The sequence below is a fragment of the Streptomyces sp. NPDC026672 genome, assembly GCF_040638185.1.
Classification (GTDB): Bacteria; Actinomycetota; Actinomycetes; order Streptomycetales; family Streptomycetaceae; genus Streptomyces.
This window is the reverse complement of record NZ_JBEZXS010000009.1, coordinates 1-115,343: the sequence shown is the minus strand read 5'-3', so window position 1 is coordinate 115,343 and position 115,343 is coordinate 1. Positions and strand designations below refer to the sequence as shown.

General features: G+C 73.2%; 98 protein-coding genes and 3 pseudogenes (1 of these 101 running past the window's edge). 43 read left to right on the top strand and 58 right to left on the bottom strand.

All coding sequences use genetic code 11. From position 1 onward, the window contains the following. The 11 genes from AB0F77_RS13075 to AB0F77_RS13025 all read right to left on the bottom strand — a co-directional run. A protein-coding gene (locus AB0F77_RS13075) for a GTP-binding protein (RefSeq protein ID WP_361946130.1) crosses the window boundary here: on the bottom strand, positions 1–734 show its 5' portion. It extends 595 nt beyond the left edge of the window; only the first 734 of its 1,329 coding nucleotides appear in the window; it begins with the start codon at positions 732–734; its stop codon lies off the left edge, out of view. A gap of 2 nt (positions 735–736) precedes the next feature. After that, positions 737–1,672 carry a sulfate adenylyltransferase subunit CysD gene (cysD, locus tag AB0F77_RS13070; protein WP_361946127.1) on the bottom strand — a complete coding sequence of 312 codons (936 nt, stop codon included), beginning with the start codon at positions 1,670–1,672 and terminating at the stop codon, positions 737–739. Continuing rightward, on the bottom strand, positions 1,669–2,205 hold the full coding sequence (cysC, locus tag AB0F77_RS13065; protein ID WP_361946124.1) for an adenylyl-sulfate kinase: 537 nt from the start codon (positions 2,203–2,205) through the stop codon (positions 1,669–1,671). The genes cysD and cysC overlap by 4 nt, the downstream gene beginning before the upstream one ends. A 26-nt stretch (positions 2,206–2,231) precedes the next feature. After that, a complete protein-coding gene (locus tag AB0F77_RS13060; protein WP_361946121.1) occupies positions 2,232–2,942 on the bottom strand; it encodes a phosphoadenylyl-sulfate reductase in 711 nt (236 codons plus the stop codon). Then, a complete protein-coding gene (locus tag AB0F77_RS13055) occupies positions 2,939–3,121 on the bottom strand; it encodes a hypothetical protein (protein ID WP_361946117.1) in 183 nt (60 codons plus the stop codon). Before AB0F77_RS13055 ends, AB0F77_RS13060 begins: the two co-directional genes overlap by 4 nt. After that, positions 3,118–4,815: a nitrite/sulfite reductase gene (locus AB0F77_RS13050; RefSeq protein WP_361946114.1), complete on the bottom strand. Its 1,698-nt coding sequence runs from the start codon at positions 4,813–4,815 to the stop codon at positions 3,118–3,120. Before AB0F77_RS13050 ends, AB0F77_RS13055 begins: the two co-directional genes overlap by 4 nt. A 151-nt stretch (positions 4,816–4,966) precedes the next feature. Further along, on the bottom strand, positions 4,967–5,050 hold the full coding sequence (locus tag AB0F77_RS13045) for a putative leader peptide (RefSeq protein WP_309486338.1): 84 nt from the start codon (positions 5,048–5,050) through the stop codon (positions 4,967–4,969). 127 nt (positions 5,051–5,177) lie between these two features. Then, a complete protein-coding gene (locus AB0F77_RS13040; RefSeq protein WP_361946111.1) occupies positions 5,178–5,750 on the bottom strand; it encodes a GNAT family N-acetyltransferase in 573 nt (190 codons plus the stop codon). Between the two features lie 17 nt (positions 5,751–5,767). Continuing rightward, positions 5,768–7,102: a hypothetical protein gene (locus AB0F77_RS13035; protein WP_361946108.1), complete on the bottom strand. Its 1,335-nt coding sequence runs from the start codon at positions 7,100–7,102 to the stop codon at positions 5,768–5,770. Positions 7,103–7,294: 192 nt separating this feature from the next. Next, positions 7,295–8,569: a GAF domain-containing protein gene (locus AB0F77_RS13030; protein ID WP_361946497.1), complete on the bottom strand. Its 1,275-nt coding sequence runs from the start codon at positions 8,567–8,569 to the stop codon at positions 7,295–7,297. Positions 8,570–8,878: 309 nt separating this feature from the next. After that, the gene (locus AB0F77_RS13025) at positions 8,879–10,516 is read right to left on the bottom strand and encodes an acyl-CoA dehydrogenase family protein (RefSeq protein WP_361946105.1); all 1,638 of its coding nucleotides are present in this window, start codon (positions 10,514–10,516) and stop codon (positions 8,879–8,881) included. Positions 10,517–10,667: 151 nt separating this feature from the next. On the opposite strand from AB0F77_RS13025, the gene AB0F77_RS13020 reads away from it, so the two are divergent. After that, on the top strand, positions 10,668–11,912 hold the full coding sequence (locus tag AB0F77_RS13020; RefSeq protein WP_361946102.1) for a YihY/virulence factor BrkB family protein: 1,245 nt from the start codon (positions 10,668–10,670) through the stop codon (positions 11,910–11,912). 30 nt (positions 11,913–11,942) lie between these two features. On the opposite strand, the gene AB0F77_RS13015 is transcribed toward AB0F77_RS13020, so the two are convergent. Together AB0F77_RS13015 and AB0F77_RS13010 are read right to left on the bottom strand one after the other, a co-directional pair. Continuing rightward, positions 11,943–12,311: a VOC family protein gene (locus AB0F77_RS13015; RefSeq protein ID WP_361946099.1), complete on the bottom strand. Its 369-nt coding sequence runs from the start codon at positions 12,309–12,311 to the stop codon at positions 11,943–11,945. Positions 12,312–12,357: 46 nt separating this feature from the next. Beyond that, a complete protein-coding gene (locus tag AB0F77_RS13010; protein WP_361946096.1) occupies positions 12,358–14,055 on the bottom strand; it encodes a DUF2264 domain-containing protein in 1,698 nt (565 codons plus the stop codon). 150 nt (positions 14,056–14,205) lie between these two features. Between AB0F77_RS13010 and mmuM the strand changes: the two genes are divergently transcribed. After that, positions 14,206–15,120 carry a homocysteine S-methyltransferase gene (mmuM, locus tag AB0F77_RS13005; RefSeq protein WP_361946093.1) on the top strand — a complete coding sequence of 305 codons (915 nt, stop codon included), beginning with the start codon at positions 14,206–14,208 and terminating at the stop codon, positions 15,118–15,120. A 97-nt stretch (positions 15,121–15,217) separates the two neighbouring features. On the opposite strand, the gene AB0F77_RS13000 is transcribed toward mmuM, so the two are convergent. The 4 genes from AB0F77_RS13000 to AB0F77_RS12985 form a co-directional block, all read right to left on the bottom strand. Further along, on the bottom strand, positions 15,218–16,765 hold the full coding sequence (locus AB0F77_RS13000; protein ID WP_361946090.1) for a carboxylesterase family protein: 1,548 nt from the start codon (positions 16,763–16,765) through the stop codon (positions 15,218–15,220). Between the two features lie 125 nt (positions 16,766–16,890). Beyond that, on the bottom strand, positions 16,891–17,166 hold the full coding sequence (locus AB0F77_RS12995; RefSeq protein WP_361946087.1) for a hypothetical protein: 276 nt from the start codon (positions 17,164–17,166) through the stop codon (positions 16,891–16,893). Beyond that, complete coding sequence (locus AB0F77_RS12990) at positions 17,163–18,026, bottom strand: isocitrate lyase/PEP mutase family protein (RefSeq protein ID WP_361946084.1); 864 nt, start codon at positions 18,024–18,026, stop codon at positions 17,163–17,165. Before AB0F77_RS12990 ends, AB0F77_RS12995 begins: the two co-directional genes overlap by 4 nt. Before the next feature lie 121 nt (positions 18,027–18,147). Next, the gene (locus AB0F77_RS12985; RefSeq protein ID WP_361946081.1) at positions 18,148–18,795 is read right to left on the bottom strand and encodes a ThuA domain-containing protein; all 648 of its coding nucleotides are present in this window, start codon (positions 18,793–18,795) and stop codon (positions 18,148–18,150) included. Between the two features lie 89 nt (positions 18,796–18,884). Here AB0F77_RS12985 and AB0F77_RS12980 point away from each other — a divergent pair, with 89 nt between their 5' ends. Both AB0F77_RS12980 and AB0F77_RS12975 read left to right on the top strand, forming a co-directional pair. Further along, entirely contained in the window at positions 18,885–19,517 is a 633-nt protein-coding gene (locus AB0F77_RS12980; RefSeq protein WP_361946078.1) for a VOC family protein, read from the top strand. 100 nt (positions 19,518–19,617) lie between these two features. After that, positions 19,618–20,022 carry a VOC family protein gene (locus AB0F77_RS12975; protein WP_361946075.1) on the top strand — a complete coding sequence of 135 codons (405 nt, stop codon included), beginning with the start codon at positions 19,618–19,620 and terminating at the stop codon, positions 20,020–20,022. Here the strand turns inward: AB0F77_RS12975 and AB0F77_RS12970 are convergent. Together AB0F77_RS12970 and AB0F77_RS12965 are read right to left on the bottom strand one after the other, a co-directional pair. Further along, positions 20,005–20,682, bottom strand: a complete 678-nt coding sequence (locus tag AB0F77_RS12970) for a helix-turn-helix transcriptional regulator (protein WP_361946072.1) — start codon at positions 20,680–20,682, stop codon at positions 20,005–20,007. The two genes, AB0F77_RS12975 and AB0F77_RS12970, sit on opposite strands and share 18 nt — an antisense overlap. A 45-nt stretch (positions 20,683–20,727) precedes the next feature. Further along, positions 20,728–21,438, bottom strand: coding sequence for an alpha/beta fold hydrolase (locus tag AB0F77_RS12965; protein ID WP_361946069.1), 711 nt, complete (start codon positions 21,436–21,438; stop codon positions 20,728–20,730). Between the two features lie 149 nt (positions 21,439–21,587). Here AB0F77_RS12965 and AB0F77_RS12960 point away from each other — a divergent pair, with 149 nt between their 5' ends. The 4 genes from AB0F77_RS12960 to AB0F77_RS12945 all read left to right on the top strand — a co-directional run bounded on the left by AB0F77_RS12960 (position 21,588) and on the right by AB0F77_RS12945 (position 25,721). Further along, positions 21,588–22,838 carry an MFS transporter gene (locus AB0F77_RS12960; RefSeq protein WP_361946066.1) on the top strand — a complete coding sequence of 417 codons (1,251 nt, stop codon included), beginning with the start codon at positions 21,588–21,590 and terminating at the stop codon, positions 22,836–22,838. A gap of 145 nt (positions 22,839–22,983) precedes the next feature. Beyond that, complete coding sequence (locus AB0F77_RS12955) at positions 22,984–23,820, top strand: CPBP family intramembrane glutamic endopeptidase (RefSeq protein WP_361946063.1); 837 nt, start codon at positions 22,984–22,986, stop codon at positions 23,818–23,820. A 17-nt stretch (positions 23,821–23,837) separates the two neighbouring features. Next, positions 23,838–25,025, top strand: a complete 1,188-nt coding sequence (locus AB0F77_RS12950; RefSeq protein WP_361946060.1) for a histidine kinase — start codon at positions 23,838–23,840, stop codon at positions 25,023–25,025. A gap of 3 nt (positions 25,026–25,028) precedes the next feature. Further along, entirely contained in the window at positions 25,029–25,721 is a 693-nt protein-coding gene (locus AB0F77_RS12945) for a response regulator transcription factor (RefSeq protein WP_361946057.1), read from the top strand. A gap of 24 nt (positions 25,722–25,745) precedes the next feature. Here AB0F77_RS12945 and AB0F77_RS12940 read toward each other — a convergent pair whose 3' ends face one another. The 3 genes from AB0F77_RS12940 to AB0F77_RS12930 all read right to left on the bottom strand — a co-directional run bounded on the left by AB0F77_RS12940 (position 25,746) and on the right by AB0F77_RS12930 (position 31,646). Then, complete coding sequence (locus tag AB0F77_RS12940; protein ID WP_361946054.1) at positions 25,746–28,724, bottom strand: glycoside hydrolase family 2 TIM barrel-domain containing protein; 2,979 nt, start codon at positions 28,722–28,724, stop codon at positions 25,746–25,748. A 315-nt stretch (positions 28,725–29,039) separates the two neighbouring features. Further along, a complete protein-coding gene (locus AB0F77_RS12935; RefSeq protein ID WP_361946051.1) occupies positions 29,040–30,260 on the bottom strand; it encodes an ROK family transcriptional regulator in 1,221 nt (406 codons plus the stop codon). Between the two features lie 141 nt (positions 30,261–30,401). Continuing rightward, the gene (locus AB0F77_RS12930; RefSeq protein ID WP_361946049.1) at positions 30,402–31,646 is read right to left on the bottom strand and encodes an FAD-binding protein; all 1,245 of its coding nucleotides are present in this window, start codon (positions 31,644–31,646) and stop codon (positions 30,402–30,404) included. A gap of 109 nt (positions 31,647–31,755) precedes the next feature. On the opposite strand from AB0F77_RS12930, the gene AB0F77_RS12925 reads away from it, so the two are divergent. From AB0F77_RS12925 to AB0F77_RS12915, 3 genes are all read left to right on the top strand, one after another. Continuing rightward, positions 31,756–32,742 (top strand): hydroxyacid dehydrogenase, encoded by a 987-nt coding sequence (locus AB0F77_RS12925; protein WP_361946495.1) that lies wholly within the window; start codon positions 31,756–31,758, stop codon positions 32,740–32,742. 122 nt (positions 32,743–32,864) lie between these two features. Beyond that, positions 32,865–34,184, top strand: a complete 1,320-nt coding sequence (locus AB0F77_RS12920; protein WP_361946046.1) for a radical SAM protein — start codon at positions 32,865–32,867, stop codon at positions 34,182–34,184. Between the two features lie 280 nt (positions 34,185–34,464). Continuing rightward, a complete protein-coding gene (locus tag AB0F77_RS12915; protein WP_361946043.1) occupies positions 34,465–35,982 on the top strand; it encodes a cellulose-binding domain-containing protein in 1,518 nt (505 codons plus the stop codon). A gap of 46 nt (positions 35,983–36,028) precedes the next feature. Here the strand turns inward: AB0F77_RS12915 and AB0F77_RS12910 are convergent, their stop codons facing one another. Beyond that, positions 36,029–37,348 carry an acyltransferase gene (locus tag AB0F77_RS12910; protein ID WP_361946040.1) on the bottom strand — a complete coding sequence of 440 codons (1,320 nt, stop codon included), beginning with the start codon at positions 37,346–37,348 and terminating at the stop codon, positions 36,029–36,031. Between the two features lie 352 nt (positions 37,349–37,700). On the opposite strand from AB0F77_RS12910, the gene rsgA reads away from it, so the two are divergent. From rsgA to AB0F77_RS12890, 4 genes and pseudogenes are all read left to right on the top strand, one after another. Beyond that, a complete protein-coding gene (rsgA, locus tag AB0F77_RS12905) occupies positions 37,701–38,813 on the top strand; it encodes a ribosome small subunit-dependent GTPase A (RefSeq protein ID WP_361946038.1) in 1,113 nt (370 codons plus the stop codon). A gap of 111 nt (positions 38,814–38,924) precedes the next feature. Then, positions 38,925–40,328 carry an AlkA N-terminal domain-containing protein gene (locus AB0F77_RS12900; protein WP_361946035.1) on the top strand — a complete coding sequence of 468 codons (1,404 nt, stop codon included), beginning with the start codon at positions 38,925–38,927 and terminating at the stop codon, positions 40,326–40,328. Then, a complete protein-coding gene (locus AB0F77_RS12895) occupies positions 40,325–40,822 on the top strand; it encodes a methylated-DNA--[protein]-cysteine S-methyltransferase (protein ID WP_361946032.1) in 498 nt (165 codons plus the stop codon). The genes AB0F77_RS12900 and AB0F77_RS12895 overlap by 4 nt, the downstream gene beginning before the upstream one ends. A gap of 669 nt (positions 40,823–41,491) precedes the next feature. Continuing rightward, positions 41,492–42,699, top strand: a pseudogene (locus AB0F77_RS12890) (SGNH/GDSL hydrolase family protein). On the opposite strand, the gene AB0F77_RS12885 reads toward AB0F77_RS12890, so the two are convergent. Together AB0F77_RS12885 and AB0F77_RS12880 are read right to left on the bottom strand one after the other, a co-directional pair. Continuing rightward, positions 42,686–43,168 carry a DUF456 domain-containing protein gene (locus AB0F77_RS12885; RefSeq protein ID WP_361946029.1) on the bottom strand — a complete coding sequence of 161 codons (483 nt, stop codon included), beginning with the start codon at positions 43,166–43,168 and terminating at the stop codon, positions 42,686–42,688. The pseudogene AB0F77_RS12890 and the gene AB0F77_RS12885 overlap by 14 nt on opposite strands. 60 nt (positions 43,169–43,228) lie before the next feature. Continuing rightward, positions 43,229–44,239 carry a helix-turn-helix transcriptional regulator gene (locus tag AB0F77_RS12880; protein WP_361946026.1) on the bottom strand — a complete coding sequence of 337 codons (1,011 nt, stop codon included), beginning with the start codon at positions 44,237–44,239 and terminating at the stop codon, positions 43,229–43,231. Between the two features lie 200 nt (positions 44,240–44,439). Here AB0F77_RS12880 and AB0F77_RS12875 point away from each other — a divergent pair, with 200 nt between their 5' ends. The 3 genes from AB0F77_RS12875 (at position 44,440) to AB0F77_RS12865 (ending at position 48,681) form a co-directional block, all read left to right on the top strand. Then, positions 44,440–46,062 carry a protein phosphatase 2C domain-containing protein gene (locus tag AB0F77_RS12875; RefSeq protein WP_361946023.1) on the top strand — a complete coding sequence of 541 codons (1,623 nt, stop codon included), beginning with the start codon at positions 44,440–44,442 and terminating at the stop codon, positions 46,060–46,062. 76 nt (positions 46,063–46,138) lie between these two features. Beyond that, positions 46,139–47,881, top strand: a complete 1,743-nt coding sequence (locus tag AB0F77_RS12870) for a pyruvate dehydrogenase (protein WP_361946020.1) — start codon at positions 46,139–46,141, stop codon at positions 47,879–47,881. Between the two features lie 350 nt (positions 47,882–48,231). After that, on the top strand, positions 48,232–48,681 hold the full coding sequence (locus AB0F77_RS12865) for an ATP-binding protein (protein WP_361946017.1): 450 nt from the start codon (positions 48,232–48,234) through the stop codon (positions 48,679–48,681). 117 nt (positions 48,682–48,798) lie between these two features. On the opposite strand, the gene AB0F77_RS12860 is transcribed toward AB0F77_RS12865, so the two are convergent. Both AB0F77_RS12860 and AB0F77_RS12855 read right to left on the bottom strand, forming a co-directional pair. Continuing rightward, positions 48,799–49,830, bottom strand: a complete 1,032-nt coding sequence (locus AB0F77_RS12860; RefSeq protein ID WP_361946014.1) for a DUF2637 domain-containing protein — start codon at positions 49,828–49,830, stop codon at positions 48,799–48,801. 303 nt (positions 49,831–50,133) lie between these two features. Next, positions 50,134–50,973 (bottom strand): (2Fe-2S)-binding protein, encoded by an 840-nt coding sequence (locus AB0F77_RS12855; RefSeq protein WP_361946011.1) that lies wholly within the window; start codon positions 50,971–50,973, stop codon positions 50,134–50,136. A gap of 303 nt (positions 50,974–51,276) precedes the next feature. Here AB0F77_RS12855 and AB0F77_RS12850 point away from each other — a divergent pair, with 303 nt between their 5' ends. After that, the gene (locus AB0F77_RS12850) at positions 51,277–51,984 is read left to right on the top strand and encodes a GntR family transcriptional regulator (protein WP_361946008.1); all 708 of its coding nucleotides are present in this window, start codon (positions 51,277–51,279) and stop codon (positions 51,982–51,984) included. A gap of 342 nt (positions 51,985–52,326) precedes the next feature. Here AB0F77_RS12850 and AB0F77_RS12845 read toward each other — a convergent pair whose 3' ends face one another. Then, on the bottom strand, positions 52,327–53,094 hold the full coding sequence (locus AB0F77_RS12845; RefSeq protein WP_361946005.1) for a hypothetical protein: 768 nt from the start codon (positions 53,092–53,094) through the stop codon (positions 52,327–52,329). Positions 53,095–53,285: 191 nt separating this feature from the next. Further along, positions 53,286–54,959: a PucR family transcriptional regulator ligand-binding domain-containing protein gene (locus AB0F77_RS12840; protein WP_361946002.1), complete on the bottom strand. Its 1,674-nt coding sequence runs from the start codon at positions 54,957–54,959 to the stop codon at positions 53,286–53,288. Between the two features lie 300 nt (positions 54,960–55,259). Here AB0F77_RS12840 and AB0F77_RS12835 point away from each other — a divergent pair, with 300 nt between their 5' ends. From AB0F77_RS12835 to AB0F77_RS12815, 5 genes and pseudogenes are all read left to right on the top strand, one after another. Further along, positions 55,260–56,159, top strand: a complete 900-nt coding sequence (locus tag AB0F77_RS12835; RefSeq protein ID WP_361945999.1) for a xanthine dehydrogenase family protein subunit M — start codon at positions 55,260–55,262, stop codon at positions 56,157–56,159. Beyond that, positions 56,159–56,749, top strand: coding sequence for a (2Fe-2S)-binding protein (locus AB0F77_RS12830; protein ID WP_361946492.1), 591 nt, complete (start codon positions 56,159–56,161; stop codon positions 56,747–56,749). The genes AB0F77_RS12835 and AB0F77_RS12830 overlap by 1 nt, the downstream gene beginning before the upstream one ends. Before the next feature lie 2 nt (positions 56,750–56,751). Next, the gene (locus AB0F77_RS12825; protein WP_361945996.1) at positions 56,752–59,178 is read left to right on the top strand and encodes a molybdopterin cofactor-binding domain-containing protein; all 2,427 of its coding nucleotides are present in this window, start codon (positions 56,752–56,754) and stop codon (positions 59,176–59,178) included. Positions 59,179–59,359: 181 nt separating this feature from the next. Beyond that, a pseudogene (locus AB0F77_RS12820) lies at positions 59,360–59,563 on the top strand (integrase core domain-containing protein); the annotation flags it as partial. Between the two features lie 47 nt (positions 59,564–59,610). Next, the gene (locus AB0F77_RS12815; RefSeq protein WP_361945993.1) at positions 59,611–60,750 is read left to right on the top strand and encodes an XdhC/CoxI family protein; all 1,140 of its coding nucleotides are present in this window, start codon (positions 59,611–59,613) and stop codon (positions 60,748–60,750) included. A gap of 10 nt (positions 60,751–60,760) precedes the next feature. On the opposite strand, the gene AB0F77_RS12810 is transcribed toward AB0F77_RS12815, so the two are convergent. Then, the gene (locus AB0F77_RS12810; protein WP_361945990.1) at positions 60,761–61,201 is read right to left on the bottom strand and encodes an SRPBCC family protein; all 441 of its coding nucleotides are present in this window, start codon (positions 61,199–61,201) and stop codon (positions 60,761–60,763) included. 131 nt (positions 61,202–61,332) lie between these two features. Here AB0F77_RS12810 and AB0F77_RS12805 point away from each other — a divergent pair, with 131 nt between their 5' ends. Further along, positions 61,333–61,776 (top strand): TIGR03668 family PPOX class F420-dependent oxidoreductase, encoded by a 444-nt coding sequence (locus tag AB0F77_RS12805; protein ID WP_361945987.1) that lies wholly within the window; start codon positions 61,333–61,335, stop codon positions 61,774–61,776. A gap of 109 nt (positions 61,777–61,885) precedes the next feature. On the opposite strand, the gene AB0F77_RS12800 is transcribed toward AB0F77_RS12805, so the two are convergent. Continuing rightward, positions 61,886–62,749, bottom strand: a complete 864-nt coding sequence (locus AB0F77_RS12800) for a SigB/SigF/SigG family RNA polymerase sigma factor (protein WP_361945984.1) — start codon at positions 62,747–62,749, stop codon at positions 61,886–61,888. 273 nt (positions 62,750–63,022) lie between these two features. On the opposite strand from AB0F77_RS12800, the gene AB0F77_RS12795 reads away from it, so the two are divergent. The 8 genes and pseudogenes from AB0F77_RS12795 (at position 63,023) to AB0F77_RS12760 (ending at position 70,638) form a co-directional block, all read left to right on the top strand. After that, positions 63,023–63,883 (top strand): STAS domain-containing protein, encoded by an 861-nt coding sequence (locus AB0F77_RS12795; RefSeq protein WP_361945981.1) that lies wholly within the window; start codon positions 63,023–63,025, stop codon positions 63,881–63,883. After that, positions 63,880–64,281 (top strand): STAS domain-containing protein, encoded by a 402-nt coding sequence (locus AB0F77_RS12790; RefSeq protein WP_361945978.1) that lies wholly within the window; start codon positions 63,880–63,882, stop codon positions 64,279–64,281. Before AB0F77_RS12795 ends, AB0F77_RS12790 begins: the two co-directional genes overlap by 4 nt. Positions 64,282–64,316: 35 nt before the next feature. After that, the gene (locus tag AB0F77_RS12785; RefSeq protein WP_361946489.1) at positions 64,317–64,700 is read left to right on the top strand and encodes an anti-sigma regulatory factor; all 384 of its coding nucleotides are present in this window, start codon (positions 64,317–64,319) and stop codon (positions 64,698–64,700) included. After that, positions 64,697–65,791, top strand: a complete 1,095-nt coding sequence (locus AB0F77_RS12780; RefSeq protein WP_361945975.1) for an ATP-binding SpoIIE family protein phosphatase — start codon at positions 64,697–64,699, stop codon at positions 65,789–65,791. Before AB0F77_RS12785 ends, AB0F77_RS12780 begins: the two co-directional genes overlap by 4 nt. After that, on the top strand, positions 65,788–67,671 hold the full coding sequence (locus AB0F77_RS12775; protein ID WP_361945972.1) for a hybrid sensor histidine kinase/response regulator: 1,884 nt from the start codon (positions 65,788–65,790) through the stop codon (positions 67,669–67,671). The genes AB0F77_RS12780 and AB0F77_RS12775 overlap by 4 nt, the downstream gene beginning before the upstream one ends. Next, complete coding sequence (locus AB0F77_RS12770) at positions 67,668–69,470, top strand: SpoIIE family protein phosphatase (RefSeq protein ID WP_361945969.1); 1,803 nt, start codon at positions 67,668–67,670, stop codon at positions 69,468–69,470. The genes AB0F77_RS12775 and AB0F77_RS12770 overlap by 4 nt, the downstream gene beginning before the upstream one ends. Positions 69,471–69,602: 132 nt before the next feature. Next, positions 69,603–70,151 (top strand): annotated as a pseudogene (locus tag AB0F77_RS12765) (polymorphic toxin-type HINT domain-containing protein); the annotation flags it as partial. Further along, positions 70,129–70,638, top strand: a complete 510-nt coding sequence (locus AB0F77_RS12760) for an Imm21 family immunity protein (protein ID WP_361945966.1) — start codon at positions 70,129–70,131, stop codon at positions 70,636–70,638. The pseudogene AB0F77_RS12765 and the gene AB0F77_RS12760, both read left to right, overlap by 23 nt. 1,440 nt (positions 70,639–72,078) lie before the next feature. Here AB0F77_RS12760 and AB0F77_RS12755 read toward each other — a convergent pair. From AB0F77_RS12755 to AB0F77_RS12740, 4 genes are all read right to left on the bottom strand, one after another. Beyond that, positions 72,079–72,432 carry a hypothetical protein gene (locus AB0F77_RS12755; protein WP_361945963.1) on the bottom strand — a complete coding sequence of 118 codons (354 nt, stop codon included), beginning with the start codon at positions 72,430–72,432 and terminating at the stop codon, positions 72,079–72,081. Then, positions 72,429–72,908: a hypothetical protein gene (locus tag AB0F77_RS12750; RefSeq protein WP_361945960.1), complete on the bottom strand. Its 480-nt coding sequence runs from the start codon at positions 72,906–72,908 to the stop codon at positions 72,429–72,431. The genes AB0F77_RS12755 and AB0F77_RS12750 overlap by 4 nt, the downstream gene beginning before the upstream one ends. A 255-nt stretch (positions 72,909–73,163) precedes the next feature. Then, complete coding sequence (locus AB0F77_RS12745; protein WP_361945957.1) at positions 73,164–73,613, bottom strand: hypothetical protein; 450 nt, start codon at positions 73,611–73,613, stop codon at positions 73,164–73,166. A gap of 72 nt (positions 73,614–73,685) precedes the next feature. Beyond that, a complete protein-coding gene (locus AB0F77_RS12740) occupies positions 73,686–74,243 on the bottom strand; it encodes a hypothetical protein (protein ID WP_361945954.1) in 558 nt (185 codons plus the stop codon). Between the two features lie 173 nt (positions 74,244–74,416). Here AB0F77_RS12740 and AB0F77_RS12735 point away from each other — a divergent pair, with 173 nt between their 5' ends. Further along, positions 74,417–75,136 (top strand): helix-turn-helix domain-containing protein, encoded by a 720-nt coding sequence (locus tag AB0F77_RS12735; RefSeq protein ID WP_361945952.1) that lies wholly within the window; start codon positions 74,417–74,419, stop codon positions 75,134–75,136. A gap of 30 nt (positions 75,137–75,166) precedes the next feature. Further along, entirely contained in the window at positions 75,167–75,625 is a 459-nt protein-coding gene (locus tag AB0F77_RS12730; protein ID WP_361945949.1) for a hypothetical protein, read from the top strand. Between the two features lie 62 nt (positions 75,626–75,687). Here the strand turns inward: AB0F77_RS12730 and AB0F77_RS12725 are convergent, their stop codons facing one another. The 19 genes from AB0F77_RS12725 to AB0F77_RS12635 form a co-directional block, all read right to left on the bottom strand. Beyond that, positions 75,688–76,329 carry a hypothetical protein gene (locus tag AB0F77_RS12725; protein ID WP_361945946.1) on the bottom strand — a complete coding sequence of 214 codons (642 nt, stop codon included), beginning with the start codon at positions 76,327–76,329 and terminating at the stop codon, positions 75,688–75,690. A 102-nt stretch (positions 76,330–76,431) separates the two neighbouring features. Beyond that, complete coding sequence (locus AB0F77_RS12720) at positions 76,432–77,181, bottom strand: phosphate ABC transporter ATP-binding protein (protein ID WP_361946486.1); 750 nt, start codon at positions 77,179–77,181, stop codon at positions 76,432–76,434. A gap of 136 nt (positions 77,182–77,317) precedes the next feature. Beyond that, positions 77,318–78,271, bottom strand: coding sequence for a sortase (locus AB0F77_RS12715; protein WP_361945943.1), 954 nt, complete (start codon positions 78,269–78,271; stop codon positions 77,318–77,320). After that, entirely contained in the window at positions 78,268–79,599 is a 1,332-nt protein-coding gene (locus AB0F77_RS12710) for an Ig-like domain-containing protein (RefSeq protein ID WP_361945940.1), read from the bottom strand. The genes AB0F77_RS12715 and AB0F77_RS12710 overlap by 4 nt, the downstream gene beginning before the upstream one ends. A 15-nt stretch (positions 79,600–79,614) precedes the next feature. Further along, a complete protein-coding gene (locus AB0F77_RS12705; RefSeq protein ID WP_361945937.1) occupies positions 79,615–80,571 on the bottom strand; it encodes a hypothetical protein in 957 nt (318 codons plus the stop codon). Between the two features lie 44 nt (positions 80,572–80,615). Next, the gene (locus AB0F77_RS12700; RefSeq protein WP_361945934.1) at positions 80,616–82,442 is read right to left on the bottom strand and encodes a DUF916 domain-containing protein; all 1,827 of its coding nucleotides are present in this window, start codon (positions 82,440–82,442) and stop codon (positions 80,616–80,618) included. Between the two features lie 163 nt (positions 82,443–82,605). Then, complete coding sequence (locus tag AB0F77_RS12695; protein WP_361945931.1) at positions 82,606–84,180, bottom strand: Ig-like domain-containing protein; 1,575 nt, start codon at positions 84,178–84,180, stop codon at positions 82,606–82,608. 57 nt (positions 84,181–84,237) lie between these two features. Continuing rightward, on the bottom strand, positions 84,238–85,248 hold the full coding sequence (locus tag AB0F77_RS12690) for a substrate-binding domain-containing protein (protein WP_361945928.1): 1,011 nt from the start codon (positions 85,246–85,248) through the stop codon (positions 84,238–84,240). 99 nt (positions 85,249–85,347) lie between these two features. Further along, positions 85,348–87,978, bottom strand: coding sequence for a hypothetical protein (locus AB0F77_RS12685; protein ID WP_361945925.1), 2,631 nt, complete (start codon positions 87,976–87,978; stop codon positions 85,348–85,350). Further along, entirely contained in the window at positions 87,975–89,750 is a 1,776-nt protein-coding gene (locus AB0F77_RS12680; protein ID WP_361945922.1) for a phosphate ABC transporter substrate-binding protein PstS, read from the bottom strand. Before AB0F77_RS12680 ends, AB0F77_RS12685 begins: the two co-directional genes overlap by 4 nt. Positions 89,751–89,804: 54 nt before the next feature. Next, a complete protein-coding gene (gene pstA / locus AB0F77_RS12675) occupies positions 89,805–91,049 on the bottom strand; it encodes a phosphate ABC transporter permease PstA (protein ID WP_361945919.1) in 1,245 nt (414 codons plus the stop codon). A 2-nt stretch (positions 91,050–91,051) separates the two neighbouring features. After that, entirely contained in the window at positions 91,052–92,083 is a 1,032-nt protein-coding gene (gene pstC / locus AB0F77_RS12670) for a phosphate ABC transporter permease subunit PstC (protein ID WP_361945917.1), read from the bottom strand. 2 nt (positions 92,084–92,085) lie between these two features. Then, positions 92,086–92,766, bottom strand: a complete 681-nt coding sequence (locus AB0F77_RS12665) for a hypothetical protein (RefSeq protein ID WP_361945914.1) — start codon at positions 92,764–92,766, stop codon at positions 92,086–92,088. Between the two features lie 786 nt (positions 92,767–93,552). Then, on the bottom strand, positions 93,553–94,821 hold the full coding sequence (locus tag AB0F77_RS12660) for a bifunctional GNAT family N-acetyltransferase/ATP-binding protein (protein ID WP_361945911.1): 1,269 nt from the start codon (positions 94,819–94,821) through the stop codon (positions 93,553–93,555). A gap of 189 nt (positions 94,822–95,010) precedes the next feature. Then, positions 95,011–96,171 (bottom strand): magnesium and cobalt transport protein CorA, encoded by a 1,161-nt coding sequence (locus AB0F77_RS12655; RefSeq protein WP_361945908.1) that lies wholly within the window; start codon positions 96,169–96,171, stop codon positions 95,011–95,013. Positions 96,172–96,460: 289 nt separating this feature from the next. Continuing rightward, positions 96,461–97,114 carry a LysE family translocator gene (locus tag AB0F77_RS12650; RefSeq protein WP_361945905.1) on the bottom strand — a complete coding sequence of 218 codons (654 nt, stop codon included), beginning with the start codon at positions 97,112–97,114 and terminating at the stop codon, positions 96,461–96,463. A 208-nt stretch (positions 97,115–97,322) separates the two neighbouring features. Continuing rightward, on the bottom strand, positions 97,323–98,114 hold the full coding sequence (locus AB0F77_RS12645; protein WP_361945902.1) for a serine protease: 792 nt from the start codon (positions 98,112–98,114) through the stop codon (positions 97,323–97,325). Between the two features lie 240 nt (positions 98,115–98,354). After that, positions 98,355–101,171, bottom strand: a complete 2,817-nt coding sequence (locus AB0F77_RS12640; protein ID WP_361945899.1) for an AAA family ATPase — start codon at positions 101,169–101,171, stop codon at positions 98,355–98,357. A 142-nt stretch (positions 101,172–101,313) separates the two neighbouring features. Next, entirely contained in the window at positions 101,314–102,147 is an 834-nt protein-coding gene (locus AB0F77_RS12635; RefSeq protein WP_361945896.1) for a LuxR C-terminal-related transcriptional regulator, read from the bottom strand. Between the two features lie 135 nt (positions 102,148–102,282). Here AB0F77_RS12635 and AB0F77_RS12630 point away from each other — a divergent pair, with 135 nt between their 5' ends. Then, the gene (locus AB0F77_RS12630) at positions 102,283–103,953 is read left to right on the top strand and encodes an AMP-binding protein (protein ID WP_361945893.1); all 1,671 of its coding nucleotides are present in this window, start codon (positions 102,283–102,285) and stop codon (positions 103,951–103,953) included. Beyond that, entirely contained in the window at positions 103,950–105,557 is a 1,608-nt protein-coding gene (locus tag AB0F77_RS12625; RefSeq protein WP_361945890.1) for an AMP-binding protein, read from the top strand. The genes AB0F77_RS12630 and AB0F77_RS12625 overlap by 4 nt, the downstream gene beginning before the upstream one ends. A gap of 57 nt (positions 105,558–105,614) precedes the next feature. Here the strand turns inward: AB0F77_RS12625 and AB0F77_RS12620 are convergent, their stop codons facing one another. Further along, on the bottom strand, positions 105,615–106,307 hold the full coding sequence (locus tag AB0F77_RS12620; protein ID WP_361945887.1) for a hypothetical protein: 693 nt from the start codon (positions 106,305–106,307) through the stop codon (positions 105,615–105,617). Between the two features lie 197 nt (positions 106,308–106,504). Between AB0F77_RS12620 and gcl the strand changes: the two genes are divergently transcribed. Further along, on the top strand, positions 106,505–108,289 hold the full coding sequence (gene gcl / locus AB0F77_RS12615) for a glyoxylate carboligase (RefSeq protein ID WP_361945884.1): 1,785 nt from the start codon (positions 106,505–106,507) through the stop codon (positions 108,287–108,289). A gap of 141 nt (positions 108,290–108,430) precedes the next feature. On the opposite strand, the gene AB0F77_RS12610 is transcribed toward gcl, so the two are convergent. The 3 genes from AB0F77_RS12610 to AB0F77_RS12600 form a co-directional block, all read right to left on the bottom strand. After that, positions 108,431–108,670 carry a hypothetical protein gene (locus tag AB0F77_RS12610; RefSeq protein ID WP_361945881.1) on the bottom strand — a complete coding sequence of 80 codons (240 nt, stop codon included), beginning with the start codon at positions 108,668–108,670 and terminating at the stop codon, positions 108,431–108,433. A 398-nt stretch (positions 108,671–109,068) separates the two neighbouring features. Continuing rightward, positions 109,069–109,977 carry a 2-hydroxy-3-oxopropionate reductase gene (locus AB0F77_RS12605; protein ID WP_361945878.1) on the bottom strand — a complete coding sequence of 303 codons (909 nt, stop codon included), beginning with the start codon at positions 109,975–109,977 and terminating at the stop codon, positions 109,069–109,071. A 31-nt stretch (positions 109,978–110,008) separates the two neighbouring features. Next, positions 110,009–110,839: a TIM barrel protein gene (locus AB0F77_RS12600; protein ID WP_361945875.1), complete on the bottom strand. Its 831-nt coding sequence runs from the start codon at positions 110,837–110,839 to the stop codon at positions 110,009–110,011. A gap of 243 nt (positions 110,840–111,082) precedes the next feature. On the opposite strand from AB0F77_RS12600, the gene AB0F77_RS12595 reads away from it, so the two are divergent. From AB0F77_RS12595 to AB0F77_RS12575, 5 genes are all read left to right on the top strand, one after another. Further along, on the top strand, positions 111,083–111,334 hold the full coding sequence (locus AB0F77_RS12595; RefSeq protein WP_361945872.1) for a hypothetical protein: 252 nt from the start codon (positions 111,083–111,085) through the stop codon (positions 111,332–111,334). 71 nt (positions 111,335–111,405) lie between these two features. Then, entirely contained in the window at positions 111,406–111,717 is a 312-nt protein-coding gene (locus AB0F77_RS12590) for a helix-turn-helix domain-containing protein (RefSeq protein ID WP_361946483.1), read from the top strand. A gap of 127 nt (positions 111,718–111,844) precedes the next feature. Then, positions 111,845–112,777 carry a 2-oxo-4-hydroxy-4-carboxy-5-ureidoimidazoline decarboxylase gene (uraD, locus tag AB0F77_RS12585; RefSeq protein WP_361945869.1) on the top strand — a complete coding sequence of 311 codons (933 nt, stop codon included), beginning with the start codon at positions 111,845–111,847 and terminating at the stop codon, positions 112,775–112,777. A gap of 3 nt (positions 112,778–112,780) precedes the next feature. Next, positions 112,781–113,704, top strand: a complete 924-nt coding sequence (pucL, locus tag AB0F77_RS12580; RefSeq protein ID WP_361945866.1) for a factor-independent urate hydroxylase — start codon at positions 112,781–112,783, stop codon at positions 113,702–113,704. Between the two features lie 52 nt (positions 113,705–113,756). Next, a complete protein-coding gene (locus tag AB0F77_RS12575; protein ID WP_361945863.1) occupies positions 113,757–115,133 on the top strand; it encodes an 8-oxoguanine deaminase in 1,377 nt (458 codons plus the stop codon). Positions 115,134–115,343 lie beyond the last annotated feature (210 nt).

Sequence of the window (115,343 nt, the reverse complement as noted above, 5' to 3'; positions counted from 1 at the left end):
TCGGGGTGCTCGGCGGTCTGCGGGCGGATCACGTACTGCACGGGCAGTCGCGCGTGGCAGTGCGCCAGGTCGTGGCTGACCGGGACGGTCTCCAGGTGCTCCAGGACCGTGGGGCCGCCGTACCAGTCCATGTTCGCGGAGGGCTCCACGACGTTGTCCCCGGCGAGCGCCGAGATCGGCACGGCGGTGACCTCCGGGACGCCCAGCTCGGTCGCGTACGCCGTGAACTCCTCGGCGATCGCGGCGAACACCGACTCCCGGTACTCGACGAGGTCCATCTTGTTGACCGCGAGCATCACGTGCGGGACGCGCAGCAGGGCGGCGATGGCGGCGTGCCGGCGGGTCTGCTCCACGACGCCGTTGCGGGCGTCGACCAGGACCACCGTCAGCTCGGCCGTGGAGGCGCCGGTCACCATGTTGCGGGTGTACTGCACGTGGCCGGGGGTGTCGGCGAGGATGAACCGGCGCCGGGGCGTGGCGAAGTAACGGTACGCCACGTCGATCGTGATGCCCTGCTCGCGCTCGGCCCGCAGGCCGTCGGTGAGGAGCGCGAGGTCCGGGCCGTCCTGGCCGCGGCTCGCCGAGGCGCGCTCCACGGCCTCCAGCTGGTCGGCGAGGACCGACTTGGAGTCGTGCAGCAGCCGGCCCACCAGCGTGGACTTGCCGTCGTCGACCGAACCCGCGGTGGCGAACCGCAGCAGGGTGGTCTCGGTGAGTTCCGTGGTCGTGGTCATGCCTAGAAGTACCCCTCGCGCTTGCGGTCTTCCATCGCGGCCTCGGAGAGCTTGTCGTCGGCGCGGGTGGCGCCGCGTTCGGTGAGCCGGGACGCGGCGATCTCGGCGATCACCTGCTCCAGGGTCACCGCGTCCGAGTCGACGGCGCCCGTGCAGGACATGTCGCCGACGGTCCGGTAGCGGACCAGGCGCTTCTCGACGTGCTCGTCGTCCCTCGGGCCGCCCCATTCGCCGCCCGTGAGCCACATGCCGCCGCGGTCGAAGACCTCGCGCTCGTGCGCGAAGTAGATCTGGGGCAGCTCGATGCCCTCGCGGGCGATGTACTGCCACACGTCCAGCTCGGTCCAGTTGGACAGCGGGAAGACCCGCACGTGCTCACCGGGGGCGTGCCGGCCGTTGTAGAGGTTCCACAGCTCGGGGCGCTGGCGGCGCGGGTCCCACTGGGAGAACTCGTCGCGCAGCGAGAACACCCGCTCCTTGGCGCGGGCCTTCTCCTCGTCGCGGCGGCCACCGCCGAAGACCGCGTCGAACCGCTCGCTCTGGATCTTCTCGGTCAGCGGCAGCGTCTGGAGCGGGTTGCGGGTCCCGTCCGGACGTTCCCGCAGCACACCACGGTCGATGTAGTCCTGGACGGACGCCACATGGAGGCGCAGCCCATGTGCGGCCACCACACGGTCGCGGTACTCAAGGACCTCCGGGAAGTTGTGTCCGGTGTCCACGTGGAGCAGGGAGAAGGGGATCGCGGCCGGTGCGAACGCCTTCAGCGCCAGGTGCAGCATGACGATGGAGTCCTTGCCGCCGGAGAACAGGATCACCGGCCGCTCGAACTCGCCCGCCACCTCACGGAAGATGTGCACCGCCTCGGACTCCAGCGCGTCCAGGTGCGACAGCACGTACGGGGTGTCCGTGCCCTCCTCGTTCCTCACGACGGTGGTCATGCCAGTCCCCTCTCGCCGAGCAGGGCGTACACCGACGCCGCGGACTCCTGGACGCTCTGGTGCTGCGACTCGATCCTCAGATCGGGCTTCTGCGGCTCCTCGTACGGGTCGTCGACGCCGGTGAGGCCCGTCAGCTCACCGGCGGCCTGCTTGGCGTACAGCCCCTTCACGTCCCGTACCGAGCACACCTCGACGGGGGTCGCCACGTGCACTTCGAGGTACGGCGTGCCGTTCGCCTCGTGGCGCCCCCGGACGGCCTCCCGGCTGTCCGCGTACGGGGCGATCACCGGCACCAGGGCCGTGACGCCGTTGCGGGCGAGCAGTTCGGCGAGGAAGCCGATGCGCTGGACGTTGGTGTGCCGGTCCTCGCGGCTGAAGCCGAGGCCCGCCGAGATGAACTCGCGGATCTCGTCGCCGTCGAGCACCTCGACGCGGTGGCCCTCGTCGCGCAGCCGGCCCGCCAGTTCGTACGCGATGGTGGTCTTGCCGGCGCTCGGCAGACCCGTGAGCCAGACGGTGGCTCCGGTCGTCACGTGGTTCTCCCCTGTCTGTGTCATCGTCAGCCGTGCAGCCCGCACTCGGTCTTCGACAGCCCCGCCCAGCGGCCCGCCCGCGGGTCCTCGCCCGCCAGCACCCGGCGGGTGCAGGGGGCGCACCCCACCGAGGCGTAACCGTCCGTCAGCAGCGGGTTGGTGAGGACACCGTGCTCGGCGACGTACGCGTCCACGTCGTCCTGGGTCCAGCGGGCGATCGGCGAGACCTTGACCTTGCCGCGCTTCTCGTCCCAGCCGACGACCGGGGTGTTCGCCCGGGTCGGGGACTCGTCGCGGCGCAGCCCGGTCGCCCACGCCCGGTAGCCCCTGAGCCCTTCCTCCAGGGGCAGCACCTTGCGCAGCCGGCAGCACAGGTCGGGGTCGCGGTCGTGCAGCTTCGGGCCGTACTCCGCGTCCTGCTCGGCGACCGACTGCCGCGGGGTGAGCGTGATGACGTTGACGTCCATCACGGCCTCGACGGCGTCCCGGGTGCCGATGGTCTCCGGGAAGTGGTAGCCCGTGTCGAGGAACACGACGTCCACGCCCTTCATGACGCGGGACGCCAGATGGGCGACCACCGCGTCCTCCATGGAGGAGGTCACGCAGAAGCCCTTGCCGAAGGTGTCCGCCGCCCACCGGAGGATCTCCAGGGCGGAGGCGTCCTCCAGGTCCCGGCCCGCCTGTTCGGCGAGCGCCTTCAACTCGTCGGTGGTGCGTGCTTCCTGAGCCGTTGTCATGTCCGGTCGTCCCCTCCGTCGTCGGCTCGCTGGAGTCCCCGGGCGAGCAGCCCGAGGAACTTCAGCTGGAATGCGCGGTTGCAGGCCCCGCATTCCCAGGCTCTGTGGCCCTCCTCGTTCGGACGCAGGTCCTCGTCTCCGCAGTACGGGCAGTGGAAGGGCGCGGCACGCTCGCTCACGACAGCGCCTCCTCGGAGGCGCGGGCGGCCCACGTCGCGAACCGCTCGCCGTCCTCGCGCTCGGCCTGGAAGCGCCTGAGGACGCGCTCGACGTAGTCGGGCAGTTCCTCCGACGTGACCTTCAGGCCCCGGACCTTGCGCCCGAACCCGGCCTCCAGGCCCAGCGCGCCGCCCAGGTGCACCTGGAAGCCCTCGACCTGGTTGCCGTCCTTGTCGAGCACCAGCTGGCCCTTGAGACCGATGTCCGCGACCTGGATGCGGGCACAGGCGTTCGGGCAGCCGTTCAGATTGATGGTCAGGGGCTCGTCGAACTCCGGCAGGCGGCGCTCCAACTCGTCGATCAGGGAGCTGCCGCGCGCCTTGGTCTCCACGATGGCGAGCTTGCAGAACTCGATGCCGGTGCAGGCCATCGTGCCGCGCCGGAACGACGAGGGCCGCACGGTGAGGTCCAGCGCCTCCAGACCCGCCACCAGCGAGTCGACCTGGTCCTCCGCCACGTCCAGCACGATCATCTTCTGCTCGACGGTGGTGCGCACCCGGCCCGAGCCGTGCGCCTCGGCGACATCGGCGATCTTGGCGAGGGTCGCGCCGTCCACCCGGCCCACCCGCGGTGCGAAGCCGACGTAGAAGCGGCCGTCCTGCTGCCGGTGCACGCCCACGTGGTCGCGCCAGCGTGCGACGGGCTGCGCGGGCGCCGGCCCGTCGACGAGCTTCCGCTTCAGGTACTCGTCCTCCAGCACCTGCCGGAACTTCTCGATGCCCCAGTCCGCGACCAGGAACTTCAGCCGGGCGCGGGTGCGCAGCCGCCGGTAGCCGTAGTCGCGGAAGATCGAGATGACGCCCTCGTGCACGTCCGCGACCTCGTCCAGCGGCACCCACGCGCCGAGCCGCTGCCCGATCTTCGGGTTGGTGGAGAGGCCGCCGCCGACCCACACGTCGAAGCCGGGGCCGTGCTCGGGGTGGACGACGCCGACGAAGGCGACGTCGTTGATCTCGTGGGCCACGTCGAGCAGCGGGGAGCCGGAGACCGCCGTCTTGAACTTGCGCGGCAGGTTCGAGTACGCCTTGTTGCCGATGACCCGGCGGTGGATCTCCTCGATCGCCGGGGTGGCGTCGATGATCTCGTCCTCGGCGATGCCCGCGACGGGCGAGCCCAGGATGACGCGGGGGGTGTCGCCGCACGCCTCCGTGGTGGACAGCCCGGCGGCCTCCAGACGCTCCCAGATCTCGGGCATGTCCTCGATGCGGATCCAGTGGTACTGGACGTTCTGCCGGTCCGTAAGGTCCGCGGTGCCGCGTGCGAACTCCTGCGAGATCTCGCCGATCACCCGCAGCTGGCCGGTGGTGAGCCGGCCGCCGTCGATGCGGACCCGCAGCATGAAGTACCGGTCGTCCAGCTCCTCCGGCTCCAGGATCGCGGTCTTGCCGCCGTCGATCCCGGGACGGCGCTGGGTGTAGAGGCCCCACCAGCGCATCCGGCCGCGCAGGTCGTTCGGGTCGATGGAGTCGAAGCCGCGCTTGGCGTAGATCGTCTCAATGCGTGTCCGCACGTTGAGACCGTCGTCGTCCTTCTTGAACTGCTCGTTGCCGTTCAGCGGGGTGTGGTGCCCCGCGGCCCACTGTCCCTCGCCGCGGTGACGGCTCACCTTGCGGCGGGGCGTGGGCGCGGCAGGGTCCTGCGGGGTGGCGGCCATGGGTGATTACGTCCTTCGGGACAGCGAGGGCAGGGGGCTCCGACCTGTGTGTTCGCACGCGAACAGGCATGGTCGCGCGACGTTGCGCGGAGAAACGCGAAGGCGGGACGTCAGTGATGCCGGGCCGTGGCCCGGGGCCACGGAGGGGGCGTCAGCTCGCCGGACAGATGGCGCTGGACATGCGGCCGAGGTCGACGTGCCGCCGACTCACCAAGGCAATTCCAGTTCCAGACATGACGGAAGCGTGTCACGGCGTTCTGGACACAGTCCAGCATCGTCCGTCATGTGGACACCCTTGTCCCGGATCGTGAGACGAGGGTGTTGTCGGTCACATGGGCCGACGCCCTGGGTGTCGACCCAGGTCAGACGGGGTAGGCCCCGGGCCAGGGACCCGGCGCGGACACCTCCGGCTCCTCCTCGACCTTGGTGTCGAACAGAGTGAACCCCCGCCGCCGGTAGTTGTCCATCGCGTGCTCGCCGTCCTTGCTGCACGTGTGCAGCCACACCCGCTTGGTGGGCGCCAGTTCCGGCCAGCGCTCCGCGAGGTCCCAGGCGCGGGCGGTGCCGTACGCGAGCAGATGACCGCCGATCCGCCGCCCGCGGAAGGCCGGCAGCAGCCCGAAGTAGACGATCTCCACGGCCCCGCCGTCCTGCGGCTCCAGCTCCACGTACCCGGCCGGCGTGCCCCGGTCGTACGCCACCCAGGTCTCGACACCCGGCCGCTCCAGCCGCTCCCGCCAGCGGGCGTGGCTCCAGCCGAGCCGGTCGGTCCAGCGGATGTCGCCGCCGACCGAGGCGTACAGGAAACGGCTGAACTCGGGGGAGGGGACCTCGGCGCGGACGATCCGGACGTCGCCCCCGGGCTCGGTGGCGGATCGCAGGTCGGCCGGGGACGTCTGTTCCAGGGACCAGGTGGTGACGGCGACGGTGCTCATGACCGCCAGGGAACCATCTACCCCAGCGACCTGTCGATCGAGCCGAGCGGTACGGAGAACAGCATCCGGTCCGTGACCGACCAGACCTCCCCGGTCTCCTGCCAGTACGACAGCGAGCCGGGCGCCTCGGCCCAGCAGCGGTGCGTGCCGTCCGAGCCGCAGGTCGCCGCCCGGGTGCCCCCGGTGTCCTGGCGCCACAGACCGCCGGGTCCCGAGAGGTCCTTGGGGATGCGGCCCACGTACCAGTCGGAGCGGTCGGCGCCGGCCGGGCGGAAGGACAGCACGCCCCGGATGCCGGCCGCCCGCGTCTCGTACGCCTCCTCGGCCCGTGCGAGTCCGCGGCCGTCCGTGGCGAGCAGACCGCCGCGGCCCTCGACCGTGCTGAACGCGTACCGCCACAGCCGGGCCCGCCGCTCGCTGCCGGCCGGGGTCCACTCGCCGAGGACGAGGCTGTCGGGCGTGGTGCTGCGGTCCAGGGAGAGGGCGCCGGGGCAGGGCGACGTGGTCGTGCCGCAGGCGCCGCCGGGGAAGCGGTACGTGCCCACGGCGGGCATCACGAAGGAGTAGCCGTCGGCCGACCAGCCGCCGGGCACCCGGCCCACGGCGGTGCTGTCGACGCCGGCGCGCTGGATGCGGTTCACGTCGTACACGTACAGGGCGTTGGTGTTCCCGGACACCGTGGTGACCAGCAGCTTGTCCTGGTACCAGACCATGCCGGAGACGTGCGAGACGAGGCCGCGGTAGTCCCGGCCGTCCTCGGTGGGGACCACCAGGAGCACCCAGCGGTAGGACGGGCGGGCGGGGTCGTTCGCGTCGACGAAGGCGACCCGGGCCAGGCCCCGTTCCGCGGTGGGGCCGGTCGTGGTGCTGTGGCTCCAGCCCGCGAGGATCACCCGGTTCGCGCCCCACAGGCCGTCGTCGTCCGCGTCCCCGGAGGTGGTCACGGAGGCCGGCCGCCAGTCGCTCGCGGCGGTGTCGGCGGGGTCCCAGCAGTACGCCCGCGCCGCCTCCGGCTCGACGGGGAGCGAGGCGCGGTCGGCGGAGGTGCAGCCCGCGCCGTCGCGCAGCCGGCGGTCGGCGCTGCGCAGCACGGTGTCGACGCCGACCGGGCGGCCCATCGCGCGGGCCAGGCGGTCGAGGGTGCGCGGCTGCGTCAGGTGCTCCTGGACCCGCAGTTCGCCGGTCTCGGCGGCGGAGGCCAGGGGCTTGAGGGCGCCGGGGTCGTCGGCGACCGTGGCCTGCGAGGCGCTGATCATGGTGGCGGCCGCGGTGAGGGCGAGCGCGGTCCCGGCCAGGGCCGCGCGCAGCGCCCTGCCTCTTCTGCGCCGGCGATGTCTGCCGCGTTGCTTCATGAGTTCCTCCCGGGGCGGGCCAACTGTGCCTGTCGGTCCTTGCGTTGAACGAGGCACAGGTGGGGTGGCCCGACTACCCGGGATGCTACGGCAGTCGAGGGCGGCTCCGGTCGAAGTCGCTGCAATTATGCGGAAGACGCGCCCCGGATGTGCCGAATCGCGGGCACGGAATATGCCGGGGGCCGTATCCTTTCACGGCATGCGCCCGCTCGCCCGGGCCTGGGTCACGGCCGGTGCCGTGGAGTGCGGCAGCAGGTCGCGCGGATCGTCGGGCAGCAGGACCTCGACGTCGGCGTCGTCGCAGAAACGATACGGCCGGTGTTCCAGCAGCGCCCCCATGTACCGGCGCACCCGCGACATCTCCGCCCGCACCGTCACCGTCCGCGACGGATCGCCGAACATGTCCGCCGCCAGCCCCGACGCGCTGCGCCCCCGCCGGTGCACCGCCAGCAGGCACAGCAACTCGGCGTGCCGCGGGCTCAGTTCACGCACCCAGGACCCGGCGCCGCCCGACACCGCCACCGACCAGCGGCGCCGCTCCGTCAGATCCAGCGCCACCCGGGTCGCCCCCGGCGGCAGCGGCTCGTCCACCGCCCGCACCAGCCAGCCCTCCGCCAGCGGCTCCACCGCGCACAGGCCCAGCGCCGGCAGCCAGCGCCGGCCCGGCGCCAGCGACTTGGGCAGCACCACCCGCCGGGTGTACGGCATCCCCGTGACCGCCGCGGTCCAGCCGGCCCCGTCCACCACCAGGGCCCGCCCGTCCACCCGGGCCAGCACCGGCGCCGCGACCGCGCGCAGCCGCTCCAGAGAGGTCTGGTGCCGCTCCCGCAGCCGGGCCTCGGCGAGCTTGGCCACCGAGTCCACCCAGGCCAGCGTGGCCGGGTGCATCGTCTCCAGCGGGCCGCTCAGGTCCACCACACCGAGCAGCCGGCCGTCGCGCGGGTCGGTGATCGGGGCGCCGGTGCAGGTCCACGAGGTGTGCGCCCGCACGAAGTGCTCGGCCGCGAACACCTGCACGGGCCGGCGCACCACCGCGACCGTGCCCACCCCGTTGGTCCCGACCAGGTCCTCCCGCCAGTCCGCGCCCGGCTCGAAACCGATGCCGTCCGCCCTGCGCAGCACCGGCGCGTGGCCCTCGCGCCACAGCACCCGCCCCTCCGCGTCCGCGACGACCATGATGTGCCGGGCCACGTCCGCGACCGACAGCAGACCCTCCCGCAGCACCGGCAGCACATGCCTGAGCGGGGACTCCTCCCGCCTGCGCCGCACCTCGTCGGCGCTCATGAAGTCCGGTCTGATGTCCCGCTCGGGATCGATGCCGCTGCGCAGCACCCGCCCCCAGGACTGCTCTATCACCGGGCGCGGCGCCATCCGCGCGGGCTGTCCGGCGAGCTTGGCCTCGCGCACCTCGCTGAGCAGCCGCGCGGCCTGCGCCACGTCCACGGCGGCGAGGTGCGCGACGTTCATCGGCGGGTTCGCCACAAAGGTTCCCTCCCGGAATACGTACACGTGTCGTCGTCAAGCCGTCCGGGCGGCGTTTCCGGTTCGACTGACGCGTCTCATAGTGCCGCCCGGTCTTCTCGGAGGCATACACTCCGCACGCAGACACCAACAAGTTGCAACCCCTTGCAACCCTGGTGAACAGCCGTGGGGTGGCTGAGACTTGAGCAGCGCCGCCACGAGCGGCGTTCGTGGCCTCGAACTGGCCCGAAGCGGGGGTGGTGCCGTGTCGGCGCAGCACCACCCCCGCGACGTACCCCCGCCGGGCCGCACGGTTCAGGCCACCGGCCGGGCGCGTTCCACCACCGACGCCAGGGCCGGCGAGTACGGCAGCGAGCCGAACGCCAGCCCCTGGTCGCCGCCGAGCCGCGAGCCGCAGAAGGCGTCCGCCACCTCGGGCGGCGCGTACCGCACCAGCAGCGAGCCCTGGAGCACCAGCGCCATCCGCTCCACCAGCCGTCTGGCCCGCCCCTCCACGCCCTCCAGATCGCCGAGTTCGGTCAGCAGGTCCTTGACCGCCGCGTCCAGCCGGTGATCGGCGCCGCGCGCGCGGCCGACCTCCACGAGGAACGCGTTCAACGCCTGCGGCTCCCGCACGAGCGCCCGCAGCACGTCCAGCGCCTGCACGTTCCCGGCGCCCTCCCACACGGAGTTGAGCGGCGACTCGCGCACCAGCCGGGGCAGCCCCGACTCCTCGACGTACCCGTTGCCGCCGAGGCACTCCGCGGCCTCCACCACGAGCGGCGCGCACCGCTTCGTCACCCAGTACTTGGCCGCCGGCACCGCCAGCCGCAGCAGGGCGCGCTCCTGTTCGCTCCCGTCGTCGCAGGCCGCCGCCAGCCGCAGCCCGAGCGCCGTCGCCGCCTCCGACTCCAGGGCGAGGTCCGCGAGCACATTGCGCATCAGCGGCTTGTCCACGAGCCGCCCGCCGAACGCCTCGCGGTGGGCGCAGTGGTGGACCGCCTGCGCCACCGCCTGCCGCATCAGCCCCGCAGCGCCCAGCACGCAGTCGATCCGGGTCGCCGCGACCATCTCGATGATGGTGCGCACCCCGCGCCCCTCCTCGCCCACCCGGCGCGCCCAGGTCCCGGCGAACTCGACCTCGCCCGACGCGTTCGACCGGTTGCCCAGCTTGTCCTTGAGCCGCTGGAGCAGGAACGTGTTGCGCGTCCCGTCCGCGAGGACCCGCGGGACCAGGAAGCAGGTCAGCCCGCCCGGCGCCTGCGCCAGCACCAGGAACCCGTCGGACATGGGCGCCGAGCAGAACCACTTGTGCCCGGTCAGCTCGTACGTCCCGTCCTCGGCGAGGGGGCGCGCGGCCGTCGTGTTCGCCCGGACGTCGCTGCCGCCCTGCTTCTCGGTCATGCCCATGCCGAAGACGGCACCGGCCTTCAGGTGCGCGGGCCGCAGCTCGCGCTCGTAGACCGTGGACGTCAGACGCGGCTCCCACTCGGCGGCGAGGTCCGGGTCGGCGCGCAGCGCGGGCACGGCCGCGTGGGTCATGGACAGCGGACAGCAGTTCCCGGCCTCGACCTGGGTCCAGACCAGGAACCCGGCGGCCCGCCGCACGTGCCCGGCCGGACGCACCCAGGCCGTGGTCAGGCCCGCGGAGATCCCCTTGCCGAGCAGCCGGTGCCAGGACGGGTGGAACTCGACCTCGTCGACGCGGTGGCCGTAGCGGTCGTGGGTGCGCAGCACCGGCGGGTTCTCGTTCGCCAGCACCCCCCACTCCTGCACCTGCGCGGAGCCGGCGGCCCTGCCGAGCGCCGACAGCTCGTCGCGCACCTCGTCGAGCAGGTCCGCCGGGGTGTGCCGTCCGACCGCCTCCACGAGGGCCCGGTCGGCGGTGAAGACGTCGTACGCGACCAGCGGCGGCGGCTGGTTCGTCACGATGTGGGTGGGGGTGCCTGCCATGTCTGCGAACCTACCCGGGGTGTGGACGGTGGTCACCACACTGACACGGGAGGGCGGTGCCCGGTGCCCGTTCCCGCACGCGTCGATCACGAGGCGCCCACGGGGCACCCACGAGGTGAGGGGCGCCCCGTGCGGCGGATACCTTTAGGTCGTGCAGCCAGCCAGTGACCTCCCCGAGCGGCCCCCCGGGCGCCTCCACCGGGCACGCGCCCTCTACCGGAACGTCTCCATGCGGAGGACCGCCTGGCTGCTGCTGAAGGACACCGTCAACTCGTGCATGGAGTACCGCATCCTGGGCCTCGCGGCCGAGGCGGCCTTCTTCACCCTGCTGTCGGTGCCGCCGCTGCTGCTCAGCCTGATCGGGCTGCTCGGCTACGTCGACGACTGGACCGGCGCCGACACCATCCACAGCCTGGAGACCAACCTCCTGGAGGCGTCCCGGACCGTCCTGTCCGACAAGGGCGTCCGGCAGATCGCCGAGCCGATCCTCGACGACGTGATGAAGGGCGGCCGGCCCGACGTCATCTCCATCGGCTTCCTGTTCGCCCTCTGGTCGGGCTCGCGCGCGGTGAACGTGTTCATCGACACCATCACCGTGATGTACGGCCTCGACGGCGTCCGGGGCATCGTCAGGACCCGGATCATGGCGTTCCTGCTGTTCATCGTGGCCCTGCTGATCGGCTCGGTGGCGCTGCCGCTGATGGTGGCCGGGCCGGACGCGGTGGTGCGGATCGTGCCGTGGTCGGAGACGGTCGTGCAGATCCTGTACTGGCCCGTGGTGATCGTCCTGTCGATCGTCTTCCTGACGACGCTCTACCACGTGTCCGTGCCGGTGCGCTCCCCGTGGATCGAGGACGTGCCCGGCGCGCTGGTGGCGCTCGCCATGTGGGTGCTCGGCAGCTTCCTGCTCCGGATCTACCTGACGCACACCATCGAGGGCGCGACGATCTACGGCTCGCTGGCCGCCGCCGTCGCCGTGCTCCTGTGGATCGGTGTGTCCGCGTTCGCCGTGCTGGTCGGCGCGGCCGTCAACGCGGCCATCGACCGGGTGTGGCCGGCCGCCGCGACCTCCGCGGCGCGCGCCGCCAACGAGCGGCTGCGGGAGGCCCAGGTCGCCGAGTACGTCGCCCGGGCCGCCCAGGTCCGCGACGTCGACCCCGACGACCCGGACATGCCGTCCGAGTTCCCCGAACGCTGGTCGCGCTTCCTGCCCCCGGAGGACGTCACCGCCCGCCTGCGCACCCACGCGAAGAACAACACCCAGAACGGCAGGACCCAGAACAACAAGCCGCAGAACAACAAGACGCAGAACGACAAGCCCCGGCACGACAAGACGCAGAACAACAATGCGCAGAACGGCGGGAGCGACGGGGGCGCACCGACGCCGGACCGGTGAGACCGGGCCGGGGCGCCCCGCACCACGTCGTCATTCCCCCCGTTCCGCCGCGCTGCGCTCCACGCAGAACTCGTTGCCCTCGGGGTCGGCCAGGACCGCCCAGCCGGTGCCGTCGGGGTTGCGCTGGTCGTCGACCAGGGTGGCGCCGAGGCCGAGGACGCGCGCGACCTCCTCGTCCCGGGTGCGGTCCTGCGGCTGGAGGTCGAGATGGACCCGGTTCTTGACGGTCTTCGGCTCCAGCACGGTCACGAAGAGCAGCCCGGCCTCCTCGATGAGCGCCTCCGGGTCCCCGGGCCGGTCCTCCTTGTGCAGCGGCTGCCCCAGCACGTCCGACCAGAAGGTGGCGAGGGCGTAGGCGTCGGCCGAGTCGACCGTGACGTGACGGATCCTGGAAGTCATGCGGGGATTCTGACGGTCCGTCGTGGAGGACGACAACACCATTCCCTCACGCGGGTGTCACCCCCCAGGAGCCGTCCCCGGACGCCGTGAAGCGGAACGTCGGGCGTGCACCGGACGTCCAGCGCACGGTCACCTCCCGGTCGTCGTGCGCCTCCACGGCCACCAGGTCCGCGAACGGCGCCGGGCCCGCCGCGGCCGTGAGCCGGCAGAGCGCGACGAACAGGGTGGGGGCGCCGGCCGCCACACCGGTCAGATCGGCCGACAGGCCCGTCACGGGGACGAGTTCGGACCGCTGCCCCGCTCCGGGCGCCCAGCCCGTCACCCGCACCGGTGTCCCCGGTGCCGCGCCCGCGACCAGGTGGGCCCGCACCTCCACCGCGCCCTCGGCCACCACCAGGTTCGTCACCGTGACGCCCTCCCGGACGGTGTGCCGGGAGGCCGCCCAGCCGGGTCCCGTGCCCAGCGGGACGATCTCCGTGCGGCCCGCGTCGCCGCCCACGATCACGTTGTTGTCGTACGACGCGGCGGGCGCCGTGGCGGTCGAGTAGGCGAGGCGGGAGTAGTACGGGTCGTAGCGGGCGTCCTCGCTGCCGTGGTTGTGGACGCGCACCACACCGTCCGAACGCGTCGACTGGATCAGCCAGTTGGGCCCGGACACGGGCGTGACCGCGTCCGCGCGCTCCACGGGTCCCGGTTCCTCCGGCGCCGTCCACACCTCGTGTTCCGGCGGGAGGAGCAGCCCCACGAATCCCTTGCTCGCCCAGTACGGGGACGCGGGCCCCGAATAGGACTGGAGCAGCGACTCGTCGGGCCCGTGCCAGCCCAGGCTGAGCAGCCCCCGCGCGTCCACGGCGCCCCGGTCGAGGAAGTACTTCAGCGCGCCCGACGCCACCCGCCGTGTCGCGCCGGGCGACAGCGGCGTACGGCCGGTGAGCGCGCCCAGCCACAGGGGGGCCGTCGTCGCGAAGCGGTAGGTGAGGGAGCGGCCCTGGAGCAGCGGGGCGCCGTCGCCGCCGAACAGCCGGGCGTAGTCGGCGAGATGGCGTTCGAGCCGGCCGGCGTAGCGGTCCAGGAGGCCGGGCTGGTCCGCGAGCCAGGCGTGCAGCACCGGGTAGAGGTGCAGGGCCCAGCCGTTGTAGTAGTCGAACGCGCGGGCGGGGCCGTCGGAGTACCAGCCCTCGCCGACGTACCACTCCTCGACGCGTTCCAGTCCGCGTTCGATCGCCTTGCCGGACGCCTCCGGCTCGTAGCCGATCTCCTGGAGGAAGCCGCCGACCGTCACCGGGAACAACTCCCAGTTGCACGCCCAGGGTTCGGCCGTGAGCGCGTCCGCGAGCCAGGCCGCGGTCCGCTCCCGCACGGGCGCGTCCAGCCGGTCCCACAGCAGCGGCCGGGTCAGCCGCAGCGCGAGCGCGACCGACGCCGCCTCGACGAGGGGCTGGCTGCGGTCGGCCACCCGCGGCCACACGCCCGACGGCCCGGCGGCCAGGCCCTCGGCGTAGCGGCCGAGCACGGTCTCGTCCTGGCGGAACGCGGCGAGCAGCAGCGTACGGGCGTACCCCTCCAGGCCGTCGGAGAGCCGGCCGGACCGGCTGACGTGGTCGCCGGGCAGGTGGTAGAGGGCGCGGTCACCGGTGGCGTACGGCTCCACGGCGGCGAGCAGGCCGTCGGCGGCTGCCACCCAGTGGGCGCGGGTGAAACCGGTGTACGGGCTCAGGACACGGTCGGCGGCGGGCAGGTGCATCGGCGGGCGGATCCCTTCCGGGCGGGGCCTGGGTGTCCCGGCCGGGACACCCCTTCCGGGAAAGCGCTTTCCACTTCGGGCCGGAGCCTAGCCCCTGCACCGCGCGCCCGGTAGCCCGCGCGGCCCGCGGGGGCGGCTACCGTCGGCGGTATGGCAAGTGAGTTCCTCGACGCCCTCACCACCCGGACGCTGGTGCTCGACGGGGGCATGTCGAACCAGCTCGAAGCGGCCGGCCACGACCTGGGCGACGCGCTGTGGTCCGCCCGGCTGCTCGCCGAGCGCCCCGAGGCGGTGACCGAGGCGCACCTCGCCTACTTCCGGGCGGGCGCGGACGTGGCGATCACCGCGAGCTACCAGGCGACCTTCGAGGGCTTCGCGGCGCGCGGCGTCGACCGCGCGGAGACGGCGCGGCTGATCGCGCTCAGCGTGGAACTGGCCCGGGACGCGGCCCGGCGGGCCCGGCGCGAGGGCGTGGACCGGCCGCTGTGGGTGGCGGGCTCGGTCGGGCCGTACGGGGCGATGCTCGCGGACGGCTCCGAGTACCGGGGGCGGTACGGGCTGGACACGGCCGAGCTGGAGCGCTTCCACCGGCCCCGTGCCGAGGCGCTGGCCGGGGCGGGCGCGGACGTGCTCGCGCTGGAGACGGTCCCGGACGCCGACGAGGCGCGGGCGCTGCTGCGGGCGGTGCGGGGCCTGGGCGTACCGGTCTGGCTGTCGTACACCGTCGCCGGGGACCGGACGCGCGCCGGACAGCCGCTGGAGGAGGCGTTCGCCGTCGCCGCCGAGGCGGACGAGGTGATCGCGGTGGGCGTGAACTGCTGCGTCCCCGAGGACGTGGAGCGGGCGGTCGCGACCGCGGTGCGGGTGACGGGCCGCCCTGCGGTCGCCTACCCCAACAGTGGCGAGACCTGGAACGCCCGCACCCGCTCCTGGGACGGCCCGTCGACCCTCTCCGCCGAGCGGGTCACCGCCTGGCGCACGGCGGGAGCGGCCCTGGTGGGCGGCTGCTGCCGGGTGGGCCCGGCCACGATCACGGCGATGGCGAAGACCGTCCGAGGAGCCTGAGCCGCCCGTGCCCCCGAAGAGGCGCGGGGAACCTCGCGAGCGGCCACGACGGCCCCGCGGCCGGCGAACGGCACGGCACGGCGCTTCCGCGGAGCGCTCAGTGCGGCTTCGTGCCCACCGTGCGCCGCAGCCGCCGCACGGCCGCCGCCAGTTCGACTCCCCGCACAGGTGCCGCGGGCTCGGGCTCGGGCGACCACAGGGCCAGCTCCGCGTCCCGCGGCCCGTACGCCGTCCGCGTCGCGCCGTCCCCGAACACCCGCACCGGATGCGTGGTGTCCCACGCCTGCCACCCGGGGTCGCCGGTCGTCACGAAACGCACCCACGCCCCGTGCATCTCGTCGGACAGCTCCTGCGGGCCGCCCTCGCCGGCGAGCCTGCGGGACTCGGGCGCGTCCCCGGTGCCGAAGACGAAGCCGAGCTCCAGCGCGTGACAGGCGCCGAGGTCGGGCAGGTTGGACGGCCACGCGAACTCGTACACGTACGACGACCCGGCCCGCGCGTCGGCCAGCCGGTGCATCGGGATGCGCAGCAGATGGTCGGTGACCAGCTGTCCGACGATCTCGGAGGCCCGCGCGTCGGGGTGCAGGGCGCGGTAGCCGCGCGGCACCTCGTGCCCGCAGCGGCAGCGCGCCATGGCGCCCGCCAGGGCCACCGCCCCGAGCCGGTCGACGTGGTCGACCAGCCCGCCCGGCACCAGCCACAGCCGGTACTCGTCGCGGGTCCAGCCCATCAGCAGCTCGGCGCCGCGGGCGGCCCGGCCCTCGACGAGGGCGGCGAGCGGATCGCCCGGCACGAGGTCGCCGTCCTCGACGATCCCGAAGGCGGGCCCGCCTAGGACCGGGCTGCTCAGCCGCCCCACCTCGGCCTGAGCGCGCAGCAGCAGCGCCCGGTCGACGGCGGCGAACGCCTCGGCGGTGGCGGGCACGTGCAGCTTGGCCGCCATCCGGCGCACCATGCGCCGCACCTTGTCGCGCTCCGCCACCTCCGGCGGCCCGCTCTGGAGCACGGCCCGGCGGAACAGGCCCTGCGCCTGCGGCGCGGCGATCAGGGCACCCGTGCTGATGGCCCCGGCGGACTGGCCGGCCAGGGTGACGCGGTCGGGGTCGCCGCCGAACGCCGCGACGGACTCGCGCACCCAGCGCAGCGCCGCGAGCTGGTCGCGCAGGCCCGGGTTGGGCGGGGCGTCGGGGAAGAGGCCGTAACCCTCGACGCCGAGGCGGTAGTTCACGGAGACGAGCACGACGCCGTCGCGGGCGAAGGCGTGCCCGTCGTACACCAGGACCGCGGAGGAGCCCCTGGTCAGCGCGCCGCCGTGCAGCCACACCAGCACCGGGAGCCGGGCGTCGGGGCCGGGGTCGGGGGTCCAGACGTTCAGGTTGAGGCAGTCGTCGCCGGGGACGACAGGGTCGGACAGGTACTGCGCGAAGGCGTCGGAGTACGGCGGTTTCGGCGCGGTGGGTCCGTACGCGGACGCGTCCCGCACCCCGTCCCAGGGCTCGGGCGGCCGCGGCGGACGGAATCTGAGGGGCCCGAAGGGAGGGGCGGCGTACGGGATGCCGCGGAACACGGCCACCCCGCGCTCGTACCGCCCGCGCACGGCCCCGTACGGCGTGTCCACGACGGGTCCGGTCTCGTCCGCGTGCATCGGCCCACCAACTCCTCCCACCACCCGCGCTCTCAGGCACCGTCAGAGCACTACATCCTCCGCCGGTATTCCTGCGGGCGCAGGGGGTGGGCGTCCGAACAGGGGGGTGGGCCGGTGCTTTCCGGTCAGTCCTCCTCGGTGGCGGTCTCGGCGGTCTCGGCGGTCTCGGGGCCGACCAGGGCCTGCATCAGGTCGACCGCACTGCCTTCGTGATCACTGCCTGCGGTGCCGCTGCCCGTCTGGAGGTTGCCGGCGCGGTCGACCTCGAGGATCGAGTCCGCGTGGCTGTTGTCGACGACGGTGACCAGCGGTCCGGTCGCCGCCGCGGGCGCGGCGGCGACCCCGAGGAGGGCCGCCGCGACCGCCGCGGCCGTCCGCAGGCGGGGTGCCGTACGGGTCACACGCCCACGCCCTCGGGCACGTGCCGGTCCCGGGCGATGTTGCGTTCCAGCAGGCTCGTGGACGCCCGCACGCCGACGCCGCGCGTGACGTCGAGCTCCGGCAGCCGGCCGTCGGCCGCCCGCAGCCCGGTGAGCGCCGCGTCCATCGCCTCGTGCGCCGCGAACAGGCACGGGGTGCTGTAGATCGCCACGTCCACGCCGAGGTCGGACAGCTCGCCCAGCGACAGCCGGGGCGACTTGCCGCCCGCGATCTGGTTGAACAGCAGTGGCTTGTCCCCGACGACCTCGCGGATGCGCCGGATCCAGGCCACGCTGCGCACACCGTCCACGAGCACCACGTCGGCGTCGGTCGCGGCGAGCCGTTCGGCCCGGTGCAGGATGTCGTGCTCGTCCGTGGCGTCCGTGCGCGCCACGACGACCAGGTCCTGCCGGGTCGCGAGGACCTGCTCCAGCTTCTCCAGGTACTCCTCGAGCGGCAGCACCTGCTTGCCGTCGGCGTGCCCGCAGCGCCGGGGCCGCTTCTGGTCCTCCAGGATCACCCCGGAGGCGCCGATCCGCTCCAGCTGCTCGACGACGTGGCAGGCGACCTCCGGGTCCACGTAGCCGTCGTCGATGTCCACCAGCAGATGGTGGTGCGGGAACGCGCCCCGCAGTCGCTGCACGAACGCGACCATGTCGGGCCAGGCGATGAAGCCGATGTCCGGCAGCCCGTAGTACGAGGCCGCGAAGCCGAAGCCGGAGACGAACATCCCGTCGTAGTGGCTGGCCGCGATCGATGCCGAGTACATGTCGTACACGCCGATCAACGGGGTCGTCTCCGGCCCGGCGATCTGCTCGCGCAGCTTCTTTCCGTACGTCACCGTGTGGCTCCTCCTGTGAGGGGTCTTTACCAAGACAGGAGGATCTCCACATATCCGCGTGACGCTGACCATACGCGCTCTTTACTCACCTCAATGGCGCAGCCGGTTCACCGGAGAAACGTCACTCGTGGTGGGTGACCCAGTCGATCCCGCCCCGCAGATGAGCCAGGAAGCGCTGGTCACGGTAGGCGTCGGAGGCGTGCCCGAGGGCGGTGTAGAAGACGCGGCCCGCACCGTGCCCGTGGCACCAGGCGAGGGGGTGGTCCTCACCCATGCCCCCACCTTCGTAGGACGACTCGTCCGCGCGTACGAGCACTCGTACGGCCCCGCGCGGGTTGGTGCGGAAGTCGTACCACTCGTCGCTCACCTCCCACACGGCGGGCAGGTGCCGGGTGGCCGGGTGGTCCGGGTCCTCGACGACGGCCCGGCCCGGCTGGAACGGCGGATGGCTGTCGAAGCGGGCGCCCAGGAGCGTGCCGAAGTACGGCCACCCGTACTCGGTGCAGGCGGCGGCGTGCACACCGGCGAAGCCGCCGCCCGACTCCACGTATCCGGCGAGGCGTTCACGGCCGGCGGGGGTCAGGACCTCACCGCTGGTGGAGAGGAACACGACGGCCGCGTAGCCGTCCAGGGGCGCTTCGAGGGCGGCCGGGTCCTCGGTGGCGTCCACGGCGTAGCCGTCGAGGGAGCGCACGGCGGCGACGGCGTCCGGGATGGAGTCGTGCCGGTAGTCGGTGGTGCGGGAGTACACGAGAAGACGAGGGGGCATGGCAGCTGACCCTATGGGGACCGCGCGGGCGCGGCGTGTCGGGGGAAAGCCTTGAACGCGGGGGCCGGCGCGGCCTAGCCTCGGCCGGAATGAACGCCATTCCCCCGCATCTCGACCATCTAGTGCTCGCGACGCCCGATCTCGCCGCGACCGTCGCCGACTTCACCCGGCGGACGGGGGTGGCGCCCGCGCCCGGCGGTGTCCACGTCGGGCTCGGCACGCGCAACCACCTGGTGTCGCTGGGCGGCCGCAGCTATCTGGAGATCATCGGGCCGGACCCGGAGCAGACGGACGTCTCCGGGCCCCGGCCCTTCGGCGTGGAACTGCTCGCCGGTGCGCGGACGGTGACCTGGGCGATCGCCACGGCCGACGTGGACGCGGCGGTCGAACGGGCGCGTGCGCGGGGGTACGACCCCGGGCCCGCGCACGCGATGAGCCGGCGCACACCCGACGGCACGCTGCTGGAGTGGCGGCTGACCGACGGGACGGACGCGCACCCCTCGGGCCTGGTCCCGTTCCTCATCGACTGGGGCGGCTCGCTCCACCCGGCCGCCTCGGGCCTGCCGGTCACGCCCCTGCTGTCGGTGGCGGCGACCGCCCCCGACCCGGAGGAGCTCCGGCCCCTGCTCGCGGCCCTCGGCACGGAACTGGACCTCGCCCCCGGACCGGTCGGCGTCACGTTCACGGTGGACACCGCGCACGGCCCGGTGACGTTCGGCTGAGAGGCGGAGGCGGGGCGGGGTGGGGCAGGGGAGTCGGCGGTCGGGTCCGGCGTCCGATTCGTTCAAGACCCCGGGATCGCACCCCGCCTACGGTGACGGCATGACCACACCACGATGTGCCGTGATCGGACTGATCAGCGCCGACCTGACCGCCACGCTCGCCTTCTACCGCCGCCTCGGACTCGTCTTCCCCGACGGCGCCGAGGAGTTGCCGCACGTCGAGGCGGAACTGCCCGGCGGGCTGACCCTCGCGCTGGACACCGAGGACACCATCCGCTCCTTCCACCCCGGCTGGCACCCGCCGACCGGGGCGGGCCGCGTCTCGCTCGCCTTCCGGTGCGGCTCGCCCGCCGAAGTGGACACCCGGTACGAGGAGTTGGTCGCCGCTGGCCACCGGGGCGAGCTGAAGCCCTGGAACGCCGTGTGGGGCCAGCGCTACGCGACGGTCCTGGACCCCGACGGCAACGGCGTCGACCTGTTCGCCCCGCTAGCCGACACGGAGTAGCCCGCCCGGTGTCGTTCCCGCCAGCTCCCGTACGTCGCGGGTCAGATGGGGCTGGTCCGCGTACCCGGCCAGGGTCGCCGTCTCGGCGAGGGGCAGGCCGGAGCGGGCCAGTGCCAGGGCGTGTTGCAGTCGCAGGATCCGGGCGAGGGTCTTCGGGCCGTACCCGAAGGCGTGCAGACAGCGGCGGTGCAACTGGCGCGCGCCGATGGAGAGTTCGGCGGCGACGGCGGCGACCGGACGGCCCGCCCCGAGGGCGGCGACCAGATGCCGCAGGGCCGGGTCGGGGGCCGGGGCGCGCTCCAGCGCGATCTCTTCGAGGGCGGTCGTCGGCTCCTCCGCCGCGTCGACCCGATCGCGCAGCCCGCGGACCTCGGCGGCGGGCCACAGGTCGGACAGGTCCACCCGCCGGTTGAGCAGTTCGTGCGCCGGCACACCCAGCAGGGCGGGCGCGGCGCCCGGGTGCAGGCGCAGTCCCGCCCAGCGCCGCGCCGGTCCCTCGGGGACGTACGGCCGGGTGTCCGGCCCGGCGACCAGCAGCCGCCCCTCGCTCCACAGCAGGTCCATGCACCCGTCGGGCAGCACCGCCCGCGCGTCGGACCCGTCGGCGTCCCGACGCCACACCACGGCTCCGCGCACCCGCGAGGACCACTCCTCGTACACGCCCCCAGGCTACGCCGCACCGGCTGCCGGGGAGCCGTCGGCGCTTCAGGAGGGCCGGTCCTCCAGGAGGGTCGTCGTGAGGTGGTCCGCGAAGTCCTCCGGGTGTTCCAGGACGCCCAGATGACCGCCGGGGAACTCCGTGAAGCCGGCGCCGAGCCGGCCGGCGAGGGCCTTCGCCGTGCGGTGCAGCACCTGGCCCGCGGAGTCGGCGCCCGCCGCCACGGTGAGGTGCGGGGACGCGGGGCGCGCGGGCGGGACGTACGCCGTGAACGGGCGCAGCACCCGCGCCACGAACACCCCGATCGGCGTCGCCGAATCGCCCTCGTACGGGCGTTGCCGACCCCCGTCCAGCGAGTCGACCAGGGTCTGCCGCTCCCGCTCGCCGTCCGGCAGCAGCGTGACGCACGGCGGTTCGTGGGCGACCACGTGCGCCAGGCGCTCCGGGTGGCGCACCGCGAGGTCCAGCGCGGCGATGCCGCCGGAACTGGTGCCGAAGACGTACGCGGCCCCGTCCGCCGGGAGCACCGCCTCCAGCACCTGGCGCGCCCCCTCGCTCCAGTCCGCCACCCGCTGCTCGGGGACGGGCGGTCCGAGGCGGCCGTGCGCGAGTCCGAGCGGGTCGTACGTCACCACCGTGAACCGTTCGGCCAGCCGCTCCGTGACCGGCCCGAACCCCATGGGGTGCCCCGCACCCCCCGGAACCACCAGCAGCACGGGCCCCTGCCCGGTGACGTCGTAGTACGGCGGCTCGCTCATGGTGCTCCCTGCTCCTCGCGCGCGCTCCGGCCGGCCCCCGCGCGTCGCACGGCGGGGCCCGGGGCGGCAGCCTGGCACATCACCGGCCCGGCCGGCCGGTCTTTTTCCTTCGTGGCTCCGCCCTCCGGCCGCGCCCGTAATGTGGCCCGGTGACACACGAGGCGCGGCGCGCGGACGGGCGGACCGGGGCCGGTGGGGACACGGCCCGATCCCTGTGGCGGCAGCGGGACTTCGGGGTCTTCTGGGCCGCGCAGACCCTCTCCGTGCTGGGCGACTCCTTCGCCCTGGTCGCCCTGCCCCTGCTGGTTCTGGAGGCCACCGGCTCGGTCGCCCGGATGGGGCTGCTGACCGCCGTCGGCGGCGCCGCCTCCGTGCTCGCGGCCGTGTTCGCCGGGACGGTCGTGGACCGGGTGGACCGGCGGCGGCTGCTCATCGGCTGCGACCTGGCGCGCATGGCGCTCTACGGGCTGATCCCGCTGGTGTGGCTCGCCGGGCCGCGCCTGTGGCTGCTCTACGTCGTGCTGCCGGTGTGCGAGGCGATCGGCATGCTGTTCGCCGTCGGGTACGTCACCGTCGTCCGCGGACTCGTCGGCACCGCCCGGCTCACCGAGGCCAACGGCCGGCTGAACGCCACCGCCGCTGCCGCAGGGGTGCTCGGACCGCTCGGCGCCGGGGTGGTGGCCGGCTGGGCGGGGCCGACCGCCGCGATCGGCGTGGACGCGGCGAGCTTCGGCGTCTCCGCGCTCTGCCTGCTCCTCGTACGGCTGCGGGAACGCGCCGGCGACGGCCGGCCGGCCCCGCGCGCCGGACTGTGGCGCGACCTGCGCACCGGCGTCGGCTTCCTGTACCGGCACCCGGTGCTGCGCGCCCTCACCGTGCTGCTCTTCCTGTTCAGCTTCCTCACCCTCGGCCTCACCGACCTGGTCATCTACCACGTCAAGCACGACCTCGGGCACGACGACGGCACCGTCGGCACGGTGCTGGCGGTCGGCGCTCTCGGCACGGTCGCGGGCTCCCTCCTCGTCGCCCGGGTCCGCCGCCGCCTCGGCTTCGGGCCGACCTGGATCTGCGCGGTCGCGCTGTCCGGCCTCGCCTTCGCGGGCCTCGGCGGGCTCCGTCCCGTACCGGCGGTCGCGGCCCTGAGCGCCGTCTACCTGGCCTGCGTGGCGATGGCGGGCACCTGCTCCATGTCGCTGCGCCAGGAGATCACCCCCGAACACCTCCTCGGCCGGGTCACCTCCGCCTTCTGGACCCTCCAGTACTCGGCGGCCCCCGTCGGCGCCGCCGTCCTCACCTGGGCCGCCGAACACGAGGGCACCACACCCGTGGCCCTCGTCGCGGGCGGCTGCTGCGTCCTCGTCGCGGCGGCCGGCCTGGGCACCGCGATCCGCCGGTCCTGACCGCCCCGACCGCCCGCCCGCGCCCCCGCATCCCCCGTGAGAGCTACCCGGGGTGTCCACCCGGCGGGGATTTCCGGCGGCCCGTCGCTCCCTAGCGTTCCCGGTGGGTCGCCCGGCCGGGCGACCGCGGAACCAGGAGGTCGGAATGGGCGTGGAGTCGGGCACCCGGGACGAGGGACGGCTGCGGCGGATCGTGGGGGCGCCGCTGGGCTGGATGCTGGTGGGACTCGTCGCGGTCGGACTGGTGTCGGGGCCGACCGCCGGCGGACCCGGAGTGGTGGCGCTGCTCGGCGCGGGCGCCTGCCTCCTCGTGTACCGGGCGGTCATGCGGTACGTCGCCCGGCGCGACACACCGGAGATCGCACGGACCGGCGCCCGCCGCGAGGCACTGCTCGGCGTCGGTCTCGGCAGCGCCTTCGTGCTCGGCTCCACCCTGGTGCTGACCGTGTTCGGCGGCTACTCCTTCTCCTCGGGCGGCCACGGCTTCTTCGCCGTCGTCCGGTCCGCCGTCACCGTGTCGGCCGCCGCCGCGATCGGCGAGGAGCTGATGTTCCGCGGACTGGCCCTGCAAGCCCTTGAACAGCAGTACGGTAGCCGCGCCGCCCTCGCGATCACCGCGCTGTTCTTCGGCGGCGCCCATCTGTTCAACCCCGGAGCCACCGTGTGGAGTTCCCTCGCCATCGCCCTGGAGGCGGGCCTGCTGCTCGGCGCGGCGTTCCTGTGGCGGCGCAGCATCTGGTTCGTGGCGGGCTTCCACTTCGCCTGGAACGCCCTCGAACAGCTCCTCGGCATCCCGGTCTCCGGCCACACCGCCCCCGGACTGCTCACCGCCCGGCTGCACGGCCCCGACCTGCTGACCGGCGGCCGGTTCGGCCTGGAGGCCTCGCTCGTGCCCGTCGTCGTCTGCGTCCTGCTCGCCGTCCCGATGCTCGCCCGCGCCCGCCGCGCCGGTCGGCTCACCGCCCGCCGCACCGCCGCCTGAGCGAAGGGAACCCCCACGTGAACGCCCTGCTCGCGCTGCGGCGGGCCCCGCTCGACCGCTGGCGGGAACGCACCGCCCCCGTCCAGGACGGCATCCTCACCGCGGCCCTCACCGTCCTGGCGTTCGTGCCCGCGCTGTCCACCATCGGCGCCCAGATCGGCGATCTGAACACCCGTCAGGACGACGCGGTGGGCATCGCCCTGGCCCTGGCGCAGACCCTGCCGCTCGTGCTCCGGCGGCGCCGGCCCGACGTCTGCCTCGCGGTCGTCGGGGCCGCGTTCGCCGTCCACCAGTCGCTCGGCTGTCCGACGACGTTCGCGAGCACGGGACTGTACGCGGCGCTCTACGCGGCCGGCGCCCACCAGCCCTCACGGCGGCGCCCGCTGGCCGCCGCCGCGACCGCCGGGTACGCGGTCCTCGCCGCCGTCCTGCACCACCTCGGCTCGCCCCAGCGGCCGGTGGACTACCTCGCCTTCTGCGCGAGCCTCGTCGTGTGCTGGCTGGCCGGGACCGCGGTGCGCCGCTGGCGGGCGGAGGAGGCCGAACGGCGGTGGCTGGCCGCCGAGGTGGCGACCGCCGCCGAACGGGCCCGCATCGCCCGCGAGTTGCACGACGTCGTCACCCACCACGTCACCGCCATGGTGGTCCAGGCCGACGCCGCCCAGTTCCTCCTCACCACGGCGCCCGACCGGGCCGGCGAGTCCCTGACCGCGGTCAGCGGCACCGGCCGCCGCGCCCTCACCGAACTCCGCCAGCTGCTCGGGGTGCTGGAGGCCACCGGCGACGCGGCCGCCGCCCGCGCCGACCGCGGTCCCGCCCTCGGCAGGATCGGCGACCTGGTGGAACAGGCCCGGCTGTCCGGCCAGCCCGTCGAGTTCACCGAGGAGGGCGAGCGCCGCCCGCAGCCCGTGGACGTCGAACTCGCCGCCTACCGCGTGGTGCAGGAGGCCCTCACCAACGCGCTGAAGTACGCCACCGGACGACCCACCGGCGTCCTCGTCCGACACGGCGCCACCCGTGTCGAGATCCGGGTGACCACGGAGGGACCCGCGATGCCGCACCGGCCCGGTCTCTCGGGCGGGCGCGGCCTTGGCGGGCTGCGCGAACGGCTGCGCATGCTCGATGGTGAACTGGACGCCGGACCCCGGCCCGACGGCGGGTTCGGCGTCCACGCCCGCATCCCCGTCCAGCCCCTCCAGGAGTGACCCATGACCGACTCGCCGCCGCCGATCCGGGTCCTGGTCTGCGACGACCAGGCACTCGTGCGCGCCGGCTACGTCACCATCTTCTCCGCCCAGCCCGACATGGAGGTCGTCGGCGAGGCGGCCAACGGGTACGAGGCGGTCGAGGCCGCGCTCCGGCTGCGCCCCGACGTGATCGTCATGGACATCCGGATGCCCCTGGTCGACGGCATCGAGGCCACCCGGCGGCTGGCCGGCCCCGACGCCGTGGCACCGCCGAAGGTCCTGGTCGTGACCACCTTCAACGTCGACGCCCAGGTGTACGACGCCCTGCGCGCCGGCGCCAGCGGCTTCCTCCTCAAGGACGCGCCGCCGGCCGAACTCGTCGGCGGCATCCGCACGGTGGCCCGCGGCGAGTCCCTGCTGTCGCCCGCCGTCACCCGCGGACTGATCGGACACTTCGCGGAACGGCTGCGCCCGGCCGACGCCTCCCGCCCGGCCCGGGAGGACGTCGTACGGGCGCTGACCCCCCGGGAACTGGAGGTGCTCGCGCTCATCGCCGAGGGCCTGTCGAACGCGGAGATCGCCGCGGGCCTGTTCATCACGCCCGAGACCGTCAAGACGTACGTCTCCCGCATCCTGGCCAAGCTCCACCTGCGCGACCGCGTCCAGGCGGTGGTGCTCGCCCACCGGGTGGGGCTGGTCGCCACCACCGACTGAGCGCCGCCGTCCGGGCGGGCGCGGTCAGCCGGCCGCCGTGAACAGGAAGGCGAACGCGGCCGGTTCGGCGCGCAGGTGGTAGCGGGGGAGCGGGCCGGGGCCGCAGGACTGGGAGCCGATGCCGTGCTGGCCGTGGTCCAGGTTCACCCACACCGTGTCGCCGGGCACCAGGTCGGTGCGGTGCGCCGCCGCGTCCAGCCGCTCGCTCGTCCAGCGGCGGGCGGTGAACCAGAACTCCGGGTCGCCGTCGATCCGCAGCCCGCCCAGCTCCGCCCACCGAACGTCCGCGCGGGCGCCGTTCTCCTGCGGCCGTACGTACGGCGTCTGGAGCGCGTCCACGGTGGACTCCCAACGCCCGAGCCGCGAGGCCGACTTCGTGTCCGGGTAGCCCTCGCCGGGACCGCCGCCGTACCAGCGCACCCGGTCCGCCTCCGTGAGCCCGAAGCGGATGCCGAGCCGGGGCAGCGGCAGCGTCCAGTCACCCCGCGGGGTCACCGACACGGCCAGCCTCAGCCGGTCGCCGTCGGCGCTCCACCGGTACACCGTGTCCAGGGCGACGTCCCGGGCGGCCGGCGCCACCCGGGTCCGTACCGTCAGCGTGTCCTCGCCGGTCTCGACCGCGTCGAGACGGTGGCGCATCCGGTGCAGACCGAGCTTGCGCCACAGCACCCCGTGGCGGGCGTCCGGCTGCCAGGGCGCCCCGTCGTCGTTGTCGGTGGTCGCCCGCCACACGTCAAGACGCAGCCCCGTCACGGCCACGTCGCCGATCGTCCGCAGCTCACCCGTGCGGGGGTCGAAGGAGGCCGGGCCCACGGTGATCGCCCGCTCGCCCCGCACCGGACCGCCGGAAGCGGTGAACCGCGGCAACCGCCGCCGCGCGAGGGGGAACTGACCCCACGCGACCTCGTGCCCCTCCGGCGCCCACGCGGTGTCCGCCGCGAGCAGCGCCCGCACGGTCCACCGGGTCTCCGCGCCGTCGGGCGCGTCCACGGGGGGCTCCGGCAGCTTCAGCTCCGCCGACTCGCCGGGGCCCAGCACCGGCACCGGGAGGGTGCCCGAGCCCACCGGCTCGCCGTCCACCTCGTACGACCAGACGAAGGCGTACGCCGAGAGCCCCGCGAAGTCCTGCCGGTTGACGACCCGGACCGCGCCGTCCCGGGGCTCGAAGCGCACCGGCTCGATCACCTTCTTGTACTCGATCAGCCCCGGGGACGGCCGCCGGTCCGGGAACACCAGCCCGTCGCAGACGAAGTTGCCGTCGTGCAGCTCCTCCCCGAAGTCACCGCCGTACGCGAAGCCGAACCGCTCGTGCGCGATGCCGTGGTCGATCCACTCCCAGACGAACCCGCCCTGGACCCGCTCGTACGACTCGAAGATCCGCTGGTAGTCGGCGAGTCCGCCCGGCCCGTTGCCCATGGCGTGCCCGTACTCGCAGAGGACGAACGGCAGTTCACGGCGCCTGCCGGGCCCGCCGTCCAGGCCCCGGCCGATCCGCTCGACCTCGGCGTGCCGGGCGTACATCCGCGAATACACGTCCGTGTCACGGCAGTTGCGGTCGCCCTCGTAGTGCACCAGCCGCGCGGGGTCCCGGCCGTGGATCCACTCGGCCATCGCGGTCAGCCCGCGCCCGGTGCCCGCCTCGTTGCCGAGCGACCAGATCACCACCGACGGGTGGTTCTTGTCCCGCTCGACCATCCGGGCGGCACGGTCGAGCAGGGCCGGGGTCCAGCGGTCGTCGTCGACCGGGTTGTCCCGCCACTTCTGCTCGGTGAAGCCGTGGGTCTCCAGATCGCACTCGTCGATCACCCACATCCCCAGCTCGTCGCAGAGCGCCAGGAACGCCGGGTGCGGCGGATAGTGCGACGTGCGCACGGCGTTGAGGTTGTGCCGCTTCATCAGCAGCACGTCCTCCCGCATCGTCCCCAGGTCCAGGGCCCGCCCCCGCTCCGGATGCCACTCGTGCCGGTTGACTCCCTTGAACAGCACCGCCCGGCCGTTCACCCGGATCAGCCCGTCGGCCAGCTCCACCGTGCGGAATCCGATCCGCAGCGGCACCCGCTCGCCGCCGGTGTCGAGCACCCCGTCGTACAGCCGGGGCGTCTCCGCCGTCCACGGTTCGACCGGCACCGTCACCTCCTCCCCGGTCGCCACGTCGACGTCCAGCTCCGGCACGGTCACCCGGCCGGGCACCTCCGAGTCGACGCGCAGCGTGCCCTCGCCCTCCGCGTGGTCGTAGGAGGCGTGCACGAAGAAGTCGCCGGCCGCGTCCGCCGGGCGGTGCAGCAGGGTGACGTCGCGGAAGACACCGGGCAGCCACCACTGGTCCTGGTCCTCCAGGTACGAGCCCGCCGACCACTGATGCACCCGGACGGCCAGCACGTTCCCGGTGGGCCTGAGCAGCGGTCCGACCGCGAACTCGTGGGGCAGCCGCGAGCCCTTGAACTCGCCCAGCTCCGTGCCGTTCAGCCACACGCGGGCGCAGGACTCGACGCCGTCGAAGCGCAGCAGCGCGCCGCCGCCGTCCGGCCAGTCCTTGGGGAGGTCGAAGATGCGCAGATGGTCGCCGGTCGGGTTCTCGGTGGGGACGCGCGGCGGGTCGACCGGGAAGGGGTAGAGGTGGTTGGTGTAGATGGGGGAGCCGTGGCCCTGGAGGACCCAGTGGCCGGGGACGTCGACCTCGGCCCAGCCGGAGGCGTCGTGTCCGGGCTCGGCGAACGAATCGTCCTCGGCGTCCGCGGTCGCCGACAACCGGAACCGCCAACGACCGTTGAGGGAGAGGGACCTGGCGTCCGACTCGGCGTACCAGGCACGCGGCGGCAGCGCTCCGGAGCCGGGGGAGACGTTCTCCACGTAGTCGACGGGGGTCGAGGGCGAGGGCGGAGTGGGGGCGGAGGCGGCGGGTGAGGGTGAGGCCGAGCTGGACGCCGAGGGCGGGGTGGGCGCGGCGGAGACGGGGACGGACGCGGTGGTGGTGGGTGCGGAGGTGGGGGTGCGGTGGGGCATCGGACTCCTAGCTCGGCCTGTGACACGGACGGGATCGGCGGGGGCCGGGACGAGCGGGCGGTGGTCGGCGTGAGCGGGCGATGGTCGGCGTGCGGGTGGTGAGCGGGAGGAGCGGGCGCGGTCGGCGTGAGCGGGTGGTGAGCGGGAGGAGCGGGCGGTGGTCGGCAATAGCGGGTGGTCAGCGGGAGAAGCGGGCGGTGGTCGGCGGTGGGTGCCGGGATGAGCGGGCGGTGGTCGGTGGGAGTGGTGGGGTGATCGGAGCGGCGTCGGTGGTGTGGGTGGTGTCGGTCCAGGGTTCGGTACTCGGGCGGTGGGTCAGGTGACGGCGCGGCTGCGGGGCGCGGGGGTCCTCCGTACGGGCGGGTCCAGCGCCCCCTCCAGGGCGAACGTGGCCGCGCCGAGCGACACCGGGTCGGTGGGGATGGGCGAGAGGACGATCTCCGTGGCGGCAAGGGGTCTGCGCAGCGCGCGCCGGGCGACGGCCGCCCGCACCTCGGCGAGCAGCGGCGCACCGAGCCGGGCCGCCACCCAGCTGCTCAGCACGACCACCTCCGGGTTGAGGAGGTTGATCAGGTCGGCGATGCCCGCGCCCAGACAGCGGGCCGTCTCCCGGACGACCTCGACCGCCACGGGATCGTGGGCGGCGACCCCGCGGGCCAGCGCGTCGATCGTGGCGGTCTGGTCGTGCGGGTGCAACAGCGGGCTGTCCGGGCCGATCTCGCGCAGATGGCGCATGATGCCGGGCGCACCGACATAGGTCTCCACACAGCCCCGGTTGCCGCAGTGGCACGGCCGGCCGTCCAGCACCAGCGTCGTGTGGCCCCACTCGCCCGCGCTGTTGGTGACCCCGCGGTGCAGCCCGCCGCCCAGCGCGAGACCGGCCCCCACCCCGGTGCCGAGGTTGACCACCACGGCGTCCCCGCGCCCGCGCGCCGCACCGAACCACAGCTCGGCGACGGTGCAGGCGCGCAGCGGGTTGTCCAAGTACAGCGGATACGGCAGGTGTTCGGCGAGCAGGGCGAGCAACGGCACATCGCGCCAGCCCCAGTTGGCCGCGTACACGGCGACGCCGGTGGCCCGGTCCACCTGCCCCGGCACGCTCACCCCGACACCGAGCACCCGCGCCGGTCCGGCCCGCGCCACCACCGAGCGGACACCGGCGACGACCCGGTCGACCACCTGCTCGGGACGGCCCCGGCCCGGCCGCATCTCCTCGTCGGCGCGGGCCAGCGGGCCCAACCCCAGGTCGAACAGGTCGACATGGACGTAGGTCTCCGCGACGTCGACACCGATCAGCGCCCCGCCGGAGGCGTTGACCGCCACGAGGCCGCGCGGCCGGCCGCCCGCCGAGTCCTCGAAGCCGACCTCCGTGATCATGCCGAGGTCGAGCAGTTCCCCGACGAGCGTGGCGACGGTGGCCAGGCTCAGCCCGGTCGTGGCGGCCAGTCGGGGGCGGGACGTGGGCGACTCGGCGATGATCTGCCGCAGCACCTCGTAGCGGTTCGCCGTGCGGATGTCGCGTGACGTGCGCTTCACGGAGCTGCCCCTCCCTGCCCCCGGGCCGTGCCGGGGCGACGTCCGCACCGGCGCGCGGCGTCAGGCTAAGTGCCGCGGGAGGCTTCCGACAAGGGTTGGGAAAGGGGTCCGAAAAGGTCGTACGGCCCTTGCGCGGCGGGCTCAGGCGCCGAGCGCGTCCCGGACGAAGGCGTTGGTGAACTTCCCCTTCGGGTCGAGGGACTTGGCCACCTCCAGGAAGTCGCCCAGCCGCGGGTAGCGCCCGCGCAGCACCTGGGCCGGCACGGTGAACACCTTCCCCCAGTGCGGACGCGGATCGAACGGATCGAGCGCCGCCTCCAGCCGGCCCACCACCGGCAGCACCGCGGCGGTGTCGTCGACCCAGGTGAAGTGAAGCGCCACCGAGTCCCGGCCGTGCGCCGGGCCGAGCCACTGCGGATCGGCGGCGATCGTGCGGACCTCGCAGGTCTGGAGCACCGGGGCGATGTGCCCGCGGATCGCGTCGAGGGCGTCGAGCGCGGCCACGGCGGAGGAGCGCGGCAGCAGGTACTCGGACTGGAGTTCGTCACCGCTGCTCGGCGTGAACTCCGCCCGGAAGTGCGGCAGTCGCTCGTGCCAGGGCCCCGGCACCCCGAACTGCTCGGTGCAGTTGCCCGCGGGCATGCCGGGCACCGGGTGCATCGCCTCCGTCGCGGGCGCGGCCCACGGGAAGTCCACCGGGGCCCGGTCCGTGCGCCGCTTCAGCCACACCTGCCGGAAGCCCGGCTCCCGCCAGTCCGTGAACAGGCTCACGCTGTACGCCGACGCCGCCACCGTCTCGAAGTCCAGTCCCGCGAGCGGCAGTTCGGTGAACACCGACTGCTCCACCTCGAAGGCGGGCTCCAGGTCGAGGGTGAGCGCGGTGACCACGCCCAGTGCGCCCAGCGAGGTCACGGCGCCGTCGAAACGGGCGTCGCCGCGGGCGATCGTCACCGTCGAGCCGTCCGCCGTGACCAGCTCCACCTCGCGCACCGGCGCGGCCAGCGGGCCGTTGCCCACACCGGAGCCGTGGGTGCCGGTCGCCACCGAGCCGGCCACCGAGATGTGCGGCAGGGACGCCATGTTCGGCAGGGCGAGCCCGTGCCCGTGCACCGTGCGGGCCAGCTCCGCGTACCGGACGCCGCCCGCGACCCGTACCGTACGGGCCTCGGTGTCCACGTCGATCACCTCCGGCAGGCCGGCGATCGACACCAGGGCGCCGTCGGCGCCGGGGTCGGCGATCTCGTTGAAGGAGTGGCCGCTGCCCAGCACCCGGACGCGGGTGGCACCGGCGACGAGGGCGCGCAGCTCGTCCGTCGTACGCGGACGGTGGAACGCACCGGCCGTGTAGGTGATGTTGCGCGCCCAGTTGGTGACCGTCTCCGACATTCCTGCCGTCCCTCCAGGTGAATACGTGTCCATTGACCCTCTTGTCCGCCGCCCCCTAGCGTAGAGAACGGTTGCTGTCCGCAGCTCACCGAGCCGGGAGGTCATGTCCTTGCCCGAGCGTCCGCGCGCGCTGTTCGCCATGACGAAGCGGAACATTCCACATCTTTTTCCCGCCGGGGTGATGGACCGGCTGCGGGCGTGCGTGGACATCGATCCCACGACGGTGGCGGAGGACCTCTCCGACCCGGCGGTCCGTGCGGCGCTCGCCAGGACCGAGGTGCTGATCACCGGGTGGGGCGCCCCCGTGCTCGACGAGGCCGCGCTGGCGGCGGCGCCGAGGCTGCGGGCGGTGCTGCACGCGGCCGGCTCGGTGAAGGCGTTCACCACGGACGCGGTGTGGCGGCGCGGGATCGCGGTCTCGTCGGCCGCGGCGGCGAACGCGGTGCCGGTGGCCGAGTACACCCTCGCGATGATCCTGCTGACCGGGAAGGACGCGCTCGCGCGGGGCGGCCCCGGCCGGGACGCCGTGGCGCCCGGCGTCGGGAACCTCGGGCGCCGGGTCGGTGTCGTCGGGGCGTCCCGGGTCGGCCGCCGACTGCTGGAGCTGCTGCGCCCGTTCGACCTGCGGGTGAGTCTGGCCGATCCCTACGTGGACGCGGCCGAGGCGGACCGGCTGGGGGTACGGCTGCTGCCGCTGGACGAGCTGCTGCGGGACAGCGACGTGGTCACCCTGCACGCCCCGGACACGGCCGAGACACGGCATCTGATCGGGGCGCGCGAGCTGGCGCTGATGCCCACGGGGGCGGTGCTCATCAACACGGCGCGCGGGGCGCTGCTGGACCACGGGGCGCTGATCGCTCAGCTGCGCGCGGGGCGCCTGACGGCGGTCCTCGACGTCACCGACCCCGAGCCCCTGCCGCCCGACTCGCCCCTCCGCACACTCCCCAACGTCCACCTCACCCCCCACGTCGCCGGTTCCCAGGGCAACGAACTGGCCCGCCTCGGCACGCTGGTCGCACAGGAGGCGGAACGCCTCACGACGGGCCGGCCCCTCACCCACGCCATAACCCCGGAAACCCTGCCCAGAACAGCGTGAGGAGCCGCGCCGGGCGTGAGTCGTGTCACGGCTCGGCCCTCCCGCGGGGACCCGGTACCGTCCCTTCCGCCCCGGGGGCATACCGTGAGGAGTCGTACGTCCGAACCGGGAGGAGACACGGGATGGGCAGCCGTACCGCGCTGGTCGAGGATCTGATGGAGCGGTTCCCGCACGTGCCGCGGGAAGCCGTCTTCAAGGAGGACCTGCTCCGGGGCGGCATGGCCTTCGACCCGTCCGCGCTGAGCGACAACGAGGGCGGCGAGGTCAAGCCGAAGTCGTACTTCATCTTCTCCTTCGACCACGGCACCCTGCCGGAACTGGGCGAGGCCGCGCTGCGCCGCCCGCCGGAGGAGATCGTCCTCACCGGAGGGCCGTACGGACTGCGCCGCACCGTCGTCTCCGTACGGGTGAACCCGTCCTCGCCCTACCGCGTCGCCGCGAGCGAGGACGGTGTGCTCGGCCTCTACCTCGACGGCGCCCGCGTCGCCGACGTCGGCGTGCCGCCGATGCCCGAGTACTACCGGCACAAGCTCGCCGGCGGCAAGTCCGTCATGGAGGTGGCCCCGACCATCCAGTGGGGCTACCTGATCTATCTGACGGTCTTCCGGGTCTGCCAGTACTTCGGCGCCAAGGAGGAGTGCCAGTACTGCGACATCAACCACAACTGGCGCCAGCACAAGGCCGCGGGACGCCCCTACACCGGGGTGAAGGACGTCGAGGAGGTGCTGGAGGCCCTGGAGATCATCAACCGGTACGACACGGCCGGCACGTCCACCGCCTACACCCTCACCGGCGGCGCGATCACCAAGACGGTCGGCGGACGCGACGAGGCCGACTTCTACGGCCACTACGCCAAGGCCATCGAGGAGCGCTTCCCCGGCCGCTGGATCGGCAAGGTCGTCGCCCAGGCCCTGCCCCGCGACGACGTCCAGCGGTTCAAGGACTACGGCGTGCAGATCTACCACCCCAACTACGAGGTGTGGGACCGGCGGCTGTTCGAGCTGTACTGCCCCGGCAAGGAGCGCTACGTCGGCCGCGACGAGTGGCACCGGCGCATCCTCGACTCCGCCGAGGTCTTCGGCGCGCGCAACGTCATCCCCAACTTCGTCGCCGGCGTCGAGATGGCCGAGCCGTTCGGCTTCACCACTGTCGACGAGGCCATCGCCTCCACCACCGAGGGCCTGCGCTTCTTCATGTCGCACGGCATCACGCCCCGCTTCACCACCTGGTGCCCCGAGCCCACGACCCCGCTCGGCAAGGCCAACCCCCAGGGCGCGCCGCTGGAGTACCACATCCGGCTGCTGGAGGCGTACCGCTCCACGATGGAGGACTTCGGCCTCTCCTCGCCCCCCGGCTACGGCCCGCCCGGACCCGGCCGCGCGGTCTTCTCCGTCAGCTCCTTCATGGACAGCCTGCCCGCGGACGAGACCGCGGCCGTCTGACCGGCCCGCCGGGCCCACGGCACACCCCGGGCGCCGCCCTCCGTCACCTGTGAATACGGGAAGGGGGCGGCGCCCCGCCGTGTCCGCCCGGTAACGTGGCGGCGTTTGCCGATGACGGACTACCGCGTGCGACCGGGTGTTCGACCGTCCGTCACCGTATTCGCATATGCCGCTTGTCAGTTGTGTCCAAGACGTGAAAAGCTCGGGCACCGCCGCGAGGTTGCCCCCAACTCAACCGCCACTATGGTGAGTTGGCCTCGACCCTGGATGCAGGAGTCCGATGCCCGACCTGCCGCCCCCTCGGAACGCCGCCGAGGCCGAGTTGTTCACCGAGGGCTGGGACGCGGTGCTCTCGTACGCGGACCTGTGCACCTCCGGCGCCGAGACTGCCAATGAACTGGCCGCGGAGGCCTTCGCGCTCGGCATGCGCGAGGCCCGCGCCGCCGCGTCCGCCCACGTACGGGGCACCGGCCGGCGCACTCCCCGGCTGCCGATGATCCCCCGGCTGCTCACCGCCGTACGCTCCACCGCCGCCGCCTGGGAGGCCGGCGGCGTCGGCCACAAGCTCGACCCCGACCTGCGGCTCTGGCTCAACTCCGAGCGCGCCGCCCACTTCACCGGCCCGCCCCTGCTGCGCCCCGTCGCCCTGCGCGGACTGCGCGACATGCAGGAGGCCGACGCGTCACTGCTGTGGCTGGCCGAGGTCGAGGCGCTGCCGCTGCCCGCCGTCGCCCGCCGCCTCGGCCTCGACCCGGCCGCCGCCGCGCAGGAACTCGACCAGGTGCGCGCCCTGTTCCGCGACCGCTGCCACCGCGCCCACGTCGACACCCCGATGGACGCGACCTGCCGCAGCTACGTCCGGCTCCTGGACGCCGTCACCCGCTCGCCCGCCACCGACACCCCCGACGACCTCTCCAGGCACCTCGCCACCTGTGTGCGCTGCGCCGAGGCCGCCGCCTGTCTGCGGCTGCACGGCGGCGGACTGCCCGCCGCCCTGGCCGGCGGGGTGATCGGCTGGGGCGGCCTCGCCTACCTCGAACGCCGGCGCCGGGCCGCCGAGGTCCGCCTCGGCGCGGGCCGGCCCGACACGGCCGCGGACCCGGACGGCGATCCGCGCGAGGGCCGGGCAAGGCACCGGATGCTGCGCGGCGGCCTGCTCGCCACCGCCGTCCTGCTGTCGGCCCTCGCGCTCGGCGTGTCGATGATGCCGTTCGGCTCCGGCCCTGCCGACGAGGGCACCGCCGCCCACGACGACAGCCGCCCGGTCGCGGACCCCGCCCCCGTCCCACCGTCCGCCCACGCCTCGCCGTCCGCCCACGCCTCGCCGCCCACGGCCACCAGCCGTCCCGAACGCGGCCCGTCGCCCACGCCCAAGGCGTCCGAGAGCTCCCACGACAACCCCGACCCGGAACCCCAGGGCTCCTCCTCGTCCGCCCCCGACCCCGCCACCCCGCGGGCCCCGGCCCCGGCGCGCAGCGCGGCACCCACCTGCCGGGTCGAGTACGACCTCACCGACCAGTGGACCGACGGCTTCCAGTCCACGGTCACCGTCCACACCACGAAGGCCCTCTCCGACTGGCAGCTCGCCTGGTCCTTCCGCGACGGCCAGCGTGTCGGCCAGATGTGGGACGCCACGGCCGGCCAGAACGGCACCCGGGTCACGGCCTCCGACGCCGGCTACAACGCCACCGTCGCCGCCGGCGCCGACCTCACCTTCGGCTTCCTGGCCACCTGGCACACCCGCAACTCCGCGCCCTACGACTTCACCCTCAACGGCACGCCCTGCACGACGTCCTGACCGGCGGCCCCCCCCGCGGTCGTGACGCTCGCGCGGGCGCCCGCCCTCACACACGCTCCGGAGCCCGATCCGCCCCGGGCCGTTCGAGCCGGCGTGCCGCCGTCCACCGGGGAAGCATCACCAACGCCGTACCCACCACCAGACCCGCGGCCGGCAGCACGGGGAACCGGCCGTCCGGTGCGAAGCCCCGCGTGGCCAGACGGGCCAGCGCGGCGACGTCCACGGCCAGCCCGAGCCACAGCGGCCCGGCCCGGCGCAGACCGGCGTCCGGACGGGTCCGCTCGTACAGCACGGCCAGCCCGCGTTCCAGCGGCCCGAGCGCCGAGACGACGCCGGCCAGGACGACACCGAGCACGAGCAGCCACGGGACACGCAGCCCCCACCACGCCCCGGACCCGAGCGCCGGCTCGGGCGCGAGGCCGGTCAGATAGAACGCGGCGGCGACGACCAGCACCGGCAGCATGTGCCACAGATACAGCGTCATGCTGGTCGCGCCCACGGGGCGGACCGCGCGCCACACCCGCTCGCGGTCCAGCAGCCGCCGCAGCGGCGGCGCGGCGAGGAGACACACACCGACCTGGGCGACGACCCACGCCAGCATCGCGGCCGACGGCGGATTCGTGTTGCTGGGGGTCTGCCCGGTCACCAGGATCAGGCTGACCGGGAACGGGCCGAGGGCCACGAGCGCGGCGAACGCCAGCCCGCCGCCCGCCGCCATCACGAGCGGCACGAGCCGGCGCCCGCCCAGCAGGCCGTCCCGCCAGCAGAAGCCCAACTGGTAGGCGACTCCCCACACGAGCACGTGGTCGAGCAGTCCGACGTACGGCGCGTGCACCGTCACGACAAGGGCGTCGGCCACCAGAGCGAGCGCCCCCATCACCGGCGGGACGAGGAGACCCCAGCGCCGATGTGCCGCGTACAGCACCGGAGTCAGGGCGCTGAGCAGCAGATACACCGGGAGGAACCAGAACTGCATGGCCATCGCCCACCCCACCAGCGCCAGCGTGCCCGCGTCCACACCTGCCGCCGAGCAGACGGCGACGGCGAGCAGCACCGCACCGCTGTAGACGCCCACCGGAAGGAGCAGCCGCAGCGCGCGCCGCCCCAGCCACCCGGCGGCCGTACCCCCGCCCGCCCGGGCCCGCGACCAGGAACCGCCCGCGGCATGGCCCCCGGCCAGGAAGAACAGCGGCATGATCTGGAACACGAGGGTCAGCCACTGGGTCCAGGGCACGGTCGCCAGCAGCTCGGGGGCGACGATCCGGCCGTCCGGCTCCCGGACCAGAGCAGTGATCAGCCAGTGGCCGAGCACCACCAGGACGATCGCGTACGCGCGCAGGAAGTCGACACAGCGGTCTCTGCTCATGGTCCGTCATGCTGGCGCAGTGCCGGGTCCGTCGGGGCGGGAAGCCCATGCCGCAATCAATCCGTGCCCGGTACGACACCGCACGTCGCCCCGACGGAAATTCACCCGACGGAAATTCATTGGCGCCCGAGAGCGCGCGCCTCTAGGGTGAAGTCCGCTTCACACAACGGCCGTCGGCCGTTGTGCTCGGCCGAGTGCGGAACGGGAGGTGTGACCGATGGCTGTCTCCGTGACGGGCGCTGCCCGCGACCAGAAGTCCATCCACTCCACCTCCGTGGCCACCGGCTGATCCTTCCTGCTTCCACGCGCCCGTGAGTGCGCGCGGCCGGGGCCACCCTGTGAAGGGTTCCCCTTGAATCTCTCCTCCCTTTCGGCCTCCTCCGCTCCGTCGCACCCCCTGGCCCCCTACGGCTGGGACGCGGGCTGGGAAGCCGAGTTCGCTCCCCACGCCGAGCAGGGCCTGCTGCCCGGCCGTGTCGTGCGGGTCGACCGCGGCCGGTGCGACGTCGTCACCCCGGCCGGCATCGTCCACGCCGACACCGAGTTCGTCGTCCCCCATGACCCGATGAAGGTCGTGTGCACGGGGGACTGGGCCGCCGTCGACCCCGAGGGCGGCGACCCCCGCTACGTGCGGACACTGCTGCCGCGCCGCACGGCGTTCGTGCGCTCCACCTCCTCCAAGCGGTCCGAGGGGCAGATCCTCGCGGCCAACGTCGACCACGCGATCGTCGCCGTCTCCCTGGCCGTCGAGGTCGACCTCGGCCGCATCGAGCGCTTCCTCGCGCTCGCCTGGGAGTCCGGGGCGCAGCCCGTGGTCGTGCTCACCAAGGCCGACCTCTGTCCCGACCCGGTGACCCTCGGGCACCTCGTGCAGGACGTGGAGGGCACGGCGCCCGGAGTGCCGGTGCTCACCGTAAGCGCGCTGCACGGCGACGGGCTCGACGTCCTCGTGGCCCTGGTCGGCGCCGGCACCTCCGTGCTGCTCGGGCAGTCCGGCGCCGGCAAGTCCACGCTCGCCAACGCGCTGTTCGGCGCGGACGTGATGGACGTCAACGCGGCCCGCGACGTCGACGGCAAGGGACGCCACACGACCACCACCCGCAACCTCCTTGCCCTGCCCGGCGGCGGTGTCCTCATCGACACGCCGGGCCTGCGCGGGGTCGGGCTGTGGGACGCCGGGACGGGCGTCGGACAGGTCTTCGCCGAGATCGAGGACCTGGCCGCCGACTGCCGCTTCCACGACTGCGCCCACACCGCCGAACCCGGGTGCGCGGTGCTGGCAGCCGTCGACACGGGCGACCTCCCGGCCCGCCGCCTGGACAGCTACCGCAAACTCGTCCGCGAGAACCAGTGGATCGTCGCCAAGACCGACGCCCGCCTCCGCGCGGAGATCCGCCGCGACTGGAAACGCAAGGGAGCGGAGGGCCGGGCCGCGGCGGAACTCAAGCGGGGACGGCAGCGGTAGCGGGCCGGCCGGCCTCGGGGACGGCGGCCGCCGGTGCGGTGCGGCCGTCCCCGGAACTCCCTGTCCGATTCCCGCCGGACCCGGCGCGGGCGGACGCGCACACTGGGGGGTGTGAGGGACGAAGACAGCTGGTACGAGGCCGTGCGGAGCCGGGACGCCCGGTTCGACGGTGAGTTCTTCTTCGCCGTCGAGACGACCGGGATCTACTGCCGGCCCAGCTGCCCCGCGGTGACGCCCAAGCGGCGCAACGTGCGGTTCTTCCCGACCGCCGCCGCCGCGCAGGGCTCCGGCTTCCGGGCGTGCCGCCGGTGCCGGCCGGACGCCGTGCCCGGCTCCGCCGAGTGGAACGTCCGCGCCGACGTCGTGGGCCGCGCCATGCGCATGATCGGCGACGGCGTGGTGGACCGCGAGGGCGTCGCCGGACTCGCCGTCCGGCTCGGCTACAGCGCCCGCCAGGTCCAGCGGCAGCTCACCGCGGAACTCGGCGCGGGCCCCGTCGCCCTCGCCCGCGCCCAGCGGGCGCACACCGCCCGCGTGCTCCTCCAGACCACCGCGCTGCCGATCACGGAGATCGCGTTCGCCTCCGGCTTCGCCAGCGTCCGCCAGTTCAACGACACCATCCGCGCGGTGTACGCGGCCACCCCCAGCGAGGTCCGCGCCGCCGCACCCCGCGGCCACCGGGACGCCCGCGACTCGGCCGCCGGCACCGGCATCCCGCTGCGCCTCGCGCACCGGGGCCCCTACCAGGCACGCGCCGTCTTCGACCTGCTCGCCCGCGAGGCCGTACCGGGCGTCGAGGAGGTGCGCGGACCCGTCGGCCGCCGCGTCCACCGGCGCACCCTGCGGCTGCCCCACGGCACCGGCGTCGCCGCCGTCGAGGAACGCGCCCACGCCCCGGGAACCGGCACCGCCGCGCACCCCGGCGGCTGGCTCGACGCCCGGCTGCACCTCACCGACCCCCGCGACCTCACCACCGCCGTGCAGCGGCTGCGCCGTCTGTTCGACCTCGACGCCGACCCGTACGCCGTCGACGAACGCCTCGGCGCCGACCCCCGCCTCGCCCCCCTCGTCGCCGCCCGCCCGGGACTGCGCTCGCCCGGCGCCGCCGACCCCGCCGAACTCGCCGTACGGGCCCTGGTCGGACCGGCCGGGGCCGAGCGGCTGACCCGGCGCTACGGCAAGGCGCTCGACGCCCCCTCCGACGGGCTCACCCATCTGTTCCCCGAGGCCGCCGTCCTCGCCGAGGCCGAGCCGGGCGGCACCCTCGGCGCGCTGGCCGCCGCCCTCGCGGACGGCACCGTGTGCCTCGACCCCGGCGCCGACCGCGACGACGCGACGGCCGCCCTGCTGGCCGTGCCCGGACTGGACCCGGCGGTCGTCGCCGCGATCCGGGTCCGCGCGCTCGGCGACCCCGACGTCGCCCCGCCCGGCCGCGACGTGCCCGACGCCTGGCGCCCCTGGCGCTCGTACGCCCTGCTCCACCTGGACCTGGAAGGACGACACGAACCGGCATGAGTCTCGAACCGACGTACTGGACGAGCGTGGACAGCCCCCTCGGCGCGCTGCTGCTGACCGCGGGGCCGGACGGCGCGCTGACCTCGCTGTCCGTACCCGGGCAGAAGGGCGGCCGCACCGTCCAGGACGGCTGGCGGCGCGACCCCGGCCCGTTCCGGGCCGCCGAGGAACAGCTCGCCGCCTACTTCGCCGGTGAACTGGAGGAGTTCCGGCTGGAGTCGAGCACCCGCGGCACCGAGTTCCGGGAGCGGGTGTGGGCCGCGCTGGACTCCGTGCCGTACGGCACGACCACGACGTACGGCGAGATCGCCGCGCGGATCGGGGCGCCCCGGGCGGCGGTCCGTGCCGTCGGCGGGGCCATCGGCGCCAACCCGCTGCTCGTCGTCCGCGCCTGCCACCGGGTGATCGGCGCCGACGGGTCCCTGACGGGGTACGCGGGCGGCCTCGACCGCAAGGTACGGCTCCTCACCCTGGAGGGCGCGCTCACCGGCTGAACCGGTGTGCCAAGGGGCCCGGTCCGACACGGAGTTGACCGCGTCCTCGCCCGTTCGGGTGTCCTGCGCGGTGACGCTCCGCCGGACCGCCCCGCCCCTGTGCCACCGTCGCCTCCGGCAGGCCACCGGGAAGGGCGGACACGCACATGGTCAAGGCCGGACGACTCCTCGCAGCACTCCTCCTCGCCCCCCTCGCCGCGACAACATCCGCGACGCCCCCGGACCAGGCGGTGCCGCCCACCCCGACACCGCCGTCAGCGGGGAGGCTCAATCCGGACACACCAGCGCAGAGCTCCGGCGGGCACGCCCCGGCGTCGGCGGGTGTCCGGGCGACGCGTGCGTACGCGCCGACGGCGGTGTCCGCCAGGAGGACCCAGTCGGGTGCAACCGCGCAGAGCCGCGTCGTGCCGACCGGCGGGGATGTCCCGACATCGGCCGCTCCGGTGACACGCGGGCATGTGCCGACACCGGCCGGTGCCCCGGTGACGCGCGCGTACGCTCCGACATCGGCCGGTACCCGGGCGACACGCGCGCACGCGTCCACGCCCGCCCACCTCCCGATCGTCCGCGGGTACGCGCCGGTGCCGGGCCGGTACAGGGCGGTTCGGCCTCGCTCGGCGGTTCGGGTGCCCGTCGGCGCGGCCCGTACGGGCACCGCCGGCCCGGCCCGTGCCGACATTGCCCGCTTCGGACCGGCCCGGCGGGACACCGCCCGCCTCGGCACGGCCCTCCTCGGTCTGGGCCACGGTGGTCCCGGATCGCGCATGCGTTGGACCGGTAGTTGGGAGGGGGCGGCCTCCGGGACGGTCGCTGGGCTGCCTGGGGCCGCCGTGCGCAACGTCGTTCACCTCAGTGTCGGTGGGGCCGCCGTGCGGGTGCGGGTCAGTAATCGGCTCGGCAGGGCGCCCCTGACCGTCGGGGCCGTCACCGTCGCCCTCGCGCGCGGCGCGGGTCCCGCCGCCGTGCCCGGCACCATGCGCACCGCCGTCTTCCGGGGCGCCCGCACCGCCACCGTCCCCGTGGGGCGCGACCTGCTCACCGACCCGGTCCCGCTCGCCGTGCCGGACGCCGCCGACCTGCTCGTCACCGTCCACACCCCCGTCGACTCCGGCCCCGCCACCTACCACCGCACGGCGCTCCGGACCAACTGGATCGCCCCGGCCGGCGCCGGCCGCGCGGCCGACGAGGACGGCACCGCGTACACCACGAGGACGAGCCATTGGTACTACGTCACCGGCGTCGACGTCCTCGGCCGGGCCGCCGGCGCCGTCGCCGTGCTCGGTGACTCCCTCACCGACGGCAACGGCTCCACCCACGGTGCCGACCACCGCTTCCCCGACCGCCTCGCCGACCGTCTGCGCCCCCGCCGCCTCGGCGTACTCAACGCCGGGATCTCCGGCAACCGCCTGCTGCGCGACGGCGTCGGCCCCTCCGCGCTCACCCGGCTCGACCCCGACGCGCTGTCCCGGGCCGGGGTCCGTGTCCTGATCGTCTTCGAGGGCGTCAACGACCTCAAGGGCACCCCCGAGGTCCTGGACGTCCGCGCCTACGAGAGCGCCTACCGCACCCTCGTCGGCCGCGCCCACGCCCACGGTGTCCGGGTCGTCGGCGCGACCCTCACCCCGTTCGGCGGCCACGGCGCGTACACGGCCGCCCGCGAGCGCGCCCGGCAGCGGATCAACGCCTTCATCCGCACCGCCGGCGCCTTCGACGCGGTCGCCGACCTCGACGCCGCCGTCCGCGACCCGGCCCGCCCCCACCGGATCCGGCCCGCCTACGACCCCGGCGACCACCTGCACTTCAACGACGCCGGGACGCGGGCGCTGGCGGACGCGGTCGACGTCGGTGTCCCCGCCCCGCGCGTCAGCCGTGGATGACGACCACCAGCCACGCCCCCAGGATCAGCAGACAGCTGAACAGCTCGGTCAGCAGACCGGACCCGCCCGAGCGCATCGCCGTACGCACCGCGGCCCACGCCTGTGCGTGCCCGCCGAGCCGCAGCCGCTCGTGCACATAGATCCCCGCCATGAATCCGGGCACCGCGCCCACCACCGGGATCAGGAAGAAGCCGAGGAACGCGCCGACGCCCGCGTACGCCGTCATCCGGGGCGTCACCCCGCCCGCGCGCAGCCGCCGGGGCGGAAGCGCCCAGCGCACCACCTGCCCCAGGAACAGCACCGCGGTGGCCCCCACCAGCACGGCCCAGGCCGCGGGCCGCGGGTCCTTCAGCGCCCACCACAGGATCGCCGCCCACACCAGCCACGACCCGGGCACCCCGGGCACCAGCACCCCGCACAGGCCGAGCACGAGCAGCAGCCCGACCAGCGGGAGTTCCCACGCTCCCATCTGCCCAGAGTGCAGGAGGCGGGGCGGCGGCGCAGGTCACGTACCGGTCGGCCGGGGAGGTCAGGTACCGGCCGACCGGGCCCGGTCGCGGGGGTCCCGGGACACCCAGCCCTTCTCGTACGCGTGCCAGCCGAGCTGTAGCCGGGTCGTCACCCCGGTCAGCTCCATCAGCCGCTTCACCCGCCGCTGCACGGTCCGCAGGCCCAGGTCGAGCTGTTTGGCGACGCTCGCGTCCGTCAGCCCGGCCAGCAGCAGCGACAGCACCTCCAGATCCGTGCCGTCGGGGCCGTCCTGCTGCTGCTCGGTGACCCCCGACACGCCGAACCGCACCGGCAGGGCGTCCCGCCACACCGACTCGAACAGGCCGGACAGCAGCTCCAGCAGCCCGCTCGGGTGCACGACCAGCGCCGCCGGTTCGACCGTGCGGGCGGTGAGCGGCACCATCGCGAGCGAGCCGTCGGCCACCACCAGCCTGGCCGGCACCCGGTCCACCACACGTACCTGCCCGTCCCGGCCGAGCGCGACCGTCAGCCCGGTGATCCCGTCCGGCAGGTCGAGCAGGGAGCGTTCGACCACCACACGGTGGCGCACGTCCCGGCCGGCCGCCCGCTCCCGCGCGTCGTTCTCCGTGCCCGGGACGACCGTCGGACCGCCGGTCACCAGCGCGCACACCTCGTGGACGGCGGCGAGCTGCACCTGGAGGAAGCGCTGGGCGACGGCGGCGGCCCCGGTCACCACCTCGACCAGGTCGTGCACGGCGGGCTCGGCGGCGGACGCGCGGTACTCCTCCGTGAGCAGCGCCGCCGCGAGCTCCGCCTCCTCCAGCGCGTGGCGCCGCTGGGTCAGCAGGGCGCCGAGCGCGACGCCCGGGGGAGCGGCGACCCAGCGGCCGGGGCGGGCCGAGGACTGCGCGGCCAGCCCGCGCCGCTCCAGGGCGCGCAGCGCGCGTTCCGTCTCCCGCTCGGTGAGGGCCAGGCGCCGCGCCAGGTCGGGGGCGTCGGCGGCGCCCACGGACACCAGCGCCCGGTACGCCGACTCGTGCGTCTCGTCCAGCCCTATCGCTGCCAGCATCGGCCTCTCGCCCCTCCCCGGCCGTGGCGGGAACCGGCCACGGCGCAAACCCGCCTCGGCACATCATCGCGGTACGGGCGGTCACTTCGCCAAGGCGCCGCCGCGATCGGGCGACTCGTTTGTGTCGTACGGGAGTTCGCCCGTCGCCGGATTTCCGGATGCCCCGTTTTCCGGCGGCTCCCGCGGTGACAATTAGGGGCATGAGCCAGCAGGGGGGAAGTCCCGCACGACACGAGGACGACTGGTGGGGCGAGTTGTACGACGACGCCACCGACGACACCCGCCCGACCCCGACGACGGACTCCCTGGACGACAGGTTCCTCTCGGCGGCGGACACCCTGGACGGGGGAGAAGAAGGAGACGGGGGAGACGGGGGAGACGGGGGAGAGGGGGGAGGAGAACGGAAGGGGGAGCCGGGGCCGGCATACGGCGACACGGAGAGCGGGGCTCCGGCGGACCCGAGGGACGTCCCCGCGCAGCGGGCCGGCACCGAGGCGGACGACAACACCTCGTGGCCCCACTCGGCCTGGCAACCCCGAAACCGCACACCACAGCCCCCGGCCGCCCCCGAACCCGACCTGGCTCCACAGCCGGACCGGACTCCACAGCCGGACCGGCAGGACCGACCTGAGTGGCCGGAGCGGCCCGGGCAGTCGGATCGCGCCGATCGCGAACCAGCTGTTTCCCCCGAACCCGCTCCCTGGCGCACCCCGACCGTCGGTGACGTGCCGTCGCCCGCCGATCCCCGCGGTGGTCCGGTCGCCGGGGCCGTCGCGCCCTCCGCGGGGGTGCCCTGGGGGGTCGGCGCGCAGATCGTGCGCGGGACCGGGGTGCTGCGGGTGGAGCCGGAGGCGGAGGACACCGTCGGGCACGTCGGGTCAGGGCCGCCCACCTACGACGCCGAGCCCACCGCGCTGCCCGCCGCAGACCCCGACGCCCTCGGGGAGCAGGTGCCGGACACCGTGCTGGACGGGGCGCGCCACGGGACGTGGACGCTGCGGGCCGCCTCCGTGCGCGGCGACTCCGCCCGCTTCCGCGGCGAACCCCGGCGCGACGCGCTGCTCACCGCCCGCTTCGGCACCGGCGACACCGCCCTCGTGCTCGTCGCCCTCGCCACCGGCGCCCGCGCCGCCCCCGACGCGCACCGCGCCGCCGCCGAACTGTGCGCGCTGATCGGCCGGGCCGTCGGCCGCAGCAGGCAGCGCCTCAGCGAGGACATCCGCGCCGCCCGTCGCGGCGATCTCAAGTCGGGCCTGCACCGCCTCACCGACCGCAGCCTCGGCAAGCTCCGCGCGAGCGCCGTGGAACAGGGCGTCGACCCGCAGGAGTACGCGGCCGGACTGCGCTGCCTCCTCCTGCCCACCGACCCCGACTGCCGTACCCGCGTCTTCTTCGGCGTCGGCGACGGCGGACTGTTCCGGCTGCGCGAGGGCGAGTGGCAGGACATCGAGCCCCGCGTCACCGCCGCCCCCGGCGAACCCGTCGTCGGCTTCGGCTCGCCGCCCGCCGAGACCCCGGACGGCGACCGCCTCACCATGGACCTCGGCATCCCGACGCCCCCGAGCCCGTACGAACCCGCGCTCCCGCCGCCCCGTGACCCCTTCCGCTTCCGCGCCTCCGTAGCCCGCCCGGGTGACGCCCTGCTCCTGTGCAGCGCCGGCCTCGCGGAGCCGCTGCGCGGCGAGGCCGCCCTCCGCGCCCACCTGGTCCGGCGCTGGTCCGACGGCGCCCCGCCCGGCCTCGCGGCGTTCCTCGCCGACACCCAGGTACGGGTCAAGGGGTACGCGGACGACCGTACGGCCGCCGCCGTGTGGGAGGCGTGACCCGGCCCCCTGTGGATTCATGGAACTCGACACACTCCCGCGGATCCCGGTCCACCGAAGGGGGCAGGCGAGAGCCATGGCCAAACAGAACGTCGCCGAGCAGTTCGTCGACATCCTCGTCCGCGCCGGCGTACGCCGTCTGTACGGTGTCGTCGGCGACAGCCTCAACCCCGTGGTCGACGCCGTCCGCCGCAACTCCGCCATCGACTGGATCCCCGTACGCCACGAGGAGACCGCCGCCTTCGCCGCCGGCGCCGAGGCGCAGATCACCGGGAGGCTGGCCGCCTGCGCCGGCTCCTGCGGCCCCGGCAACCTGCACCTGATCAACGGCCTGTACGACGCCCACCGCTCCATGGCGCCCGTCCTCGCCCTCGCCTCGCACATCCCGTCCGGCGAGATCGGCCTCGGCTACTTCCAGGAGACCCACCCCGACCGGCTGTTCGGCGAGTGCAGCCACTACAGCGAGCTGATCTCCAGCCCCCGGCAGATGCCCCGCCTGCTCCAGACCGCCGTCCAGCACGCCATCGGCCGCAGCGGTGTCAGCGTGGTCGCGCTGCCCGGCGACATCGCCTCGCAGCCCGCCCCGGAGAAGGCCGCCGAGCGCGCACTGGTCACCTCCCGGCCCTCCGTGCGCCCCGGCGACACCGAGATCGACCGCCTCGTCGAGATGATCGACCGGGCCGAGCGGATCACCCTCTTCTGCGGCAGCGGGACCGCGGGCGCGCACGCCGAGGTCATGGAGTTCGCCGAGAAGGTCAAGTCCCCGGTCGGACACGCCCTGCGGGGCAAGGAGTGGATCCAGTACGACAACCCGTTCGACGTGGGGATGAGCGGTCTGCTCGGCTACGGCGCCGCCTACGAGGCCACCCACGAGTGCGATCTGCTGATCCTGCTCGGCACCGACTTCCCGTACAACGCCTTCCTCCCGGACGATGTGCAGATCGCCCAGGTCGACGTGCGCCCCGAGGTGCTCGGCCGGCGCTCGCGGCTCGACCTGGCCGTGTGGGGCGACGTCCGCGAGACCCTGCGCTGCCTCACCCCGCGCGTGCGCCGCAGGGACGACCGGCGCTTCCTCGACAGGATGCTGAAGAAGCACGCGGACGCGCTGGAGGGCGTCGTCAAGGCCTACACCCGCAAGGTCGACAAGCACGTCCCGATCCACCCCGAGTACGTGGCCTCCGTCCTCGACGAACTCGCCGACGACGACGCCGTGTTCACCGTGGACACCGGCATGTGCAACGTCTGGGCGGCCCGTTACCTCACGCCCAACGGCCGCCGCCGGGTGATCGGTTCCTTCTCGCACGGCTCGATGGCGAACGCGCTGCCCATGGCGATCGGCGCCCAGTTCACCGACCGCGGCCGGCAGGTCGTGTCGATGTCCGGCGACGGCGGATTCTCCATGCTGATGGGCGACTTCCTGACCCTGGTCCAGCACGACCTGCCGGTCAAGGTCGTCCTCTTCAACAACTCCTCCCTGGGAATGGTCGAGTTGGAGATGCTGGTCGCGGGCCTGCCCTCCCACGGCACCCAGCACGTCAACCCCGACTTCGCGGCCGTGGCCCGTGCCTGCGGCGCCCACGGCATCCGGGTCGAGAAGCCCAAGCAGCTCGCGCCCTCGCTGAAGGAGGCGTTCCGGCACAAGGGGCCCGCGTTGGTCGACGTCGTCACCGACCCCAACGCGCTGTCCATCCCGCCGAGGATCAGCGCCGAGATGGTGACCGGCTTCGCGCTGTCCGCCTCGAAGATCGTGCTCGACGGGGGTGTCGGGCGTATGCTTCAGATGGCCCGCTCCAATCTGCGCAACGTGCCCAGGCCCTGACGAACCGGAAGGGGAACCGTTCGGTTTCGGCCAGTTTCCCGTCCCGCGCCGTTCGCTCCGCACAGGAAACCGGGCGCCCCGTCTCTTCCGGACCTGGCGCCCGCTCCGGCGTACGGCGGCCCCGCCCGACGAATCGCTGGTCCGGGACGACCCCCGCCTGAGGACGCCCGCCGCGCCGCCATGGCCGAACCGCCGGTCGTCGTCGGCGGCCCATGAGTGCCCCCGGACACACGGGGCATGGATCCCGTGTACGTGTTCGATCAGGAGGGGTACTGGGCAACGGCATGCGGGCGGGGGTCATGAAGAGGCATGCACGAGGGGGCGGTCCCAGCAGAGCGGGGACGTCCCTGGTGAAGACCGCGACCAAGGACACCGAGAACACCAAGGACACCGACGACCTCAAGAGCCGGGCCCGCGCACCGCGGCTGCGGCGCCGACTGGGCCGGGCCGACCTGCGCGAAGTGCCCGAGGCGCGCCGAGCCCTGCGGGAATTCCTGCGGTTCTGGGGCAGGCCCGGCCGCTCCGAGGTCGCGGAACTGCTCGCCAGCGAACTGATCACCAACGCCCTCGTCCACACCGATCACGACGCCGTCCTGACGGTTGTGCTCGAACCGCGCGGACTGCGCGTGGAGGTACGGGACTTCGCGGCCCGCCGGCCCCGGCTGAGCGTGCCGGACCCCGACGAGGCCACACACGGCCGCGGACTGCTCCTCGTGCAGTCCCTCGCCGACTCCTGGGGCGTACGCGCGCACGGCGTCGGCAAGTCGGTCTGGTTCGAACTCGGCGCGGACGCCGCGTGACGCGGTCCGGGCACACGCGGAACGGGACGGGCGTGTGACCGCGAAGGTCACACGCCCGTCCCGTGAGGTCCGGCCCTCAGGGCACCGGACCGAGCCGAAGCGGCAGGTCCGTCCGGTCTAGCCGAACTGCTGCTCCAGGTCCTTGAGCTTGCGCTCCAGGGAGTCGAGGCGCGGTAGCGCCATTGTGTCGTCCTCCGCGGTCAGGTCGACCGTGTGGGAGTCGGACCCTTTGCGGACGGGCTGGAGCGAGGGCCGGGAGCGCACGGGCAGTTGCTCCGCCGTCGCCATGGCCGGCTCCGCGGTCACCGACGCGCGCTCCACCGCGGGGAGTTCGGCCTGCCGGCCGCGCCCCAGGAATCCGTGGTGGCCACGGCTGATCGCCTTCAGCTGAGCCCGCTCCACACGCTGCTGTTCGCGGCGGCGCAGTCGGGTCTCCTCCTTCTGACGCTGGTCGTCGCGCACCTCCTCGACCGCCTCGTCCAGGCTGCGCACGTTCTCCAGGAGCATCAGCGACCAGGCCTTGTAGGTCTCGCGGGGCGCCCGCAGCCAGCGGACTATGCGGATCTGCGGCAGCGGACGCGGCACCAGGCCCTGCTCGCGCAGGGCGGCCCGGCGGGTCTGCTTCAGCGCACGGTCGAACAGCACCGCGGCCGAGAGGGACATGCCGGAGAAGAACTGCGGCGCACCGTCGTGTCCGAGGCCCCTGGGCGCGTGCACCCAGTTGAACCAGGCAGCGGCGCCCGCGAACGTCCACACGAGGATGCGCGAGCCGAGGGCCGCGTCACCGTGGCTGGCCTCGCGCACCGCGAGGACGGAGCAGAACATGGCCGCGCCGTCCAGGCCGAACGGCACCAGGTACTCCCAGCCGCCCGTGAGGCCGAGGTTCTGCTCGCCGAAGCCGACGAGTCCGTGGAAGGAGAGCGCGGCGGCGACCGCCGCACAGCAGAACAGGAGCACGTAGGAGGCCGTGCCGTAGATGGCCTCCTTGCGCCTGCGGCGCTCCTCGCTGCGCTCCCACGAGTCGTCCGCGCTCGCTTTCTCCCCGGAGGAGCGCTTGCCGCGCGCGAGCACCGCCACCGCCGCCAGCACGCCCAGGAGCAGTACGGCGCCCGGAAGCAGCCAGTTCAGCGATATGTCGGTCAGTCTCATCTGGGGTCCCTTGCATTGGGATAGGGCGTAACGCCCGCCATAGTGGCCCACTCCCACATGTCCTCAGGGGGTTTCGGGGCAAGAGGCCGCCAAGGAGGTGCAAGGGGATGCCCGGGGCGGCGTTCTGCTCGAACTGCCGCATGAGGGGCGGGAGTTGAGTTCGAATAAGACTACCCGTACGGATGGTTCCTCGGAAAGTTCCTGCGACAAGTGAGGAAGTTGTGAAGTACCTGTGACCATACGGGTGTCCCAGATGTCGACGATCTTACTGGATGCGGGGGCGTGCTCCGTCCCGAGGGGGCGTCAGGCGGCCGCCGCCGCAGTCGGTTCGGCGATCCGGCCGGCCTCGCGGGAGCGCGGGCAGGTGGCGCAGGCGTCCTGCGGGTCGATCGTGTAGAACAGGCAGCAGCTGACCCGGTCCCGGGTGGGCTGCGGCTCGCCGTCCGGTCCCGTCGGCGTCCGGAAGCCCGCCGAGCCGACGTACGGCGCGGTCGCCCCCGGGAGCAGCAGGTCCAGCTCCCGGACGGCCCGCTCCCCGGCGCCCGGCCCGAACTGCGGGGCGACGTACGACAGTCCCTCCACCACGTCGTCGGTCACCAGGCCCCACAGCGCCCGGCCGCGCCGCCGCGTCCGCGGTCCGAATCCGGCGAGGACCGGCTCCATGTGCTCGGCGACGGCCGCCCGCACCTCGGCGCGCAGCGCCTCCTCGTCCGGCACCACCACCGCGCCCGGCAGCTCCGCCGCCGGGTCGTCCGGCAGGCAGGCGAAGGAGGCGGGGCGCACGGCGGCCCGCCCGGCGACCCGGTCGTACGCGACGCGGTCGGCCGGCAGGCGCGGCACCCGGCGGTCCAGGAACCACGGGACGGTGATCAGCAGGCAGACGGGCCAGGCGTAGCGGTGCAGGCCGAAGGTGGCCACGACGTCCGGGCGGCCCTCCCGACCGTGGTCGCGCAGGATCTGCTCCGCGTCCCACGCCAGGAACGCGTCGAGGCCGGGGCCGCCCGCCGCGAGCGCGTCCGCGCCGACCCAGCCGTCACCGGCGGGGGGCGGGTCGCCGGCCGTCAGTTCCGTCACGGTCAGCTCCGCGTCCGTCGCGGCGAGACGGGCGTACGCGGCGGAGAGGGCCGAGGTCGGAGCGGGCATGGCGGGACCACCGATCCATGGGCGCGGACGGGACAAGGCAAGTAAGGCTTACCTTACCCAGGTGTCGGGGAATTTGAACTGCCGTCCCATGCGCCTAAGGTGCTTGACGGACGAGTAACCATCAGTCGTCGTCACCCGAGGACCGGCCATCCGGAGGAGGAAGCCGTGCGGCAGGGCGTGCACTCCGCCGAAACGGGCGTCCCGGAGCCCCGCACGGGCACCGGTGCGACTCCAGGCCCTGGAACGAACCCGGGCCCTGCAACGCCGCCCCTGGGCCCCGGCGCGGCCGAGTGTGCGGTGCGGGTGCCGCGGCAGGCGCCGCCCGTCGACGCCGAGCCCGCCCGCGGTGAGCACACCCACGGCGAGCGCCCCCTGCCCCGGCCCGTCGTCCAGCGCGCCTCCGTGCGCGGGCAGATCCTGGACGCGCTGCGCACCGCCCTCGTCAGCGGTGACCTCAGGCCCGGCGAGGTGTACTCGGCTCCGGCGCTCGGGGAGCGCTTCGGCGTGTCCGCGACACCCGTGCGGGAGGCCATGCAGCAGCTCACGCTCGAAGGCGCGGTCGAGGTCGTCCCCAACCGCGGCTTCCGGGTGGTCGAAAGGGGCGCGCGCGAGCTGTCCGAGCTGGCCGAGATCCGCGCACTGATCGAGGTGCCGGTGATGCTGCGGCTGGCGCGCACGGTCCCCGCCGAGCGGTGGGCGCGGCTGCGGCCGCTCGCGGAGGAGACGGTGCGCGCCGCGTCCTCCGGCTGCCGCGCGACGTACGCCGAGGCCGACCGCGCCTTCCACCGGGCGGTGCTCGAACTCGCCGGCAACGACCAACTGGTGCACGTGGCCGAGGACCTGCACCGGCGCGCCCAGTGGCCCCTGGTCGGCGGTTCCCACCGCCCGCCCCGGGCCGGTCTGGTGGCCGACGCCACCGAGCACACGGCCCTCCTGGACGCCCTGACCACCGGCGCCCGGGACAAGGCCGAAACCCTGATCCGCGCCCACTTCACCACGCCCCCCGACTGACCCGGGCCCAACTCTGGGGCCCACCCACGGCTGACGCGTGCCCGCGGCCGGGGCTCCCGTCTGCGGCTGACGGCCGCCCGCACGGGGCACGTGCCCAGGGTCGGCCGCCCGCTCGCGGTTGACGCGCGCTTACGGCGGGGCGGTCGCGTGTGCGGGGTGCGGTTCGTCGCGGGGTGCGGGTGCGCTGTGGCCGGTCGCGCAGTTCCCCGCGCCCCTGGCTTTTCGGCGCTGCGCGCCTGAAGGCATGTTGTGCAGGCGCGCAGCGCCGCACAACAGGGGCGCGGGGAACTGCGCGACAAGCCACGACGGCGCCGCACCCGGCAGCGGACGGGACCCGCCCCCTCAGGCCGTCGCCGCGCCCGGAGTCGGGGGCGACAGTTGGTCGGCCAGCCAGGTGGGGACGCCGCCCAGGAGGCGGAAGAGGCGGCGGGCCTCGTCGCGCAGACGGGACGCCTCCGGTTCCGGCTGGGTGTCCGCGAGGGACGCCAGCGCCGGGGCCGTACCCACCAGATAGCCCAACTCCTCGCGGATGCGCAGGGATTCCGCGAACCCGTGCCGCGCCTCCGCCAACTCGCCCTCACGCAGCGCGAGTCCGGCCAGGTGCCGCCAGGTGAACGACAGCAGCAGCGGCTCGGAGTGCGCCGCGGCCGCCGCGTGCGCCCTGCGGTACGCGGCCCGCGCCGCCTGCGGGGAGCGCGCCAGGTTCTCCGCGAGCAACCCGCGCCGGAAGTCCAGCAGGGCCCGCGGGGGCGTCCCCGGCGCGATCAGCGCCGCCGCCCGCCCGAGCGCCGCCCGCGCCTCGTCGGCCCGGTCCCGCACCCCGTGCAGCGTGGCCGAGTACGCAAGTTGCCCGCGTTCACAAGCGGCCGCGCCCCGCTCCTCGTCGCTGCGCGCCACCGCCTCCGCCGTGCGCAGCGCGTCCTCCGCCTCCGCCCAGCCCCGCTCGGTGTACAGACACCGTTCGACCAGCAGCGCGGCCCGCTGGAGCGCGGCGGCCGGCGTGTCCGGCGTGAGCAGGTCCGCCGCATCGGCCCAGCAGGCCCGCGAGCGCAGCCGCCATACCGCGGTCTGGAGCGGATCGTCACCGGCGGTCGTTCCGTTCCCAGACATGGCGGAATGCGCCACGTTGCCCTCCCCTTGCACGCCGTCGAGCAGTTGAGTGGTGGCGGCATTCCAGCACCAATTCCGGCACCGGGCCAAGGGGTCAGGTGAAGGATTTCACAAAGTCGTGGGAGAGGCCGCCCCACCGGACGTCCCGCCGGGCGTCCCGCAGGACCCGCCCGTCCCACCCGAGCGCGGCCTCAGCTCATGCGCAGCGCGAGGAAGAAGTCGAGCTTGTCCTCCAGCCGCGACAGGTCCCGCCCCGTCAACTGCTCGATCCGCCCGACGCGGTAGCGCAGCGTGTTGACGTGCAGGTGGAGGCGGGTGGCGCAACGCGTCCAGGAGCCGTCGCAGTCGAGGAACGCCTCCAGCGTCGGGATCAGCTCGGCCCGGTGCCGGCGGTCGTAGTCCCGCAGCGGGTCGAGGAGCCGGGCGGTGAAGGCCCGCCGGACGTCGTCCGGGACGAACGGCAGCAGCAGCACGTGCGACGCCAGCTCCTGGTGGCCCGCCGCGCACACCCGGCCCGGCCGCGCCGCGGCCACCCGGCGGGCGTGCCGCGCCTCCTCCAGCGCCCCGCGCAGCCCCTCCGCCGAGTGCACGGACGCGCTGACGCCGAGCGTGACCCGCCCGTCCCTGTCCAGCCCCGCCGCCAGCGGCTCGCGCACGGCGTTCAGGAGCACGTCGGCGAGGACACCGGTCTCGGACCCGTCGTGCTCGGCCGACACCGCGGGCAGCGGTACCAGCGCGACGGCCTCGTCACCGGTGTGGGCGACGGCTATCCGGTCGGACGGTTCGGGACCGGTCGCCAGCGGGTCGACCAGGATCTCCTCCAGGAGCGACTGGGCGACCGGACCGCCCTCGGCCTCCGCGCCGTCCCACTCGACCCGCGCCACCACGACCTGCCAGTGCGGCGCCGCGCCGAGACCCGGCAGCAGCACCGGCGCCGCGACCCGCAGCCGCGCCGCGATCTCGGCGGGCGCCGCGCCCGTCTGCACCAGCTCCAGGACCTCCTGCGCGAGCCGCCGCCGCACCGTGCGCGCGGCGTCCCGCCGGTCCCGCTCCACCGAGATCAGCTGGGTGACGCCCCGGAGCAGGTCCAGCCGCTCCTCGGGCCAGTCCCCGGCGTCCGCCTCGACGGCCAGCACCCAGTCCGACAGCACCGTCTCGCGCACGTCCCCGGACGGCTGCCCGGACCGGCCCCCGGAGCGGACCGGGAACAGCGAGTACGCCGTGCCGCCCAGCAGCGCCCGGTGCGGCCCCGGGCGGCCGGTGCGGACGGCGGCCAGCTGCTCGGCGGCCAGCGCGGCACAGGTCCCCGCGGGCAGCGCGGGGCCCGCGCCCTTGGAACCGGCGATCAGCCGCCCCGTGGACGACAGCACCCAGGCCCGCAGGTCCAGGTCGGAGCCGAGCAGGTCCAGGACCACGTCCGGGCCGCCGCCCGCCGGGCCCGAGGTCATCATCCGGCGGTGCCGCTCGACCACCGCCGCGAGGTCCCCGGCCCGCTCGCCGGACACCTGCCGCACGACGTGCTCGGTGATCGTCGCGAACGCCACCGACTCGTCCACCGCGAACAGCGGCAGCCGGTGCCGTACGCAGGCCGCCACCAGGTCGTCCGGGACGTCGCCCAGCTCCGCCTCGCCCGCCGCCAGCGCCGCCACCCCGGCCTGCACCAGCAGGCGTACGAACGGCTCGGTGTCGGCCGCGTCCCGGCGCCAGGCCAGGCCCGTCAGCACCAGTTCACCGCCCGACAGATAGCGGCTCGGGTCCCTCAGGTCGGTGGTCATCACGCCGCGTACGGCCCGGTCGAGTTCGTCCTCGCCGCCCAGCAGCCGCAGGCCCAGCGCATCGGTGTCCAGGAGTGCGCGCAGCCGCATCTCGTCGCCGCCGTTCCATGTCTCGAAAACTACGATGATTGGTGAAGAGTGGGTGGGGTGGAGGCCCGTTTCCGTTTCCGCGGGAGAACGAGGAGGTTACCGATCGTCTCCATTCATACGAATCTACAAGATGACCTCGCTGGCCAGCCAACTCCTTCATGGTTTCCGTGACTGACCCCGTCGCAGTACACGCCTGTGTACTGGGCCCACTCCGCGTGAACAGCACAGGTACGAGCCGGGCCCACCGCACACGATCTGGCTCATTCCCTACGACCCCCGAGACGAAGAAGAGAGCCGGTCATGGACTTCCTTCGCCCCGCCAGCTGGGAGGAGGCGCTCGCCGCGAAGGCCGAGCACCCCACCGCTGTGCCGATCGCGGGCGGCACCGACGTGATGGTCGAGATCAACTTCGACCACCGCAGACCCGAACACCTCCTCGACCTGGGCCGTGTCGACGACCTCTACGAGTGGGAGGTCACCGGGGACCACGTGCGGCTCGGCGCCTCCGTGCCGTACACCCGGATCATGGAGCACCTGCGCGCCGAACTGCCCGGCCTGGCCCTCGCCGCGCACACGGTCGCCTCCCCGCAGATCCGCAACCGCGGCGGCGTCGGCGGCAACCTCGGCACCGCCTCCCCGGCCGGCGACGCCCACCCCGCCCTGCTCGCGGCGGGCGCCGAGATCGAGGCCGAGTCGGTGCGCGGCACCCGCCTCATCCCCGTCGACGACTTCTACACCGGCGTGAAGCGCAACGCCCTCGCCCCCGACGAACTGATCCGCGCGGTCCGCATCAGGAGGGCCGACGGACCCCAGCAGTTCTCCAAGGTCGGCACCCGCAACGCCATGGTCATCGCGGTCTGCGCCTTCGGCATCGCCCTGCACCCCGGGACCCGCACCGTCCGCACCGGCATCGGCTCCGCCGCCCCCACCCCCGTCCGGGCGCGCACCGCCGAGGAGTTCCTGAACGCGGCCCTCGACGAGGACGGCCTCTGGGACAGCGGGAGGATCATCCCGCCGTCCGTCGCCAGGCGGTTCGCGGACCTGTGCGCCGCCGCCTGCAACCCGATCGACGACGTGCGCGGCACCGCCGACTACCGCCGCCACGCGGTCGGCGTGATGGCCCGCCGCACGCTGACCTGGACCTGGGAGTCGTACCGCGGCGCCGGCCGCACCGCCGATCCGAAGGGGGGCGCCGCATGATGCGCGTCAACTTCACCGTCAACGGACGCCCCCAGCAGGCCGACGACGTCTGGGAGGGCGAGTCCCTGCTCTACGTCCTGCGCGAACGCCTCGGCCTGCCCGGCTCCAAGAACGCCTGCGAACAGGGGGAGTGCGGCTCCTGCACCGTACGGCTGGACGGCGTGCCGGTGTGCGCCTGCCTGGTGGCCGCCGGCCAGGCCGAGGGCCGCGACGTCGTCACCGTCGAGGGCCTGGCGGACCACGCCGGACGGCGTTCCCACGCGGCGGGCGCCACCGGCACCTCGCTCGACGAGGCCCGCCGCTGGGCCGCGGACGGCACCGGCCCGCGGACCGGCGAGGGCACCGGTGCCCTCCCGCACACGGCGCTCTCCCCGGTGCAGCAGGCGTTCATCGACGCCGGCGCCGTCCAGTGCGGCTTCTGCACCCCCGGCCTGCTCGTCGCCGCCGACGAGATGCTGGAGCGCAACCCCGACCCGAGCGACGCCGACATCCGCGAGGCGCTCTCCGGCAACCTGTGCCGCTGCACCGGCTACGAGAAGATCATGGACGCGGTCCGCCTGGCGGCCGCCCGGCAGTCCGAGGGGGCCTGACCATGGCGACGAACGGCGTTCCCACCCGGCTCACCCAGGGCTCGCGGACCCGGGGCGGCATCGGCGAGTCCACGCTCCGCCCGGACGGCACGCTCAAGGTCACCGGCGAGTTCGCGTACTCGTCCGACATGTGGCACGAGGACATGTTGTGGGGCCATATTCTGCGCTCCACCGTCGCCCACGCCGAGATCGTGTCGATCGACACCGCCGAGGCCCTGGCCGTGCCGGGCGTGTACGCGGTGATGACCCACGACGACCTGCCGACCGACGTGCGGCACTACGGCCTGGAGATCCGGGACACCCCGGTCCTCGCCCACGGCAAGGTCCGCCACCACGGCGAGCCGGTCGCGATCGTCGCCGCCGACCACCCCGAGACCGCCCGCCGCGCCGCCGCCCGGATCAGGGTGGAGTACCGCGAACTGCCCGTGATCACCGACGAGGCGTCGGCGACCGCCCCGGACGCGGTCCTCGTCCACGAGCACCGCGAGGACCTCCCCCAAGCGCCTCCGACAAGCTCCGGTGCAGGGGGGACCCCCATCCTCGCCCACGTCCCGCACCCCAACGTCGTGCACCGCCAGCCCATCGTCCGCGGCGACGTCGCCGCCGCCCGGGAGCGGGCCGACGTGATCGTCCGGGGCGAGTACCGCTTCGGCATGCAGGACCAGGCGTTCCTCGGCCCGGAGTCCGGCCTCGCCGTCCCCGACGAGGACGGCGGTGTCCACCTCTACATCGCCACCCAGTGGCTCCACTCCGACCTGCGCCAGATCGCGCCCGTCCTCGGCCTGCCCGAGCGCAAGGTGCGCATGACCCTGGCCGGCGTCGGCGGCGCGTTCGGCGGACGCGAGGACCTGTCCATGCAGATCCACGCCTGTCTGCTGGCCCTGCGCACCGGCCGGCCCGTCAAGATCGTCTACAACCGCTTCGAGTCCTTCTTCGGGCACGTCCACCGCCATCCCGCGCGGCTGGCCTACGAGCACGGGGCCACCCGCGACGGCAGGCTGACGCACGTCACGTGCCGGATCGTGCTCGACGGCGGGGCGTACGCCTCCGCCTCCCCGGCCGTCGTCGGCAACGCGGCCTCCCTCGGCGTCGGGCCGTACGCCGTCGACGCCGTCGACATCGAGGCACTCGCCCTCTACACCAACAACCCGCCCTGCGGCGCCATGCGCGGCTTCGGCGCGGTCCAGGCGTGCTTCGCCTACGAGGCGCAGATGGACAAGGTCGCCAGGGAACTCGGCCTGGACCCGGTCGAGTTCCGGCAGCTCAACGCGATGGAACAGGGCACGCTCATGCCGACGGGACAGCCCGTCGACTCACCGGCGCCGGTCGCCGAACTCCTGCGCCGCGTCAAGGCGATGCCGATGCCGCCGGAGCGCCAGTGGGAGAGCAGCGAGGGGGCCGACGTACGGCAGCTGCCCGGCGGTCTGTCCAACACCACGCACGGCGAGGGCGTCGTACGCGGCGTGGGCTACGCGGTCGGCATCAAGAACGTCGGCTTCTCCGAGGGCTTCGACGACTACTCGACCGCGCGCGTCCGCATGGAGGTGGTCGGCGGCGAGCCGGTGGCCACCGTGCACACGGCGATGGCGGAGGTCGGCCAGGGCGGGGTCACCGTCCACGCGCAGATCGCCCGCACCGAACTCGGCGTCGCCCGGGTGACGATCCAGCCGGCCGACACCCGGGTGGGCTCGGCGGGTTCGACCTCGGCCTCCCGGCAGACCTATGTGACGGGCGGCGCCGTGAAGAACGCCTGCGAACTCGTCCGCGAGCGGGTCCTCGACCTCGGCCGCCGCAGGTTCGGGACCCACCACCCGGCCTGGGCCACCGCCGAACTGCTGCTGGAGGGCGGCAAGGTCGTCACCGACGGCGGCGAGGTGCTGGCGTCGCTGGCGGACGTCCTCGGCGACGAGGCGGTCGAGGTGGAGGAGGAGTGGCGGCACCGGCCGACCGAGGCGTTCGACCTGCGGACCGGCCAGGGCAACGGGCACGTCCAGTACACCTTCGCCGCGCACCGGGCGGTCGTGGAAGTCGACACCGAACTCGGCCTGGTCAAGGTGGTCGAGCTGGCCTGCGCACAGGACGTCGGCAAGGCGCTCAACCCGCTGTCGGTGATCGGCCAGATCCAGGGCGGCACGACCCAGGGGCTGGGCATGGCGGTGATGGAGGAGATCGTCGTCGACCCGCGCACCGCGAAGGTCAGGAACCCCTCCTTCACGGACTACCTGATCCCCACCATCCTCGACACCCCGACCATCCCGGTCGACGTCCTGGAACTGGCCGACACCCACGCCCCCTACGGCCTGCGGGGCGTCGGCGAGGCCCCGACGCTGTCCTCGACCCCGGCGGTCCTGGCGGCGATCCGCGACGCGACGGGCCTGGACCTCGACCGCACCCCGGTACGCCCGGAACACCTCACGGGCACCGCATGACCCCGTAGCCGCCGCGCCGGGCGACTCCCACGGTCGCCCCGACACCGATGACACACCCACGTCCGTCCTGGGCCGTCCCCCGGGCCGTGCACATCCCAACACCCTGTGAAACTTGGGAGACGGCACCATGACCCAGCAGTCCCTGACGCCCGCGACCCCGGCCGACGACACGCGCGGGGGGCCGCAGACCAACGGCAAGGTCGAACGCTTCAACCGCACCCTGCTCGACGAATGGGCCTACGTCCGGCCCTACACCAGCAACGACGAGCGCACCGCAGCCCTGACAGACTTCCTCCACACCTACAACCACCACCGCTGCCACACCACACTCGAAGGCCAGCCACCGATCAACCGTGTGAACAACGCTGCGGGTCAATACAACTAGCCGCACACCCGACACCCCCGCCCGCCACCGCAGTTGAGGAGACCGAGATGCTGGACCTCGCCGCCGAGCTCGACCGATGGGCCGCACAGGGGCGCGACTTCGCCGTGGCCACCGTGGTCGCCGTCGGCGGGAGCGCCCCGCGCGGGCCCGGCGCCGCCCTCGCGGTGGACGCCGACGGCACGGCGATCGGCTCGGTCTCCGGCGGCTGTGTGGAGGGCGCCGTGTACGAGCTGTGCATCCAGGCCCTCCGGGACGGCCGGAGCGTCGTGGAGCGCTTCGGGCACAGCGACGAGGACGCCTTCGCCGTGGGGCTCACCTGCGGCGGGGCGATCGACGTCCTGGTCACGCCGGTCCGGGCGGGCGATCCGGTCCGCCCGGTCGTCGCGCGGGCGCTCGCCGCGGCGGCGCGGGGGGAGGGCACGGCGCTCGCGCGGATCGTGTCCGGTCCCGCCGGGCCGACGGACCGGGCGCTGCTGGTGCGGCCCGACGGGGCCTACGAGGGCGGCCTCGGCGGCGCTCCCGGGCTGGACCGGACCGTCGCCGCCGAGGCCCGCGCCCTCCTGGACGCCGGCCGCACCGGCACCCTGGAGGTCGGCGCCCGCGGCGCGCGGTGCGGCGCGCCGCTCACGGTCCTGGTCGAGTCGTCCGTGCCGCCGCCCCGCATGATCGTCTTCGGCGCGGTCGACTTCGCGTCGGCACTGGTCCGGGTGGGCGCGTTCCTCGGCCACCACGTCACGGTGTGCGACGCCCGGCCCGTGTTCGCGACCCGGGCGCGCTTCCCCGAGGCCGACGAGATCGTGGTGGAGTGGCCGCACCGCTACCTGGAGCGCACCGAGGTGGACGCGCGTACGGTCCTGTGCGTACTGACCCACGACGCCAAGTTCGACGTACCCCTCCTCCGCCTGGCCCTGCGCCTCCCGGTCGCGTACGTCGGTGCCCTCGGCTCGCGCCGGACGCATCTGGACCGGACCCGGCGGCTGCGCGAGGCCGGTGTGGGCGAGCGGGAGCTGGCCCGTCTGCGCTCGCCGATCGGCCTGGACCTCGGGGCCCGTACGCCGGAGGAGACGGCCCTGTCCATCGCCGCCGAGATCGTCGCGCTCCGGCGCGGCGGCACCGGGACGCCGCTCACCGGGGCGCACACCCCGATCCACCACGACCCGGCCGGGCGGCCGGTGGCCGTGGGGTGACGGACGGCGTTCAGGCCGTCCTGAGCAGCTTGTTGACGCCCCGCCCGAACACCGTGCGGCCCGCGCCGGCCAGCAGCGGATCGAGGGCGGACGGCACCGCGCGCACCCGCAGTTCCTCGCGCCACAGCACCCGGGTACGGCCGCCAGGACCGGGGCGCACCTCCAGCTCGGCCCAGCCGAGGACCACCCGGCCGCGCTTCTCCAGCCGGCACAGCCCCGGCTTGCCGTCCCGCGGGGGCTGCCACACCGTCACCTCCATCGGGTCCTCGAAGGCGAGCGGGCCGAGGCCGGTGCGGGCCGTGATGCGGGTGCCGACCCGGGTCGGCGGCGCGGTGCGGACGGTGATGCGGGTCAGCGGGACCACCTCGGAGTGCCGGGGCCACTCGGTGAGCCGGCGCCATGCCTCGTCGATCGGAAGGGGAGCGGTGCGCTGGAGCAGGAAGTCGGCCACACCACGATCCTAAGGACAACACCCCCCGGAACAGGCGCTTCACCGGGTGCGGTCCCTCGGGGAGTTGCCCCGCCGCGTGTGTCGGGTTGACTTGTGTGCACGCACCGGCGGACGGGCGACGGAGGTGTGCGGTGCCGGGGATGGAGAGCGAGGAGGCGCGGCGGCGGTTCGCGGTGGCGCGGGTGGCACGGCTGGCCACGGTGGACGCCGCCGGGGTGCCGCATCTCGTGCCGGTGGTGTTCGCGGCGGTCGGCACGGACGGCCTGGTGACGGCCGTGGACGCCAAGCCGAAGACGACGACGCGGCTCAAACGGCTGCGCAACATCGCCGCGAGGCCGTCGGTGTGCCTGCTGGTGGACGCCTACGACGAGGAGTGGGACCGGCTGTGGTGGGTCCGGGCGGACGGTGAGGCCCGGGTCCTCGCCCCGGCGGACCCGGCGACCCGCACCGCATACACGACCGCCCTCGCCCTGCTGCGCGTCAAGTACCCGCAGTACACGACGAGTCCGCCGCACGGCCCGGTCGTCGCCGTCACCGTCCGCCGCTGGACGGGCTGGCGGGCGGCCGCCGGCTGACCGGGACACCGTGCGAGCGGCGTACGGCCGTACCGTGCGGGCAGGACGGTCATGGGCTTCGTGACCCGTTTCACGAACCGACCGGCCGGGGCGGGCCGGCCCGCCCGGTCTACTGCTCGGTGAGCAGGCCCGCGCGCAGTTGCTTCAGGGTGCGCGACAGGAGACGGGAGACGTGCATCTGGGAGATGCCCAGTTCCTGGCCGATCTCCTGCTGGGTCATGTCCTGGCCGAAGCGCATCCGCAGGATCCGCTTGGTCCGCTCGTCCAGGTCCTTCAGCAGCGGCGCCAGGGAGTGCAGGTTCTCCACCAGCTCCATGTCGGAGTCCTGCCCGCCGATCACGTCGGCGAGCGTCACCTTGCCGTTCCCGACGTCGTCGCCGCCGTCGTAGGGCATGTCGAGGGAGTCGCTGTTGTAGCCGTTGGCCGCGATCAGGCCGTCGACGATCTCCTCCTCGGGGCGGTCGAGATGGGCGGCGAGCTCCGCCACCGTCGGCTGCCGCCCGAGGCGCGCCTCCAGCGTCTCGCGGGCCTTCGCCAGCGCTATCCGCAGCTCCTGGAGGCGCCGCGGCACGTGCACCGCCCAGGTGGAGTCGCGGAAGAACCGTTTGATCTCCCCGACGATGTAGGGGATCGCGAACGTCGTGAACTCGTTCTCCCGTGACAGGTCGAAGCGGTCGATGGCCTTGATGAGGCCGATCATGCCGACCTGGACCATGTCCTCGTCCACCTCGCGGCGCGTCCGGCGGGCCGCGTAGTGCACCAGGGACATGTTCATCTCGATCAGCGTGTTCCTGGCGTACGCGTACTCCGGCGTGCCCTCCTCCAGCACCCGCAGTCGCTCGAAGAACACCTTCGACAGCTCCCGCGCGTCCCGCGGGGAGACCCTCCTCGTGTCCTCGACGCGGCGCGGCCCGGTGGCCTCGGCGTCGCGCCGAGCGGTGACGGGTGCGGTGCTCGTGGCGGCGGTCGGCATGACCGGCTCTCCTTCCAGCAGACACATCGGGACCGGATGGCGCGCACCTGCCCGACCGCCACGGGTCAATGCGTTACACATGACAAGCTTTCACGGAATCTTCACATTCATTTCCGGGACGTCCCGCATGCTCGATTCCGGGCAGGTACGGCCGAACCGGAGGCCGGACGGGCCGGAAGAAGCGGCGTCACGACCGCCGGAACCGTGTCGTAGGCTCACGGCGACCGTCGCGGTGCAGGGCGGTCGTCGCGGTGGAGCGGGAGGAATCCGAAGGTGACAGAGAACGACGGGACACGGCAGCTGGCCGATCTGCTGGCCGCCCGGCACGAGGACTTCACCACCGAGTGGGTGGAACGGGTGGCCGAGTCCATCGGCGGCAGGATCACCCTGAGCGAGCTCACCCAGGAACTCGGCGAGCTCTACTCCTCGCTGGTGCGGGCCGTGCGGGCCGGCGGCACCGACACCCGGGGCGACCACTTCGCCGAGACCCGCAGCCTCCTCGTCGAACTCTCCCGCGGCAGGGCCCGGCAGGGCTTCAGCCCGACCGAGACCGCCGTGAGCGTCTTCTCCCTCAAGCAGGTCCTCGAACCGGTCCTGACCGCCGAGGAGGGCGCCCGGCACGTGCAGGCCTACCTCGAGTTCTCGCGGCTCCTCGACGACCTCGGCCTGTTCACGGTGGAGACGTACGCCAGGACCCGGGAGGAGATCATCTCCTCGCAGGCCGACCAGCTCCTCGAACTGTCCACGCCCGTCGTCAAGCTGTGGGACGGGATCGTGGCCGTCCCCCTGGTCGGCACGCTCGACTCGGCACGGACCCAGGTCGTCATGGAGAAGCTGCTCCAGGCGCTCCTCGACTACAACTCCACCCACGCCATCGTCGACATCACCGGTGTGCCCGCCGTGGACACCCAGGTCGCCCAGCACCTGCTGAAGACCGTGCTCGCGGCCAAGATGATGGGCGCCGAGTGCGTGATCTCCGGCATCCGCCCGCAGATCGCGCAGACCATCGTCGCGCTCGGCATCGAGTTCGGCGACATCGCCACCAAGGCGACCCTCGCCGACGCCCTGCGCCACGCCCTCACCGAGATCGACCGCGCCGCGCAGGTGACGGTCAGGTCCGGGAGGCTGCTGTGACGGAACGCGTGCCGATCCTCCAGATCGGCGACGTCCTCCTGGTGTCCATCCAGGTGGACCTGGAGGACCAGATGGTCCTCGACCTCCAGGAGGACCTCTCCGCCAGGATCGTGGAGGCCGGGGCGCGGGGCGTCGTCATCGACATCTCCGCCCTGGAGATCGTCGACTCCTTCGTGGGCCGGATGCTCGCCACCACCGCGGCCATCTCCCGGGTGCTCGGCGCCGAGACGGTCGTCGTCGGCATGCGCCCGGCGGTCGCCATGACCCTCGTCGAACTAGGGCTCTCCCTCGGCGGCGTGCTCACCGCGATCAACCTGGAACGGGGCCTCGCGCTGCTGCGCCGACGTGCCGCCCAGGAGGCCGGGGGGCCGGCGGGCGCGACGGCGGAGCGTCCGTGAGAGCCACTCCGCCGGACGGGGCGCCGGGGCAGGAGGTGACCATCGTCGCGAGCGGCGACGTCGTGGCGGCCCGGCAGGCCGTCAGGTCCCTCGCGCAGCAGGCCGGTCTCTCGCTCGTCGAGCAGACCAAGCTGGTCACCGCCGCCAGCGAACTCGCCCGCAACACCCTGGTCTACGGTGGTGGCGGACGCATGGAGGCGTACGGCGTCCAGGCCGACGGCCGTCGTGGTGTGCGGCTCAGGTTCGCCGACAGCGGCCCTGGCATACCCGACGTCGACCTGGCGCTGACCGACGGCTGGACGTCCGGCAAGGGCATGGGACTCGGACTCAGCGGCGCCAAACGCCTGGTGGACGAGTTCCAGCTGGAGACCGAGGTCGGGAAGGGCACGGTCGTCACGGTGGTGAAGTGGGCACGATGAACGCGGCTCCATGGTTCTCCGAGGCCGAGGAGGTCGTCTGGCTGCGGGTGGGCGACGCCCTGCCCTCCGCCGCCCGCCGCGAGGGCTCCGGCCTCGCCCGGCGCATCGGCCTCTCCGCGCACCGCGCCTCGGAGATCGAGCTCGCGCTCACGGAGGCGGCCACCAACCTCCAGCGGCACGCCGTGGACGGCGCCCTCGCCCTGCGCCTCGTCAGGACCCGGGACCGGGCCGCCGTCGAATTCCTCGCCCTGGACAGCGGACCCGGCATCGCGGACGTCCCCCACGCGCTCACCGACGGCTCCTCGACGCGCGGCACCCTCGGCGTCGGACTCGGCGCGATCGCCCGCCTCGCGGACGACTTCGACATCCACTCCCTGCCGGGCCGCGGTACGGCGCTCAGCGCCCGCTTCTGGTCCGGCCCGGCGCACGCGGGCCGGCCCGCGGGAGCGTCCCCCGCCGTCGAGGCGTCCGGCCTCACCCGCCCCATCAGCGGCGAGGAGGTGTGCGGCGACACCTGGGCCGTACGCGGAGTCCCCGGCGACACCCACGAGGACACCGTCGTCCTGGCCCTGATGTGCGACGGCCTCGGCCACGGACCACAGGCCGCGCGAGCGGGCGAGGCGGCGCGCACGGCGTTCCGGGAGACCACCGCCACCGGCCCGCAGGGCGTCCTCGTCGACCTGCACCGCGCACTGCGCGCGACCCGGGGGGCCGCCGTCGCCGTCGCCCGCGTCGACGCCGAGGAGGGCACGGTCGACTTCTGCGGCGTGGGCAACATCAGCGCCTTCCTCGTCGGCGACACCAGGACCGCCCTGCTGTCCAGCCCCGGCATCGTCGGCCACCAGCTGCCCCGGCTGCGCTCGGCACGGCACCGCCTGGAGCGGGGCAGCGTACTCGTCATGCACTCCGACGGGCTCAGCGACCGCTGGGCGCCCGCCGACTTCCCTGGCCTGTTCGGGCGCGGGGCGAGCGTGATCGGGGCACAGCTGCTCCAGCAGACCGGGGTGCGGCGCGACGACGCCGGTGTGCTCACGGCGAAGGTCGTACGCCGCCCGCCCGAGCGCCGCGCGCCGGAAGGTCTCTCCCCGTGACCGGGGCCGCGGGGGAGCCGGTCGTCCTGGTCACGCTGCCGATCTCCGGGCCGCGCGACGCGTTTGTGCTGCGCAGGCACGGGCAGATGAGCTGCCGGGCACTGAGCCTGGAGGGACCGGAACAGATCCGGTTCGTGACCATCCTCAGTGAGGCCGCGCGCAGTCTGCTCGGAGCGACCGGACTGACCGCCGCCCTCGCCGTGGTGCCGGGTGCACCCGCGATGCTCACGGTGACGTTCGTTTGGGAAGGGAGGGAGCGGCCCGCCGCCGACCTGGTCGCGGCCGCAAGGCGATTGCTGCACCACGTCGTGTACGCGGATTCGCCGACGCCCGTCCTCGTGCTCGGACAGCTCCTGCCGCGCCACGACGGCGCGTCGGACGCACGCATCGCCCGGGCCCGTGACGAGCTGGCCGCCCTGCGGGCCGTAGACATGAGCGAGGAACTTCAGCACCAGAACCGGGACCTGCTCGCCGCGTTGCAGGAGGCACGGGCACGGCAGGAGGAGTCGGAGCGGCTCAACGCCGAACTGGAGGAGACCAACAGGGGCGTCATGGCCCTGTACTCCGAGCTGTCCAAGGAACTGGAGGACACCAACAGCGGGGTCGTCGCCCTCTACGCCGAACTGGAGGACAAGACCCGCCGACTGCGGCTGGCCGACGAGGAGAAGACGCGGTTCTGGGCCAACGTCAGCCATGAGCTGCGCAGTCCGGTCAACGCGGTGATCGCCCTCACCCGGCTCCTGCTCGCACCCGACGCCGAGCCCCTCACCGAGGAACAGCGCCAGCAGGTGTCCCTCGTGCTGTCCTCCGGCACGACGCTGCTCGCCCTCGTCGAGGAACTGCTCGACACCGCGAAGGCCGAATCCGGCCGCCTGGAAGCCCAGTTGAGCACGGTCGACCTGCGCACGCTGCTGCACCAGCTCCGGGGCACGCTCGGCGGCATGGCCAAGGACGGGGTCCGCTTCACCGTGCCCGACACCGACCTCGTGGACCCGGCCACCGGGACCGCGCGCCCCCTGGTGACCGACGAGGTCATGCTCACCCGGGTGCTGCGCAACGTGCTGTCCAACGGACTGAAGTTCACCGACACCGGCGAGGTGCGGCTCGACGTGACGCACGAGGTGCGCGACGGCACACCCTGGGCGGTGTTCGTCGTCACGGACACCGGCATCGGCATCCCCGAGGACCAGCAGAATCGTGTCTTCGAGGAGTTCTACCAGGTACGCGGCCCGCACCAGCGCGGCAGGTCCGGTACCGGACTCGGACTGCCGTACGCCCGCAAGCTCACCGAACTCCTCGGCGGCAGGCTCACGTTGAGCAGCGAGCCCGACCACGGCACCCGCGTCAGCGTGGAACTGCCGGCCGGGCCCGGCGACCAACTCCCCAGGGCCACCGGCCCGGCGGCGGACGGCCCCCGCACGCCCCGGTTCGGCCATGTGATGATCGTGGACGACGATCCGGCCTTCGTGGCCAGCCTGCGGCCCGCGCTCGACACCCTCGCCGGACGGGTCACGGAGATCTCCGACAGCTCCGAGGCGCTGCGCGCCATGCGGCAGCGGCGCCCCGACGGCGTCCTGCTCGACCTGTTCATGCCCGCGCCCGACGGCTACCGGCTCCTGGAGGCCATCGCCGCCGACCCCGACCTGGCCCCGATCCCCGTGGTGGTCCTGACCTCGGCGTCCCACGGCGACATCGACCGCTCCCGGCTCGGCACGGCCCGCGCGGTGCTCGGCAAGACCCACCTGACCACGGACAGCCTGGCGGCGGCGCTGGGCCCGCGGCCCGGCACCCGCCCGGCCGCACCGGGCGGGACGACGGTGGCACACCCGGCGGCACACCCGGCGGCACACCTGGCGGAGAGCGACGGGAGCGACGCATGAGCGTCCCCGTGGTCCGCAGCGGCGCCCCGGCCGCCCAGGACGGCGCCCCGGCGCTGATCCTCGTCGTCGACGACAACCCCACCAACCGGTACGTGCTCACCACCAGCCTGCGCCGGGCGGGCCACGACGTGGTCGAGGCGCCGGACGGAACGGCGGCGCTCGACCTCCTCGCCGCCACGGGCGAACTGCCCGAGGCCGCCATCGTGGACGTCAGGCTGCCCGACATGACCGGCTTCGAGGTGTGCGAACACATCAAGGCCGAGCCGAGGACCGCCGGACTGCCCGTCATCCACATCTCGGCGTCCGCCATCAGCGTCGACGACCGGACCCAGGGACTCAACCGGGGCGCGGACGCCTATCTGACCGAGCCCATCGCCCCCGACGAACTGCTGGCCACCGTCAGCGCCACCCTGCGCTACACCCGCGCCCGGCGCCGCGCCGAGTCCCTCGCCCGGCGGCTCGTCCAGCTCAACAGCACGACCCTGGCCCTCTACAGCGCCACGGAGGCCGGCACGCTCGTACGCGCCGCCGCCGAGGGAGCCGCCGCGATCCTCGCGACGACCGCGGCGGCCGCCCTGACCTCACCGCAGGGCAGACACCTCCGGGCCGTCCGCGGCTCGGGCACCGCGACCCATGTGCGGGACACCGCGGCGCTGCCCGTGGGCACCGAGGGGGACACACCGTACGAGGCGCTGAACGGCCACAGCCTGCGCTACCGCACGGGCGCCGCGGTCGACGTGATGAACGCGGCGGACCTGCCGCTGCTCGCGGGTGCACCGGACGTACGGACTCCGCGGGGTGCTCCGGACGTACGGACTCCGCGGGGGGTGCCGGACGTACGGACTCCGCGGGGTGCACCGGACGTACAGGATCCGCGTGGTGCACCGGACGTACCGGGTGCGCGGGACGTACCGGATGCGGCCGTGCGGGAGGGCCGCCTCGCCGTGGCCATGGCCCGCGCCAAACACGGCAGGGCGCCCGTCGTCATCGCGGTCCCCGCCGCCGCCGTGACGCACGACGACGACCGCGACCTGCTCCTCCAGCTCGTGCACGCCACCGCGCTCGCCCTGGAGGCGCTGCGCGCGTACAGCGAGGAACACGCCCTCGCGCTCACCCTGCAACGCAGCTTCCTCCCGGAACGGCTCCCCGAGAGCCACCGCGCGCGGATCGCCGTACGGTATCTGCCGGCCAGCGAACAGGCCGAGATAGGCGGCGACTTCTACGAGGCGCTGAACACACCGAGCGGTCTGGTCGTCGCGGTCGGCGACGTGGCCGGTCACTCGCTGGACGCGGCGATGGCCATGGGCCAGATCCGGCACGCCCTGCGTGCCTACGCCATGGACGACCACGCGCCCCACCAGATCCTCGACCGCCTCGACCGGCTGCTCGTCACCCAGCTGCCCGGCACGACCGTCACGCTCTGCGTCATCCAGATCCCGGCGGAGACGAACAGGCTGCGCATCGCCAACGCGGGCCACCTGCCGCCGCTGCTGCGTCCGCCCGCCGGGTCCGCGGTCTACATCACCGACCACGGGCCCCTGCTCGGCCTGGGCCTGGAGCATCCGCCGCCGGTGGAGGTCGACGTCGCCCCCGACACGGACGTGCTCCTCGTGACGGACGGCCTGATCGAACGCAGGGGCACCGACCTCCAGGCGAGCCTCGACGACCTCGCGAAGGCGCTGACGGAGGCTCCGCGGGACACCGAACGGATCTGCGACACACTGCTCGCGCGGTTCCCGCTGGACGGCACCGACGACGTGGCCCTGATGGCCCTGCGGGTCCTTCCCCTGGCCCCCTGACTCGGGCCCACCGCCACGAACGACACCCGTGGCCGCTCGTCGGTCCGAGATCTCCCTTCCCCTTCGCGGTGGCGTCGAGCAGCTGACCGGGGCGAGCAACGGCGACGACAACGGCGAGCCGCGACCGACGGCCACCCCTTCTGGCTCCCCGAACCCGGCACCTGGACCACTGCCACCGACCTGCACCCCGGCGAACTGCTCAGGACCAGCGCCGGCACCCACGTCCAGATCACCGCCGTAGAACGCTGGACGGCCCAGGCGGCCACGGTCCACAACCTGACGGTCAGCAACACCCATACGTACTATGTGCTGGCGGGCGAGACTCCGGTCCTCGTCCATAACGCCGGTGCGCGCAGCAACCCTGAGCAGGTCTGTCCCATCGGCAACTACGCCGTGGAGTCCATTCCGGCGCGCAGCAAGTCGCAGCGGTTCACGGATGAGGAACACGATCAGATCGACGATCTGGGCTTCCAGTATGGGTGCCACACTTGCGGAATACTCGATCCCGGCGGTAACGGGAGATTCGTCCCGGATCATCAGCCGATCAGCTCATGGGTTCCGGACGGTACGCCCCAGCGGCTCTATCCGCAGTGCCGCCCGTGCAGCAGCCGACAAGGCGGCTGGGCAGGCCGGTTGAAGAACGTGATGAGAGGGCTCTATGACGCAGCAGCCAAGAATTGACGGGCGCCGATGGTTGGAGACGGACGGCGGCCCTGTCCTTCTGTGTCCGGTTTCGCTGCTCTCCTCGTGGACGGGATACAACGGTGACTATGACCTCGTCATCGAGATGACGGATGCGGGTCACACCGAGTGTTATGTCCTGGCGGAGAAAAACGTGGTGATTCTCGGGGACGAGCCGCTGCCGACCACGATCATCGAGTCACGGTCACTGATCGTCCAGTGGATCTCCGGGAACTCCGAGGAGGACATGCGGAGGTATGCCTCCGAGGTCGACCTCGATGCCATCGCATGGCGTGCAGGTCCTGTGCTGGAATCCGACGGGAGCCTCGCACTCATGGACGCGGCGACACCCGGCGACGAAGCAACAGAAGGGGATGTGTTCGTCTTCGATCTCAGAGCTGGCAGATTTCGTGTCGACAGCGCGGAAGTACCCCTTGCTTCGCATACTGCGGCGAAGCTGCACCGCCTGGTTTCGCTGACGGTCTGATCTGCCTCGGCAGCAGAGAGGACGGGCTCGCAGCCTCAGCTGTGGGCCCGTTCCGCGAGCGTGACGACCGACGAATCCGGTAACGCGGTCAGGAGGATTGCACGGTTCGATGTGAACCCCAATAGCGCTCACGTTCAGAAACTGGGACCGCACCTGAATCTGGAAACTCGGATCAATGGAAAGACGGTTACTAGTGGCCCGTTCATAGGTGACTGGGGGAGACGTAATGATGAAAGTATTGCGCGACGATTCGACGTTCGTCAAGCGAGTGGGAAGATGTCGCCATCGGCATCGACGCAGTGCGGGTTCCGTGAAGCGGCTTGGTGCAACTGGCCTTGAAATGGAGTAATTGGGTTTCCATGCATTATCCAGCGGCCCCATTGGATCTGTTTCCGGTGGGGCCTTTGGGCTGTCTGGCGGCGGTAGTTGACGGCAACGCCAGCGGACGGGTGCTGCACCAAGTGGTGGTTCGTCGCCGTCGAGTAGTTGGCCGAGCTTCGCGCCCGTGTCGAGGCGCTGGAGTCGGGTGGCGGCGAGCGGGGCCGCTGACCCGCCGTGCCGGGTGGCCCGGGGGCGTTCAGATTTTCTCTACGAGGTTCAAGGCGTCGCCCGCCATCTGAGCCGGCCAAACATCGCCGGCCGACCCACCGTCGGGTAAGCAGTCAGCGCCCGTCCTGGGTGACTGAGGGCGGCCGGGCCCAGACGTGAGCGGGTCTCAACCTGGCACGGCCGGGAGCAAGTTGTGGGCGTGGATCCCTCGCGCGTCGCACAGCAAGTTGTTGCCTACGACCGTCCTACGGCCGGATCACAGGCACAGGGCTGACCAGGGGGTCAACCCTCAGCATCCGTCGCCGGGCTCACCGAGAGCGGTGGCCGACGTCGCCTCCGGCGGGGAGCGAAGCTCCCGGCGCCCCGCCGTCGGCCGATCTCTCTGCGCCCGGCCTCCGGGTCCGACCACTGCCGTCCAGTCCGCGGCAGTTCCCCACGGACGCACGTCGAGCCTGAGCATCAACGGCCTCGCGGTCTGGCGACTGCCTGATGCCGGGATGTCCAGAACCTGGCTGCTGGCGCAGCAAATTGTCCCGTTGGATAGCCCACGAACTATCCAAGGGGAAGAGGGCCGACCCAGGGGCCGACCCTCAACGCGCGTCGCCGGGCTCACCGTCGGGCGGGTGGCCGGCGTCTCCTCCCGCAGGGGAGCGAAGCTCCCGCCGCTCGTCGTCGGCCGACCGCTCCCGCCCCGGCCCCCGCGCTGCCGGACTGGCCGACGCACGCGCTGGCCGAGGGCCGCCCTGGCGGCCGACCGCCGAGCCCGAGAGCCCCGAGACCGCCCACCTGCCCGGGTCGGGGCCCGGATCTGGCAGGCCACCAGTCCAAGATCGCGTCAACATCCGCGCTGCGGATCGTGAACGCGGCAGGTGGACAGGAGGCGAAGGGGGATCAGTCGGTGGCCTTGGGGTGTCCGGTGCCTGCGTAGGTGATCCAGGCGGTGCGGTTGGTGTCGTCGACGAGGTACCAGATGCGGCCGCCGCCGGTGACCTCGTACTGCCAGTGTTCCAGCGTCTGCCCCTTCCAGAGGGTGGAGCCGAGCTTGCCCCTGAGCCGGTGGTGGCGTGCGGGGTCATCGGTGGCGCGCGGAGTGGATCGAATCTTGTCGAAGGCGCGGCGGAGGTTGCCTGCTGCGTGGCGGGAGAGGTTCTCCCAGCCGTTGGCGGCCTCGGTGTTGGCGAAGCGCAGGTCGAACTCGTTGCCCACCGGGGGTGGGGCCGCGCGGCCACCGCGTTTGGGGCTCACTCGCTGGTCTCGCCCTCGGGCGCGGGGACAGGGCCGAGGTCGCCGTCGGGCTCGCGGGTGAGGAGGGCGTGCAGGGCGGGGTCGGCGTAGATCTCGGCACTGTGTCTCCACTGGGCCAGCAGCAGCGCGATGGGAGCAAGGTTCTCCAGCGCAGCAGCCCCGCGGGCGGTGTCCACCAGTTCGCCGAGCATCGCTTCGACGTCGTCCTCGGGGAGGAAGACCGACCAGGGCAGAGCATCCGGCAGGGCTTGACGCAGGGCGGCGGTGTTCTCGGTGCGGACCAGCCCGGCGAGCAGACGGGCGGTGAAGTCGATCACGGTGGAGTCCTGCTGCAGCTGGTCGGCGCGAATGAGCGCCAGGTCGCCCGCGTCGCGTCGGCGCAGGCGCAGGGCGCGGACCACGTCCAGGCGTCGGGCGGTGGCAGCCGGGTGGTGGAGCAGCTCGCTGAAGGGCACGTCCTCGTAGGCCGTCGTCATGACATCCACAGTAGCTCGGATGTCCTGCTGGGGGTAGCAGGTCGCGGGCGGGGCGCCGCCCGGCAAGGAGATGATCGCGCGAGGCCGCTGGGGTGGGTGCGCTGAATGAGCGGTGGACAGTGATGGTGCCTGCATCGAGGTTGCGATTTTTCCGGTGGAGGTCGACATCGCCCGAGCCGTGAGGCTCGCCGCCTCTTCCGTGCCGGTCCGGCCGGTTTCGACGGCCCGGTCGGACCGGCGGACCGGATCACCGGGTCAGGTGCTCAGGAGCCGGTTGAAGAAGGAGCGGTATCGGCGCAGCGCCCTGCGCAGCTCCTCCGTGTCCACGCCCTCGCCCTGGCCCCACTGTCCCTCCAGCTCCTTCTTGTGGTGGGCGAACGTGGTCGCGAGGGTCTGCATGACGTCCGCGACGAGCGCGTCGGCGTCGTGCACGGCCTCGCGGGGGTCGTCGACGAACCTGCTCTGGGTCCTCTGCCAGCGCTCACGGAAGGCACGGTCCTCCTCGTCGCCGAGGAGCTGCGGCATCTCGTCGTCGTCGGGGCCGGAGGCGTCCGGCGTGCCGGGGTGGACGGGAGCGTCGGCGGAGGTCTCCGCCGGGTCCGACGAGCGGGGCTGTGGCTCGGGCCGTGACTGTGACTGTGGCTGGGCGAGGTCCTCGGTGCTCAGACCGCTGGTGCTCCGGTCGGTGTCGTGCGTGCTGTGCATGGCGTTCCTCCATCCCGCGTTCGGGGCTGTGTCAGGACCGGGTGGTCCGGCCATCCGGCGTTCGGGGCCGCGTCAGGTCCGGGCGGTCCGGGTCCGGCCGTCGTCGGAGAGCAACTCGTCGAACAGTGCGCGGTAGTGCACCATGGCGCCGCGCAACTGCTCCGTCGTCGTCCTGTCGCCGTGGGCGCGGGCCTCCACCTCGTGCGCGGCCCGGTAGTGCTCCAGGGTGCTGCCGTGCTCGACCGAGAGGTCCCGCATCTGCTGGTCGAAGTCCTCGGTGGGGTAGCCGCGGTCGTGCATCAAGGAGGTGACCAGCCGGTCGGCGTCGTGCACCGCGTCCCGGGGCCGGTCCACGAACTCCTCCTGGACGCCGCTCCACTCACGCGCGTACCGCTCCCGCGCGTCCGTGGGCAGCGGCTTGATGTCCAGCGCGTCGTGCCGCCGCTCGCGTTCCCTGAGCTCCCGCTCGGCCGCGCGCCGGCTGTCGGCCCCCTCGACGGTCCTTTCGTACTCGGGCCCGAAGCGCTCACGCAGACGACGGCGCCGTGACAACAGCGCGACCGCCACGGCGGCCAGGACCAGCACCACCACGACCGGAATGATGATCGCCAGCAGGGTTCCGGTGGACATGGACACACCCTCCTCACCGAAGTGCGACAGACACCCATCGGGTTCCCACCCGTCCCCACGCAAACCTCCGCGCGGCGGCCGTCGGGCCACGCTCCGTCACCAGGGGAATTTTGCCCCGCACGGATAACCTTTCAGGGGTTTCGCCCAACTTTATTGGCGATATGATGGAGACCGTGGGACTGGATCACACCTCGCTGACCACTCTCGCCGCCCTCGGCGACGACCTGCGGCGCCGCATGTTCGAGTTCATCCGGCAGGAGCGGCGTCCGGTCACACGCGAGGAGGTCGCCGAAGAACTCGGCGTCTCCCGCAAGCTGGCGGCGTTCCACCTGGACAAGCTGGTGGACGTCGGTCTCCTCCGGGCCCACTACGGATCATCCACGGGCATCCGCAAGGTCGGCCGCCGGCCCAAGGTGTACGAGCCGGTGACCGAGGCCATCGCGGTGACCATCCCCGAGCGCCGTTACGGCATGCTCGCCGACGTCCTCACCGAGGCCGTGCTGACCGAGGCGGCGGAGGAATCGGCCCGCGATGCCGCGCTCCGCGTGGCGTTCCAGCGCGGGGAGACACTGGGCGGCGCCCAACGCGAGCGAGTACGTCCCGGACGGCTCGGCGCCGAGCGTGGGCTGAGCCTGGCCGCCGAGACACTCGAGGAGCTCGGTTTCGAGCCGGAGCGCGTCGCGTCCACCCTGCTGCGACTGCGCAACTGCCCCTTCCAGCCACTGGCGGCCAAAGCCCCGGAACTGGTGTGCGGTGTCAATCAGGCTTTCCTGTCCGGCTACCTGCGCGGCCTGGGAAGCGACAGGACCATCGCGGTGCTCGCCCCTCGACCGGACTCGTGCTGCGTCGAACTGCGTGGCGAGGACGAGGTCGCAGGCGCCCCGGGGTCCTGAGCTCCATGCACGTGACCGTCTGGAGTCACGATGAGTTCCCCCCGTTCCGCTGAAGTCACCCTGAGAGGATTCGGAGCGGGCTGTGCCGTCGCCAACGTGGTGCTGCACACGCTCCTGATCCCCGATCATCTTGAGGAAAAGTTCTACATCGGTTTCCTGTTCGCCGTGGGCAGCGCCGTCATGCTCGGCGTGGCCGTGGCACTCGTCGTCATGAAGCGTCCCTCGGCCGCTTGGCTGACCGGGACGGTCGTCAGCCTCGGCATGATCGTCGGTTTTCTGTTGTCCCGCACCGTCGGTCTGCCGGACGGCTACTACGAACGCGGCTGGGAGGTGCCCTACGGCCCACTCTCCCTGCTGGTCGAAGCGCTCTTCGTCGTAGCGTTCCTCGCCTGGCTCCGCGGCGCGGCGGCCCACGCCACCGAGCCCGGAGTGCCACCCCGGACGGCCCACGAGCCGGTCTCACCGGGGCACGGCAGAGCAAAACACTGAAGAAGCCCTATGAACGTCCACGGGAACCGGGTCGCGCGCTCATGGCGGTGACCCGGCCCGTGTCAGTGCCGCGCGAGTTCCGCCAGCCACGGATGCCCGGGATGGATACGTCCCAGCCACCCGCGGAGAACGTCGCGCCGCTCCCGGCCCAGCAGGGGCAGGACCCCGTCGAAGTCCGTGTGGTCCTTGGGCCGTGGCGCCTTCGCCTTGAACAGCAGCGCCAGTTCCGGCACCAGATAGGGGATGCCGTCCGCGGTCCGCTCGATGATCGCCTCGTACGGCAGCCGCAGCGTCTCGTCCCGCCGGCAGATCCACGTCCCGCCCTCGTGCGGCTCGCGGAAGACGTCGAACAGGAACCGCCCGCTCGCCGGATCCCGCAGCCAGGTCTGACGCGTGGCCCCGAGCGCCTCGGCGCCGGCACCCGCCCAGACCCGCCCCGAGCCCACCGCGTCGAACGCGTACTCGGGGAAGCGGGCCCGGATCTCCGCGAACCCCGCCGCGGGCACGGCGATCTCCAGATCACCGTGCGGCCGCGACTGCCCGCCGCGGAACAGATCCAGCGCCCATCCCGCCACGACGCACCAGGGCACCCCGACCCCACCCAACCGCTCCGCGACCCGCCCCGGCCGCCAGGCCCCCACCCAGCGGGCCTCCAACTCGTCCGTACCGAGGACAACACCACCGGGCGGCAGGGATTCGCTCATCGGAACAACCTACTGCCGTCGGAGCCGGTCGCGGCGCCTCGGAACGGGCGTGCTGGTCGCTGCCCTTGGTGAGCGGCTGTGACCAGCGCCTCTCAACGGGTCCTAGCCGAAGCGGCCCTCCACGTAGTCCGTGGTGCGTGGGTCCGCCGGACCGGCGAACATCGTGGCCGTCGGGCCGTGTTCGATGATCGCGCCCGGGGTGTTCTGTTCCGCGAGGAAGAACGCGCACTGGTCGGAGACGCGGGCCGCCTGCTGCATGTTGTGGGTGACGATCACGATCGTGACCTCGTGGGCCAGTTCGCGGATCGTCTCCTCGATGCGCCGCGTGGACGTGGGGTCGAGAGCCGAGCAGGGCTCGTCCATCAGCAGGACCTCGGGCCGCACCGCGAGGGAGCGGGCGATGCACAGGCGCTGCTGCTGGCCGCCGGAGAGCGCGCCGCCCGGCTGGCGCAGCCGGTCCCGCACCTCCTTCCACAGGCCCGCCTTGGCCAGGCACTCCGCCACCAGGTCGTCCTTGTCGCCGCCGCCCATCCGGGTGCCGGTGAGCTTCAGGCCGGACGTGACGTTGTCGTAGATGGACATCGCGGGGAACGGGTTCGGCTTCTGGAAGACCATGCCGATCTTCCGGCGCGCCTCGGTCAGCCGCTGCCCGGCCGCGTAGATGTCCTGGTCGTCCACGAGGACCTCGCCCGCCAGCGACGCGGAGGGGACGAGTTCGTGCATGCGGTTGAGGATGCGCAGGAACGTCGACTTGCCGCAGCCGGAGGGGCCGATGAGCGCCGTGACCAGGCCGGCGGGCATGGTCAGCGACACCCGGTCGAGGACCTTGTGGTCGCCGAACCACGCCGAGATGCGGCGCGCTTCGAGCGTCGCGCCGCTCACCCCGGGCACGGCCGGGAGGGGCAGTGTGGTCTCGGTCTGGGTCGTCTGGTCGGTCACGGTTCGTCCTTCGTCGGCGGTGGAGCGGCTTCGGCGGCGCGGAGCGCGGTCATAGCAGGTTCGGCAGGAGCATCAGCGCCTGGTCCGCGGTGAAGAGGCCCAGCGCGCCCAGGAGCGGGACGCCCACCACCCAGGTGTGCGGCCGGCCCCAGCGGGTGCGGGCCCAGGTGAGGGCGGCGGCGGCGAGGACGAGGCCCTGGCCCCACAGCACGAGCGGCAGCCAGGCCGAGGTCCCGGTGGCCATCGGCTTCTCCTCCTCGGGCAACGAACCCGCCGCGAGCGCCGGCGCCGGAGTGGGCTGCGCGTTCGAGATCAGGTCCGCGTCCACGCGCAGGATGCCCCGGGGCATGAACGGGGTGCCGTCGGCCGTGATGAGGGTGAGCCGGCCGTGGCCCGCGGCGGGCGCGGCCGGCTGGGGGTCGCCGGCCCTGCGCGGCCCGATCACCTGATAGACGTGCTTGCCCTGGCCCGTCGTCACGGTGAACCTGTCGCCCGTGTTCAGCTCGCCCAGCCGCCGGAAGGGTCCGCCGTACGTCGCCTGGCGGGCCATGACGACGCTCACCCCCGTCTGACCGGGCAGGGGCGTGTCCCGGCGGTGGCCGGGGCCGTGGGACAGGTCGTCGGCGGTGGTGCCCTCGTGGACGACCTCGCGCAGCCCCAGCGCGGGGATCTCCAGGAGGGCCACGGGCTCTCCGGGTCCGGGCGCCCGGCCGCCGCCCGCGGACTGCCCGATGGGGGCGACGCCGTTGGCGAGCTCGGAGCGGAAGGTGGCGTAGTCGACCTGCCGGTCACGGGCGTGCCGCAGGTTGCCGACCAGCCCGGCGTCGGCGACGAAGCCGAGCAGCACCGCGGCCAGGATGGTGAGCGCGGCACTGGTGACGCGCAGTCCGGGTCCTGCGACCGGGCGCGTCGGGCGGAGGGGGCGGCGCGCCCCGCCGGGCCCGGGAGTCGGCACGGAGCCGGCTGCCACGGGCCCGGAGGGGGCGGAGACGGGTGCGGTCATCCGATCCTCACCGAGACGGAGGTCGCGCTGCCGTCGGCGTACCCGCCGCGCTTCGCCGTGACGGTCACGGTCAGCCTGTGGCCGCGGTCCGAACGGGTCGGCGTGTACGTCGACCTGGTGGCACCGGTGATGGTCCTGCCGTCACGCTTCCAGACGTAGCCGTACGAGGTCGCCGCCGGCGTCCAACTCCCGGACTTGGCGGTCTGCCGGTAGCCGACCCTGTGGGTGCCGGAGATCGAGGGCTTCGTCCCGGCCTTCAGGGCCGGGCCGAGCGCCACGGTCACGGCCGGGCTGGTCGACGCCGTGCTGCCGGTGGTGTTCCTGCCCGTCGCCCGGCAGGCCACCTTGTGCTTGTACTCGGTGCCGCCGAGCGTGCGGGTCCTGCCCGTCTGGCCGCCGATCACCTTGCCGTCCGTCAGCCAGGCGTACGACACGGAGGACGCGCCGCCGAAGGACACCGAGCAGGTCACGGTGGAGCCGGCGCGCGCGGTGCCGGTGACCCTCGCGGCCGTGACGACCGCCGGCGGCTTGATCTTCACCGTGTACGACAGCGCCCCGGAGACCGACGGGCCGTACAGCGCCGGATCCGCCGGGGTGAACCGCGCCGTGAGGCTGTGCGTGCCGACGGCCGGCGAGCCGGTGCTCAGGGTGGCCGTGCCGCCGGACACGCCGACCGGGCCGCCCAGGGGGGTCGTGCCGTCGAAGAAGCGCACGGTGCCGGTCGCGGTGGCCGGGGAGACGGCCGCCGTCAACTTGACCGCCGTACCCTGCACGACCGGGCTCACCGGGCTCGCGGCCAGCCGGGTGGTCGTGGGCGTGACGGTGACGGGCTCGGTGGACCGGTACGTCGTGTCGGACGTGAACCAGATCGGCGCCGTGAAGTCGCCGTACGTCGTGGAACCGAACGGCGTGCGGCAGGTGAGCGTGAAGTCGTAGCGGCCCGCGAGCGTGGTGAAGCCCGCCTCGCCGGCATAGTCCCGCATCGTCTCCGACAGCGGAACCGCGAAGCCGCCGTTCGCGGCGGCGGGGTAGATGCCGATGGGCGAGTTGCCCACCACGATCCGGCCCTCGGCCGGGAAGCCCTCGCCCTTCACCGAGACGATGACGTTGGTCGCCGGCTGCGGGCACGGGCCGGTCGTGGTCAGCAGGATGCCGCTGGTGTCGGTGCCCGTGCCGGGATCCACCACCATCGGACCGAGGACGTCGGCCCGGGCCGCGCCGGTGCCGAGCGCGAGCGAGCCGGCGGCGAGCAGGGACACGAGGCCGGCGCCCAGTGGTCTGCGCACGGCCTTGAGGCGCTCGGTCGTGAAACGCGTCGTGAAGCGCATGGTCTCTCTTCCGGCTCAGACGTGGGTCGTGTCGGTGGTGGTGTCGAAGTCCTCGCGGGCACGGGCGCGGCGGACGACGAGGACACCCGCGAGGACCATCGCGGCCGACACCGCCCCGAGCGCGCCCGCGTCGACACCGGTGGCCGCGAGCGAGCCATGGCCCGAACCGCCGCCGGAAGCACCGCCGTTGACGTCGGTCGACACGTCAAGGGAGCCGCCGTCGGAGCCACCGCCGCCCGAGGTACCGGCGTCGGCGGCCGAGGTGTCCGAGGTGTCCGAGGGGGAGACGGTGTCCGAAGGGGAGGCGGTCTCCGACGGCTCACCGGTGTCGCCGGGCTCACCGGTGTCGCTCGGGACCGTGGTCTCCGGGGGCAGGGCGGTGTCCGACGGCCCGGCGGTGTCCGAGGGGGGCGCGGACGCGGTGTCCGACGAGCTCGGTGTGCTCGGCGTGCCGCTCGGACCGTCCGGGTCCGTGGTCGTGTACTCGGTGGCGGAGGTGAACCAGATCGGCGCCGTGAAGTCGGCGAGGCTGGTGGGGTCGAACGCCGTACGGCAGGTGACCGTGAAGTCGTAGCGGCCCTCCAGCTCGGTGAAGCCCGCCGTGGCCGCGTAGTCCCGCATCGTCTCCGACAGGGGGACGCGCAGACCGCCGCTCTCCGCGGCCGGGTACGTGGTGACCGGCGAGTTGCCCACCACGTTCTGGCCCTCGGCCGGGAAACCCCTGCCCTTCACCGAGACGATGATGTTGGTCGCGGTGTCCGGGCAGGGACCCGAGGTGGTCAGGCTCATCCCGTCGTCGTCCCTGCCGGTCGCGGGGGCCACCTCCAGCACGCCGGCGGAGTCGGCGGCCGCCGCCTGGGCGACGGTCGCCGCGGAGACGAGCAGCCCCGCCGCGCCGCAGGCCGCGATCAGCGCTCCGGCGCGGACGGTGGCCGCCCTGGACATCCGGGATCGGTGAGGTGTGAAGGACACGGTGTTTCTCCCTTGGGTGGTTCAGGACGGGGTGGCGAGGGGGTTCACTCGCCGGTGTGGGGCCGTTCGGCCCGGGCTCGACGGCCGCGCGCCCAGAGGGCGACACCGGCCGCGAGCGCCAGCAGACAGACGCCGAAGCCGCCCACCGCCCAGGCGATGGGCGCGGAGTCCGCGGACGCCTCGGCGGCATCCGCGCGCGCCGCGTCGGGGGGCGTGGCGCCGGCCGCCGGGGCGGAGCCCCCGGGCGTTTCGGCGGGCACCGGCAGGCCGCCCGGTTGTTCCGGCTGCCGGGGAGCCGGTCCGGCCGTGCCGCCCTTGGCGGATCCGCCGGCCGGAGCCCCGCTGGAGGAACCGGCCGGTGCCTTGGGCAGGGCCACCTCGGTGCCGTCCCGGTACGCGGTCTTCCGCTCGAAGTCCAGCGAGCCGGTGAAGTCCTTCAGGCTCCTCAGGTCGAAGGCGCCCTTGAGACAGCTGACGGTGAAGGTGTACGTGCCGCGCAGGTCGGTGAACCCGGCGATGTCGGCGTAGTCCTTCATCGTGTAGATCAGCGGGATCGTGAGGCCGCCGCCCGGCACCGAGCGGTAGGTGGTGAGCGGCGCGTTGCCGACCACGATCTGTCCCTCGCGCGGGAAGCCGGCTCCCTCGACCCGGGCGATGACGTTGGCGGTCCTCGCGGGGCAGGGCGCCTCGGCGGTGAGGGTGATGGACTCGGTGTCGGTGCCCTGCCGGGGGGTGACGGCGAGCCCGCCACCGGTGGCGGCCCGCGCGTCCGTCGGCGTGCCCGCGAGCAGCGCGCCGGTGACCAGCAGCACCGCGGCGAGGCCGACCGCCTGCCTGGCGCCGGACGCCGTGCGCGACGAACGCACGGACACCGTCCGGGACATGCGGCGCCGCCTGCGGCGTATCACCTCGAAGGTGACGATCGCGGCGAGCACGAGGACCAGGGCCAGCAGCGCCCACGGTACGGCGGTGAAGGCTTCGGTGCGGGTGACGCGGGGCAGGATGCGCTGCTCGATGTCGCCGCGCACCGGCTCGGGGTCCACCGTCACCGTGGTCGTGTCGCGGAACGCGGGTCGGACGCCGGTGGCCGACGTGCTCACGTGGATCTCGTCGCCCGGCAGCAACTCGGGGAGGTCACCGGGCCTCGCGGTCCTGGCGGTGCCGCCGAGGCCGTCGCGGACGCTGACGGTCTGGTGGGCGGCGAGCCGTACGTTTCCGGTGTTGCGCAGGGTGTACGTGATGGTCGCGGAACCGGTGCCGAAGGGGTTGGCGGTGCCGTGGTACACGGTGCGCAGGTCCTCCACGGCGAGCCGGGGGGTGAGTTCACCGGCCACGCGGAGGTAGACGCGCGCACCGACGCGCTGGTCGACGGCGACCCGGTCGCCCTTCTTGTCGGTGGCGTCGGCCGCGAGCGAGGCGACGATGCCGCCGACGTGGTCGCCCGGGGTCGCCTTCTGCGGGATGCGCAGGGTGAACGGCACGATGACACGGGAGCGGGCCGGGACCTTGACCCGGCTCCTGCCGACCTCGATCCACGAGCCGGCGTCGGCCGGCCGGTGGTTGGCCGCGAACAGGTCGAAGCCCCCGTCGGCGGTGGTGAACGCGTCCTGCGCGTACAACCGCAACGTGAGCGGTTTTCCGCCGTAGTTGAAGACGGCGATGTGGTCCGTGACGCGGGCGCCCGGGGTGGCGCCGTAGGAGAAGTTGGGCCGCGCGTCGGGCTTCTTCGCGGCCGAGGGCTGAACGCCGAACGTGGTACGCCCCGTTCCCCCGGCACCGGGTGCCGCGGCCGACGCGTGCGTGGCCGGGAGGACGGCGAGGAGACAGGCGGCCAGGACGGCGGCGATGCGGCGGGCTGAGGTCGTGATCATGAGACGTCGTCCGTTCGAGCGCGAGCGGGACCGGTACGGAGTGGGGCGGGGACGGGAGCGGAGGTCGTGCGGGCGGAGGTGGCCGGGACGGGTGGGGCCACCCGTCCCGGCCCGGGGCGCTCCTCCGGGGTGGAGGAACCGCCCCGTCAGCCGTCCGCCCGGGTCAGATGGCCGTCAGGGTGAGCGTCGCGGTGTAGGTGCCGGCCACGGTCGAGGTCGGCACGTTGAACGCGAGGTCCGCACCGAGGTGGGCGGTGCCCGGACCGGTGCCGTTGGCCAGCGAGCGGGAGGACTTGAGGCCGTCGGTGCCCGCGTCGCCGGGGGCGACACCGTGGGCCGCGGCGACCGTGTTGCCCGCGGTGACCGACTGGGACGCGCCCTTGTCGATCGTCTTCGGGCTCCAGCCGAGGTTCTGGCCGTTGATCTGGTGCGAACCTCCGTCGGAGAAGTCGGTCACCTGGCCGCTGACGGACCAGCCGGGGTTGCCGGCACGGGTGTCGGTGAGCGTGACCGGGTTGATCGCGCCCGCGGTGGTGAGCAGGTCACCGTCGGTGTTGAGCTGCGGCGAGGGCAGCGTGACGTGCGGGCTGTCCACGCTGATCACCAGCGCGCCGGACTCGACGGTGGTGGTGATGTCCTCGGAGGCGGTGACGCCGCTGAAGGCACCGATGACATACGGGACGGCGCCGGAGGTGGAGCCGGTGTAGGCGTGGGTGTCCGTCGGGACGAAGACCGCCGTGAAGGAGTGGTCGCCCTCGGACAGGCTGCCGGTGGTGAAGTTCGCCTGGCCGGCCGCGACCTGCACGGTGGCCAGCGTGGTGGTGGTGCCGCCCACGGTGTCCTGGAACTTCACGGAACCGGCCGCGGCGGTCGGGGACACCGAGGCCGTCATGGAGACCGGGCTGAACTTCTCGGCCGTACCCGCCGGGGAGACGGCCAGCGCGGTGGTGGTCGGGGTCGCCGGGGCGGCCTCCACGGTGTAGGAGACCGCGCTGGACGCCGAGCCGTTGTAGGCGGTGCTCGACGGGGTGAACACGGCGGTCAGCGAGTGGTTGCCCGCGCCCAGGGCGCTCGTGGTGAGCTGGGCCTGGCCGCCGGAGACGGTGACCGGACCACCCAGCGGGTCGCCGTTGTCGTTGAACTGGACCTTGCCCCCGGCGCCCGCGGGGCCGACGGCCGCGGTCAGCGTGACCGGGGTGCCCGCGGCGACCGGGGCGTTCGGGGACACCGCGAGGGAGGTCGTGGTGTCGGTCTTCGACGCCGGGTCGGTGTTCTGGTACTCGGTGTTGGACGTGAACCAGATCGACGACGTGAAGTCGCCCAGGCTGGTGCCGTTGAACGCCGTGCGGCAGATGACGGTGAACGTGTACTTGCCGGTCAGCGTGGTGAAGCCCGCCGTGTTGGCGTAGTCGCGCATGGTCTGCGTCAGCGGAATGACCATGCCGCCGTTGGACGCGGTGGGGTAGGTGCTGATCGGCGAGTTGCCGACCACGTTCTGGCCCTCCGCCGGGAAGCCCGAACCGGCCACCGTCACCAGGATGTTGGTGGCGTTGTCCGGGCAGGCACCCGAGGTGGTCAGGCTGATGCCGGAGTCGTCGAAGCCGGTGGCCGGGTCGACCACGGCCGTACCGATCTCGGCGGCCGCCGCCGAGGGCGCCGTGATCAGGCCGCCCGCCAGCACGGCGACCAGGCTCGCGAGGCCACCCGCCAGGGCCCGCGAGAGAGTCTTCTTCAGCACTGTCGTGCTCTCCTTCTGCGAGGATCTCTTCGAAGATCTGTGGAGATCTGCGAAGCGTCAGGGGGTCTGCTTGCTGGTGTCGCCGCAGTTCGGGTTGGCCGCGAAGCCATAGGTGTTGATCACCGACGTCTGCCGGCAGATCAGGGAGTTGGAGCCGACGAAGACCTGGCTGTACGGCGCCGTACCGATCTTGCTGGTCGGGATGACGTTGTAGACGTCGCGCTTCACACCGAAGCTGGAGTTGAGGACCGTCGGCGCGAGCCCGTCGACGGTGCCGAGGATCGCCCGTCCGCGCAGGTCGGCGATGGTCTGCGTGGCCTGCGAGTTGTACTGGGCGATGGAGAACGGAACGATCGACTTGTCGTCGAGGACGCGGCCGTCGTGTTCCTGGACCGGCTTGCCGTTCTTGGTGTCCTTGATGCAGGGGTAGACACCGGCGACCACGTCGGCCTCCGTGATGCCCATCTGGGACTCCCAGAAGCTGCGGGTGCCGGAACCGGCCTGCGGCAGGAGCACCGTGAGGCTGTAGTTCGGGCCGGTGCCCACGTAGTTGGCGTCGCAGTGGTAGATCGCCTTGAGGTCGTTCAGCGTCAGCTTGCGCGGCAGCGCGCCGGTGGGCGTGATCGCGTAGCTGACGGCGTCCACGGCGAACGGGACATAGGTCAGGCCCGGGGTGGAGGCGGCCAGGTTGAGGCTGGAGGAACGGGCGAAGTCCAGGCAGCCGTCGCCGGCTCCGCCGTTCGCCTGCAGCGACTGCTGCAGGGCGGTGCGGCCGGCGCCGGAGCCGTTCGGGCGGGCCATGGCGCACCCCGGCCTGGTGGCGGGGTCCTTGGTGGTGATGTTGGCCGAGCCGGTGGCGTCGTAGGAGCCGATCACCTTGGTGCCGTTGATGGTGATGGCGTTCGCCAGGCCGTTCATCACGTCCTGCGTCGTGTCGGAGCCGACGCCCGACAGCTGACGGTAGGTCGGCGTGCCGGACGGGTCGGCAGCGGCCTGCGTGACGGCCATGGTGCCCGTCAGCAGTCCGGCGAGGCCGACGGCGGCGACAGCGGCCATTCTCTTGTTCACGTGCGATACCTCTCGGGTTAGGCTTTCGCCGGGTGGTGCCCGGCGCGGTGTTTCGGACAGTTCGTTGGCGCGGACCTGTCGTTCAGTCGGGTTCGGGCATCACCTCCCGGGGCCGCGGGGTGTCTTGTCCCTGGCGCGCCAGGCCGCGAGGCCGGCCGCGAGCCGCGGCACCACCGTCGGCAGGACGGGGCCGCAGACCGCGCCGGCGAGGCCGGTGACCAGGGCGATCAGCAGGGCGTAGCGCACGGCGCCGAGCGCCCACCGGGGTGTGTTCGGCAGCGCGTCGCCGGAGGCCGCGGGCGCGGTGGACGGGCTGCCGGACGGGTTCTTCGCGGCTGCGGACGGGGACGCGGTGCCGGTGCCTTCGGCCGCCGCCCCCTTGCCCGCGCCGCCCGCCCCCTTGCCCGATCCGGTGCCTGCCCCGGCGCCCGCGTCGCCCGATCCGGCGCCCGTGCCGGCGCCGCCGTCGGCGGAGCCGCCGCCCGTGCCGGGTGATCCCGCCTCACCCGAGGTCCCGGAGCCACCTCCCGTACCGCCCCCGGTGTCCCCGGTGCCCCCGCCACCGTCGCCCGACGGCGCGGTGCCGGCCCGGTCGGCGATCGAGTCGGCGGCGGCGAGGGTCAGGGCGCGGGCGGAGGCGGGCAGCGGGGCGTAGCCCTCGGGGAGGGTGCCCGCCGCGACTCCGGGCCGTTGTCCGTCGCCCACCGCGTACCGCAGCAGGGCCGCGTAGTCGTGGCCCTCCTGCCCGGTGAGGTCCTCCGGGACGGTCGCCGCGTAGGTGAGGAGGGTGAGCGGGTAGGCGGCGGCGGACTTCGTGGCCGGGTCGGGCTCGGCCACGCCCGTGACCCCGCTCGGTCTCATCGCCGCGTGTGCGGCGAGCAGCGTGGTCGTGTCGGGAACCACGAAGCGGCCGGCCGCGTTCCGCAGCCGCGCCGTCACCAGGCCGTAGCGCGCCGCGGTCGCGGTGTCGGTGAGCGCGAGGACGGCCCGCTTGCCGGCGGCCTGCGCCGGGTTCTTCTTGTAGGCCGGGGGCGCCGTGGTGGCGTCCCAGGTGCTGCGGGCCAGCGTGTCGCCGCGTGCCGCGGAGCGGGCGGCGGTGTGCAGGTCGGTGGCGTAGGGGTGCTTGTCCTGGATGCACAGCGGGCTGTCGGGGTGGTCCTCGAACTGCTGGCAGTAGGGATCGCTCTTCGGGAACTCCTCCCGCGGGAGGGCGATCCTCTTGTAGCTCGGGTTGACCTTCATGCCGGAGAAGGCCGGATCGCCGTAGCGGCCCTGGTCGTCGGGGGTGCCGTCGAGGAACTCACGGGCCGCCGGGTCGTTCTCGACCCAGTTCCACAGCTGCCACGCCGCGTCGGACAGCGCTTCGGGCACGAGCACGTCGCCGAGGGCGCCACCGAAGTCGAGATCCGCGTAGCCGGGGTTGTACTTGAGGAACTCGGGGTCGCGGGCCAGGTTGAAGGGGTTGCTCTCGGTGCTCTTGGCGAAGCGCGAGTTGCCGTCCTGGTACGACTCGGTGAGCAGCTTGGCCACCAGCCGCGGTGTGAGGTCGAGCGAGGTCAGACGGGATCCGTCGCGGGCTCTGACGGCGTCGGGCGCGCTGAAGCCGGACTGGCTCTCGATGAAGAAGCCGATGGTCAGGCCGGACAGGGCGACGGGCGCGTAGACGGGCCGCTTGCCGGAAGGAACCTGGTCACCGGTGGCCGGGCGGCCGAGGAAGACCAGACCGGGCCGGCCGGAGACCAGCTTGGCGCGGGCGGTGTCGTCGGTGATCTGGGCGTAGCTGTAGATCGTCCTGCCCGCGGTCTGGCACAGGGCGGGCTGCCAGCGGATGACGGCCTCGAAGGCCATCTCGTTGCCGAGGGTGCTGCGCTCGGCGGAGCCGATCGGGCAGAAGTTGCCCATCGGTTCAAAACCCAGCGGTACGACGAGACGGTGCTGCCAGTTGCTCGCGCTGAGCGGCGACGACTGGAGCATGCCGCTGGCCTGGGCGGTGTACGAGGATCCGTCCACCTCGCTCTCGCCGCGCGGCACGACGACCAGCCAGCACCTGCGCCCCTGAGTCGCGCCCGAGGTCCCGTCGGGGACCTCGCCGCAGCCGAGACCGGGTGCCTCCAGGCCGGTCTGGGTCTCGAAGTAGACCTCGCCGGTGCCGTCGGGGCCGGTGCGGGCGTAGGGGACCTCGTTGGTCGTGTTCGAGTCGTAGAACTCGTTCCAGTTCCCCTTTGTGGTCCGGTCACCGGACACGGAGTGGAACGGAACGTACGAGATGCCCGTGTCGGAGGCCGTCGGCAGCTGCTGCGCCGGGTCCTCGAGGTTGCCGTAGGTGAGCTGCCGGGTGTTGGTGTACGCGCCGGCGGCCTGGCTGCCCGCGCCCGCGCCCAGCGCGGAGGAGCCGCCGAACTGGCACTGCTCCGGGTCGGGTCCGTCGGCGGCGTCCCCCCAGCACTGCATGATCTGGAGGTAGTCGGCGGCGTAGGTGGTGTCGGAGACCGTCGGGGCGGCGCCCTTCCAGGAGACCTTGACGACCTGGTTGACCAGGTCGCGGGTCTGACTGACCGTCAGGTGGAGGTCCGCGTAGGGGCCCTTGCCGGAGACGGTGACCGCGGACCCTCCGTCGGCGGCCGCCGCGGGGCGGGGCGCCGAGACGAGCACGGCGGTGCCGATCGCCGAGAGCAGGACGAGGGCGACGGTGAGGGACGTGGTGGCGAACCGGCGCAGCGCGGTGATCACGAGGCGCCCCGCTTCAGTCGGCGGGTGAGCAGCGGGGGCCCTACGGTGAGCGCCAGCAGCAGGACGCCCGCCACGGACATCAGCGCGATCCGCGATCCGCCGCTGATGCTCCGGGAGGTGTTGACGGGCACGGCGAACGCGTCCCCGCCGGCTCCGTCGCCGCTGCCGCCGGCCCCGGCCCCGGCTCCGTTCGCCCCGACGACCTGCCCGGTGTCCGGGTCGATCGTGGCGCCGCCGCTTGCCGCCGAGCCTCCGGCACCGCCGCCGGCAGCGCCCGCACCGCCGGAACCCCCGCTGTCCTTGGCCCCGCCGGCGCCGGCACCGCCGCCGGTCGAGCTGCTGCCGCCGCCCGAACCGCCGCCGGTGCCGCCGCCGGTCGAACCGCCGCCGCTGCCCGTGCCGCCGCCGGTCGAGCCCCCGCCGGTCGAACCGCCACCGGTCGAGCCACCGCCGACGTCGGTCGGGGCCTTGGCACCGCCCGTGCCGGTCGAGCACTGGGTGGCGCCCTTCTTGTCACAGGCGGACGGGTAAGGGGCGGTCTTGGCCAGGGTGTTGGTGCCGTCGGAGGAGAACGTCGGGTTGTGGCAGTTCTTGATGTTGATCGACTCGACGTTCACGCCGGGGATCCTGCGGACCTGCTGCAGACCGGCCTGCACCAGGTTGATCGGCAGTGGCGAATAGCCGAGGCTGTCCACCCGCTGCTGCCCCTCGCACAGGAAGTAGTACGCGAAGGCACCGAGGGTCTTGCCCTTCTGGGCGTTGAAGTTCGACTCCAGCGCGGTCGGGATGATCATGTAGCTGTAACTCGACAGCGGGTAGGCGCGGGGGTCGTTGTAGTCGTAGACCTTCTGGAGCTTCTGCGTCAGGTACTTCGGCGAGGAGGAGTCGTCCTCGATCTCGGCCTGTGTGAGCGACACCGCCACGTTCCGTGCGGTGGGCTCGACGTAGTACCCGCTCTTGTTGAGCACCTTGGCCACCGGGAACCCGGTCGTGTAGACGGCGTACGAGTACTCGACGTAGGTGATGGTGCCCACGTTGCCGCCCTGGGAGACGTATCCGGAGACGCCGTTCGAGCCGGCCTGGGAGACGAAGCCGAGGCCGGAGACGATCGGGAAGTTGGAGGTCGTCCCGCAGGGGGTGCCGCGTCCGGCCCGGCGGCAGTAGTCGTCCCACAGCGCGGGGTACTGGTCGGCCATCCAGGCGGAGAACTGCGCCGTCGTGCCGGAGCCGTCGGAGCGCACCACCGGAACCACCCGGCGGGCGGGCAGCACGTTCGCCAGCGCGGGGTTGTCGGCCTTGATGGCGGGGTCGTTCCAGAGCTTGATCCGACCGGTGAACATCTTGGCGATGACCTCGCCGGACAGCCGCAGGTTGGTCACCCGCCTGTTGCCGATGGTGAGGTTGTACATGAACGACGTACCGCCGGCCACGATCGGCATGTAGGCGTACTTGCGGGACGGCGGCGGGTCGACGACGCCCGAGTCCTTGATGCCGTAGGGGATCTCGGAGACGCCGTAGTCCACGGTGCCGTTGCGGAACTGGTTGCGTCCGTCCGACGAGCCCGTGCCGTTGTAGTTCACGGTCATGCCGTACTGCTTGACGTTGGCCCGCCACTGGTCGAGCGCGTTCTGGCTCCAGGTGGACCCGGCACCCGAGATCGGCACGTACGTCGCGGCCGTGGCGGGCTCGGCGCCGAACAGGAGGGCGGCCAAGAGGAAGAGAGCGGTGAGCACTCTCAGACGTGCGAGGGGTGCCGGAGGCGGTCCGGGCATGACAGATGACTCCTGGTCGGGTGTGGTGGATGCGGGGCCGGGACGGTCGGGCGACTACTCGGAGCCCGGGGCGGGGACGGGGGCGGTGGGCCTGGACCGGGCGCGCCCGCTCATGCGTTCGGCGTCGCGCCGTGATGCCTGCACACGCCGGTGCCGCTGGTTGCGGGTCAGCTCGCCCGGCCCGCGTCCGCCGATCACACGGGCGAGCACGAACAGCAGGAGGACGAGCGCCATCAGCAGGGCGGCGGAGCCGAAGCCGCGGGCGATGTAGGCGGGCTGGGGCGAGCGCACCAGATCGAAGGTGGCCAGCGGCAACGAGATCTGCGGGCCGCTGAACGGGTCGGCGTTCACCCCGCTGCTGATCCCGGAGGTGAGCAGCACGGGCGAGGTCTCGCCGATGCCGCGGGCGGTGCCCAGGATCACGGCGGTGGTCAGACCGGAGCGCGCGGTGGGCAGGATCACCGTCCACACCGTCCGCCACCGGCTCGCGCCCAGGGCGTACGACGCCTCGCGCAGCGAGCCCGGCACCAGGCGGATCACCACGTCGGAGGCGCGGATGACGATGGGCAGCATCATCACGCTGAGCGCGAGCGCGGCGGCGAACCCGGACTTGTCCACGCCGAGGACGAGGATCACGGTGGCGTAGATGAACAGACCGGCCACGATGGACGGCAGCGCCGTCATCGCCTCGACGATCGTGCGCACGAACCGCGCGTAGCGGCCGGGCACTTCGCTGAGGAACACCGCGCACGAGAGTCCGAGCGGCACGGTGATCGCCAGGGAGATCGCGATCTGCTCCAGGGTGCCGGTGATCGCGTGCACCACACGGCCCTTGCTGAGCGGTTGCAGCGGACCGGTGCTGGACATGTCCTCGGTGAAGAAGTTGAGGTGCGCCAGGGAGGACTTGCCGCGCCACAGCGTGAACGCCACCACCATCACCAGCGCGGCCAGCAGCAGTACGCCGAGGCTCTGCCACAGGACGGCGGCGACCCTGTCCCGCACGGCGACGCCGTTCTCGTCGAAGGAGACCAGCACGGCGTACAGGCCGACGAAGAGCAGGTAGGCCAGGACGACGAAGCCCAGGATCGCGTCGAACGGGGCGATCCAGACGAACAGCAGCGTGGTCAGCGAGAGCGACCCGAGCGCCGCGCCCACCAGGGCCAGCACGTCCGAGGTGTGCACGGTCGAGGTGTTGCGGCGGACCTCGGGCGCGTCGTCGCGGCTCTCGTCGAGGGCGGGCCGCACGGTCCGCCCGGCCGGGGTCCGCCCGGCCGGTTCCTTCCGGAGGTCGGTGGTCATGCTCAGGCCTCCGTTCCGGCGCCCGACCGGCCGCGGGCGGCGATCGAGGACGCGACGAAGTTCACGACTAGGGTCAGGAGGAAGAGGGCGAGGCCCGCGGCCATCAGGGCCGACATGCCGAACTGGCTCGCGGAGCCGTAGCGCAGCGCGATCAGCGCGGAGACGGAGTTGGCCCCGTTCTGCAGGACGTGCCACTGAACGTCGAAGACCGGAGAGATGATCATGTAGACGGCGATCGTCTCGCCCAGGGCGCGGCCGAGGCCCAGCATGGTGCCGCCGATCACTCCGCCCCGGCCGTACGGCAGGACGACCGCCCGGATCATGCCCCAGCGGGTCGCGCCCAGCGCCAGGGCGCCCTCGCGCTCCCCGGCCGGCGCCTGCGAGAAGGTCTCCCGCATCACCGAGCAGGCGATGGGGGTGACCATCAGCGCGACGACGATGCCGGCGATGAAGGTGGACGAGGTGTACACGGTGTTGGCCTGAAGCGGGTCGTGCGGGTCGGCGTTGTCGACCTTGAAGACCGGGATCCAGGAGAAGTACGTGGAGATCCAGCGGGAGAGCCCGACGACGTGCTCCTGGAGGAAGAAGGCGCCCCACAGCCCGAACACCACGCTCGGCACGGCGGCCATCAGATCGACCAGGCTGATCAGGGTCCGCTTCAGCCTGCGCGGCGCGTACTCCGAGATGTACAGCGCGGTGCCGAGCGCCAGCGGCAGGGCGAGGAGGATCGCCGTCACGCCGATGAGCAGGGTGCCGGTGAGGACGGCCGCGATGCCGAAGTGGCGGGAGTCGGGCTCCCAGGCCGAGGTGGTGAGGAACGCGAACCTCGCCACGCCCAGTGCCTGGGTGGCGCGGTAGGTGAGGAAGACACCGACCAGCAGCATGATGACCAGGACGATGGCACCGCTGGTCCCGAGCACCGCGCGGAAGACGTGGTCGACAGGCTCGATCCGCCCACGCGGCGCCCGCCTCGCCCCGTCGTCGCGGGTGTCCGGCTCCGGAGCGGAGGGGCGCCCGGGTCCGGGCGCGATCACGCTCACAGGGCACCCGCCCAGGTCCGGCCACGGGTGCCGTCGGACCCGTCGCCGTCACCTGTGGCGGGACGACCGGCGGCGGTGTCCGGCCCCGGCTCGGGGACGCCGGGCGGGACCGGGCGGACGGGGGCGCCCGTGGCCGGCTTGGGGATGCCGGGCGGGACCGGGTGACCGGCGGCGCCCGGGGCCGGACGTGCGAGGGCGCCCGGGACCGGACGTGCGGCGGGACGGGGCTCGGTGCGGCTGGGGGTCCGTCCGGAGCCGTACGGCCGAGTGCCGCCGGCGCCGCTCACCGTGCCGGTGTCGCGTTGTCTGTGGTGGGTCGTGGGCTCGGTCAGCTCGGCCACCGGGACCGCGTTCAGGAACTGCCCGAGGTTGTACTGGCAGTCCCGCTGGCGCTGGTAGCGCCGCCCGGCGACCGCGACCGTCCGGTCGTCCATCTCCAGGGCCCAGCTCCAGCCGCCCACGGACTCCGCCGCGCTGAGCAGCACCTTGACGTCCGCTATCCGCCGGCGCAACCGCAGCACCGCGGCGCGGCACTCCGCGAAGCCGTCGAACGTCTCGGCGCTGCGGCCCAGTTCACGGTGGTTGGATCCGACGAGCCGCCAGCCGATCGCCTGGTCGTCCCCCCTGGGTCTCTGCCCCGCTCCTCGCACTACATACAGAAATCGTGAAGGAATCATGGAGACCCCCCCCTTCTCCCTCTCAGGCACGGGCCTCTTTTTCGCCGCCGCGGCGGAGAATCACCCAAAGCGCACTGAGAGTCGCGGACCTATGTGCGAGCTGTATCCACAATTGAGTGAAGGCCGAACGGATGCCGAATGAACGGGAGGCGCCGACGCCTGGGCGCCGGCGACCACGCCGGGAGCCCACGAGAGACGCGGCGGGACCCGGGCGTCCATAGAGACTCCGCCACGAACATCGAGAGCGGGACGCAGGCGCCTCCGCTCTACCGTCTCGTCCGCATCGCGGCAGCGCTCCACGTGCAGCCGACCGAACCGCTTCCGCAGCTTCTGCCGGAGGCAGGCTGCTGGTCTTCCGGCCCGGTACGCGGCCGATGTCGCTTCGGTGTGGTCCGACTCCGAGAACCTGACCGCTTCGCCGCGGCCCTTGAAGGGGAGGGCGTGGCTGAGCCGCCGTGTCGGTCTCTCGGGCCGGAGTCAACCTTCGCGAGGAGCGCGGGCGCGAGCTTCCGCGGGGTGCGGTGAGGTGGCAGGGCCACTTCGTGCCGCGGTCGCATGTCCTGCGGCCGCACTGCTCTCTGAGGGCGGGCGGACACCATGGCCGACTCCGACACCCCCAACCTCCTGCCGGACACTGTCCTCGTCACCCGAGGCGACCGGGAGGTTTTCTCGCTGTTGCTGGTGCCTCCGCACCGAGGCCAAGCGGATCCTCGTCGACACGGGCGGCGACACGCCCACCTACGTCCGCCTGACACATCCGTCGCGGATCGGCTCCCCGTCCGCACGCTAGATGCGGGCGAACTTCTCCGTCTGCTGGGCGAACGCCTGGGCCATGGCGGTGCTGACCGTGGGCTTGGTGCCGCGGATGGTGTCCAGGTAGTCGTCGGTGGTGGGTGTGGTCCGGGTTCCGGTGTCGAAGGTGCGCTCGAACTGGGCCTGGGAGACGGTTCGCGCCGCGTGAGCGATGTCGGCGGGGGTGAACCCCTCGCTGGCGGACGCAAGAACCGCGCTGTCGGCCCGCGCCCCCGCCCGGGCCAGGTAGCTCTCCCACAGCGCGGTCCTGGCGGTGTGGTCGGGAGGGCCGATCGGCAGGACGTAGTCGAAGCGGCCGTGTCGCAGGAACGCGGAGTCGAGTGTGGTCACGTTGTTCGTGGCGCAGACGAGCAGCCGTCCGTCCTGGCTTCGGAACCGGACGATCGCCTTGAGCAGTTCGTTGACGACGCCGACAGCGGTCGCGTCCGCGCCGCCGCGTTCGCCGGCGATCTCCTCGACCTCGTCGATGAAGACGAGGACGTGGGCGAGCCGGGCGATCTCGTCGAAACGCCGGCTCAGCCCGGTCGCCAGGCCGTACTCGGCGGCCAGACGGGCGGGGAACAGTTCGAGGAAGGGCCATCCCAGGCGGCTGGCGATCGCGTGCGCGAACGTGCTCTTGCCGGTCCCGGGCGGCCCGAACAGCATCACCGCCCGCGGCGGCTCGACTCCGTGCTGGGCGGCCAGTTCGGGCTGGGCCAGAGGCAGGACCAGGCGCCGTTCGATGAGCCGCTTCTCCCGTTGCATGCCCGCGACCTTCTGCCACAGTCCCCCGGGTGGCAGCTCCGCTCCGAGCGAGGACAGTGTGCCGGCCGACTGTGGGGTCACCGGTCCGTTCTTCTCGAAGAAGACCAGGCCGGGGCGGGCACCGAAGTCGCAGTTGCGCAGAGCGGTGGCACCGGTCTCTCCTTCGGGCAGGGCGGCGTGCACCGCCCGGACGCCATCGGCGAAGAGCCGTTGCTCAAGGGCGGTGATCAGGGCACTGCCCAGCCCGCGATGCCGCCAGCCGGGCGCCATGCAGATGAGCAGGATCCATGCCCGTTCGCCCTCCACCCGGCTCACCGCGGCGCCGATCAGCACGTCGTCGGCCGTGGCCACCACGGCCGGGTGGCGGGCCTGGAGGGCGGTTACGGCCTCCGACAGCGGGAAGAGTGGCGGCTCCTCGGTCGTGCGGCTCTCCATGTCGACACGGATCAGCGCTTCGAGATCGTCGTGGATGTAGTCCCTGACCCGCCAATCCGTCATGATCAGCTCCCGTGTTCGGCCGTACTCCCATCATCGGCCGATGCCCGCAGGACGCGCCAGACGGGCGACGGTCACGAGCCCTCCCGGGTGGCGCGGATCGCTAGGGGCCGCAGTCCGGCCCGTTTGTGCGACTTCTACCTGGGTGGCAAGGTTGACCACCCGGTGGATGCGCGCTGCCGCCTCGACTGCTCAGAGCCAGTCGCGGTGTTTGAAGACGATGTACAGGCTGGTGCAGACGACGGCCATCAGGACGATCGCGAAGGGGTAGCCGAAGCCCCAGTGCAACTCCGGCATGTGGCTGAAGTTCATGCCGTAGATCGTGCCTACCAGGGTCGGGGCGAAGAGGATGGCTGCCCAGGAGGAGATCTTCTTGATCTCCTCGTTCTGTTCGAAGCCCGCCTCCGCCAACGCCCGCATCTCCGCGTTCTGTTGCTGCGTGACCAGCGTCGCGTTCACCGTCAGGATCTCCGTGAGCGCCTGCCGGAAGCCGTCCACGCGTTCGCTGATGTGGGTGACGTGGTCCGCCACGTCGCGCAGGTACCGCTGGAGCTCCTCGTCCGTCTCGTACTTGGCGAACCCCGCGATCAGACTGTGCAGCATCCCCACCAGCGGACGCGTCGCGCGCTGGAACTCGACCATCTCCCGCGAGAGTTCGTAGATGCGCCGGGAGACCTCGGGGTCGCCGCGGAACACCTCGGTCTCGATCTCGTCGATGTCGTTCTGCACGCCGGCGACGACCGGCGCGTACCCGTCGACCACCGCGTCCAGGATCGCGTACAGCACCGCCTCCGGACCGAGTTTGAGCAGGTCGGGGCTGTCCTCCATCCGCGTGCGCACCGCCGACAGATCGGGTGCCGCGCCGTGCCGGACCGTGATCACGAAGTCCGGGCCCACGAACACGTGCAGTTCGCCGAAGTCGACCTCCTCGGGCGCGTCCAGATAGCGGGCGGCCCGCAGCACCACGAACAGCGTCTCGCCGTACCGTTCCAGCTTCGGCCGCTGATGTGCCTCCATCGCGTCCTCGACGGCGAGCGGATGCAGGCCGAACTCGGCCGCCAGGGAGAGGAGTTCGTCCTCCGTCGGCCGCGCGAGCCCGATCCACGCCATTCCGGCGGGGTGCCGGCGCAGTTCGCGGTACGTCTCCGCGAGCGTCGCCGGTGTGGAGACCCGTACGCCGTCGCGGTACAGGGCCGCCTGTACGACGCTGTCCACCTCCGCCGGTTCCGCCGGCGCGGCGGGGGCGGCCGACTCGGGCGGTGCGGCCGCGGGCGGCTGGGCCGGGGGCTGCGTCCTGCGCCACACGGACCTGCGGGGTTTCCTGGAGGCGGGGCGGTCGCGTCGCTGGGGCATCGCGTGCTGCCTCTCGGTCGGGCGTGCTGCGTGATCTCCGAGCAGGATATACGGGGGATGTGCGGGGCTTTCGGGCCCGGTACGGGGCCCGGGGCCAGGTACGGGGGTGCGGGGGGTGCGGGGCCAGGTACGGGGGTGCGGGCCCAGTACGGGGGTGCGGACGGTCGGGAGGCCCGGGCGCCCGCCTCGGTCCCGCCCCGGTGGCCGTGAAAACCCTGGCGCCCCTGTCCCGGTCCCGCCCGTCGGCCGGGAAATCCAGGCTTGCCGGCCGGGAAACCCAGGGCCCCTCTCAGTCCCGCCCCGTCACCGCCACCGTCAGGCCCAGACCCACCATCGTGAATCCGCCCGCCCCGCCGATCAGCGACAGGCGGCGGTCCGAGCGGGCGAACCAGGTGCGGGCCGCCGACGCGGTCAGCCCCCACAGGGTGTCCGTGACCAGGCCGATGGAGATGGGCACCAGCCCGAGCAGCAGCATCTGCGCGACCACGTGCCCGGCCCCGTGGTCGACGAACTGGGGGAGCACCGCGGCGAAGAACACCACGCCCTTCGGATTGGTCACCCCGACCAGCGCGCCGTCCAGCACGGTCCGCAGATCACCGCGCGGAGCGGGGGCGAGGGCCGCCCCGGCCGCCCCGGCCGTCGGCACGCGCAGCTCCTTGCGGTGCCGGAACGCCCGTACGCCCAGGTACACCAGATACGCGGCGCCGGCCAGCTTCACCGCCAGGTACACGGTCTCCGACCGCTCGACCAGCGAACCGACGCCCACCGCGACCGCGACCACCAGCAGATACGACCCGAACACGTTGCCGACCGCGGTCGCCACCGCCGTACGCCGACCATGGGCCAGCGCGCGCCCGATCACGAACAGCACGCTCGGCCCCGGGACCACGATGACCAGCAACGACATCACGGCGAAGCCGAGCAGCCGCTCCGTGGGGACCATCGCCGTCACCCCCCTCCACACCCGTTCCCTGTGCCGACCGTCCTAGCACAGGGCCACCGATCAGCACAGGGCCACCGTTCAGCACCGGGACACCGTTCAGCACCGGGACACCGCCGGGCACATGGACAGGGGGGCGTTGCGGGCCGCTCGTGGTGGCTCGCAACGCCCCCCTGGCTCTTCCCGAGGGGTCCTCAGGAGGCTGCTGGGGTCAGGAGTTGACCTGTGCGGTCACCAGGTTCGAGAAGGTGGTCAGCCGGGTGTACACACCCGGGAAACCGGCCTCCGCGCATCCTTCACCCCAGGAAGTGATCCCTGCCAGGACGCCCCCGATGAGCAGGGGACCGCCGCTGTCGCCCTGGCAGGTGTCGACGCCACCGGACGCGAATCCGGCGCAGACCATGTCGGACTGGACGTAGTCCGAACCGTACGAGCTGCGGCAGCTGGAGTCGGACACGATCGGGACGGTCGCGGTCCGCAGCTGGTTGGAGGAGCTGCCGTTCTCGGACGTGGTGCCCCAGCCGAGGACGCGGGCCGTGGTGCCGGCCGCGTACACACTCGTCTGGGAGGAGGAGACGTAGGACGCCGTCGTGTACGGCATCGCCGTCGACAGCGTGAGGACGGCCACGTCGTCTCCGTTGGTGGCGTCCGTGTAGCTCGGGTTGATCCAGATGCGGCTGACCCGGCTGACCGTGCCGTTGGTGCCGTTGAGCAGGGTGCGGCCACCGACCACCCGGACGCTGCCGGTGGTCTCGCCGACCATGCAGTGCGCCGCCGTCACGACCTTCGTGGGCGTCACCAGGGTGCCGCCGCAGAACTGTCGCTGGGACGCGTCCGTGATCTGCATGACGAACGGGTACGTGGTCGTGGTGGTCGTCGTGCCGCCGACGATGGGCTGCGGGGCGGCGATCGCCGAGGGGGCGGCGACGAGCGCGGCAGCGGCGGCGGCGACGGTGGCCACGACGGTGGCGGCGGTCTTTCTGGCACGAGTGAGCCCGAACATGCGTCTCCTCAGTGGGTACCGGTGGGGGGTCGCGCGGGTGGGGGGTCGAGCACGGGGACCTTGGGCTCCCGCCCCACTCGGACGGAGCCGAGGACGCGGGGAGGGACCGGCCTCCGTGTGCCCGGGCGAGCGGCACGCCCATACGCTAGGTGGCTCCGCCCCCCGCTCCCAATGAGGGAACCCCCTAAGGGAGTAGGGCAGGGAAAACCCTCGGTCCGGCTCAGTAAAGCGGCCGTGATCTCACTTGGCGCGGCGCCCCGCCGCCAGTCGGACGATGTCCACCCGCGAGCGGATCCCCAGCTTGCGGTAGACCCGGGTCAGCGTCGCCTCCACCGTCTTGACGCTGATGAACAGCCGCGCGGCGATCTCCCGGTTGGTGGCGCCCTCCATGACGAGCGCGGCGACCTGACGCTCCATCGACGCCAGCCCCTCCAGACCGTCACGGGCCGCGGGGGCCGGCTCCGGCTCCGGTTCGGGTGCGGCGGCGGCCTCGTCCACCCGGCGCAGCCAGGGCAGCGCGCGGCACCGCCGGAACAGCCGGGTGGCCTCGTCGTACGTCTCCTGGCCCGGCCGTCTGCCGCGCAGCGCGGCCAGCGCGAACGCGGCCCGCGCCTCCTCCAGGCCGTAGCCCAGTGCGGCGAGCCGGTCCTGTGCGGACGTCAGCCGGGCGATCGCGCCCTCCCGGTCGCCGTGCGCGGCCCGCACCAGCGCCTCGGCCCGGTCGAGCACGGCGAGCACGCTGGCCCGGCCGAGCCGCTGCGCGTGGCCGCGGGCGATGTCGATGACGTCCTGTGCCTCGGCCGGCTCCCCGACGCGTACCAGCGCCTCGGCGAGGTCGCCCTGCCAGCGGCCGCGCGCCGGGTCGGTGATGCCGAGGGCCGTCTCCAGCTCGCGCACCCGGCGCAGCGAACGGACGGTGCCCGCCGGGTCCCCGGCCACCAACTGGGCGTGGCCGAGCGCGCCGAGGGCCCGGGACAGATACATCTGGTCGCCGTCCTCCTCGGCGTGCGCCACCGCCTCCCGGGCCAGGGCCAGCGCGGTGTCCACGTCCCCGCCGGACGCCTCGGCGAGGGAGGTCAGCATCGCGGACGCCGTCTCGCCGATCCCGGAGTCGCGGGCCAGCCGCAGCCCCTCGCGGGCGAGTTCGAGCGCCCGGCCGCAGTGCCCGGCGCGCAGTTCGGTCTCGGCGAGCCCGCGCAGGAAGTGCACCTCGCTCTCCACCGAGCCGCGCCGCCGCACCTCGCGCAGCAGGGCCGTGACGGTGGCGCGGGCCTCGACGAGCTGGTCGCCCATGACCAGCCAGCGGAAGCGGGCGCTGCCCGCGCCGTTGTGGTGGCAGGCCACCCGGGGGTCCTGGGGCTCCTTCAGGGCCTGCTTGATGGTGAGCGGCGCGTCCGGATGGCCCATCAGGGTCTCGGTCTGGGCCTGGAAGGAGAGGGCGAGCAGTTCGGTGCGCCGGTCCGCGCCGCGCTCGGCGAGCTTCGCCGCGTGGGCGGCGGCCTCGCGGGCCTCGGTGAAGTCGCCCTCCACGATGAGCGCCCGCCAGGCCAGTTGGTAGTGGACCAGGGCGAGCAGCCGGGGGTCGTCGCCGGCGTCCGCGAGGGCCTGCGGGAAGACGGCGTCGACCTCCGTCATGGTGTGTCCGGCGGTGTCGATGACGATGATCCAGGCCCGCACCCGGTCGGCGGGCACGGTCGCCCGGGTCAGCACCTCGCGGGCGATGTCCCGGGCGAGGTCGACCTCTCCGGCGGTGATGGCGTCCTCGGCGGCCTGGAGGCGGCGTTCGTCAGGGCCGGGCCGGTGGTCGGCGGGGGTGTGCCGGGCCGCGAGCAGACCGAGCTGCGCGGCGACGGAGGGTGCCCCGCGGTCGCGGGCCTGGGCGGCGGCCCCGGCGAGACGGGCGGCGGCCTCCGGGTCGGTGCCGGTGGTGGCCAGGGCGAGATGGCGGGCGCGTTCGATCGGGTCGGAGGCCGCGGTCGACAACGCGGCGTGCGCGGTGCGCCGTTCGTGGGCGGGCGCCTCGGCGTACAGCGCGGCGGAGATGAGCGGATGGGCGAAGCGCACGGTGGAGCCGGCCGAGCCGTCCGGGTCCGTCGCCAGCAGGCCGAGTTCGGCGGCCTGGGCGCACTCGGCCTCGACGTTCTCGCGGCCGGCCGCGTGCAGCAGCGCGGGGGTGGGGCGGGCGCCGGCGCTGGCGACCAGCAGGGTGCGGCGGGCCTCCACCGACAGCATGTCGAGCCGGCTGAGCACCAGCGCGCGCAGCGAGGTGGGCACCGGCAGGGGTTCGCCGGGCCGTGGCGGGGTGGGGCTCTCGGCGAGGGCGCGGCCCAGTTCCAGGGCGAACAGCGGGTTGCCGCCGCTGGTGCGGTGGATCTCGCGGACCGTGGAGCGGGTCAGCCCGGAATGACCGCGCTGGCCGAGGAGTTCGGCGGTCTGGGCGCGGGAGAGCGGACCGAGGCGTACGGCGACGGTGTCGGGCGGGGACGCGCGTAGATGACGGTCGTAGTCCTGCCCCTCGGTGCGTACCGCGGACAGCAGCCGCACCGGGGTGCCGCCGAGTCTGCGGGCCGCGAAGCCGAGGATCTCGGCGCTGGCCGGATCCAGCCACTGGAGGTCGTCGGCGACGATCAGGACGGGGCCCTCGGCGGCGAGCGCGCGCAGCGCGGACAGCACGGCCAGCCGCAGGGCCAGCCCGTCGCGCTGGAGGGCGGACTCGGCGCGGCCGGTGAGCGCCGACTCCAGGGCCGTGCGCTGGGCCGCGGGGAGCTGGTCGCAGACCTCGTCGACGACCAGTCCGAGGAGGTCGGCGAGGGCGAGGAAGGGCAGATGCGATTCCGACTCGGTCGCCGAGCAGCGCAACACGGTGCGCGCCGCGTCGGCATATTCCGCGGCCAACGCCCGCAGTACGGTCGATTTCCCTATTCCGGCGGGGCCGTGCAGCAGCACACTGCCGCCCGAGGCGAGTTGCTCCCGGGCCCGCGCGAACAGGTCCTCCCGGCCGATGACCAGGTCGGGGCGGCATCGGGCAGGCTCCTGGAAGTCCCCTCGCACGGTCACCGCTCCCCTCGTGTGTCGTGTCCTGACCAAAATTCTAGGCAATGATCCTTGAATTTCGGACGGAAGACGTGGTGAGGCAAATAACAGCGCTTCGGCACAAGGATATTCGGCATCCGCCTGAACGAATGGAAAGGTTTCCTGCCTAAGGCAGCAGCCCCGCCCTGCGCGCCGCCGCGACCGCCTCCCCGCGTGTGTGGGCGCCCAACCGGCGCATGGCCGAGCGCAGATAGCCCTTGACCGTCTCGGGGCGCAATCCCAGCCGCTCGGCCACCACCGCGTTGGTCGCGCCCGCCGCCACCCAGGACAGCACGTCCAGCTCGCGCGGCGCCAGACTCATGCCGCCTGCGGGCTCCGGAGCCGTCAACAGACCGCAGGCGGCCAGGAGTTCGGCCCGCAGCGCCGGGTCGGCGATCCTCGGCGCCAGGGCCCGCAGCGCCGCGTGCGCCTCCCGCACCTGCTCCCAGGCGACCCCGTTCGCCGCGTCCGGGACACGCTCCGGGCGGGCCGCCGCCAGCAGCTCGCCCACCTCCTCCCGCACCACCAGCGACTGCTCCACGTCCCGGGCCACCGCCACCGCCGCGCTCAGCGCGCGGTCCCCGAGCGGCTGGGCCGAGCGCAGGGCCGCGTACAGCACCCCGCGCACCCGGCGGCGCACCACCACCGGCACGGCCAGCACGGAGCGCAGCCCCTCCGCGGCCACCGGCACGTCGTACTCGTGGCTGATCTGCCGCGACGACGAGTAGTCCGTCACCGCGCACGGCCGGGCCAGCGCCACCGCCTTGCCGCCGAGGCCGTTGCCCGAGATCACCGCGAGCGAACGCAGCGCGGGCGTGGCCGTACCGCTCAGCTCGCTGATCCGCACCCGCGCGCGGCCCGGCTCGACCAGGCCGCCGAAGGCGACCGGGAGCCCCGTCGCCCGCCGCAGCCGGGCCAGCGCGCCGTATATCTCCACCGCCCCCGAGTCGTCCGTTGCCACCCGTTCGCCCCTTCATCGCGGCTTCCTGTGCAGTCCACACCCCCGTACGGGGGTAGTGAGACCTGGGTCACGGAATACACGATGCCAGAGAGCCGCCCGGCAGTGGCCCGGCACGAACGACCAGGAGTGGGACAGATGACAACGGCGACGGACGCCTTCCGCGCGGCACGGGACTACCTGCTGGAGCACCGCGAGGACTACGCCACGGCCTACGCGGGCTTCAGCTGGCCCCGGCCTGACGAGTTCAACTGGGCCCTGGACTGGTTCGACGTCGTCGCGGACGGCAACGACCGCACCGCCCTGCACATCGTCGAGGAGGACGGCGGCGAGACGAAGCTGTCCTTCGCCGAACTGTCCGACCGCTCCGACCGGATCGCGGGCTGGCTGCGCGCCCGGGGCGTCGCCGCCGAGGACCGCATCCTCGTCATGCTCGGCAACCAGGCCGAACTGTGGGAGACCGCGCTCGCCGCCATGAAGCTGCGGGCCGTCGTCATCCCGGCCACCCCGCTGCTCGGCCCGGCCGACCTGAGCGACCGCGTCGAGCGGGGCCGGGTGCGGCACGTGCTGGCCCGCGCCGCCGACACCGGGAAGTTCGACGAGGTCCCCGGCGGCTACACCCGCATCGCCGTCGGCGGCGCCCCCGAGGGCTGGCTCAGGTACGAGGACGCGTACACCGCCTCCGCGGACTTCGTCCCGGACGGGCCCACCCTCGCCGACGACCCGCTGATGCTCTACTTCACCTCGGGCACCACCGCCCGCCCCAAGCTGGTCGAGCACACGCACGTCTCCTACCCGATCGGCCACCTCGCCACCATGTACTGGATCGGCCTGCGCCCCGGCGACGTGCACCTCAACATCTCCTCACCCGGCTGGGCCAAGCACGCCTGGTCCAACCTGTTCGCCCCGTGGAACGCGGAGGCGACGGTGTTCATCCACAACTACACGCGCTTCGACGCGGGCCGGCTGATGGCCGAGATGGACCGGGCCGGGGTGACCACGTTCTGCGCGCCGCCGACCGTGTGGCGCATGCTCATCCAGGCCGACCTGTCCCAGCTGCGCACCCCGCCGCGCGCCGCCGTGGCCGCGGGCGAGCCGCTCAACCCCGAGGTCATCGAACAGGTGCGCCGCGCCTGGGGCGTCACCGTCCGGGACGGCTTCGGGCAGACCGAGACCGCCGTGCAGGTCTCCAACAGCCCCGGCCAGCCGCTGAAGACCGGTTCCATGGGCCGGCCCAGCCCCGGCTACCGGGTGGAACTGCTCGACCCGGTCTCCGGCGCCCCCGGCGCGAGCGAGGGCGAGATCGCGCTGGAGCTGTCCGGCCGCCCGGTGGGCCTGATGGCCGGCTACCACGGCGACCCCGACCGCACGGCCGAGGCGATGGCGGGCGGCTACTACCGCACCGGCGACGTCGCCTCCCGCGACGAGGACGGCTACCTCACCTACATCGGGCGCACCGACGACGTCTTCAAGGCGTCCGACTACAAGATCAGCCCGTTCGAGCTGGAGAGCGCCCTGCTGGAGCACGAGGCGGTGGCCGAGGCCGCCGTCGTGCCCGCGCCGGACGAACTGCGGCTGGCCGTGCCGAAGGCGTACGTCGTCCTCGCCGAGGGCTGGCAGCCCGGACCCGACACCGCGAAGGTGCTGTTCGAGCACTCCCGCCAGGTCCTCGCCCCCTACAAGCGCATCCGCCGGCTGGAGTTCGGCGAGCTGCCCAAGACCGTGTCCGGGAAGATCCGCCGGATCGAGCTGCGCGAGGCCACGGCCGAGGGCTCGGCCGACGAGTACCGCGAGGAGGACTTCCGGTGAGTGAGTCGTCGTACACCCACGGCACGAGCGGCACCGCGCTGCTCGGGGACACCATCGGGGCCGACCTGGACCGGGCGGTCGCGGCCTGGCCGGAGCGCGAGGCCCTGGTCGACGTGGTCAAGGGGCGGCGCTGGACGTACACCGAATTCGCCGCCGACGTCGACCGGTTGGCGTACGCGCTGCTGGCGAGCGGGGTCGCCAAGGGCGACCGGGTGGGCATCTGGGCCGTCAACTGCGCCGAGTGGGTGCTGGTGCAGTACGCCACCGCCCGCGTCGGCGCGATCATGGTCAACATCAACCCGGCGTACCGCACGCACGAGCTGGAGTTCGTCCTCGAACAGGCCGGGATCTCCCTGCTGTTCGCCTCGCTGCGCCACAAGTCGAGCGACTACCGGGCGATGGTGGAGCAGGTGCGCGGCCGGTGCCCGACGCTGCGCGAGACGGTCTACATCGGGGACCCGGGCTGGGAGGCGTTCACCGGGCGGGGCGGGCCGGAGCGGCGCGCGGAACTGGACGCCCGGCAGGCCGAGTTGTCCTGCGACGACCCCATCAACATCCAGTACACCTCGGGCACGACGGGCTTTCCCAAGGGCGCCACGCTCTCCCACCACAACATCCTGAACAACGGGTACTTCGTGGGAGAGCTGGTCGCCTACGACGAGCAGGACCGCATCTGTGTGCCCGTGCCCTTCTACCACTGCTTCGGCATGGTGATGGGCAACCTGGCCGCCACCTCGCACGGCGCGTGCGTCGTGATCCCGGCGCCGTCCTTCGAACCGAGGGCCACGCTGGAGGCGGTGCAGAGTGAGCGGTGCACCTCGCTGTACGGCGTCCCGACCATGTTCATCGCGGAGTTGAACCTGCCCGACTTCGCGTCGTACGACCTCTCCAGCCTGCGCACCGGCATCATGGCGGGCTCGCCCTGCCCGGTGGAGGTGATGAAGCGGGTGGTCGCCGAGATGCACATGGCCGAGGTGTCCATCTGCTACGGCATGACCGAGACCTCCCCGGTCTCCCTCCAGACCCGGATCGAGGACGACCTGGAGCACCGCACCGGCACCGTCGGGCGGGTCCTGCCGCACCTGGAGGTCAAGGTCGTCGACCCGGTCACGGGCGTGACGCTGCCCCGGGGCGAGGCGGGCGAGCTGTGCACCCGCGGCTACAGCGTGATGCTCGGCTACTGGAACGAGCCGGAGAAGACCGCCGAGGTGGTCGACGCCGGCCGCTGGATGCACACCGGGGACCTCGCGACGATGCGCGAGGACGGGTACGTCGAGATCGTCGGCCGCATCAAGGACATGGTCATCCGGGGCGGCGAGAACGTCTACCCGCGTGAGATCGAGGAGTTCCTCTACGGCCACCCGCAGGTCAGGGACGTCCAGGTCGTCGGGGTGCCGCACGAGAAGTACGGCGAGGAGGTGCTGGCCTGCGTCATCGCGCGGGACCCCGCCGACCCCCCGACCCTGGAGTCCCTGCGCGCCTACTGCGAGGGCCGCCTCGCCCACTACAAGGTCCCGACCCGCCTCCAGCTCCTGGACACCTTCCCGATGACGGTCTCGGGCAAGGTCCGCAAGGTCGAACTGCGCGAGAGGTACGGGGCGTAGCGCCACGCCGTCGCACGGGCCCCGGTCGCCGACGCGGCCGGGGCCCGGTGCGTGCGGTCAGACGCGCGTCGCGTGGAGGGCGTCGGCGGTGGGGTTCGCCGGCCGGGGGGTGCCGGTGAGGTCCAGGACGAACAGGGGGATCAGCAGGCCGTCGGCGCGGGCGACGGCCTCGGGGGTGTAACCCGCCAGGGAGAAGTGGACGCAGGTCGCCGACTCCGTCATGGCGGTCAGCCACAGGCACTCCACGTCGCGCGCGGAGGCCGGCCGGACCGTCGGGTCGACCTGGGCCACGAGGCCCCGGGCGGCGAGACCGATGCCGGACGGGGGACGCTGGTCGGCGCGGCGGATGTCCCGGTGGCCCAGCCGGCGCAGATACAGCACGGCGGCGGTGACGGCGTCCCGCGCCGTACGGATCGTGACGGGCCCGAGCACCTCGCGGGGCACGTCGACCTCGGGCCGGTCCGCCTCGGGCCGGTCGGTCGCGGGCGGGTCGGTCGCGAGGGGGACGCGCAGCACCGTGCCGCACGCGCAGCCCAGTTCCGGCCGGGGCCAGGGGGCGGAGCTCCCGCAGGAGCGGCAGGTCACGGTGATCCACTCCTCGTCCCAGGCGCGGTGGTCGAGCACGCTCGGCGGGGCGTCCGCGTCGAGCGCCGGGGCGACCGCCGTGCCGCACGCGCAGGGGTAGGCGGGCGCGGCGTAGTGGTGCTCGCGCCCGCAGACCGGACAGCGCACCGGCACGCTCTCGGACATGGCCTTCTCCCCGGCATCGCTGAGGGACAACGGCCCCATCGTGCTCCCTCCGGGCCCCGCTTGTCCGTCTCTTGACTGCCTTTGTCCACCCCCCTACATTGATTCCAGATAGCAGAAAACATATTCCACCATACGGAAGTGCTCACCCGCGGGGCGCGACGGGAGTACGCATCCGACAGCCGAAGCAGGAGTACTCGATGGCTCGAATGACGGCTGCCCGCGCGGCAGTTGAGATCCTCAAGCGTGAGGGGACCACCGACGCGTTCGGTGTGCCGGGCGCGGCGATCAACCCCTTCTACGCGGCCCTCAAGGCATCCGGCGGCATCACCCACACCCTCGCCCGGCACGTCGAGGGCGCCTCGCACATGGCCGAGGGCTACACCCGCACCCACCCCGGCAACATCGGGGTCTGCATCGGCACGTCGGGCCCCGCGGGCACCGACATGATCACCGGTCTGTACTCGGCCACCGGCGACTCCATCCCGATCCTGTGCATCACCGGCCAGGCCCCGACCGCGGTGATCCACAAGGAGGACTTCCAGGCCGTCGACATCGCCTCGATCGCGGGCCCCGTCACCAAGATGGCGGTGACCGTCCTGGAGGCCGCGCAGGTCCCCGGCGTCTTCCAGCAGGCGTTCCACCTGATGCGCTCCGGCCGCCCCGGCCCGGTCCTGATCGACCTGCCCCTCGACGTCCAGCTCACCGAGATCGAGTTCGACCCGGAGACCTACGAGCCGCTCCCGGTCTACAAGCCCGTCGCGAGCCGCGCCCAGATCGAGAAGGCGCTCCGGATGCTGAACGAGTCCGAGCGGCCGCTGATCGTCGCGGGCGGCGGTGTCGTCATCGCGGACGCGTCCGAACTCCTCGTCGAGTTCGCCGAGTTGACCGGTGTGCCGGTGGTGCCCACGCTGATGGGCTGGGGCGTGCTGCCGGACGACCACGAGCTGAACGCCGGCATGGTCGGCCTCCAGACCTCGCACCGCTACGGCAACGCGACCTTCCTGGAGTCCGACTTCGTCCTCGGCATCGGCAACCGCTGGGCCAACCGCCACACCGGCAAGCTGGACGTCTACACGGCGGGCCGCACGTTCGTGCACGTCGACGTCGAGCCCACCCAGCTCGGCAAGATCTTCGCCCCGGACTTCGGCATCGCCTCCGACGCCGGGGCCGCGCTGCGCCTCTTCGTCGAGGTGGCACGCGAGTTGAAGGCCGAGGGCCGGCTGCCCGACCGCTCCGGCTGGGCCGCCGCCGCGCAGGAGAAGCGCGCCACGCTCCAGCGCCGTACCCACTTCGACGACATCCCGATCAAGCCGCAGCGGGTCTACGAGGAGATGAACAAGGCGTTCGGCCCCGAGACGCGGTACGTCTCCACGATCGGCCTCTCGCAGATCGCCGGCGCCCAGATGCTGCACGTCTTCAGGCCGCGGCACTGGATCAACTGCGGTCAGGCGGGCCCCCTCGGCTGGACCATCCCGGCCGCGCTCGGCGTCGCCAAGGCCGACCCCGAGGCGCAGGTCGTCGCGCTCTCCGGGGACTACGACTTCCAGTTCATGATCGAGGAACTGGCCGTCGGCGCCCAGCACCGGATCCCGTACGTGCACGTGCTGGTGAACAACTCCTACCTCGGGCTGATCCGCCAGGCGCAGCGGGCCTTCGACATCGACTTCCAGGTCAACCTGGAGTTCGAGAACATCAACTCGCCCGAGCTGGGCGTCTACGGCGTGGACCACGTCAAGGTCGCCGAGGGCCTCGGCTGCAAGGCGATCCGCGTGACCGACCCGAACGAACTGGGCGCCGCCTTCGAGCTGGCGAAGAAGCTCGCCGAGGAGCACCGGGTGCCGGTGGTCGTCGAGGCGATCCTGGAGCGGGTCACCAACATCTCGATGTCCACCACCAACGACATCGGGAACGTGGTCGAGTTCGAGGAGATCGCCACGGAGCCGGGGCATGCGCCGACGTCGATCCGTACGTTGAAGGTGTGACGGCGGGGCGGTCGCGTGTGCGGGGTGCGGTTCGTCGCGGGGTGCGGGTGCGCTGTGGCTGGTCGCGCAGTTCCCCGCGCCCCTGTCGTGCGGCGCTGCGCGCCTGCACGACAGGGACGGGACCCGGCAGATCAGGTGCCGTCAATCATCCGGGTGCTCGGAAAGGCCCGGCCACTCGTCCGGCCCACCCCCCTGCCATTCGACGATGTCATCGTCTTCGACCTCGATCCGGTCCAGGTCGGCCATGCGCAGGATCTCGACCACGTCGTCCAGGTGGGAGGCGATGCCGAGGACGACCTCGCCCTCGGTGACCCGCCGGGACCCGTCGAGGGCCGGGCTGTGCACCACGATGTGCGGAAACCGGGGCGATGGATGCGTCATGCCTCAAGCCTCCTGCGGCGGGCGCCGACGCGCACCCCGGCGGAGGCGGGTTCCCGGACGGCGGGAGGCTGGGACCGCGGCGGCTGCGACAGGACCCGGCGGCCCGCTTCCCTCAGGCCGGGAAGGGGGCTTCGGTTCCCTCACCACCGCACTGGCTCGCAGGCCCGCCGCGGTCCTCGCCGCCCGCGCACCGGCCGGCCACCCTCGTCCCGGGCCGCCCGGCGGCGGGCTGCGCGCACGCGGTCACGGCCTCCCGCCGGACCGCGCACGCCGTTCGCCGGCCCGGCCCCGGCCGTGCCGGGACCGGGCGCGTGCGAGTGGATTCCGGGCGACGCCGGCACCTGGGCGCGACAGGACAGTTGTCGGCGCCGGGGCCGCCCGGAGCTCGGGGGGCCGCGTCAGACCCGGGCGCCGGAGAGGCGCTCCACGGCCCGCAGCAGCGCGGAGTGGTCGAGGCCGCCGTCGCCCTGCGCACGCAGACCGGCGACGAGCTGGGCGACCACGGCACCGACCGGCAGGACCGCGCCCACGGTGCGCGCGGCGTCGGTGACGATGCCCATGTCCTTGTGGTGCAGGTCGATGCGGAAGCCCGGCTTGAAGTCGCGGTCGAGGAAGTTGTCCTTCTTCCGCGTCAGCACGGTCGAGCCCGCGAGACCGCCGTTCAGGACGTCGAGGGCCGCCGCGAGGTCCACGCCGGACTTCTCCAGGAAGACCACGGCCTCGGCGCACGCCTGGATGTTCACGGCGACGATGAGCTGGTTGGCCGCCTTCACGGTCTGCCCGGCGCCGTGCGGACCGCACAGCACGATGGTCCTGCCCAGCACGTCGAACACCGGCTTCGCGGCGTCGAAGTCGGCCCGCTCGCCGCCGACCATGATGGACAGCACCGCCTCGATCGCGCCGGCCTCACCGCCGGAGACGGGGGCGTCCAGGACGCGGATGCCCTTCTCGGCGGCGGCCTTCGCCAGGTCGACGGAGGTCTGCGGGGTGATCGAGGACATGTCGATCAGCAGGGTGCCGGGCCGGGCGTTCTCCAGGATGCCGTCCGGGCCGTAGGCGACCGCCTCGACCTGCGGGGACGCGGGCACCATCGTGATCACCACATCGGCGCCGGCGACGGCCTCGGCGACCGAGCCGGCCACGCTGCCGCCCGCGGCGGCCAGGCGGTCCAGCTTCTCCTGCTCCAGGGTGAAGCCGGTGACGTCGTACCCCGCCTTGATCAGGTTCTCGGACATGGGGGAGCCCATGATGCCGAGGCCGATCCACGCGATCGCCGGGCGGGAGGATTCCGTAGGGGTGCTGCTCATGGTGAGGGTGCCTCTCGTGCGGGGTGGGTGGTCAGCGGGCGTCGCGGGGCAGCCAGTCGAAGGACTCCGCGCTCGGCCGGTCGCCCGGCTTGTACTCCAGGCCGACCCAGCCGTCGTAGCCCGCCTTCCGCAGCCGGTCGAGGAGGTCCTCCAGGGGCAGCGCGCCGGTGCCCGGCGCCCCGCGGCCCGGGTTGTCGGCGATCTGCACGTGCCCGGTCCTCGCCGTGAACCGCTCGATCACCGACGGCAGGTCCTCGCCGTTCATGGACAGGTGGTAGAGGTCCATGAGGAACCGGGCGTTGCCGAGGCCGGTCGCCTCGTTGACCCGGTCGACGACCGCGACGGCGGCCGGCGCCGAGACCAGCGGGTAGCGCGGCGACTCGGGCTCGTTCAGCGCCTCGATCAGCAGGATCGCGCCGATGCGGTCGGCGGCACGGGCCGCGAGCGTCAGGTTCTCCAGCGCGAGCGCGTCCTGGACGTCCGGGTCGACGCCGTCCACGCGGTTGCCGTAGAGGGCGTTGAGCGCCGTGCAGCCCAGGGAGGCGGCGAAGTCGGCGGCGACGTCGACGTTGGCGCGGAACCGCCGGGACTCCTCGCCCGGCACGGACAGCGCGCCGCGGTCGGGGCCGGGGAGCTGCCCGGCGTAGAAGTTCAGGCCGGTGAGCCGCACGCCCGCGTCGTCGATCGCGCGCTTGAGCGCATCGAGTTCCGTCTGCTCGGGGGTGGGCGTCCCGACCCAGGGCCACCACAGCTCGACCGCGGTGAAGCCGGCCGCGGCGGCGGCCGCGGGGCGCTCCAGGAGCGGGAGTTCCGTGAAGAGGATCGACAGGTTGACGTTGAAGCGCTGGTCTGCGAATCCCATCAGGGCCGCGCTCCCTTCCGGTCTTGTTGGTTCCGTGCATTTCCGTATTGCGGAATTGTATTTCTGCTTAATGGAAGTTTGTAGGTCGAGCATTGCACTTGTCAAGGGGAAGGCGCGGCGGTGTCAAGGGGAAGGTGCCGCGCTGTCAAGGGGGAGGCGCCGCGGCTGAGCCCGTTCCCGGGGCGTGTCGGTGGGTTAGGGTCCTCACGGAGCGACCGGGGCGAGCGATGCCATGGGGGCACAGTGCGACTGCGAGTGGAGTTCACGACGGAACCCTTCGATCTCGACGAGGCTCCGGCGCACGCGCTGGCCGCCCGCGAGGTCATCGAGACGGCCGATCTCGACGCGGTGGACGTCGGCCCGTTCGGCAACACCGCCGAGGGTGGCGCCGATACGGTGCTCGGCACCGTCGACACCCTGCTGCGCCGCTCGCTGGCGGCCGGCGCCACCCGTATCTCGCTCCAGGTCAACGTGGTCGGGGAGGACGGCAATTGACCGGGGACGTGCCCGGGGACACGACCGGGAGCGACCCCTTCGTCGCGGCGGTGAAGCCGCTGGTCGACGCCATGGGCGGGGAACTGCTGCCGCCCGCCGAGGCGGGCCCCGACGACGTCGTGCTCGCCTGGCGGGGCGCCGACGTGGTGGCCGTGCGCCTGCCGCAGCTCGCCGACTCCCTCGACCACATCCTCGCCGCCATGGAACGGCAGCGCGGCAAGCCCCTCGCCGAGCTGGACCGCAAGGCGAAACAGGAGGTCGTACGGGTGCTGGAGGCGCGCGGCGCCTTCTCCGTGCGGCACGGTGTGGAGACCGTCGCGACCGCGCTCGGCGTCAGCCGCTTCACCGTCTACAACTACCTCAACCGCGAGAAGGGCCTGTAGGGGGAAGGGTCCGCAGGGGCTTGTAACCCCGAATTTTCAACAAAGTGTTGACGCGGTGTTCCGGAGGGCGTTAGCTGGCGGCAGCCCGATCCGTTCGTACGGCCCCCCACGGCCACGGAGGCTCCCCGTGACGTCGACTCCCACGCCCCAGGGCCTGGCCCGGTTCAACGCCCTCACGGAACCCGCGGCCCGCGCCGCCCTCCACGAGGTCTGCGCCTCCACCGCCTGGACCCGGCGGCTGCTCGCCGGCCGCCCCTACGCCACCCCCGACGACCTGTACGCCACCGCCGACGCGGCCACGGCGGCCCTGACCCCCGACGACCTCGCGGAGGCCATGGCCGGCCACCCGCCGATCGGCCGCCCGAAGCCCGGCGACCCCGCCTCGGCACGGGAACAGCGCGGCATGTCCGGCGCGCCCGCGCGACTGAGGGCGGAGATGCTGGAACTGAACCTCGCCTACCAGGAGCGGTTCGGCCACGTCTTCCTGATCTGCGCGACCGGACTCACCGCCGAGCGGATGCGGGACGCCGCCCAGGAGCGGATCGGCAACCCGCCCGCACGGGAACGGGAGATCGTCCGCACCGAACTGGGGAAGATCAACCGCATCCGCCTCGCCCGACTCGTCGCGGAGGACCGACACACCATGAGCACCGGCACCACCGCCTCGGTGTCCACGCACATCCTGGACACCAGCGTCGGCCGCCCCGCCGCGGGCGTGTCCGTCCGGCTCGCCGCCCGCGCGGGGCACGACGCCGGATGGCGGGAGCTGGGCGCGGCCACGACCGACACGGACGGGCGATGCAAGGACCTGCCGGTACCGCCGGAGGGAACCACCCACGTACGGCTCGTGTTCGCGGTCGGGCCGTACTTCGAGAACTCCGCGAAGCAGCAAGCAGATCCGCAGCAAGCCGATCCGCAGCAGGACGCCCCCGCGAACCGGGACGGCGGCGCAGTGTTCTTCCCCGAGGTGACGGTCGTCTTCGCCGTCGCACCGGGCGAGCACCACCATGTGCCGCTGCTGCTCACCCCGTTCGGTTACTCCGTCTACCGAGGGAGCTAGCTCATGACCGTCCATTCCCGCTCCGTCGTTCTGGGACCGAACCAGTACGGCAAGGCCGAGTGCAGAGTCGTCAGGATCACGAGGGACGGCGCCACCCACCACCTCAAGGACCTCAATGTGTCCGTGTCGCTGAGCGGCGACCTGTCCGAGGTGCACCTCTCCGGGTCCAACGCCCACGTGCTGCCGACCGACTCCACCAAGAACACGGTGTACGCGTTCGCCAAGGAGCACGGCATCGAGTCGGCCGAGCAGTTCGCCATCCACCTCGCCCGCCACTTCGTCACCTCGCAGGAGGCGATCCACCGGGCCCGCGTCCGCGTCGAGGAGTACGCCTGGGAGCGCATCGCGGCCTCCGGATCCACCGGCGCCGTCGAGAGCAAGCATTCCTTCGTCCGCAAGGGCCAGGAGACCCGGCTGGCCCAGGTCGCCTACGACGGCACCTCGTGGGAGGTGACGTCGGGGCTCAAGGACCTCGTCGTGATGAACTCCACCGACTCCGAGTTCTGGGGCTACGTCAAGGACAAGTACACGACGCTCCCCGAGACCCGTGACCGCGTCCTCGCCACCGAGGTGGCCGCCCGCTGGCGCTTCAACTGGGACGGCGGGGCCGTCGTGCCCGACTGGGACGAGTCCTACGCCCAGACCAGGGGCCACCTGCTGCGGGCCTTCGCCGAGACCTACTCCCTCTCGCTCCAGCAGACGCTGTACCGGATGGGCGCCCGCATCATCGAGAACCGCGACGAGATAGACGAGGTCCGCTTCTCCCTGCCGAACAAGCACCACTTCCTCGTCGACCTGGAGCCGTTCGGGCTGAAGAACGACAACGAGGTGTACTTCGCGGCCGACCGGCCGTACGGCCTGATCGAGGCCACCGTGCTGCGCGAGGGCAGCGAGGCGCGCATCCCGGCCGACCTCACCAACCTGTAGCGAACCCGTGTCGCCCCTTCCCCCGCCGTCCGCCGAGCGAAAAGGACACACCGTGGCAGCAGTCCAGCGCACCGTCGTCGAGAACTGCGCGATCGCGACGGTCGACGCCGACGACACGGAGTACGCGCAGGGACACGTCGTCCTCGCGGACGACCGCATCGAGGCGATCGGCGCGGGCGGCGCCCCGGAGGGGCTGGAGAACGTCGTCCGCCGCATCGACGCCACCGGGCACCTGGTCACGCCCGGCCTGGTCAACACCCACCACCACTTCTACCAGTGGATCACCCGCGGCCTGGCCACCGACCACAACCTCTTCGACTGGCTGGTCGCGCTCTACCCGACCTGGGCCCGCATCGACGAACCCATGGTGTACGCCGCCGCCCAGGGCTCCCTGGCGATGATGGCCCGCGGCGGTGTCACCACCGCCATGGACCACCACTACGTCCATCCCCGGGGCGCCGGCGACCTGTCCGGCGCGATCGTCCGCGCCGCCCGCGAGACCGGCGTCCGCTTCACCCTGGCCCGCGGCTCCATGGACCTCGGCGAGAAGGACGGGGGGCTGCCGCCCGACTTCGCCGTGGAGAGCCTGGACGGTGCCCTCGCCGCCACCGAGGCCACGGTCCGGGAACATCACGACGCGTCCTTCGGCGCCATGACCCAGGTCGCCGTCGCGCCCTGCTCCCCGTTCTCCGTCTCCACCGAACTCCTGCGCCAGGGCGCCGAACTGGCCCGTCGGCTGGGGGTGCGGCTGCACACCCACGGCTCCGAGACGGTCGAGGAGGAGAAGTTCTGCCACGAGCGGTTCGGCATGGGCCCGACCGACTACTTCGCGTCCACGGGCTGGCTCGGCGAGGACGTGTGGATGGCGCACTGCGTCCACATGAACGACTCCGACATCGACGCCTTCGCCCGGACCGGCACCGGTGTCGCCCACTGCCCCTCGTCCAACGCCCGTCTCGCGGCGGGCATCGCGCGCGTCCCCGACATGCTCGCGGCCGGCGTCCCGGTCGGCCTCGGCGTCGACGGCACGGCGTCCAACGAGTCCGGCGAACTGCACACCGAACTGCGCAACGCGCTGCTCGTGGGCCGCCTCGGCCCGCACCGGGAGGCGGCGCTGAACGCCCGTCAGGCACTGCGCCTCGGGACGTACGGCGGCGCCCGTGTGCTCGGCCGGGCCGCCGAGATCGGGTCCCTTGAGCCCGGCAAGCTGGCCGACCTGGTGCTGTGGCGGATGGACACCCTCGCCCACGCCTCCATCGCCGACCCGGTGACCGCCCTGGTGCTCGGCGCCCCGGCCCCGGTCACCGCCGCGTTCGTGAACGGCCGTCAGACCGTCGCGGACGGCCGCCTGCTGCTCGTCGACGAGGACGCCGTCGCCCGCTCCACACGGGCCGAGGCCCGGCGCCTCGCCCGCATCGCCGGGCACTGACACCGCCGTTGCGCACGGCGGCCCGACTCCGGCCGGGAGGGACGGCTCCCGTCCGGTGGCCGCGGACCCCGCAGGGGCGCACGCCGACGCGTACGCCCCGGAGCGGCCACGACCCCGCTAGGGCGTGTTTCGAAAGTCCCGCCTGGCCCGCGACGCCTGGCACGCACACTCGCTGCGTTGTCGGAACGCCCAAGTACATCCAGTACGAGG

Bases quoted from the DNA above. Each gene is read 5' to 3' on its own strand.
- cysD (WP_361946127.1), bottom strand. From the start codon at position 1,672: ATGACCACCGTCGTGAGGAACGAGGAGGGCACGGACACCCCGTACGTG.
- AB0F77_RS13060 (WP_361946121.1), bottom strand. From the start codon at position 2,942: ATGACAACGGCTCAGGAAGCACGCACCACCGACGAGTTGAAGGCGCTC.
- AB0F77_RS13050 (WP_361946114.1), bottom strand. From the start codon at position 4,815: ATGGCCGCCACCCCGCAGGACCCTGCCGCGCCCACGCCCCGCCGCAAG.
- AB0F77_RS13045 (WP_309486338.1), bottom strand. From the start codon at position 5,050: ATGTCTGGAACTGGAATTGCCTTGGTGAGTCGGCGGCACGTCGACCTC.
- AB0F77_RS13040 (WP_361946111.1), bottom strand. From the start codon at position 5,750: ATGAGCACCGTCGCCGTCACCACCTGGTCCCTGGAACAGACGTCCCCG.
- AB0F77_RS13035 (WP_361946108.1), bottom strand. From the start codon at position 7,102: ATGAAGCAACGCGGCAGACATCGCCGGCGCAGAAGAGGCAGGGCGCTG.
- AB0F77_RS13030 (WP_361946497.1), bottom strand. From the start codon at position 8,569: ATGAACGTCGCGCACCTCGCCGCCGTGGACGTGGCGCAGGCCGCGCGG.
- AB0F77_RS13025 (WP_361946105.1), bottom strand. From the start codon at position 10,516: ATGGCAGGCACCCCCACCCACATCGTGACGAACCAGCCGCCGCCGCTG.
- AB0F77_RS13015 (WP_361946099.1), bottom strand. From the start codon at position 12,311: ATGACTTCCAGGATCCGTCACGTCACGGTCGACTCGGCCGACGCCTAC.
- AB0F77_RS13010 (WP_361946096.1), bottom strand. From the start codon at position 14,055: ATGCACCTGCCCGCCGCCGACCGTGTCCTGAGCCCGTACACCGGTTTC.
- mmuM (WP_361946093.1), top strand. From the start codon at position 14,206: ATGGCAAGTGAGTTCCTCGACGCCCTCACCACCCGGACGCTGGTGCTC.
- AB0F77_RS13000 (WP_361946090.1), bottom strand. From the start codon at position 16,765: ATGCACGCGGACGAGACCGGACCCGTCGTGGACACGCCGTACGGGGCC.
- AB0F77_RS12985 (WP_361946081.1), bottom strand. From the start codon at position 18,795: ATGCCCCCTCGTCTTCTCGTGTACTCCCGCACCACCGACTACCGGCAC.
- AB0F77_RS12980 (WP_361946078.1), top strand. From the start codon at position 18,885: ATGAACGCCATTCCCCCGCATCTCGACCATCTAGTGCTCGCGACGCCC.
- AB0F77_RS12975 (WP_361946075.1), top strand. From the start codon at position 19,618: ATGACCACACCACGATGTGCCGTGATCGGACTGATCAGCGCCGACCTG.
- AB0F77_RS12965 (WP_361946069.1), bottom strand. From the start codon at position 21,438: ATGAGCGAGCCGCCGTACTACGACGTCACCGGGCAGGGGCCCGTGCTG.
- AB0F77_RS12955 (WP_361946063.1), top strand. From the start codon at position 22,984: ATGGGCGTGGAGTCGGGCACCCGGGACGAGGGACGGCTGCGGCGGATC.
- AB0F77_RS12945 (WP_361946057.1), top strand. From the start codon at position 25,029: ATGACCGACTCGCCGCCGCCGATCCGGGTCCTGGTCTGCGACGACCAG.
- AB0F77_RS12940 (WP_361946054.1), bottom strand. From the start codon at position 28,724: ATGCCCCACCGCACCCCCACCTCCGCACCCACCACCACCGCGTCCGTC.
- AB0F77_RS12930 (WP_361946049.1), bottom strand. From the start codon at position 31,646: ATGTCGGAGACGGTCACCAACTGGGCGCGCAACATCACCTACACGGCC.
- AB0F77_RS12920 (WP_361946046.1), top strand. From the start codon at position 32,865: ATGGGCAGCCGTACCGCGCTGGTCGAGGATCTGATGGAGCGGTTCCCG.
- AB0F77_RS12915 (WP_361946043.1), top strand. From the start codon at position 34,465: ATGCCCGACCTGCCGCCCCCTCGGAACGCCGCCGAGGCCGAGTTGTTC.
- AB0F77_RS12910 (WP_361946040.1), bottom strand. From the start codon at position 37,348: ATGAGCAGAGACCGCTGTGTCGACTTCCTGCGCGCGTACGCGATCGTC.
- AB0F77_RS12895 (WP_361946032.1), top strand. From the start codon at position 40,325: ATGAGTCTCGAACCGACGTACTGGACGAGCGTGGACAGCCCCCTCGGC.
- AB0F77_RS12885 (WP_361946029.1), bottom strand. From the start codon at position 43,168: ATGGGAGCGTGGGAACTCCCGCTGGTCGGGCTGCTGCTCGTGCTCGGC.
- AB0F77_RS12880 (WP_361946026.1), bottom strand. From the start codon at position 44,239: ATGCTGGCAGCGATAGGGCTGGACGAGACGCACGAGTCGGCGTACCGG.
- AB0F77_RS12875 (WP_361946023.1), top strand. From the start codon at position 44,440: ATGAGCCAGCAGGGGGGAAGTCCCGCACGACACGAGGACGACTGGTGG.
- AB0F77_RS12870 (WP_361946020.1), top strand. From the start codon at position 46,139: ATGGCCAAACAGAACGTCGCCGAGCAGTTCGTCGACATCCTCGTCCGC.
- AB0F77_RS12860 (WP_361946014.1), bottom strand. From the start codon at position 49,830: ATGAGACTGACCGACATATCGCTGAACTGGCTGCTTCCGGGCGCCGTA.
- AB0F77_RS12855 (WP_361946011.1), bottom strand. From the start codon at position 50,973: ATGCCCGCTCCGACCTCGGCCCTCTCCGCCGCGTACGCCCGTCTCGCC.
- AB0F77_RS12845 (WP_361946005.1), bottom strand. From the start codon at position 53,094: ATGTCTGGGAACGGAACGACCGCCGGTGACGATCCGCTCCAGACCGCG.
- AB0F77_RS12840 (WP_361946002.1), bottom strand. From the start codon at position 54,959: ATGCGGCTGCGCGCACTCCTGGACACCGATGCGCTGGGCCTGCGGCTG.
- AB0F77_RS12835 (WP_361945999.1), top strand. From the start codon at position 55,260: ATGGACTTCCTTCGCCCCGCCAGCTGGGAGGAGGCGCTCGCCGCGAAG.
- AB0F77_RS12830 (WP_361946492.1), top strand. From the start codon at position 56,159: ATGCGCGTCAACTTCACCGTCAACGGACGCCCCCAGCAGGCCGACGAC.
- AB0F77_RS12825 (WP_361945996.1), top strand. From the start codon at position 56,752: ATGGCGACGAACGGCGTTCCCACCCGGCTCACCCAGGGCTCGCGGACC.
- AB0F77_RS12815 (WP_361945993.1), top strand. From the start codon at position 59,611: ATGCTGGACCTCGCCGCCGAGCTCGACCGATGGGCCGCACAGGGGCGC.
- AB0F77_RS12800 (WP_361945984.1), bottom strand. From the start codon at position 62,749: ATGCCGACCGCCGCCACGAGCACCGCACCCGTCACCGCTCGGCGCGAC.
- AB0F77_RS12780 (WP_361945975.1), top strand. From the start codon at position 64,697: ATGAACGCGGCTCCATGGTTCTCCGAGGCCGAGGAGGTCGTCTGGCTG.
- AB0F77_RS12770 (WP_361945969.1), top strand. From the start codon at position 67,668: ATGAGCGTCCCCGTGGTCCGCAGCGGCGCCCCGGCCGCCCAGGACGGC.
- AB0F77_RS12760 (WP_361945966.1), top strand. From the start codon at position 70,129: ATGACGCAGCAGCCAAGAATTGACGGGCGCCGATGGTTGGAGACGGAC.
- AB0F77_RS12750 (WP_361945960.1), bottom strand. From the start codon at position 72,908: ATGACGACGGCCTACGAGGACGTGCCCTTCAGCGAGCTGCTCCACCAC.
- AB0F77_RS12745 (WP_361945957.1), bottom strand. From the start codon at position 73,613: ATGCACAGCACGCACGACACCGACCGGAGCACCAGCGGTCTGAGCACC.
- AB0F77_RS12740 (WP_361945954.1), bottom strand. From the start codon at position 74,243: ATGTCCACCGGAACCCTGCTGGCGATCATCATTCCGGTCGTGGTGGTG.
- AB0F77_RS12730 (WP_361945949.1), top strand. From the start codon at position 75,167: ATGAGTTCCCCCCGTTCCGCTGAAGTCACCCTGAGAGGATTCGGAGCG.
- AB0F77_RS12725 (WP_361945946.1), bottom strand. From the start codon at position 76,329: ATGAGCGAATCCCTGCCGCCCGGTGGTGTTGTCCTCGGTACGGACGAG.
- AB0F77_RS12715 (WP_361945943.1), bottom strand. From the start codon at position 78,271: ATGACCGCACCCGTCTCCGCCCCCTCCGGGCCCGTGGCAGCCGGCTCC.
- AB0F77_RS12710 (WP_361945940.1), bottom strand. From the start codon at position 79,599: ATGCGCTTCACGACGCGTTTCACGACCGAGCGCCTCAAGGCCGTGCGC.
- AB0F77_RS12700 (WP_361945934.1), bottom strand. From the start codon at position 82,442: ATGATCACGACCTCAGCCCGCCGCATCGCCGCCGTCCTGGCCGCCTGT.
- AB0F77_RS12680 (WP_361945922.1), bottom strand. From the start codon at position 89,750: ATGCCCGGACCGCCTCCGGCACCCCTCGCACGTCTGAGAGTGCTCACC.
- pstA (WP_361945919.1), bottom strand. From the start codon at position 91,049: ATGACCACCGACCTCCGGAAGGAACCGGCCGGGCGGACCCCGGCCGGG.
- AB0F77_RS12665 (WP_361945914.1), bottom strand. From the start codon at position 92,766: ATGATTCCTTCACGATTTCTGTATGTAGTGCGAGGAGCGGGGCAGAGA.
- AB0F77_RS12660 (WP_361945911.1), bottom strand. From the start codon at position 94,821: ATGACGGATTGGCGGGTCAGGGACTACATCCACGACGATCTCGAAGCG.
- AB0F77_RS12655 (WP_361945908.1), bottom strand. From the start codon at position 96,171: ATGCCCCAGCGACGCGACCGCCCCGCCTCCAGGAAACCCCGCAGGTCC.
- AB0F77_RS12650 (WP_361945905.1), bottom strand. From the start codon at position 97,114: ATGGTCCCCACGGAGCGGCTGCTCGGCTTCGCCGTGATGTCGTTGCTG.
- AB0F77_RS12645 (WP_361945902.1), bottom strand. From the start codon at position 98,114: ATGTTCGGGCTCACTCGTGCCAGAAAGACCGCCGCCACCGTCGTGGCC.
- AB0F77_RS12630 (WP_361945893.1), top strand. From the start codon at position 102,283: ATGACAACGGCGACGGACGCCTTCCGCGCGGCACGGGACTACCTGCTG.
- AB0F77_RS12620 (WP_361945887.1), bottom strand. From the start codon at position 106,307: ATGTCCGAGAGCGTGCCGGTGCGCTGTCCGGTCTGCGGGCGCGAGCAC.
- gcl (WP_361945884.1), top strand. From the start codon at position 106,505: ATGGCTCGAATGACGGCTGCCCGCGCGGCAGTTGAGATCCTCAAGCGT.
- AB0F77_RS12610 (WP_361945881.1), bottom strand. From the start codon at position 108,670: ATGACGCATCCATCGCCCCGGTTTCCGCACATCGTGGTGCACAGCCCG.
- AB0F77_RS12605 (WP_361945878.1), bottom strand. From the start codon at position 109,977: ATGAGCAGCACCCCTACGGAATCCTCCCGCCCGGCGATCGCGTGGATC.
- AB0F77_RS12600 (WP_361945875.1), bottom strand. From the start codon at position 110,839: ATGGGATTCGCAGACCAGCGCTTCAACGTCAACCTGTCGATCCTCTTC.
- AB0F77_RS12590 (WP_361946483.1), top strand. From the start codon at position 111,406: ATGGGCGGGGAACTGCTGCCGCCCGCCGAGGCGGGCCCCGACGACGTC.
- pucL (WP_361945866.1), top strand. From the start codon at position 112,781: ATGACCGTCCATTCCCGCTCCGTCGTTCTGGGACCGAACCAGTACGGC.